The sequence below is a fragment of the Thiothrix nivea DSM 5205 genome, assembly GCF_000260135.1.
Taxonomy (GTDB): Bacteria; Pseudomonadota; Gammaproteobacteria; order Thiotrichales; family Thiotrichaceae; genus Thiothrix; species Thiothrix nivea.
In genome coordinates, this window is record NZ_JH651384.1 from 4,318,363 (window position 1) to 4,433,705 (window position 115,343).

General features: G+C 54.9%; 104 protein-coding genes and 8 pseudogenes (1 of these 112 running past the window's edge). 64 read left to right on the forward strand and 48 right to left on the reverse strand.

Translation table 11 applies throughout. From position 1 onward, the window contains the following. From THINI_RS21460 to THINI_RS21485, 6 genes are all read left to right on the forward strand, one after another. Positions 1–657 carry the 3' end of a cobyrinic acid a,c-diamide synthase CobB gene (locus tag THINI_RS21460; RefSeq protein ID WP_002710599.1) on the forward strand. 786 nt of this gene lie to the left of the window's left edge, so the window shows 657 of its 1,443 coding nt (coding positions 787–1,443); its start codon lies beyond the left edge, outside the window; the stop codon is at positions 655–657. Next, positions 654–968 carry a HesB/IscA family protein gene (locus THINI_RS21465; protein ID WP_002710600.1) on the forward strand — a complete coding sequence of 105 codons (315 nt, stop codon included), beginning with the start codon at positions 654–656 and terminating at the stop codon, positions 966–968. Before THINI_RS21460 ends, THINI_RS21465 begins: the two co-directional genes overlap by 4 nt. Before the next feature lie 4 nt (positions 969–972). Next, positions 973–2,673: a GAF domain-containing sensor histidine kinase gene (locus THINI_RS21470; RefSeq protein WP_002710601.1), complete on the forward strand. Its 1,701-nt coding sequence runs from the start codon at positions 973–975 to the stop codon at positions 2,671–2,673. Between the two features lie 14 nt (positions 2,674–2,687). Next, the gene (locus THINI_RS21475) at positions 2,688–3,359 is read left to right on the forward strand and encodes a response regulator (protein WP_002710602.1); all 672 of its coding nucleotides are present in this window, start codon (positions 2,688–2,690) and stop codon (positions 3,357–3,359) included. A gap of 26 nt (positions 3,360–3,385) precedes the next feature. Then, positions 3,386–3,859, forward strand: a complete 474-nt coding sequence (locus tag THINI_RS21480; protein ID WP_002710603.1) for a rhodanese-like domain-containing protein — start codon at positions 3,386–3,388, stop codon at positions 3,857–3,859. Between the two features lie 147 nt (positions 3,860–4,006). Then, positions 4,007–4,339 carry a hypothetical protein gene (locus THINI_RS21485; RefSeq protein WP_002710604.1) on the forward strand — a complete coding sequence of 111 codons (333 nt, stop codon included), beginning with the start codon at positions 4,007–4,009 and terminating at the stop codon, positions 4,337–4,339. Between the two features lie 2 nt (positions 4,340–4,341). Here THINI_RS21485 and THINI_RS21490 read toward each other — a convergent pair whose 3' ends face one another. Continuing rightward, a complete protein-coding gene (locus tag THINI_RS21490) occupies positions 4,342–5,901 on the reverse strand; it encodes a protein adenylyltransferase SelO (RefSeq protein WP_002710605.1) in 1,560 nt (519 codons plus the stop codon). Between the two features lie 50 nt (positions 5,902–5,951). Between THINI_RS21490 and THINI_RS25445 the strand changes: the two genes are divergently transcribed. After that, complete coding sequence (locus tag THINI_RS25445; protein ID WP_154724479.1) at positions 5,952–6,335, forward strand: hypothetical protein; 384 nt, start codon at positions 5,952–5,954, stop codon at positions 6,333–6,335. A gap of 189 nt (positions 6,336–6,524) precedes the next feature. Here the strand turns inward: THINI_RS25445 and THINI_RS21500 are convergent, their stop codons facing one another. Beyond that, complete coding sequence (locus THINI_RS21500) at positions 6,525–7,112, reverse strand: CBS domain-containing protein (RefSeq protein WP_002710606.1); 588 nt, start codon at positions 7,110–7,112, stop codon at positions 6,525–6,527. A 314-nt stretch (positions 7,113–7,426) separates the two neighbouring features. Between THINI_RS21500 and THINI_RS21505 the strand changes: the two genes are divergently transcribed. From THINI_RS21505 to THINI_RS21550, 10 genes are all read left to right on the forward strand, one after another. Next, the gene (locus THINI_RS21505; protein WP_040839684.1) at positions 7,427–7,633 is read left to right on the forward strand and encodes a hypothetical protein; all 207 of its coding nucleotides are present in this window, start codon (positions 7,427–7,429) and stop codon (positions 7,631–7,633) included. 269 nt (positions 7,634–7,902) lie between these two features. Continuing rightward, positions 7,903–9,408, forward strand: coding sequence for a YHS domain-containing protein (locus THINI_RS21510; protein WP_002710607.1), 1,506 nt, complete (start codon positions 7,903–7,905; stop codon positions 9,406–9,408). A gap of 32 nt (positions 9,409–9,440) precedes the next feature. Beyond that, a complete protein-coding gene (locus THINI_RS21515) occupies positions 9,441–9,707 on the forward strand; it encodes a toluene-4-monooxygenase system B family protein (RefSeq protein ID WP_002710608.1) in 267 nt (88 codons plus the stop codon). Between the two features lie 21 nt (positions 9,708–9,728). Further along, positions 9,729–10,064: a monooxygenase system ferredoxin subunit gene (locus tag THINI_RS21520; protein ID WP_002710609.1), complete on the forward strand. Its 336-nt coding sequence runs from the start codon at positions 9,729–9,731 to the stop codon at positions 10,062–10,064. 27 nt (positions 10,065–10,091) lie between these two features. Continuing rightward, a complete protein-coding gene (locus THINI_RS21525) occupies positions 10,092–10,406 on the forward strand; it encodes an MmoB/DmpM family protein (protein WP_002710610.1) in 315 nt (104 codons plus the stop codon). A 15-nt stretch (positions 10,407–10,421) separates the two neighbouring features. Further along, complete coding sequence (locus THINI_RS21530) at positions 10,422–11,408, forward strand: aromatic/alkene monooxygenase hydroxylase subunit beta (protein ID WP_002710611.1); 987 nt, start codon at positions 10,422–10,424, stop codon at positions 11,406–11,408. A gap of 16 nt (positions 11,409–11,424) precedes the next feature. After that, positions 11,425–12,435, forward strand: a complete 1,011-nt coding sequence (locus THINI_RS21535) for an FAD-binding oxidoreductase (protein WP_002710612.1) — start codon at positions 11,425–11,427, stop codon at positions 12,433–12,435. A 27-nt stretch (positions 12,436–12,462) separates the two neighbouring features. Further along, on the forward strand, positions 12,463–15,354 hold the full coding sequence (locus THINI_RS21540) for an ATP-binding protein (RefSeq protein WP_002710613.1): 2,892 nt from the start codon (positions 12,463–12,465) through the stop codon (positions 15,352–15,354). Positions 15,355–15,369: 15 nt separating this feature from the next. Beyond that, positions 15,370–16,008, forward strand: a complete 639-nt coding sequence (locus THINI_RS21545; protein WP_002710614.1) for a response regulator transcription factor — start codon at positions 15,370–15,372, stop codon at positions 16,006–16,008. Between the two features lie 75 nt (positions 16,009–16,083). Further along, positions 16,084–16,872, forward strand: coding sequence for an aldolase/citrate lyase family protein (locus tag THINI_RS21550; protein ID WP_245536669.1), 789 nt, complete (start codon positions 16,084–16,086; stop codon positions 16,870–16,872). Here the strand turns inward: THINI_RS21550 and THINI_RS21555 are convergent. The 3 genes from THINI_RS21555 to THINI_RS21565 form a co-directional block, all read right to left on the reverse strand. After that, positions 16,866–18,431 carry an ATP-binding protein gene (locus tag THINI_RS21555; RefSeq protein ID WP_002710616.1) on the reverse strand — a complete coding sequence of 522 codons (1,566 nt, stop codon included), beginning with the start codon at positions 18,429–18,431 and terminating at the stop codon, positions 16,866–16,868. The two genes, THINI_RS21550 and THINI_RS21555, sit on opposite strands and share 7 nt — an antisense overlap. A gap of 27 nt (positions 18,432–18,458) precedes the next feature. Further along, complete coding sequence (locus THINI_RS21560; RefSeq protein WP_002710617.1) at positions 18,459–19,724, reverse strand: ATP-binding protein; 1,266 nt, start codon at positions 19,722–19,724, stop codon at positions 18,459–18,461. Between the two features lie 118 nt (positions 19,725–19,842). Beyond that, positions 19,843–22,497, reverse strand: a complete 2,655-nt coding sequence (locus THINI_RS21565; protein WP_211207003.1) for a hypothetical protein — start codon at positions 22,495–22,497, stop codon at positions 19,843–19,845. A 111-nt stretch (positions 22,498–22,608) separates the two neighbouring features. On the opposite strand from THINI_RS21565, the gene THINI_RS26835 reads away from it, so the two are divergent. The 3 genes and pseudogenes from THINI_RS26835 to THINI_RS26845 all read left to right on the forward strand — a co-directional run bounded on the left by THINI_RS26835 (position 22,609) and on the right by THINI_RS26845 (position 23,836). Continuing rightward, a complete protein-coding gene (locus tag THINI_RS26835; protein WP_245536670.1) occupies positions 22,609–22,929 on the forward strand; it encodes a hypothetical protein in 321 nt (106 codons plus the stop codon). Beyond that, a pseudogene (locus THINI_RS26840) lies at positions 22,826–23,325 on the forward strand (ISAzo13-like element transposase-related protein). The gene THINI_RS26835 and the pseudogene THINI_RS26840 overlap by 104 nt, the downstream one beginning before the upstream one ends. Further along, on the forward strand, positions 23,276–23,836 hold the full coding sequence (locus THINI_RS26845; protein WP_245536672.1) for an ISAzo13-like element transposase-related protein: 561 nt from the start codon (positions 23,276–23,278) through the stop codon (positions 23,834–23,836). Before THINI_RS26840 ends, THINI_RS26845 begins: the two are co-directional and overlap by 50 nt. A gap of 15 nt (positions 23,837–23,851) precedes the next feature. Here the strand turns inward: THINI_RS26845 and THINI_RS21580 are convergent, their stop codons facing one another. Next, a complete protein-coding gene (locus THINI_RS21580; RefSeq protein WP_211207004.1) occupies positions 23,852–25,024 on the reverse strand; it encodes a hypothetical protein in 1,173 nt (390 codons plus the stop codon). A gap of 475 nt (positions 25,025–25,499) precedes the next feature. On the opposite strand from THINI_RS21580, the pseudogene THINI_RS23860 reads away from it, so the two are divergent. Continuing rightward, positions 25,500–26,509 (forward strand): annotated as a pseudogene (locus THINI_RS23860) (ISAzo13 family transposase). 41 nt (positions 26,510–26,550) lie between these two features. Here THINI_RS23860 and THINI_RS21595 read toward each other — a convergent pair. The 3 genes from THINI_RS21595 to THINI_RS21605 are packed head-to-tail and all read right to left on the reverse strand — an operon-like array spanning position 26,551 to position 27,874. Further along, positions 26,551–26,754, reverse strand: coding sequence for a hypothetical protein (locus THINI_RS21595; protein WP_002710619.1), 204 nt, complete (start codon positions 26,752–26,754; stop codon positions 26,551–26,553). Then, positions 26,751–27,182, reverse strand: coding sequence for a type II toxin-antitoxin system VapC family toxin (locus THINI_RS21600; protein WP_002710620.1), 432 nt, complete (start codon positions 27,180–27,182; stop codon positions 26,751–26,753). Before THINI_RS21600 ends, THINI_RS21595 begins: the two co-directional genes overlap by 4 nt. Beyond that, a complete protein-coding gene (locus THINI_RS21605; RefSeq protein WP_002710621.1) occupies positions 27,179–27,874 on the reverse strand; it encodes a GntR family transcriptional regulator in 696 nt (231 codons plus the stop codon). Before THINI_RS21605 ends, THINI_RS21600 begins: the two co-directional genes overlap by 4 nt. A gap of 183 nt (positions 27,875–28,057) precedes the next feature. Between THINI_RS21605 and THINI_RS21610 the strand changes: the two genes are divergently transcribed. From THINI_RS21610 to leuB, 7 genes are read left to right on the forward strand one after another with little or no spacing between them, the layout of a single operon-like run. Then, positions 28,058–29,518: a 2-hydroxymuconic semialdehyde dehydrogenase gene (locus tag THINI_RS21610; RefSeq protein ID WP_002710622.1), complete on the forward strand. Its 1,461-nt coding sequence runs from the start codon at positions 28,058–28,060 to the stop codon at positions 29,516–29,518. Between the two features lie 9 nt (positions 29,519–29,527). Next, positions 29,528–30,322 (forward strand): 2-oxopent-4-enoate hydratase, encoded by a 795-nt coding sequence (dmpE, locus tag THINI_RS21615; protein ID WP_002710623.1) that lies wholly within the window; start codon positions 29,528–29,530, stop codon positions 30,320–30,322. 19 nt (positions 30,323–30,341) lie between these two features. Next, positions 30,342–31,226 carry an acetaldehyde dehydrogenase (acetylating) gene (locus THINI_RS21620; RefSeq protein WP_002710624.1) on the forward strand — a complete coding sequence of 295 codons (885 nt, stop codon included), beginning with the start codon at positions 30,342–30,344 and terminating at the stop codon, positions 31,224–31,226. Between the two features lie 14 nt (positions 31,227–31,240). Beyond that, the gene (gene dmpG, locus THINI_RS21625) at positions 31,241–32,272 is read left to right on the forward strand and encodes a 4-hydroxy-2-oxovalerate aldolase (RefSeq protein ID WP_002710625.1); all 1,032 of its coding nucleotides are present in this window, start codon (positions 31,241–31,243) and stop codon (positions 32,270–32,272) included. Positions 32,273–32,274: 2 nt separating this feature from the next. Then, complete coding sequence (gene dmpH, locus THINI_RS21630) at positions 32,275–33,066, forward strand: 2-oxo-3-hexenedioate decarboxylase (RefSeq protein ID WP_002710626.1); 792 nt, start codon at positions 32,275–32,277, stop codon at positions 33,064–33,066. A gap of 11 nt (positions 33,067–33,077) precedes the next feature. After that, positions 33,078–33,287 (forward strand): tautomerase family protein, encoded by a 210-nt coding sequence (locus THINI_RS21635; RefSeq protein WP_002710627.1) that lies wholly within the window; start codon positions 33,078–33,080, stop codon positions 33,285–33,287. A gap of 3 nt (positions 33,288–33,290) precedes the next feature. Next, positions 33,291–34,367: a 3-isopropylmalate dehydrogenase gene (gene leuB / locus THINI_RS21640; protein WP_002710628.1), complete on the forward strand. Its 1,077-nt coding sequence runs from the start codon at positions 33,291–33,293 to the stop codon at positions 34,365–34,367. A gap of 111 nt (positions 34,368–34,478) precedes the next feature. Here the strand turns inward: leuB and modC are convergent, their stop codons facing one another. The 3 genes from modC to modA are packed head-to-tail and all read right to left on the reverse strand — an operon-like array spanning position 34,479 to position 37,021. Continuing rightward, complete coding sequence (gene modC / locus THINI_RS21645; protein ID WP_002710629.1) at positions 34,479–35,549, reverse strand: molybdenum ABC transporter ATP-binding protein; 1,071 nt, start codon at positions 35,547–35,549, stop codon at positions 34,479–34,481. 1 nt (position 35,550) lies between these two features. Next, positions 35,551–36,228, reverse strand: coding sequence for a molybdate ABC transporter permease subunit (modB, locus tag THINI_RS21650; RefSeq protein ID WP_002710630.1), 678 nt, complete (start codon positions 36,226–36,228; stop codon positions 35,551–35,553). Then, positions 36,218–37,021: a molybdate ABC transporter substrate-binding protein gene (gene modA, locus THINI_RS21655; protein ID WP_002710631.1), complete on the reverse strand. Its 804-nt coding sequence runs from the start codon at positions 37,019–37,021 to the stop codon at positions 36,218–36,220. The genes modB and modA overlap by 11 nt, the downstream gene beginning before the upstream one ends. A gap of 237 nt (positions 37,022–37,258) precedes the next feature. On the opposite strand from modA, the gene panC reads away from it, so the two are divergent. After that, positions 37,259–38,104 carry a pantoate--beta-alanine ligase gene (gene panC / locus THINI_RS21660; RefSeq protein WP_002710632.1) on the forward strand — a complete coding sequence of 282 codons (846 nt, stop codon included), beginning with the start codon at positions 37,259–37,261 and terminating at the stop codon, positions 38,102–38,104. Positions 38,105–38,179: 75 nt separating this feature from the next. Next, positions 38,180–38,560 (forward strand): aspartate 1-decarboxylase, encoded by a 381-nt coding sequence (gene panD / locus THINI_RS21665; protein WP_002710633.1) that lies wholly within the window; start codon positions 38,180–38,182, stop codon positions 38,558–38,560. A 384-nt stretch (positions 38,561–38,944) separates the two neighbouring features. On the opposite strand, the gene THINI_RS21670 is transcribed toward panD, so the two are convergent. Further along, positions 38,945–39,355, reverse strand: coding sequence for a hypothetical protein (locus tag THINI_RS21670; protein ID WP_002710634.1), 411 nt, complete (start codon positions 39,353–39,355; stop codon positions 38,945–38,947). A gap of 4 nt (positions 39,356–39,359) precedes the next feature. Further along, complete coding sequence (locus THINI_RS21675) at positions 39,360–39,803, reverse strand: tetratricopeptide repeat protein (protein ID WP_002710635.1); 444 nt, start codon at positions 39,801–39,803, stop codon at positions 39,360–39,362. Positions 39,804–39,955: 152 nt separating this feature from the next. On the opposite strand from THINI_RS21675, the gene THINI_RS21680 reads away from it, so the two are divergent. The 4 genes from THINI_RS21680 (at position 39,956) to THINI_RS21695 (ending at position 43,467) form a co-directional block, all read left to right on the forward strand. Continuing rightward, positions 39,956–41,077, forward strand: a complete 1,122-nt coding sequence (locus THINI_RS21680) for an anthranilate phosphoribosyltransferase (protein ID WP_002710636.1) — start codon at positions 39,956–39,958, stop codon at positions 41,075–41,077. A 45-nt stretch (positions 41,078–41,122) separates the two neighbouring features. Further along, positions 41,123–41,320, forward strand: a complete 198-nt coding sequence (locus tag THINI_RS21685) for an Alvin_2107 family globule sulfur oxidation protein (protein WP_002710637.1) — start codon at positions 41,123–41,125, stop codon at positions 41,318–41,320. A 165-nt stretch (positions 41,321–41,485) separates the two neighbouring features. After that, positions 41,486–42,610, forward strand: coding sequence for a GNAT family N-acetyltransferase (locus tag THINI_RS21690; RefSeq protein ID WP_002710638.1), 1,125 nt, complete (start codon positions 41,486–41,488; stop codon positions 42,608–42,610). Further along, positions 42,607–43,467, forward strand: a complete 861-nt coding sequence (locus tag THINI_RS21695) for a JmjC domain-containing protein (protein WP_002710639.1) — start codon at positions 42,607–42,609, stop codon at positions 43,465–43,467. Before THINI_RS21690 ends, THINI_RS21695 begins: the two co-directional genes overlap by 4 nt. Here the strand turns inward: THINI_RS21695 and hflC are convergent. The 3 genes from hflC to glgC form a co-directional block, all read right to left on the reverse strand. Continuing rightward, complete coding sequence (gene hflC / locus THINI_RS21700; protein WP_002710640.1) at positions 43,421–44,410, reverse strand: protease modulator HflC; 990 nt, start codon at positions 44,408–44,410, stop codon at positions 43,421–43,423. The two genes, THINI_RS21695 and hflC, sit on opposite strands and share 47 nt — an antisense overlap. Beyond that, entirely contained in the window at positions 44,407–45,405 is a 999-nt protein-coding gene (hflK, locus tag THINI_RS21705) for an FtsH protease activity modulator HflK (RefSeq protein ID WP_002710641.1), read from the reverse strand. Before hflK ends, hflC begins: the two co-directional genes overlap by 4 nt. Positions 45,406–45,507: 102 nt before the next feature. Continuing rightward, positions 45,508–46,776 carry a glucose-1-phosphate adenylyltransferase gene (glgC, locus tag THINI_RS21710; protein WP_002710642.1) on the reverse strand — a complete coding sequence of 423 codons (1,269 nt, stop codon included), beginning with the start codon at positions 46,774–46,776 and terminating at the stop codon, positions 45,508–45,510. Between the two features lie 202 nt (positions 46,777–46,978). Between glgC and gnd the strand changes: the two genes are divergently transcribed. The 6 genes from gnd to THINI_RS21740 all read left to right on the forward strand — a co-directional run bounded on the left by gnd (position 46,979) and on the right by THINI_RS21740 (position 53,691). Next, the gene (gnd, locus tag THINI_RS21715; protein WP_002710643.1) at positions 46,979–48,418 is read left to right on the forward strand and encodes a decarboxylating NADP(+)-dependent phosphogluconate dehydrogenase; all 1,440 of its coding nucleotides are present in this window, start codon (positions 46,979–46,981) and stop codon (positions 48,416–48,418) included. Continuing rightward, a complete protein-coding gene (gene zwf / locus THINI_RS21720; protein ID WP_002710644.1) occupies positions 48,415–49,908 on the forward strand; it encodes a glucose-6-phosphate dehydrogenase in 1,494 nt (497 codons plus the stop codon). The genes gnd and zwf overlap by 4 nt, the downstream gene beginning before the upstream one ends. Then, positions 49,908–50,621, forward strand: a complete 714-nt coding sequence (gene pgl, locus THINI_RS21725) for a 6-phosphogluconolactonase (RefSeq protein ID WP_002710645.1) — start codon at positions 49,908–49,910, stop codon at positions 50,619–50,621. Before zwf ends, pgl begins: the two co-directional genes overlap by 1 nt. 12 nt (positions 50,622–50,633) lie before the next feature. Then, positions 50,634–51,641 (forward strand): porphobilinogen synthase, encoded by a 1,008-nt coding sequence (hemB, locus tag THINI_RS21730; protein WP_002710646.1) that lies wholly within the window; start codon positions 50,634–50,636, stop codon positions 51,639–51,641. Between the two features lie 329 nt (positions 51,642–51,970). Beyond that, complete coding sequence (locus tag THINI_RS23865; protein ID WP_002710647.1) at positions 51,971–52,819, forward strand: YcjF family protein; 849 nt, start codon at positions 51,971–51,973, stop codon at positions 52,817–52,819. A 68-nt stretch (positions 52,820–52,887) separates the two neighbouring features. Beyond that, on the forward strand, positions 52,888–53,691 hold the full coding sequence (locus THINI_RS21740) for an alpha/beta hydrolase family protein (protein WP_002710648.1): 804 nt from the start codon (positions 52,888–52,890) through the stop codon (positions 53,689–53,691). Here THINI_RS21740 and THINI_RS21745 read toward each other — a convergent pair. Continuing rightward, the gene (locus THINI_RS21745) at positions 53,624–54,259 is read right to left on the reverse strand and encodes an SRPBCC family protein (RefSeq protein WP_002710649.1); all 636 of its coding nucleotides are present in this window, start codon (positions 54,257–54,259) and stop codon (positions 53,624–53,626) included. The two genes, THINI_RS21740 and THINI_RS21745, sit on opposite strands and share 68 nt — an antisense overlap. 9 nt (positions 54,260–54,268) lie before the next feature. Continuing rightward, on the reverse strand, positions 54,269–55,030 hold the full coding sequence (locus tag THINI_RS21750) for a hypothetical protein (protein ID WP_002710650.1): 762 nt from the start codon (positions 55,028–55,030) through the stop codon (positions 54,269–54,271). A 154-nt stretch (positions 55,031–55,184) separates the two neighbouring features. Here THINI_RS21750 and THINI_RS23870 point away from each other — a divergent pair, with 154 nt between their 5' ends. The 4 genes from THINI_RS23870 (at position 55,185) to THINI_RS21775 (ending at position 59,131) form a co-directional block, all read left to right on the forward strand. Further along, entirely contained in the window at positions 55,185–57,536 is a 2,352-nt protein-coding gene (locus THINI_RS23870; protein WP_002710651.1) for a hybrid sensor histidine kinase/response regulator, read from the forward strand. Positions 57,537–57,742: 206 nt separating this feature from the next. Further along, on the forward strand, positions 57,743–58,450 hold the full coding sequence (locus THINI_RS21765; protein WP_002710652.1) for a response regulator transcription factor: 708 nt from the start codon (positions 57,743–57,745) through the stop codon (positions 58,448–58,450). A gap of 22 nt (positions 58,451–58,472) precedes the next feature. Then, a complete protein-coding gene (locus THINI_RS21770; protein ID WP_002710653.1) occupies positions 58,473–58,808 on the forward strand; it encodes a hypothetical protein in 336 nt (111 codons plus the stop codon). 68 nt (positions 58,809–58,876) lie between these two features. Then, positions 58,877–59,131 carry a YtxH domain-containing protein gene (locus tag THINI_RS21775; RefSeq protein ID WP_002710654.1) on the forward strand — a complete coding sequence of 85 codons (255 nt, stop codon included), beginning with the start codon at positions 58,877–58,879 and terminating at the stop codon, positions 59,129–59,131. A 44-nt stretch (positions 59,132–59,175) separates the two neighbouring features. On the opposite strand, the gene THINI_RS21780 is transcribed toward THINI_RS21775, so the two are convergent. Continuing rightward, positions 59,176–61,500 carry a TAXI family TRAP transporter solute-binding subunit gene (locus THINI_RS21780; protein WP_002710655.1) on the reverse strand — a complete coding sequence of 775 codons (2,325 nt, stop codon included), beginning with the start codon at positions 61,498–61,500 and terminating at the stop codon, positions 59,176–59,178. 159 nt (positions 61,501–61,659) lie between these two features. Here THINI_RS21780 and THINI_RS21785 point away from each other — a divergent pair, with 159 nt between their 5' ends. Further along, positions 61,660–62,412 (forward strand): P-type ATPase actuator domain-containing protein, encoded by a 753-nt coding sequence (locus tag THINI_RS21785; RefSeq protein ID WP_002710656.1) that lies wholly within the window; start codon positions 61,660–61,662, stop codon positions 62,410–62,412. Position 62,413: 1 nt separating this feature from the next. Here the strand turns inward: THINI_RS21785 and THINI_RS21790 are convergent, their stop codons facing one another. Next, entirely contained in the window at positions 62,414–62,887 is a 474-nt protein-coding gene (locus tag THINI_RS21790) for a YcjF family protein (protein ID WP_002710657.1), read from the reverse strand. 152 nt (positions 62,888–63,039) lie between these two features. Here THINI_RS21790 and THINI_RS21795 point away from each other — a divergent pair, with 152 nt between their 5' ends. Both THINI_RS21795 and THINI_RS21800 read left to right on the forward strand, forming a co-directional pair. Next, complete coding sequence (locus THINI_RS21795) at positions 63,040–63,765, forward strand: response regulator transcription factor (protein WP_002710658.1); 726 nt, start codon at positions 63,040–63,042, stop codon at positions 63,763–63,765. An 18-nt stretch (positions 63,766–63,783) separates the two neighbouring features. After that, complete coding sequence (locus THINI_RS21800; RefSeq protein ID WP_002710659.1) at positions 63,784–63,987, forward strand: hypothetical protein; 204 nt, start codon at positions 63,784–63,786, stop codon at positions 63,985–63,987. 7 nt (positions 63,988–63,994) lie between these two features. Here THINI_RS21800 and THINI_RS21805 read toward each other — a convergent pair whose 3' ends face one another. The 6 genes and pseudogenes from THINI_RS21805 to THINI_RS24630 all read right to left on the reverse strand — a co-directional run bounded on the left by THINI_RS21805 (position 63,995) and on the right by THINI_RS24630 (position 70,254). Beyond that, positions 63,995–64,720 carry a 4'-phosphopantetheinyl transferase family protein gene (locus THINI_RS21805; protein WP_002710660.1) on the reverse strand — a complete coding sequence of 242 codons (726 nt, stop codon included), beginning with the start codon at positions 64,718–64,720 and terminating at the stop codon, positions 63,995–63,997. Positions 64,721–64,752: 32 nt separating this feature from the next. Beyond that, positions 64,753–65,689, reverse strand: a pseudogene (locus tag THINI_RS27425) (IS1595 family transposase). A 47-nt stretch (positions 65,690–65,736) separates the two neighbouring features. Beyond that, complete coding sequence (locus THINI_RS21820; protein ID WP_002710661.1) at positions 65,737–65,943, reverse strand: hypothetical protein; 207 nt, start codon at positions 65,941–65,943, stop codon at positions 65,737–65,739. A gap of 60 nt (positions 65,944–66,003) precedes the next feature. Beyond that, entirely contained in the window at positions 66,004–67,167 is a 1,164-nt protein-coding gene (locus tag THINI_RS21825; RefSeq protein WP_002710662.1) for a histidine decarboxylase, read from the reverse strand. Between the two features lie 24 nt (positions 67,168–67,191). Next, positions 67,192–68,226: a hypothetical protein gene (locus THINI_RS21830; RefSeq protein WP_002710663.1), complete on the reverse strand. Its 1,035-nt coding sequence runs from the start codon at positions 68,224–68,226 to the stop codon at positions 67,192–67,194. Between the two features lie 3 nt (positions 68,227–68,229). After that, on the reverse strand, positions 68,230–70,254 hold the full coding sequence (locus THINI_RS24630; protein ID WP_342610118.1) for an L-histidine N(alpha)-methyltransferase: 2,025 nt from the start codon (positions 70,252–70,254) through the stop codon (positions 68,230–68,232). Positions 70,255–70,373: 119 nt separating this feature from the next. Here THINI_RS24630 and THINI_RS21845 point away from each other — a divergent pair, with 119 nt between their 5' ends. The 3 genes from THINI_RS21845 to THINI_RS21855 are packed head-to-tail and all read left to right on the forward strand — an operon-like array spanning position 70,374 to position 75,255. Then, complete coding sequence (locus THINI_RS21845) at positions 70,374–71,444, forward strand: TauD/TfdA family dioxygenase (protein WP_002710665.1); 1,071 nt, start codon at positions 70,374–70,376, stop codon at positions 71,442–71,444. Between the two features lie 23 nt (positions 71,445–71,467). Then, a complete protein-coding gene (locus THINI_RS21850) occupies positions 71,468–73,162 on the forward strand; it encodes a sulfatase-like hydrolase/transferase (protein WP_002710666.1) in 1,695 nt (564 codons plus the stop codon). After that, positions 73,159–75,255, forward strand: a complete 2,097-nt coding sequence (locus THINI_RS21855; protein ID WP_002710667.1) for a heavy metal translocating P-type ATPase — start codon at positions 73,159–73,161, stop codon at positions 75,253–75,255. Before THINI_RS21850 ends, THINI_RS21855 begins: the two co-directional genes overlap by 4 nt. Here THINI_RS21855 and THINI_RS21860 read toward each other — a convergent pair. Genes THINI_RS21860 through THINI_RS21870 form a run of 3 tightly spaced genes read right to left on the reverse strand, consistent with a single transcriptional unit; the run spans position 75,252 to position 79,045 of the window. Further along, complete coding sequence (locus THINI_RS21860) at positions 75,252–76,490, reverse strand: cation:proton antiporter (RefSeq protein WP_002710668.1); 1,239 nt, start codon at positions 76,488–76,490, stop codon at positions 75,252–75,254. The two genes, THINI_RS21855 and THINI_RS21860, sit on opposite strands and share 4 nt — an antisense overlap. A 47-nt stretch (positions 76,491–76,537) precedes the next feature. Beyond that, entirely contained in the window at positions 76,538–77,281 is a 744-nt protein-coding gene (locus tag THINI_RS21865) for a hypothetical protein (RefSeq protein ID WP_002710669.1), read from the reverse strand. 39 nt (positions 77,282–77,320) lie between these two features. Next, on the reverse strand, positions 77,321–79,045 hold the full coding sequence (locus THINI_RS21870; protein WP_002710670.1) for a flavin-containing monooxygenase: 1,725 nt from the start codon (positions 79,043–79,045) through the stop codon (positions 77,321–77,323). A 219-nt stretch (positions 79,046–79,264) separates the two neighbouring features. Here THINI_RS21870 and THINI_RS21875 point away from each other — a divergent pair. After that, positions 79,265–79,658: pseudogene (locus tag THINI_RS21875) on the forward strand (transposase); the annotation flags it as partial. Positions 79,659–79,771: 113 nt separating this feature from the next. On the opposite strand, the pseudogene THINI_RS24635 reads toward THINI_RS21875, so the two are convergent. The 8 genes and pseudogenes from THINI_RS24635 to THINI_RS21915 form a co-directional block, all read right to left on the reverse strand. Beyond that, positions 79,772–80,362, reverse strand: a pseudogene (locus THINI_RS24635) (4'-phosphopantetheinyl transferase family protein); the annotation flags it as partial. Positions 80,363–80,585: 223 nt separating this feature from the next. After that, entirely contained in the window at positions 80,586–82,541 is a 1,956-nt protein-coding gene (locus tag THINI_RS21885; RefSeq protein WP_002710674.1) for a heavy metal translocating P-type ATPase, read from the reverse strand. A gap of 84 nt (positions 82,542–82,625) precedes the next feature. Beyond that, the gene (locus THINI_RS21890; RefSeq protein WP_002710675.1) at positions 82,626–84,176 is read right to left on the reverse strand and encodes an ATP-binding protein; all 1,551 of its coding nucleotides are present in this window, start codon (positions 84,174–84,176) and stop codon (positions 82,626–82,628) included. Between the two features lie 73 nt (positions 84,177–84,249). Beyond that, positions 84,250–85,221 carry an arginase gene (locus THINI_RS21895; protein WP_002710676.1) on the reverse strand — a complete coding sequence of 324 codons (972 nt, stop codon included), beginning with the start codon at positions 85,219–85,221 and terminating at the stop codon, positions 84,250–84,252. Further along, positions 85,199–85,645 carry a type II 3-dehydroquinate dehydratase gene (locus THINI_RS21900; protein WP_002710677.1) on the reverse strand — a complete coding sequence of 149 codons (447 nt, stop codon included), beginning with the start codon at positions 85,643–85,645 and terminating at the stop codon, positions 85,199–85,201. Before THINI_RS21900 ends, THINI_RS21895 begins: the two co-directional genes overlap by 23 nt. After that, on the reverse strand, positions 85,642–86,556 hold the full coding sequence (locus THINI_RS21905) for a 2-hydroxyacid dehydrogenase (protein WP_002710678.1): 915 nt from the start codon (positions 86,554–86,556) through the stop codon (positions 85,642–85,644). The genes THINI_RS21900 and THINI_RS21905 overlap by 4 nt, the downstream gene beginning before the upstream one ends. Then, positions 86,553–87,179 carry a class I SAM-dependent DNA methyltransferase gene (locus tag THINI_RS21910; RefSeq protein WP_002710679.1) on the reverse strand — a complete coding sequence of 209 codons (627 nt, stop codon included), beginning with the start codon at positions 87,177–87,179 and terminating at the stop codon, positions 86,553–86,555. The genes THINI_RS21905 and THINI_RS21910 overlap by 4 nt, the downstream gene beginning before the upstream one ends. 45 nt (positions 87,180–87,224) lie before the next feature. Continuing rightward, positions 87,225–88,334, reverse strand: coding sequence for a mandelate racemase/muconate lactonizing enzyme family protein (locus tag THINI_RS21915; RefSeq protein ID WP_002710680.1), 1,110 nt, complete (start codon positions 88,332–88,334; stop codon positions 87,225–87,227). Positions 88,335–88,533: 199 nt separating this feature from the next. On the opposite strand from THINI_RS21915, the gene THINI_RS21920 reads away from it, so the two are divergent. The 6 genes from THINI_RS21920 to THINI_RS21945 all read left to right on the forward strand — a co-directional run bounded on the left by THINI_RS21920 (position 88,534) and on the right by THINI_RS21945 (position 96,207). After that, positions 88,534–89,532: a beta/alpha barrel domain-containing protein gene (locus tag THINI_RS21920; RefSeq protein ID WP_002710681.1), complete on the forward strand. Its 999-nt coding sequence runs from the start codon at positions 88,534–88,536 to the stop codon at positions 89,530–89,532. 77 nt (positions 89,533–89,609) lie between these two features. Next, a complete protein-coding gene (locus THINI_RS21925; RefSeq protein ID WP_002710682.1) occupies positions 89,610–90,845 on the forward strand; it encodes a pyridoxal phosphate-dependent aminotransferase in 1,236 nt (411 codons plus the stop codon). Continuing rightward, positions 90,842–91,843: a TauD/TfdA family dioxygenase gene (locus THINI_RS21930; RefSeq protein WP_002710683.1), complete on the forward strand. Its 1,002-nt coding sequence runs from the start codon at positions 90,842–90,844 to the stop codon at positions 91,841–91,843. Before THINI_RS21925 ends, THINI_RS21930 begins: the two co-directional genes overlap by 4 nt. Positions 91,844–91,865: 22 nt before the next feature. After that, the gene (locus THINI_RS21935; RefSeq protein WP_002710684.1) at positions 91,866–92,975 is read left to right on the forward strand and encodes a mandelate racemase/muconate lactonizing enzyme family protein; all 1,110 of its coding nucleotides are present in this window, start codon (positions 91,866–91,868) and stop codon (positions 92,973–92,975) included. 20 nt (positions 92,976–92,995) lie between these two features. Next, complete coding sequence (locus THINI_RS21940) at positions 92,996–95,068, forward strand: heavy metal translocating P-type ATPase (protein ID WP_002710685.1); 2,073 nt, start codon at positions 92,996–92,998, stop codon at positions 95,066–95,068. Between the two features lie 26 nt (positions 95,069–95,094). Next, the gene (locus THINI_RS21945) at positions 95,095–96,207 is read left to right on the forward strand and encodes a mandelate racemase/muconate lactonizing enzyme family protein (RefSeq protein ID WP_002710686.1); all 1,113 of its coding nucleotides are present in this window, start codon (positions 95,095–95,097) and stop codon (positions 96,205–96,207) included. Between the two features lie 21 nt (positions 96,208–96,228). Here THINI_RS21945 and THINI_RS21950 read toward each other — a convergent pair whose 3' ends face one another. Further along, positions 96,229–96,615, reverse strand: coding sequence for a hypothetical protein (locus THINI_RS21950; RefSeq protein ID WP_002710687.1), 387 nt, complete (start codon positions 96,613–96,615; stop codon positions 96,229–96,231). Between the two features lie 198 nt (positions 96,616–96,813). Here THINI_RS21950 and THINI_RS21955 point away from each other — a divergent pair, with 198 nt between their 5' ends. The 3 genes and pseudogenes from THINI_RS21955 (at position 96,814) to THINI_RS21965 (ending at position 99,619) form a co-directional block, all read left to right on the forward strand. Beyond that, a complete protein-coding gene (locus tag THINI_RS21955) occupies positions 96,814–97,131 on the forward strand; it encodes a hypothetical protein (RefSeq protein ID WP_040839704.1) in 318 nt (105 codons plus the stop codon). Positions 97,132–97,441: 310 nt separating this feature from the next. Further along, positions 97,442–98,451: pseudogene (locus THINI_RS21960) on the forward strand (ISAzo13 family transposase). 658 nt (positions 98,452–99,109) lie between these two features. Beyond that, positions 99,110–99,619, forward strand: coding sequence for a hypothetical protein (locus tag THINI_RS21965; RefSeq protein WP_154724481.1), 510 nt, complete (start codon positions 99,110–99,112; stop codon positions 99,617–99,619). Here the strand turns inward: THINI_RS21965 and THINI_RS23875 are convergent. After that, positions 99,602–100,744 (reverse strand): coiled-coil domain-containing protein, encoded by a 1,143-nt coding sequence (locus THINI_RS23875; protein ID WP_002710689.1) that lies wholly within the window; start codon positions 100,742–100,744, stop codon positions 99,602–99,604. The genes THINI_RS21965 and THINI_RS23875 overlap by 18 nt on opposite strands. After that, on the reverse strand, positions 100,745–101,779 hold the full coding sequence (locus THINI_RS21975; protein ID WP_002710690.1) for an OmpA family protein: 1,035 nt from the start codon (positions 101,777–101,779) through the stop codon (positions 100,745–100,747). Positions 101,780–101,941: 162 nt separating this feature from the next. On the opposite strand from THINI_RS21975, the gene THINI_RS21980 reads away from it, so the two are divergent. Beyond that, positions 101,942–102,550 carry a YcjF family protein gene (locus tag THINI_RS21980; protein ID WP_169314650.1) on the forward strand — a complete coding sequence of 203 codons (609 nt, stop codon included), beginning with the start codon at positions 101,942–101,944 and terminating at the stop codon, positions 102,548–102,550. 88 nt (positions 102,551–102,638) lie between these two features. Here the strand turns inward: THINI_RS21980 and THINI_RS21985 are convergent, their stop codons facing one another. Then, a complete protein-coding gene (locus THINI_RS21985; protein WP_002710692.1) occupies positions 102,639–103,646 on the reverse strand; it encodes a rod shape-determining protein in 1,008 nt (335 codons plus the stop codon). Then, positions 103,639–103,998 (reverse strand): hypothetical protein, encoded by a 360-nt coding sequence (locus THINI_RS21990; protein ID WP_002710693.1) that lies wholly within the window; start codon positions 103,996–103,998, stop codon positions 103,639–103,641. Before THINI_RS21990 ends, THINI_RS21985 begins: the two co-directional genes overlap by 8 nt. A 275-nt stretch (positions 103,999–104,273) precedes the next feature. On the opposite strand from THINI_RS21990, the gene THINI_RS21995 reads away from it, so the two are divergent. After that, the gene (locus THINI_RS21995) at positions 104,274–105,443 is read left to right on the forward strand and encodes an HAD family hydrolase (protein WP_040839707.1); all 1,170 of its coding nucleotides are present in this window, start codon (positions 104,274–104,276) and stop codon (positions 105,441–105,443) included. A 6-nt stretch (positions 105,444–105,449) separates the two neighbouring features. Here the strand turns inward: THINI_RS21995 and THINI_RS22000 are convergent, their stop codons facing one another. The 4 genes and pseudogenes from THINI_RS22000 to THINI_RS27435 all read right to left on the reverse strand — a co-directional run bounded on the left by THINI_RS22000 (position 105,450) and on the right by THINI_RS27435 (position 109,798). Next, positions 105,450–107,891, reverse strand: a complete 2,442-nt coding sequence (locus THINI_RS22000; RefSeq protein WP_245536673.1) for a response regulator — start codon at positions 107,889–107,891, stop codon at positions 105,450–105,452. A 9-nt stretch (positions 107,892–107,900) separates the two neighbouring features. Beyond that, positions 107,901–108,353, reverse strand: a pseudogene (locus tag THINI_RS27430) (7TMR-DISMED2 domain-containing protein); the annotation flags it as partial. Beyond that, complete coding sequence (locus THINI_RS22005; RefSeq protein ID WP_002710696.1) at positions 108,353–108,625, reverse strand: hypothetical protein; 273 nt, start codon at positions 108,623–108,625, stop codon at positions 108,353–108,355. The pseudogene THINI_RS27430 and the gene THINI_RS22005, both read right to left, overlap by 1 nt. Before the next feature lie 236 nt (positions 108,626–108,861). After that, positions 108,862–109,798: pseudogene (locus THINI_RS27435) on the reverse strand (IS1595 family transposase). A 123-nt stretch (positions 109,799–109,921) separates the two neighbouring features. Here THINI_RS27435 and tnpC point away from each other — a divergent pair. Together tnpC and THINI_RS22025 are read left to right on the forward strand one after the other, a co-directional pair. Further along, positions 109,922–111,499, forward strand: a complete 1,578-nt coding sequence (tnpC, locus tag THINI_RS22020; RefSeq protein ID WP_002710697.1) for an IS66 family transposase — start codon at positions 109,922–109,924, stop codon at positions 111,497–111,499. 121 nt (positions 111,500–111,620) lie between these two features. Beyond that, positions 111,621–113,945 (forward strand): hybrid sensor histidine kinase/response regulator, encoded by a 2,325-nt coding sequence (locus THINI_RS22025; RefSeq protein ID WP_002710698.1) that lies wholly within the window; start codon positions 111,621–111,623, stop codon positions 113,943–113,945. A gap of 94 nt (positions 113,946–114,039) precedes the next feature. On the opposite strand, the gene hisD is transcribed toward THINI_RS22025, so the two are convergent. Then, on the reverse strand, positions 114,040–115,341 hold the full coding sequence (gene hisD, locus THINI_RS22030; protein WP_002710699.1) for a histidinol dehydrogenase: 1,302 nt from the start codon (positions 115,339–115,341) through the stop codon (positions 114,040–114,042). Positions 115,342–115,343 lie beyond the last annotated feature (2 nt).

A 115,343-nucleotide genomic window follows, 5' to 3' on the forward strand; every position in this document is an offset into this window, starting at 1 on the left:
GGGTTTCTTAAAATCGCCATCTGCCAAGACCCCGCCTTCGGCTTCTACTACCCCGGCGACCTCGAAGCCCTGCAACAGGCAGGCGCGCAACTGTTGCCGGTCAATACCCTGAAAGATGCAGCCCTGCCCGCCAACATCGACGGCCTGTTCATCGGCGGCGGTTTCCCCGAAACCCACATGCAGCCACTGGCGGCCAACACCTCCATGCGTGCATCCATCCGCGCCGCCATTGACAACGGCCTGCCCGCCTATGCCGAATGCGGTGGCCTGATGTATTTGTCCCGCAGTCTGGTCTGGAACGGCCAGCAGGCGGACATGGTTGGTGTCATCCCCGGTGATGCGGTCATGCACCCAAAGCCACAGGGCCGGGGCTACGTGAAATTGCAGGAAACCGCCGACATGCCCTGGCCGGGTGGCGATCGGGAAAAAATCATCAACGCCCACGAGTTCCACTATTCGGGACTCGAAAATTTGACCGCCACCGGCAAGTTCGCCTACCGTATGCAGCGGGGAAGCGGGATCGACGGCCAGCACGATGGCTGGGTTTACCGGAATTTGTTAGCTTCTTACACGCATATGCGCGACACTTCCCAGTATCGGTGGGCGCAGCGTTTCGTTGAATTTATCCGCCAGCAGAAAAGGAAAACGGCTTCATGATTACAGTCACACCACAGGCAGCCACCCAGATCCGCACTTCAGCCGTGCAGGCCAATGCACTTGGCTTGCCGTTACGGATCGCCGTCCAGCAAAAGGTGGATGGTTCTTTCCATTACATGATGGGTTTCGATGACAAAAAACATGAGGGCGACCATACCGAAAACTATGGTGATTTCATGGTGGTGCTGGATGCCGCATCCCAGCCACTGGCTGTTGGCATGACGCTGGACTTTGTGGAGCTGGACGAGGGCAAGCTGGAATTTATCTTCCTCAACCCCAACGACCCCAACTACAAGCCACCACAGGCGTAAGCGCATGAATGAAAGCGTAGTCAAACTTCCCATTTCGAGCGTTGCCAAATCCAAGGCAAAAGCAGGGGAAGAGACTGCCTCCACACCCCGTAGCAGCTACTGGGAAAACCAGGAAGGCCGCCCGGTCATAGACCTGCCGTGGCAGGCGCAGATTAGCCTGATGCTGTTGCTGTTCACCTTTACCGTGATTGGCGCGGTATATTTCTGGGCAACCAGCAATAATGTCAAGGATGAATGGGTCGCGACCTTGATGACGGGCTTGTGGGTTGCGGCGGGAGTGGGAGGTTTCCTGCTGTTGTACTGGGTATGGCGGGAGTTTTCCAAATTTGGCACCGAGCTGTCCCGTTGGGCGATCCGCTTGCGTAAGGGCGACTTTAGCGCGCGTATGCCGATTGCCAGCAAGAGTTGCCCGTCACGCAAAATCCGCGAACAGATCAACGCCATCACCGAAGACTACCATGCGCTCTCGCGGATGCAGCAGAAGCGCATGGATCGGCAAGAAAAATACCTGTCGCAGAAAAAGCGCCATCTCAGCATCCTGTATGAGGTGGCAAGCTGCATCAACCGCGCCGACAGCCTCGAAGACCTGCTCAACCGCTTCCTGCATACCCTCAAGGATGTGGTCAATGCCGAAGCCGCCACCGTGCGCCTGCTGGATCGGGATGGCAAGATGCGGCTGGTATCCAGCGTTGGCCTGACCACCGAAGCCGTCGAACTGGAAGAAACCCTGCCAACACCCAATTGCTTATGTGGGCATGCCGCCCGCGACCGGCAGATCAAGATGCGCACCGATGTTGCCCAGTGTAACCGCATCCTTGGCAAACAGTTGTGCGCCGGGGCGCAGGACGTGGAAATGTTGGCGATCCCGCTGCAATACCGCGACAAGGTTCTCGGCGTCTACAACCTGTTCATCCGCCAGGGCCGTTACGACAAGCTGGAGGACGACGAGTTGCTGGTGAGTATCGGCCAGCATCTGGGGATGGCGATTGAAAAGGCCAGCAGCGAAGAAGACATGCGGATGCTTTCCATCATGGAAGAACGCACCCGCATGGCGCATGAGCTGCACGATTCCCTCGCCCAGACCCTCGCCAGCCTGCGCTTCAAGGTACGCCTGCTGGATGATTCCTTCAACCGTGGCGATGAAGCCGAAATGTGGCAGGAACTGGAGGTGCTGGAAAACACCATCGACGTTGCCTATGCCGAACTGCGCAGTCTGATCACCGATTTCCGCGCGCCGATTGATGGCAAGGGCGTCATTCGTGCGGTGGAGCGCCTGACCGAGCGCTTCAGGCAGGAAACCGGGCTGGATGTATTCTTCTACCACAACTGGGCCTTGAAGGATTTGCCACGCGAGGTAGAGGTGGAGGTCATCCGCATCGTGCAGGAAGCCCTCGCCAATATCCGCAAGCACAGCCAGGCTTCCACCGTGCGCCTGTTGATGCATAGCAGCGAAGAAGGCCGTTGCAGCATTCTGGTGGAAGACGATGGTATCGGTCTGCCCGACCCGTTGCCGGAGCCTAACCCTACGACTGGCGAGCATATCGGCCTACAGATCATGCAGGAACGTGCCGAGAAAATCGGTGGGGAGATACAGTTTGAAAGTGAGCCGGGGGAAGGTACACTGATACAACTGAATTGTGAAGCACCACCTGCCAAGAAGCTGTCCGACCTGATTGGCGCGCAGCCGACCCACGTAATCCACTGACAAGCGATCACCACATGAACGAAAAAGTATTACTGATAGATGACCACACCCTGTTCCGCGCTGGTCTGGAGGACTTGCTGACCCGGCGTGGCATCCGTGTCGTGGCGGCTGTCGGCAGCGGTGACGAGGGCTTGCAGGCGGCTGCCAGTTTATTGCCGGACATCGTATTGCTGGACATGCGGATGCCACAGATGGATGGCCTTAACGTGTTGCGTCAGTTACGCAAGAACAACCCGGCCCTGCGCGTGGTGATGTTGACCACCAGCAGCAACGAAAACGACCTGGTCGAAGCTTTGCGCAGTGGTGCGCGTGGCTACCTGCTGAAAGACATTGAACCGGATGAACTGGTGGTCGCCTTGCGCGAAATCGTTGCAGGCAAAACCGTGGTCGCGCCGGAACTGGCTCCGGTGCTGGCCCGAGTGGTGCAGGGTGGCGACAGCCGCGCTGCCGAAGACAAAAGCAACAACCCGTTTTCCGAGCTTACCCCGCGTGAGTACGAAATCCTGACCCTGCTGGCGGAAGGCCAGAGCAACAAGGTGATTGCCCGCAACCTCGGCATTTCCGACGGCACGGTCAAACTGCATGTGAAAGCCATCCTGCGCAAACTCAACGTCAGTTCCCGTATCACGGCGGCGGTGATGGCGGTGGAACATGGTATCCGTGCCGAGTCAGCCAATTCCCAATAAATACTATACTAGAGTATGTGAGCACCATGACCCAGAAAACCTTTGCGGCGCTGGTCGCTGACGCATTGCCCCATGTCCGGGAGCTGATGCCTTGGGATGTCGAGGAAATGCTGGTGGAAAAGCCTGACCTCATGATCGTCGACATCCGCGAGATCGAAGAATACAACGTCGGCCATATCCGCAATTCCCTGCATGTGCCGCGTGGCATTCTGGAAACTGCCTGTGATTGGGGCTATGCCGAAACCATCCCCGAACTGGTGCAGGCGCGTGACAAGCCGATTGTACTGGTATGCCGCTCTGGTAACCGCACTGCACTGGCTGCCCTGACCCTGGCGCTGATGGGTTACGCCGAAGTCTATTCCATGAAAACCGGGGTGCGTGGCTGGAATGATTACGAGCTGCCCCTGTTCGATGCTGATGAGGTGCAGGTGGATATTGACGAAGCGGAGGTAGAACTCAACCCACCGGTACATCCCGACCAGATGGAACCCAAAGGCTGAACTGAAAGCTGGCATACATATTTTGTATGCTTTTCACCACATATCAATAAAATCAACTGCCTTTTTGTATCTTTTTTAATACAATACTGTTAGTTTGTAACAAACCGGCCTGTCAGGCTACTAATTACGACGATCAGGAGCAGTAAAATGAAACAGAAGTACCAAGGAGTGGGTGGGATCACATGGGTATTGGCGATGGGGTTGTCTTTAGCGGGCTGTTCCGGTATTTCCCAACAGGTATCCGATATGGTTACCTCGATCAATCCGTTTCAGCAGCAGACTGAAGCGGCAGTTCCGGCGACACCTGCGCCTGCTGCACAAGGCGCGCCAGTAACGCCAGCAAACAGCCTCCGGGTGCAGGCCAAACCACCTGCCCCCACTGCCAAAACCAATGAAATGGAAGTCAATCTGGGCAACAACAAGCAGTGTACAACCTTCTGCGCCCTGCCCATGCGCAAGCCGCCTGCCGCCGCCCAGTAAGTTTACGAGCTGCACGACAGCATCGAGCATCCTGCCTTGTGGCGCGCCCATTCCGGGCGTTTTTCCGCAAACTTTGCATATTGCGCCTGCTCATCATAAGGGCGGCGCAATACCTCCAGCAATTCCAGAATCATACCGTTATCCCCCGCTGCTGCCTTGTCGATGGCTTGCTGGGCAAGGTAGTTACGCAATACAAAACGTGGGTTGGCGGTATTCATGCGGCGCTGGCGTTCATCCGTGGGCAGGTTGTCGGCTTGCAGGCGTTGGCGGTATTGCTGCAACCAGTTTTCCCAATCCTGCCGGTGTTCCCGCAATAAATCCTCGCGGTAGAAAGCAGGCAGAAGCGGCTCCAGTCTGGGTTCCCGCATATCCAGGCTGGCCAGGTTGCGGAAAAACAGCGTCATGTCCACTTCGGATTTGTGCATGAGTTCAAACGCGCTGTTGATCCACGGCGCATCCTCATCCGACAGTGCGCGGATGCCGAATTTGGCCGCGAGCATTTCCCCAAAGGTTTCGCTGTAGGTGTCGGCATACAGCTGTGAACCGGCTTGCAGCACGCTGGCATCGCCAATCACCGGCTTGAGGGCGTCGCGCAATCGGGCAAGGTTCCAGTGGCCAATGTAGGGCTGCTGCCCGTAGGCATAACGGCGGCCTTGCGCGTCGGTGGTGTTGGGTGTCCACATCGGGTCGTAGTCTTCCAGCCAGCCGTAGGGGCCGTAGTCGATGGTCAGGCCGAGGATCGACATGTTGTCGGTGTTCATCACGCCGTGGACGAAACCGACCCGCATCCAGTGCGCCATCATCACGGCGGTACGGCGGCAGATTTCCAGAAACCACTGGCTGCGTTTTTCCTGCGTGTCGCCTTGCAGTTCGGGGTAATCGCGGGCTATGGTGAAATCCACCAGTTGTTCCAGCAGGCCGAGGTCGCCGCGGCTGTTGGGCAGCTCGAAATTGCCGAAGCGGATGAAAGAGGGGGCGACGCGGCAAACGATGGCTCCCGGCTCTACCTGTGGGTTGCCGTCGTAGAACATGTCGCGCACCACACCGTCGCCGGTCATCACCAGGCTGAGGGCGCGGGTGGTGGGGATGCCGAGGTGGTGCATGGCTTCGCTACAGAGGAATTCGCGCACCGAGGAGCGCAGCACGGCGCGTCCGTCGGCGCGGCGCGAATAGGGGGTGGGGCCGGCGCCTTTCAGTTGCAGTTCCCAGCGTTGGCCTTGCGCGTTGACGGTTTCACCTAGGCTGATGGCGCGCCCGTCGCCGAGTTGCCCTGCCCAGCCGCCGAATTGGTGGCCGCCGTAGTTGGCGGCATAGGGTTGCATTCCGGGCAGCAATTTATTGCCGCCGAAGACTTGCTCGAAATCCGGATCGGTGATGTCGGCGTCCTGCCAGCCCAGCAGTTGCGCGACTTCCGGCGAATGCGCCAGTAGGCGTGGGGCGGAAACCGGGGTGGGTTTCACCTCCGACCAGAAGGCGTCATAGACCTGGCGGGGGATGTTGACCCCGTCGGTGTCGCCGGGCAGTTCGTGCACGAAACGGTTGTCGAAGTTCAGGGGGTGCATGGGTGATCCTGTGTTTGCGATGCCCCTAAGCAGACCAGAGGGGAAGGGGCGTGTCGAGAAGCCGCAATGGGCGGGGTGGATTGAAATTTGCCTTGCCTGCCGAACAAGGTTCCCAAGCCATCCTCGACCTGTTGACGCCCTACCTTGCCGACATTTCGCATGAAAGCCTGATCCGCCAGTGGGGCAAGCTGGGCGAATGGGTGGATGAAGAAGCCGAAGCGGCCAAAACCTACCGTTGCGCGAAAAGGCTGAACTGGAAGAGCAGCAACGCCGTATGGCCGAGCAAGATGTGTAGTTTGGGGCCAAGATGCAGTTCCGGCTCATCCAGAATGATCCAGCCGCCGGGGCCATTGTCGCCAAAATCGAAGGGCGGGACGTATTTCGCTCCTAATGCAGAGGAGGCACGGGCATGGGTACGCAGCGCTGCTTTGTGATCATCACGCATCGGCAGTTCTTGCAAGGCGACTGGCCATAAGGTACGGGCACGTCCAGCGTATTCCGCAAGCTGGTTTCGATCAGCGGCCAAGCAGTACCAACCTTGGTTGCCCAGTGCTGGTTGAGATGAAACAGGCATTTGCAAATACTGCCCTGAGCCTGCTCAAGGCAGTTTCGTACAGACCCGGCTAACCAAGCTTTTGATTAAGCTGGGCAAAACTGGTAGCACGCAAGGTCGGGGCAATTTCGATACCCAACTGACGCCCTATCTGGGTGATGGAAATGATGCCGCGCACCATAGGTTGATTGCCGACGGTTTCCAATACCAGCATATGGTGGCGTTTGCTGTCCTGGACAGCCTGGAGTAACTGCCCCACGGTTATCCGTTTAATCTGCTCCAACGGCACTGCTTCCAGTTTCGCCAGTGGCGTCATCAGTTGGGAAGCGCTCAATTCCCCATGAGAGCCGCCATGGGTGGCGATATACCGCATCGGTTTTTCACCAATAATATCATTCGAGGTCACCAGACCCAGCAGCTTTCCATGACTATCGACCACAAACAACAGCCGCACACCACATGCGATCATTTTGTCGTTGATTTCGCGAATCGATGCGCCAGGTGGTATAAAAAAAGGTTTAACAATATTCAGATCCGTCATCACGCTCATGGCAGGCGCGTTCTTGGTAATAGCTTTTTCAGCAGTTTTGTCTGGACAAATTAAAATTACATTTGCTGGAACGGGTTCTGGAATCAGTTTGCCATATTCAATCGTCATACATTTAACCTCCTACGAGTTTTTGCTATTCAATCATCAGGCTCTGGCTTCTTGGTTTATCATTTTAGCAATAAGTAACCAGTACTAAATTTTCATGCATAAATTATCAATATAATCAATAATATATAAAGCGATAGTGCACGAAAGCTTTGGCTCATTCCCTTATCTTTTTAGGACAAGTTTATGGCTTATCCTGAAGATTAAACCATAAACCCGCGAACATGTAGCCTGAGGCTAGTGTAGCGGCATTTGAAACGTTTTAGCTATATAAAAAAGCACATTTGCCCAGCAATTACCGGTCATGGCTTAATATCATGATTTTCAAAGAAATTCAGTTGTTTGCAATTGTGCAAAATGAATGCAATCTTCTTTTAAAATCAATGGATTATATGATTCTTGACCGGGAATTGCTGACATTTGCCTGCTTTCGCATAGCAATGAAAAACGGATTGACCGCTGTGCTCCAAAACAACCTTACCTACTCCGGCCAAGCGCAAGGACTGACAGCCCCGCAGCAATAAAAGTAAGGCCAGCCCCGATATTGGCCGCAACAATCGCCTTGGGTCGGCGAGACAGCCAGTTGGCTAGTTGCGCCGAAAAGCCACCAAGCAATCTGTGTTGCCAACGCCGTAGTTGATGGGTGCTATGGGCAGTATACCGTTGGCAAGCCGATTGTCATCCTGAATTCCCTGTAACCGAATTGCTGCGCTGCGTCTAAACCATTGTCTAATACCTGCTTCCCCCTGATCCTGATAGCATTTTTCCACACTGTTAGGAGGAGGAGAAAACGATGGCAGTACTCAATCGGATGGACTGGTATGACCTGGCCCGTTCCACCAACTGGACCCCCACTTATGTTACTGAAGACGAACTGTTCCCACCCCCGCTTTCCGGCGACTTTGGCCTGCCGCTGAGTGCTTGGGAAAGCTATGACGAGCCGTACAAGCAAACCTACCCGGAATACGTGAAAGTTCAGCGGGAAAAGGATGCAGGCGCGTATTCCGTCAAGGCGGCGCTGGAACGCAGCCGTATTTTCGAGAATGCTGATCCGGGCTGGAAATCGGTCATGAAGGCGCATTACGGCGCGGTGGCGCGGGCTGAATACGCCGCTTCCAGCGCGGAAGCCCGCATGATGCGTTTTTCCAAGGCACCGGGGATGCGCAATATGGCAACCCTGGGCTGCATGGATGAAATCCGCCACGGGCAGATGCAACTGTATTTCCCGCATGAACACATCGCCAAAGACCGGCAGATGGACTGGGCATTCAAGGCTTACGATACCAATGAATGGGCGATGATTGCCGCGCGTCACTTCTTCGATGACATCATGATGACCCGCGATGCCATCAGCGTTTCCATCATGCTGACCTTCAGCTTTGAAACCGGCTTTACCAACATGCAGTTTCTGGGGCTGGCGGCGGATGCGGCGGAAGCAGGCGACCATACCTTTGCCAACCTGATTTCCAGCATCCAGACGGATGAATCCCGCCACGCCCAGATTGGCGGCCCGGCGCTGAAAATCCTGATCGAAAACGGCAAGAAGGCAGAAGCCCAGCAACGGGTGGACATCGCGGTCTGGACGGCATGGAAACTGTTTTCCGTGCTCACCGGCCCGATCATGGATTACTACACCCCGCTGGAGCACCGCAAACAGTCCTTCAAGGAATTCATGGAGGAATGGATTGTGGCGCAGTTCGAGCGGGCGCTTACCGACATGGGGCTGGATTTGCCCTGGTACTGGGACATTTTCCTCAACGATCTGAGCCAGACCCACCACGGGATGCACATGGGTTCCTACTTCTGGCGGCCTACCATCTGGTGGAACCCGGCGGCGGGCGTGACCCCGGAAGAGCGTGACTGGCTGGAAGAAAAATATCCGGGCTGGAACGACACTTGGGGGCAATGCTGGGATGTGATCATCGACAACGTGGTCGATGGCAACATGGCCAAAGCCTACCCTGAAACCCTGCCTTATGTGTGCAACATGTGCCAGTTGCCGATCCTCGGTACGCCGGGCAAGGGCTGGAACGTGAAGGACTATCCGCTGGAATACAACGGTCGTTTGTACCACTTCGGTTCTGAAGTCGACCGCTGGATATTCCAGCAGGAACCTGAGCGTTATGCCGGGCATCTGAGCCTTGTTGACCGCTTCCTGGCGGGCATGATCCAGCCAATGAATCTGGAAGGCGCACTGGCCTACATGAACATTGCCCCCGGCGAATGCGGCGACGATGCCCATAACTATGCCTGGGCGGAAGTGTACCGGGCGTTGCGCGCTGCCAAAAAAGCAGGCTGATTCAGGGTCGTTACCTAACGGAGATTTTACCTATGGCTTTGTTTCCATTGACTTCCAATTTCGAAGGGGATTTCGTGTTGCAACTGGTGCCGGTGGATACCGATAACACCATGGATGAAGTGGCGGCTGCCGCTGCGGTTCATTCCGTGGGGCGGCGGGTGCGGGATCGCCCCGACCACATCCTGCGGGTACGGCGGCAGGGGAGTGACGAGTTCCTGCCACGCAGCATGACCGTTGCCGAGGCCGGTTTCATGCCAACTGAAACGGTGGAAATCATCTGGCAGGCGCAGGCAGCCTGAGCACAATCACGGGAGTTTGGCATGAGTTTTACCAAGGTATGCACACTGGATGATGTGTGGGAGGGCGAAATGTCGGCCTACACCGTCAATGGCCACGAGATTGTGCTGGTGTGCGCCGATGGCGGCGCAATCCGGGCGTTTCAGGGCGTGTGCCCGCATCAGGACATCGCCCTGGCGGAAGGCAAATTTGACGGCAAGAAACTGATTTGCCGCGCCCATTTGTGGCAGTTCGATGCGGATAGCGGCAAGGGTATCAACCCGGAAGACTGCGCGTTGGCCAGTTACCCCGTGCGGGTGGAAGGCGAAGACATCTTCGTCAGCACCGAAGGGGTTGAACCGCTGTTTGCGCACACCTGATCCACCGATTCGACAAGGAGACACCTAATGAGTACCAGCAATTCAGGACAGGCTTACCATAACAACAGGGTGGGGCCGGTCATGCGGGCGGGCGATCTGGCGCAGGCTGTGATCGAAGCCGCCAGAATCGACAATCCGGGCAAGGAAGTGTTCATCGATGACAAGCGGGCTTACATCCGCATCCATACCGAGCAGGAGATGATCCTGCGGCAGGCCACCATTGAGGAGGAGCTGGGGCGGCCTTTCCGCATGAACGATCTGGAAGTGGATCTGAGTTCATTTGCCGGGCAGATCGAAAGCCGGGACGACTCGGTGCGCTTTTATTTCACCAAGAAACTGTGAGCGGAGGAAGCATTCATGTCGGATGTTCAAGTATTGAAACCCCAGAAAACCTGGAGCCATCTGGCGGTACGCCGCCGCAAGCCGAGCGAGTACGAAATCGTCAGCACCAACCTGCACTACAACAACCGCACTGCTGAAGCGCCTTATGAACTCGCGCCGGAAATCTTCATGAACAGCTGGTACAAGCAGAACACGTTTGGCACACAGTTGAAACACGCGGACTGGAATGCGTTCCGTGACCCGGATGAGGTGGTGTACCGCACCTATAACCTGATGCAGGATGGGCAGGAAACCTATGTATTCAGCCTGTTCGACCAGTTCAGCGAGCGTGAGCACGACAAAATGCTGGATTCGCGCTGGGCGGGTTCACTGGCGCGGCTGTATTCCCCGGCGCGTTACCTGTTCCATACCCTGCAAATGGCCTCCGCCTACGTCGGGCAAATGTCGCCAGCAAGTACCCTGACCAACTGCAATTACTTTCAGATGGCGGATAGCCTGCGCTGGTTGAGCCATACCGCTTACCGCACCAGGGAGCTGTCCATGACCTTCCCTGACAAAGGGTTTGGGCAGGATGAGCAGCGTTACTGGGAACAAGACCCCGCTTGGCAGGGCTTCCGCGAGCTGATGGAAAAGGTTCTCACCACTTGGGACTGGGGTGAAGCCATCGTGACCCTGAGTCTGGTGGTCAAACCTGCGGTTGAGGAAACCGTGTTGCGCCGGATGGGTGAAGCCGCCCGCCACAACGGTGACACTTTGCTGGGCTTGCTGACCGATGCGCAGCTGATCGATGCCGCCCGCCATCGCCGCTGGACGACGGCTTTCGTCAACATGGCGCTGCAAACCGAAGGCAACCGGGAGCAAATCCAGCACTGGATTGCCAAGTGGGAGCCGCTGGCGGATCGGGCAATAGAAGCCTACTGCGCCGCGCTGCCGGATGTACCCGACGCCGCCGAAGCTGCCAAACAAGCCACCCGTGACGTGCGCCGTGGGCTGGGATTCTGACTGCCGGAGGGATGCCATGAGTGAGCCGCTCATTGTCAATGAGAAGGACGGCAGCCAGTTTGGGCAGATGCCGCAGGATACCATCCTGCGGGCTGCCTTACGCGCTGGTATCGGGATGTCCTACGAGTGCAATTCCGGTGGTTGCGGCGGCTGCAAGTTCGAGCTGGTTGAGGGCGACATTGAAACCCTGTGGGCAGATGCACCCGGCTTGAGTGAGCGCGACCGGCGGCGTGGTCGCCATCTGGCCTGCCAGTGCCGCGCCGTGGGTGACATCCGTATCAAGGTATCGACGGCCAGCGAGTATGTGCCGCCACTGCCACCGCAACGGCAAGGTGCGGTCTTCACTGGCGCAACCGACATTACCCACGACATCCGCGAATTCCGTTTCACCACGGAAGGGAATGCGGCATTCCTGCCGGGGCAGTACGCGATGCTGGACTTGCCCGGCGTGGGGGCTTCCCGCGCCTATTCGATGGCGAATACGCCTAATGAACACGGGGAATGGCATTTCCAGATTCGCCGGGTGGCACAGGGCAAGGGGACGGCAGCGCTGTTTGAGCAACTACGTCCGGGTGATGAAGTTGGGCTGGATGGGCCTTACGGGGTGGCGTTCCTGCGTACCGATGCGCCCCGCGATCTGGTGTGTGTGGCGGGTGGTTCGGGGCTGGCTCCGATGATTTCCATTGCCCGAGGCGCGGCGGAAGCGGGTTTGTTGCAGGAACGTCGCCTGCATTTCTTCTACGGGGCGCGTACCCCACAGGATGTGTGCGGGCAGGCAATGCTGGCAGTACTGGAAGGGTTTGGCGACCGCATCCGTTACTATCCGGTGGTGTCCGAACCGGGTGAAGATTGGGCAGGCGCAAGCGGTTTCGTGCATACCCATCTGCCTGCGGTATTGCCTGCCAGCCTGCCGGAGTTTGAGTTCTATTTTGCTGGCCCACCACCCATGACGCAGGCATTGCAGGAAATGCTGATGGTGGATTACCGTGTACCTTTCGAGCAGATTCATTTCGACCGGTTCTTTTGAGGATGACAACCAAGCAGAGGCAAGCGGATGCCTGATGATGACAGGGGCACAGTAATACCGCCGGTATCGGTGCGCGGCGTGGTTATCCATGCCGATGATGCGCAGGATGTACGGCGGCAGAAAATGGCGCGGATCATTCTGGATTCCATGTACCAGTTTCTGGGGCTGCTGGATGTGGACGGCACGGTGCTGGAAATCAATCAGGCGGCGCTGGATGGCGCTGGCCTGAGCCTGCAAGCCGTGGTCGGCAAACCGTTCTGGGAAGCACGCTGGTGGGAAGTATCCGGCGAAGTCCGCCAGCGGGTGCGCGAGATGATCGGTGAAGCCCGCACCGGGCGTTTTGTGCGTTGCGACTTTGAGGTATTCGGCGATCTGCACGGTAGCCGGACGATTGTCATCGATTTTTCCCTGAAACCGATTCTGGACGATGACGGGCGGGTGGCCTTCCTGCTACCGGAAGGGCGCAACATCAGTGAAAAAATTGCCAGTAATGCCGAACTGTCACGCAAGAACGGCGAGTTGCAGGCCGCCCTGGAACGTCTGAAGGAACTGGACAGCTACAAGACCCGCTTCTTCGCCAATGTCAGCCATGAATTGCGTACCCCGCTGGCACTGATCCTCGGCCCGGTGGATCAGCTCATTAAGGACAGTGAAAATCTGGGGGAACGCGAACGTTTCCGGCTGGCGGCCATCCAGCGCAATGCCCGTGCCTTGCTTCAGCAGGTCAATAATCTGCTCGATCTGGCGCGGATTGATGCGGAGCGGATGCCGATGGCCTATGTACATGCCGATGTCGTGGCGCTGGTGCGGGATGTGGCTGCCGGATTTGAAGCGGCGGCGGAAGACCGGGGCATTACGTTGCGGGTACTCGGTGACACTGAGCTTTACGCCGATGTAGATCGGGGTAAATTCGTGCGGGTGATCAGTAACCTGTTTTCCAATGCCTTCAAGTTTACCCCGACAGGCGGGCGTATGGTCGCCCGGATCGAAGGGCTTGCCCGTGAACGCCTGCTGGTCAGCGTGCAGGATAACGGGCCGGGTGTGCCCGATGCGCTGAAACAACCGATTTTCGACCGTTTTACCCAGGGCGGTGACAGCTTGGGAGCCGCAGGCAGCGGGCTGGGGCTGAATATCGTCAAGGAGTTTGTCGAATTGCACCGGGGCACGGTGGTGGTGGTGGATGCGCCCGGTGGCGGGGCGGTGTTCCAGATCGAATTGCCGCTACGCGCCCCGGATGGGGCTTTTGTGCGTATGGGGAATGGCCGGGAAACGGTGGAGATGCCACCGGTCGATGTCGCCTTGCCGGAGTTGCCTACCCCAGCCAATAGCCACAGCCAGCTGCACAAGCCACGGGTACTGGTCGCGGAAGACAACCCCGACCTGCGCCTGTTCCTGCATGATGTGTTGGCGGATGAATACAACGTGACCCTGTGTGAGGATGGTGCATCCGCATTTCAGGCAGCACTGGCCGCGCCGCCGGACTTGATCATTACCGACCTGATGATGCCACAGTGGGATGGTGAACGCTTTGTGCGTGCCTTGCGCGAGGAGCCACGCTTCCCGAACGTGCCGGTGCTGGTGTTGTCGGCGCGTGCCGACGATGCCCTGCGCGAACACTTGCTGGAAGAACTGGCGAAAGACTACCTGACTAAACCGTTTTCAGCGCAGGAATTGCGGGCGCGGGCGCGCAATCTGGTGACGGTAAAGCAAACGGTTGACATCCTGCAAAAGGAACTCAATTCGCAGGCATCCAATATCCTCGACCTTACCGCCGGGTTGGTGGAAAGCCGCCAGCATTTGCAACGCAGCCTTGCCGCTCTGCAAGTCTCTGACCGGCGCTGGATCGGCCTGTATGAGAACACGACGGTAGGCATCGCCCTGGCTGACCGGGACGGCAGGATTGTGCTGGCAAACCCGGCACTGCAACGGATGCTGGGTTATGGGCGTGAGGAAATCGTCGGTGTTTCCCTGATTGAGATTACCGAAGCTTCCCAGCGGGAGATGACCAAGCGCAATGTGCATGGGCTGTTTGAGGGCAGGTTGCCAAATTACAAGGTGCAAAAGCGTTATGTGAAAAAGGACGGCAGTTACCTGTGGGCGAATGTATGCGCTTCGGGGATTCCGGCCTTTGCCCAGGATGGCCCGATGCTGGCGGTGATTCTGGAAGACGTTACTCAGCGTATGGCGGCGGAACGTTCGCTGGCTACCACCCGTAACGAACTGGCGCGGGTGGCGCGTTTCACCGCGATGGGTGAACTGGTGGCTTCTATCTCGCATGAAATCAACCAGCCGTTATCGGCAGTGATTACCAACAGCGATGCGGCCTTGCGCTGGCTGTCGCACGCTTCGCCCAACACCGAGGAAGTTGCCGCCGCCCTTAAACGGGTCAACCGCGATGCGAATCTGGCGGGAGCAGTCATTTCCCGCATCCGTACCTTTTTACGGGCGGGGGAAATCAGGCGTGAAGCGGTAGATGTCGGGCGAATGCTGGATGAACTGTTGCAAATGCTTCAGGTCATGTTGGCGGAAGTGGGCGTGAATGTCCGCGTCGATCTGCCTGTCGACCCGCCCTGTGCCATGGCCGATCAGGTGCAGTTGCAACAGGTGCTGATGAACCTGATTGTCAATGCAGTGGATGCCATGCGTGACCTGCATGAACAGGAACGCACCCTGATCATCACGGTAGCTACCGAAGCCACGGGCGGGTTGATCTTTACGGTGCAGGACAACGGCTCCGGCATCGCCGCCGGTACAGAAAACCGCCTGTTTGAAACCTTCTTTTCCACCAAACAGGATGGCCTGGGTATGGGGCTGGCGATCAGTCGCAGTATCGTGGAAAACCACGGAGGGCGTTTGTGGCTGGACACCCGCCAGCAGCCGGGGGCGTGTTTCCTGTTTACCCTGCCGGATAGTTCGTGAGGGAGGATACATAACATGACAAGTCAGGAACGGGTGTATGTGGTGGATGATGACCTCTCGGTCAGGGAGGCGCTCAGCAGCCTGATCCGTTCCACCGGCTTACAGGTGGAAACCTACCCTTCGGCAGCAGAATTTCTGGCATCGCCCCGTCAGGCCGGAGTCGCCTGTCTGGTACTGGATGTGCGGATGCCGGGCTTGAGCGGGCTGGAGTTACAGACCCAGCTGAAGCAACTCGACGTTTCTATTCCCATCATTTTCATCACCGGACATGGTGACATCCCGATGGCGGTGTGGGCGATGAAAAAGGGGGCGGTTGAATTCCTCTCCAAGCCTTTCAGCGATGACGACCTGCTCTCTGCTATCCGGGTTGCGCTGGATCAGGCGCATGCGTCCCATCAGGAGGAAAACGAGATCGGTGAAATCCGCCGCCGTTATGCCTTGCTGACCGGGCGGGAGAGGGAGGTTATTACCTACATGGTCAAAGGTGCACTGAACAAACAGGCAGCGGCGGAATTGGGAGTGTCCGAAATGACGGTGAAAGTGCACCGCCATAACATCATGCACAAGATGGGCGTGGCGACTTTGCCCGATCTGGTGCGGATGATGGAACGCCTGAATGCGGCCAGTAGTACCCGGCAGCAAGATAAATCTTGACAGGATATTGCCAGTATAGTCACCTCTGTTACTCTGCCAGTAACATCAACAGGGGTCTGAACAACGCTTATGGACATGCCAAAAAATCATTTCAAACAAGCCATGAAAGCCAACCAGCTACAAATTGGGTTATGGCTGGGGCTGGGCGAAACGTTTTCATCCGAAATCTGTGCGGGCGCGGGGTTCGACTGGCTGCTGATTGATGCCGAACACGGCCCCAATGACTTGCGCAGCATCCTCGCCCAATTGCAGGCGATAGCCCCGTATGCATCGCAGCCAGTTGTGCGCCCGCCGCTTGGTGATCATGTGCTGATCAAGCAGTTGTTGGAAACCGGCATCCAGACCCTGTTGATTCCGATGGTGGAAACGGCTGAACAGGCGCGGATGCTGGTGCAGGCGATGCGTTACCCGCCGTATGGGATTCGCGGTGTCGGCAGCGCACTGGCAAGGGCTTCCCGCTGGGGGCGGGTTGGCAACTACATGCAGGAGGCCGATGAGCAAATGTGCCTGCTGGTACAAGTGGAAACCCGCACCGGCATGGAAAATCTGGATGAAATTCTGGAAATCGAGTGCATCGACGGCATCTTTTTCGGCGCGGCTGATCTGGCCGCTTCGTATGGTTTCAAGGGCGAATCCAACCACCCCGAAATCGTCGAGCGCATTCTCGACGGTTTGGCAAAGGTGAAAAGCAAAGGGCTGGGTGGCGGGGTCTTGTGCAATGACAAGGCACTCAACCAGCGGTATATGGATGCCGGGGCTAATTTTGTCGCGGTGGGCGTGGATGCGCTGCTACTGGCCAAGGCGACCAGTGATTTGCTGGGGCAGTATAAAAGCGGGGTTCAGGTGGGGGCGGGGAGCTATTGAAGCGTTTCCTCCCACTCAAACCGTACCAGATTCCGCGCCTGCCCGTTAAACTCCATGCCAATCAGGAAAATCCGCTGCTGCCCGTCACGATAGGGCGCGGCGTAATCTTTGTCCTTGATTTGCTTCAGGGCGCTGCCATCCCCTTCGGCTTCGTCGACCATCTTGAACTCAAAGATGTAAACCTGCTTCTGCCCATCCGGCAGGGTAAAGCGTAGGGTAATATCCACCCGTCCCTTGTTGGTGCTTTCTTCCGCCCGCGTATCCAAACTCAGTGAGCAGAGGAAGGCATACACCACCGAGGCGTAATAGCCTTCATAAGCCGCAATCGGATTGTTGGTGTGGTTTTGGTGGGCGATGCCGTCAAACAGGGTGCGGAAACGTCGTTCCAGTGCGGTGAAGTCGTTGGTGAGGAACGCCTGATAGACCGAGCCGCGTTCGTGGCGGCTGTCGGTGAGGTAGTTTTCCAGCAGATACCCCATCAAGCTGTAACGAACTTCAAGGTTGGGGTAGGACAGGATGTATTCCGGCGTGCTGCCCGGAAATGCTGCCAGTTTCTGTTTAATGGTCAAATAACCGGTCTGGAACAGCAGGGTTTCCAGATGGATAGTGTCCACATCGAAATTACCCAGCATCTTGTATTCCATTCGCACCGCTTCCAGATCGGGCAGATGGAACGGGCGCTTGCGCAGGACTTCCACCAGAAAGCGTGGCGTGCCGGTTTCAAACCAATAGGGTAAATACTCCTTGCCTTTGCTGATGAACAGCAGGATGTCGAACGGGTTGTAAACGCTTTCCCCCAACCAGTTGTAACCGTTGTACCAACGTTGCACCAGTTCCCTGTCCGCTCCTTGCAGGTGTTCGGCAAACTCGCGATCCAGCTCGTTTTGGGTATAGCCGCACAACGCGCTGTAACGTGCATCGAGGGTAATGTCTTCCAGATTGTTCAGGCCGCTGAACAACGATACCTTGGAAAACTTGCTGACGCCGGTAAGCAGGGTAAAGCGGATATTGGCGTCGTTATCCTTGATGACGGAATACAGGTTGCGCAAGCCGTCACGCATTTCGGCGGCAATGGCAGGTTTGCTGATGTTGTCGAGAATCGGCTTGTCGTATTCATCCACTAGTACCACGGCGGACTGCCCGTATTTGATTTTGGCGGCGCGGATGATGTCGCTGAAACAACTGCTGACATCCTCCTGATCCGGGCATTCGAGGCCAAGTTGCTCCTGATTGACCCGCAGGATGTGACGGAAGCGCCGCTCCAGTTCCGCGCGGCTCTGTAAATGGCCTGCGCCGAAGCTGATGCGGATGACGGGATATTGCACTGACCAGTCCCAGTTCGGGTGGATATGCAAACCTCGGAACAGCGCTTCATTGCTAGCAAACAATTGGTGCAGGGTATCCACCAGCAACGACTTGCCGAAACGGCGCGGGCGTGACAGGAAGTAGTATTTGCCTGCATCGGTCAGCATTTGCACGTAGGCAGTCTTGTCTACATACACGTAGCCATCATTGATGATGTCTGCCAGGGTGCTGATGCCGATGGGTAACTTTTTCATGTCATTCAGTTTAGCATAAGGTGAATTTCAATAAATGGGCGCAAGCAGCAGGCTGACCGGCACGGCAAAAAACTGCCGTTCAGCCACCCGGAACGGCAGCAACCGCTCCCCACTGTAAAACACCAGACCGGATTCCAGCCGGTCACCCACAAATTCCGCCAATTGCACCAGCCCTTTGAAATCAGCTTCGCCAACGGTTGCTGACGCCTTGACTTCGATCCCGATCAACTTGCCGCCGCTACGTTCCAGCACAATATCCACTTCGTTCCTGCTGGTGTCGCGGAAGTGGTAAAGCCCGACTTCTTCATCTGCCCAGCCCATGTGCTTGAAACATTCCATGACGATAAAGCTTTCCAGCAGGTTGCCAAACTGGGCGGAGATCGACAGTTGCCGTGCGTTAGTGATGCCGAGCAAATGGCAGGCCAGCCCGGTATCGACCATGTGCAGTTTGGGCATACCCACGGTTTGGCGTTTGGCGCTGTTTTTCACGAAAGGGTAGACACGTTTGACGATAAACATCCATTCCAGCGCCTCGACGTAGGATTTGACGACCCGGTCGTTTTGCGCCAGATCGTTGGCGATGCTGGCGTATTTCAGCAGATTGCCACTCAAACCCGCCAAATATGGAATCAGGGCTTGCAGCTTGGCGTGATATTCCCCGCGCGCTGCGTACAGCGTTGCAAAATCCTTGAATAAACGCCCCTGCATGTAGGACTTGAACCAGATGGATTTGCCGCGCGTGCTTTTGCTTTGTACCTCCGGGTAGCCGCCATCCAGCAGGATTTGCGCCAGTTGTTCGCGCCCCAGTGGGGGGAATGCCTGTGGTTGGGCAAAGTCGGCTGCCAGCAGGTAGTTGATCAGATTGAAACGGCTGTCACGGATTTCGGTGATGGAAAGCGGCCACAATTCCACCCGCGCCATGTGCCCCGGCAAGGCTTCCTGCGTGCGGGCAGAACTGAAAATATCCGCCGAACCGGTCAGCAGGAACTTGCCTTTCTGTTCCGGCGGCAGGTTGTCGGAGGCGCGTTTGATGGCCGGGGTCAGTTCCGGCGCATACTGGAACTCATCCAGCACCACATTCTGCCCGGCAAAGGACTGGATGAAGCCGTGCGGGTCATTCCGCGCCGCTGCCAATACGCCCTCATCATCCAGCGACAGGTATTGCATTCCTCGCCCGGCGGCAATAGCTTTGGCAAGCGTAGTCTTCCCTGCTTGGCGGGGGCCGGTCAGGTAAAGAATCCTGAATTCTTCCAGTAATTCCAACAGGAACGAGGTGCTGTTACGTGGATACATGCGGGTTTCTCGCTATCTTAATGGGAGAAATACTAGACCTTAATGCGAGTTTTGGAAATTCTTGATGCGAGATATGGCTTTGTTTTCCGACTAATCCCAGCATCACCCGTTTGTCAATCTACCTTCCAATATCAACCAATTGCAAGGTTAAATAATCTATTAGTTCCATCATCTCAGTAGCAACACCGCTGCCGATTACTTGTTGTGCTTCTGCGGCGAAATCAATATCTCCAGTTCGGAGATACTCGATCAAGTCGGACACATCTGTTTGCAAATTTGAGGCAAAAGCTTCGAGTTGTCGGGTCAGCTCCTCGTTTTTCATGGAGAAGGTAGACTCCAAACTCCGGCGAGCGATGACCTCCTGTTCTGGGCGGTTCTCAGCGCCTAAGCCTTTACGATCCATTGAACCAAGTTCATTAGCCAAGCTCAGCACCTCTCCAAACAGGCGGGCAATAGCAGACTGAGCATACGGTAATCCGATTTCTTCAGCCCAAGTGACCGCACCTTTGATGTCAGGAAAGAGAGTTTGATAGCCAGATTTTGCGAGTGCCGGAAATGCGATACCATCGATGAAAGGCATGATCGTAAGGTTTACTGATGAATCTACCAACGATCGTATCAGCTCTGTTTGCTCTATGAGAGTGATCATCGCCACCTCAATGTCAGTCACTGGCAGTAGTGCAAGAACATCTGCTGGTGGCCACGGCAGGATACTTTTGGTGTTCATGCGAAGATGAAAATCCATCTCAACCCCGGCTGCCTTCGCCAACCGTTCAATTCCCGCCTTGCGCTGAGCTAATCGTTTCTCTCCCGCAGCTTTGGCGGATAGGGTTACAGCTCTTAATGCGTTATTCCGCTGCGCCTGCTTTCCACGACTGGCCCACGTTTTCACCGGTGGTTCTTGTCTTTCATTAGATTCACCAGCCAGTAAACGCAGGGTTTCCAATAGTGCCTTGAGCCGCATGAGTGTTGGCGGGGAGCCAGAACCAATAAGTTGCCAAGGTTCCTCGGCAATTGCCGTGTCAATATCGACGATAAGACTACTCAACCAAGCTATATATGCACCCGCTTGCTCGGGCAGCTTTGCGAACCTCTTGATCAAATTAACGCTCGCGCTATGTAGCAGGTTCTGAAATTTGGTAATAGATGTATTTACATCACCGCTCCCGACACCTGAAGCTTTTAAGGGGGAAACGGCTGGCGGAGTAAGCGCTTCGGTTTCAGCATTGAGCGAATTCAACTTCTCAAAGAGACCACCAAGCGCATCTTTTCCCCGAAGATGTGCGTCGAAAATCTTTTCTAGTGTAGGTACAAGAGCTTCGAGAATCGCCACGCCTCTCGCAAGATAGTCGCTATAACTCGGAGCAGCAACACGACGGGAAATTAAATCGAGCCACTGCCTGTTCCATTGAGGAATGGACGGTGGCGGAAGGTTTTCTCGTGGTATCCGTTTTGTCGCAAGCGGATACTCGGCAAGCCCCGCCACTTCGCCATTCGCAATAATTGCATTTGACATCGCGATGTCAGCCGATGGGCACAAGGCTAAAAGCAATTCACATAAACTCACAACTGCGTCATGCGGATTTTCTTGTACGGAGCCTGCTACATACCAAAGATCACAACGGACGATCACGCCATCATCGGCACTTTCAATAGATACAGGACTGACCCAAGCTGTCTCCACCTGAACCATTGCAAAGAGCTTTTCTTGCCCGACCTTGGTTGCCCACTGAATCGCGGTTTCACGATCCAGTGCAGATAGAGCGCTCATTACCGCTCCCACAAAATGCAGGTCGGCATTCAGCAATTTTGTTGGAACCTGCCTGAGAGCACTTCTTATCAGTTCTGTCAAAGGTGTCCCGACCAAGGCTGCAAGAATCTCATTCAGGCTCGCCAGATTCGCCTTCTTAATCAGATTCGCCAATGTGGAGGAAGACATACCATCAATCAGCAGTCGACGAGGATCATCTTCCGAGGAACCTTTGATCTGTTGGAGCCGACTAGAAGCAGCCAGAGCTTCTGGGATGATGTCGAGACTACGCAGATCGATACCGGCAATCCCAAACATCGCAGCGGCTCCGATTTGTGTTCGAGGTAGAGCACGGACTTCGGGGGAATCCAGCCATTCGTCCACACCAGCAGAAATGCGCCCGATGCCTAAACCCCGAAGTGCGGATGCAAGAGCCAGAGCATCTGGTTCCCGCTCCAACCTGGGAATCAAACAATTGAGCACTGCCGAGACCGATAAACGTCGCGCTGATAAAGTGTTAGTCACCAAGGGTTCGAGATCAGTGGCGGGCACGCTTGCAACCGTCCGTTTGAAACTTGTTTCCAAGGTTGGTAATAGCGTCTGATGGGTCAAATGCAACAATTCTTCAGACCGAAGTTGATGCAAGCCAGTAAGAGCACCTGGAGAGGGAGAGCGAATCAAATGTTCCTGGATGAGTCGCTGTAGCGCTCGCGACAACTCGGCCTCACTGACTGCGAGTGTACTCATCAATTGTGATACATCAATTTCAGCATTTGCTACGCCAGCCCAAGCACCGGAACGCAGAATATCGAGTTCAAGCGAACGAGCCGGATCCGAAATCCTGGCCGCAACCTGATCAGCCAATAGATCACGCATCCTCCGACCGTGTGTCAAAATATGGACGTATTCAAGAAGGAAGCCATCGCTCAGGTTCCACGGCTCACGCCAACCCGCCCAGTCAGTCTTGCCTGCTTCGCGCAGCTCATGCCAAAGCCGCTCCGCGAGTTCGTTGTCAGGCTCCACACGTATTTCGGCTGCACGGGCACGTTCAGCAATCAGTATTAGGGGATTTCCCTGAAAGATTCCCCCGCAATGGCTACACTTGTCTTATCGACAAGCGGAGTCCCTATCCCCATGCCCCCCGAACCCCAAACAGCTAACCCGATCCTGAGTGAATCCCAGATAGCCGACCTGAAACTGGCGGCCTCGAAAATGTCTGGCAGCACCCGCCGTGCGTTCCAGGCGGACATGAGCCGGAAATATTGTGCAGGCAACGCCCGCCAGACTGAAAGGTGTTTTGGCTGGGGTCGGGAGGGGGTGCAGTTGGGTTTGGGAGGAACAGCGCAGCGGCATGGTTTGCGTGGGTGCGCAGGCGGCGTATTGTGGCCAGAAGCGCTGGGAGGAAACCCAGCCGGAAGCGGCAGCCGCCTTGCTGGCGCTGGCGGAAGCACATAGCCAGCAAGACCCGACATTCCGCAGCAGCATCGCCTACACCCGCCTGACGGCGGCGGAAGCCATCCGGCAGTTACAGGCCATGGGTTTCAGCGGTGGACAAGTGCCCGCCCCCAGCACCATGGCGCGGATACTCAACCGGAATGGCTACCGCCTGCGCAAGGTGGAGAAAGCCAAGCCGCAAAAAAAATTCCAGAAACCGACGCCATCTTCGCCAATATCCAGGCCAACGATGGGCAGTTTGCCGATGGGGCGGTCAAACGCCTGAGCATGGACTGCAAGGCGACCGTCAACATCGGTGACTACTCACGGGGCGGGAAAACACGGGGTGACAATAAAGCCGCTGACCATGAGATGGGCTGCAAAGAGAAATACATCCCCTTTTGGCGTACTGGATGAGGACAGTGGGCAGGTTTACCTGACCTTCGGCAGTTCCAGCAAAACCAGTGACTTCATCGTGGATTCCCTGTGCCGGGTATGGGAACAGATGCCTTCTGCTGACAAGGACGCCTGCCAGTGCATCCAGATCAAAGCGGACAATGGCCCGGAAAGCAGCGGGATCAGGACGCAATTCCTCAAGCGCATGGTGGAATTCGCCAACCATACCGGTAAGACAGTCCACCTGCTGTACTACCCGCCTTACCACAGCAAGTACAACCCGATTGAACGCTGCTGGGGGATTCTGGAACAACACTGGAACGGCACCCAGCTCAAGGATGCCGAAACCCTGCTGGAATGGGCAAAAACCATGACCTGGAAAGGCATCAACCCCATGGTCGAATTCAGTCGCAAGGTTTATGAGAAGGGTGTGACCCTCAGCAAAAAAGCTATGGAGGCTGTTGAGGCGAGGCTGGAAAGAAATGCTGCTTTACCAAAATGGGACATTCTGATTCGCCCTGTTTTTGGGTAATGTCTTTGAGGTAAATCACCTTACATCTTCCTCACGAATAGAACCGAGCAGGACAACACCAGGAACTGACATCGCTTCTTTGAGCAACGCTCCCCAACTCTCCGGGTCGTTTCGCCCCACATCGTCCATGACGAAACCAAGTGGACTATCTTCCGAGGCGCGGAATGTTCGAATCAATTGACGTACAGAAGGAATATCTGCAATGCTTAGACGACGGATACGAAACCACCGTACCGTATGGCGTAATATGCTGGCTGCTTCCCACATCAAAGCTGACTTGCCAGCTCCTGATGGGCCGACGATCAATGCTGCGCGGCGCTTTTCAATACCTTCTACCAAGGCCGACCTGCTTCGGGGACGCTCAGATACCAGTCCCGCTGCAACATGGCCGGGTTCTACATCGACCCCGAGATAGAAATTCGGATCATGCAAAGGTGTAAGAAAATCTACCGGTTCGCAAACACCCTCCCGAAGAGCGCGTTCGGTCGCATCGGTATCGACAGCAGCCAATACATCTCGTATTGACCTTTCAGTATCCGAGATTGAAAGGCCACGATAGTTCTCCGGCACCAACCTGCCATTGTCATCCGCCAGAATCCCCACACGGATAAGCAGTTCAGCGAAACACATTTGGGCTGCAAGCGGAGAACAGTTCAGCCGATCCACAATCAGGCTGATGGCTTGTTCTTGTGGTGAAGGTGCTATGGTGATCGCTGTTCTCGGGATAAAATCAGCAGCCCCCTTGAACTTGGAGAGTCTTGCGCTGATTGGACCTATGATTGAACAGGTTGTGGGTTGTTCTTCCAGACGAGGAAAACCTGTAACGTTCCGCTCAATAACAAGCACCAATTTTGTTGGCTGAGGTGAGGAAACAAGTGACCGGTTCCATAAGTTCTCTATAAATCCGGCTGTTTCGCTCTCCGTATAGTTCCCGAGATGTTCACGCCGACTTTTGACCTGAACAAAGCTTGTTGTTTCGCCCCGTAGCTCTACATCATCACCACCCTCAGGAATCAAGATAGCGGGTGCTCTCCGCTCTGCCCATATTTCGACGGCTAGCCAAACGGATACCGCATCCTGATAACGGAAACCACGCCCAGCATTGGAACCAGCCCTTGATGCAGTTGTGTTCGTAGAAGAATGTTGCTTTGGGTTATGACCTTTCTTGGCTTTTGTTTTCTTGCCCATGCTTATGACCATTGTTTCTGCACCAGCTCAGGCACTCCCTATCGAAGATAAAATGGTGCTCGACGCGTGATTCTGCTGATTGTACAGGACATTGTAAAATGGGGGAGATCACTTGGAAGTGCAAGCTAAACTCAATGCCCAGCGGAAACAAATAATTGCCAAGAAAAAAGGTGGGTAAAATGAGGCTAAGGGGATTTCCCTGAAAGATTCCCCCGCAATGGCTACACTTGTCTTATCGACAAGCGGAGTCCCTATCCCCATGCCCCCCGAATCCCAAACAGACAAGCTGATCCTGAGCGAATCCCAGATAGCCGACCTGAAACTGGCGGCCTCGAAAATGTCTGGCAGCACCCGCCGTGCGTTCCAGGCGGACATGAGCCGGAAATATTGTGCAGGCAACGCCCGCCAGACTGAAAGGTGTTTTGGCTGGGGTCGGGAGGGGGTGCAGTTGGGTTTGGAGGAACAGCGCAGCGGCATGGTTTGCGTGGGTGCGCAGGCGGCGTATTGTGGCCAGAAGCGCTGGGAGGAAACCCAGCCGGAAGCGGCAGCCGCCTTGCTGGCGCTGGCGGAAGCACATAGCCAGCAAGACCCGACATTCCGCAGCAGCATCGCCTACACCCGCCTGACGGCGGCGGAAGCCATCCGGCAGTTACAGGCCATGGGTTTCAGCGGTGGACAAGTGCCCGCCCCCAGCACCATGGCGCGGATACTCAACCGGAATGGCTACCGCCTGCGCAAGGTGGAGAAAGCCAAGCCGCAAAAAAAATTCCAGAAACCGACGCCATCTTCGCCAATATCCAGGCCAACGATGGGCAGTTTGCCGATGGGGCGGTCAAACGCCTGAGCATGGACTGCAAGGCGACCGTCAACATCGGTGACTACTCACGGGGCGGGAAAACACGGGGTGACAATAAAGCCGCTGACCATGAGATGGGCTGCAAAGAGAAATACATCCCTTTTGGCGTACTGGATGAGGACAGTGGGCAGGTTTACCTGACCTTCGGCAGTTCCAGCAAAACCAGTGACTTCATCGTGGATTCCCTGTGCCGGGTATGGGAACAGATGCCTTCTGCTGACAAGGACGCCTGCCAGTGCATCCAGATCAAAGCGGACAATGGCCCGGAAAGCAGCGGGATCAGGACGCAATTCCTCAAGCGCATGGTGGAATTCGCCAACCATACCGGTAAGACAGTCCACCTGCTGTACTACCCGCCTTACCACAGCAAGTACAACCCGATTGAACGCTGCTGGGGGATTCTGGAACAACACTGGAACGGCACCCAGCTCAAGGATGCCGAAACCCTGCTGGAATGGGCAAAAACCATGACCTGGAAAGGCATCAACCCCATGGTCGAATTCAGCCACAAGGTTTATGAGAAGGGCGTGACCCTCAGCAAAAAAGCTATGGAGGCTGTTGAGGCGAGGCTGGAAAGAAATGCTGCTTTACCAAAATGGGACATTCTGATTCGCCCTGTTTTTGGGTAATGTCTTTGAGGTAAATCACCTAACCTCTATTTTGCGAAATTTTAACGCGCTTTCCGATATTGCATGGCATGACGGCTTAACGTCTCAATATCCATATCATCCCAAAGCTTGCTTTGCCATTGGGTATAGTCAAAAGGCTCACGCAAAATCAGGCTGATAAACCGCTCTGCCTGTACTTCGCCTAATGCGGAGATCAGTGCTTCAATTCCCCGTAGACGAATTTCTGTATCAGTAATAGCTGTCATGACGGCTCCTTGACGAAATCTAACGGGTTGAGACAAGTAATACCATTGACAGTTTGCAACTTTTTCAAAAGCTTGTCATCCGTGCTCAGAAAGTAGTCCGCGCCTGCGGAGATCGCGCAGGCGACATGCAAGGCGTCTTTAACCCGAATTCCTTTGGCGAGCATCATTTTGGCTGTTTCCAGCAATTGGGGGCTTTCTTCTACATCAAGATTGGCCAGATCGCGCCACTGCAAAATAGCATGACGGCGATCCGTGAAGGGATTTTGGGCATTTTCAAATTCCAGCATGTAAGACCATACCAGTTGCAGATGGCCTTCCCGAATTTGCTGCTGAATATACAGCTTTGCTTCCGCTTCCAGTTTAATGCGGATTTGCCCCTGGTCATCAAAGGGACGGTTAAACATGCAATTGTCGAGGTAGACTTTCACGCGGACTGTTTCCCCATCTCCTCCACCAACACCTGCCGCGTAATCTCCGCCGTCACGCGGATATGCTCCTCTGTCTCGCGGCAAGCCGTATCCGCATCGCGCGCCAGCGCCGCGTCGTAGATGCGCTTGTGCTCGGCGTGCACGTCGCGTTGCCCCAGATTGGCGACCAGCGAGATATTGCGGTAACGCTTATGCTGGTCGTACAGGGTATTGTAAAAATGTAGCAGCCACTTGGACGTGCAAGCTGAAATCAGCGCCCAGTGAAAGTCGTGGTTGCGCTGTTCCCAAGCGTCGATGTGTTCAAACAGGTCGAGTTCTTCCACCTTGCTGAGCTGGTAATAGGTGGAAACCACCCGCGATTCCCAGTCATCGCCGCCATGCAGGATGCTGTTGCGCAAGGCTTTCAGCTCCAGCGTGATACGCAGCTCGGTGACATCTTCGAGGTCTTCGGGGGAAATCGGTGACACCCGGAAACCACGCTGCCCTTCCATCAGCACGAAACCGTCGGCGCTCAGGCGGCTCAGTGCCTCACGGATCGGTGTTGCGCCCACATCATACATGCCGCGCAACTGCTCGATCTTGAGCTTGCTATCCGGAGCCAGCTTGCCCTGAATGATGTCTTCGCGCAGTTGCGTGTAGACGTAATCCGTCATGGTTTTGGGGGCTTCGGCGGGTTGCAGGGGGTTACTCATGGTCGATTTATCAGTATTTAAAGTCAGTAATGATGCAGTATATCAATTTCCTGTATTTTTGCCCTAACTCCATACGATTTTGCCTTTGTCGTCACTTTCTAAAAATATCGATAATATCTTTAATTATCGACAAAGTTACAGTATGCTTGATCCATTCACTGGTACAGGAGAGGTATTCCGGCAATGCAGGAGATCAAGCATTTCATCAACGGCGAATTTGTCGGCTCTGTGTCCGGCAAAACCTTCGCCAACATCAATCCGGCCACCAACCAGCAAATCGGTGTGGTGCACGAAGGTGGGCAACCCGAAGTCGATCAGGCAGTTGCCGCAGCACGGGCAGCATTGAAAGGCCCGTGGGGGAAAATGCCGCTGGCTGAGCGCATGGCACTGCTGCACAAGGTGGCGGATGGCATCAACGCCCGCTTCGACGAATTCCTCGAAGCTGAATGTATGGATACCGGCAAACCCAAATCGCTGGCATCACACATCGACATTCCACGCGGTGCGGCCAACTTCAAGGTTTTCGCTGATGCTTACAAGAGTGTGCCGACCGAAAGCTTCATGCTGGATACGCCGGATGGCAAAGGCGCACTGAACTATTCCGTCCGCAAACCCAAAGGCGTGATTGCCGTGGTCAGCCCGTGGAACCTGCCACTGCTGCTGATGACCTGGAAAGTCGGCCCGGCATTGGCGTGTGGTAATACCGTTATCGTCAAGCCTTCCGAAGAAACCCCGCGCACCGCCACTTTGTTGGGTGAAGTGATGAATGACGCAGGTATTCCACCGGGCGTATTCAACGTCGTACACGGTTTCGGCCCGGATTCCGCAGGCGCATTCCTGACCAGTCACCCTGGCATCGACGGCATTACTTTCACCGGCGAAACCCGTACCGGCGCGGCCATTATCAAGGCCAGCGCGGATCACATCCGCCACGTTTCCTTCGAACTGGGTGGCAAGAACCCGGCAGTGGTGTTTGCTGACTGCGACATGGATAAAGCCATCGAAGGCACCATGCGTTCCGTCTTCGCCAACTGCGGTCAGGTTTGCCTTGGCACTGAACGTGTGTATGTGGAACGCCCGATCTTTGATGAATTCCTTGCCCGCCTGAAAGACGCTGCCGAAGGTATGCAACTGGGTGCATGGGATGATGAGTGCACCAGCATGGGGCCGCTGATCAGCAAGGAACACAAGGAAAAAGTCCTGTCCTATTACACCAAGGCGGTAGAAGAGGGTGCGAACGTCATTACCGGCGGTGGCACCCCTGACATGCCGGGTGCATTGGCCGATGGTAACTGGGTGCAGCCAACCATCTGGACTGGCCTGCCGGAAACTGCCGCGATCGTTAAAGAAGAGATTTTTGGCCCTTGCTGCCACGTACAGCCTTTCGATTCCGAAGACGAAGTAATCGAAATGGCCAACGACACCCAATACGGTCTGGCTGCTGCGGTGTGGACGGAAAACACCTCCCGCGCCCATCGCGTCGCCGCGCAACTGGATGCCGGTATTGTCTGGGTGAACTCCTGGTTCCTGCGTGACCTGCGCACCCCGTTCGGCGGTATGAAAAACTCCGGTATCGGTCGTGAAGGCGGCGTGCACTCACTGGAGTTCTATACCGAATTGAAAAACATCTGCGTCAAGCTGTAAGGGGAAAACATGTTACCAGCAGAACAAATCCAGGCATTTGCAGACGAGCTTTATCATGCCCTGCGCCATCAGAAAATGCTTGAGCCGCTGACTTCGCGCTCCCCGGAAATGACCATTGAGGACGCTTACGCCATTTCTTCCGGCTTGCTGCAAAAGCGTATCGAACTGGACGGTGAGAAAGTCATCGGCAAAAAGATCGGTGTGACCAGCAAGGCTGTGCAGAACATGCTTGGCGTACACCAACCCGACTTCGGCTACCTGACAGACGCAATGGTGGTGGATGAAAGCGAGGAGCTTTCCCTGACCACCAAAATGATCCAGCCGCGTGCCGAGGGCGAGATTGCTTTCGTCTTGAAACACGACCTGACCGGCCCCGGTGTGACTGCTTCTGATGTATTACGCGCGACTGATTTTGTGGTGCCGTGTTTCGAGATCGTCGATTCCCGCGTCAAGGACTGGAAAATCAAGATTCAGGATACCGTCGCTGACAACGCTTCCTGCGGTTACTTCCTGTTGGGTTCGCAAGCGGCTGACCCACGCAAGCTCGACCTTTCTACCGTTGGTATGGTGGTGGAACTCAACGGGCAGGTGGTTTCCACTGGCGCGGGTGCTGCGGCGCTGGGTTCCTCCCCGGTCAGTTGCGTGGTGTGGCTGGCGAATACGTTGGGCAAGTTTGGCGTGCCTCTGAAGGCAGGCGAAGTGATCCTGTCCGGTTCGCTGGTGCCGTTACAGCCGGTGAAAGCGGGCGATTACATGAGTGTAAGTATTGGTGGGATTGGGCGCACTGCGGTGCGTTTCAGCTGAGACTGGAGAGAGAGAAACCATGGAAAAAATCAAATGTGCATTGATCGGTCCCGGCAATATCGGCACCGACCTGTTATACAAGCTGCTGCGCAGTGAAGTGCTGGAACCGGTATGGATGGTCGGTATCGACCCCGAATCCGAAGGTCTGGCGCGCGCCCAAAAGATGGGTCTGAAAACCACCCATGAAGGTGTGGATGGCCTGATTCCCCACGTTGAAGCCGACAACATCAAGATTGCCTTCGACGCAACTTCGGCTTACGCCCACGCGGAAACCTCCCGCAAGCTGACCGAAAAAGGCGTAAAGGTCATCGACCTGACCCCGGCAGCCATCGGCCCGTTCTGCGTACCCCCGGTCAATCTTCAGGATCACCTGAACAAGGGCGAAGAAAACGTCAACATGGTGACATGCGGCGGTCAGGCCACCATCCCGATGGTTTACGCCGTCAGCCGTGTACAACCGGTGCGTTACGGTGAAATCGTGGCAACGGTTGCTTCCAAATCCGCTGGCCCCGGCACCCGCAAGAATATCGATGAATTCACCGAAACCACTTCCCATGCGGTAGAAAAAGTCGGTGGTGCGAAAAAAGGCAAGGCCATCATCATCCTCAACCCGGCGGAACCCCCTTTGATCATGCGCGACACCATCCATTGCATTACTGAAGAAGAGCCGCAGCGTGACGCGATTATTGAATCCGTCAAGGCGATGGAAGCTGAAGTGCAGAAGTACGTGCCCGGTTACCGTGTGAAGGAAGGCCCGGTATTCGACGGCCATCGTGTCAGCGTGTTTGCTGAAGTGCGCGGGCGGGGCGATTACCTGCCGGAATATGCAGGCAATCTCGACATCATGACTGCTGCCGCTGCCCGTACCGCCGAAATGTTCGCCGAACAAATGCTGAAAGCCTAAGAGGAGTGTTGGAAATGAATCTGAAAGGTAAAAAAATCCGCCTGCACGACATGTCGTTGCGCGACGGGATGCACTCCATCCGCCACCAGTTCACGCTGGAAAACATGCAGGATCTGTCACAGGCACTCGACAAGGCAAAAATTTCCCTGATCGAAGTCACCCACGGTGACGGTCTGGCAGGTTCTTCCGTCAACTACGGTTTCGGCCTGCACACCGACAAGGAATACCTGGAAGCGGTGATTCCACACCTGCAAAACGCCCAGGTTTCCATCCTGATGCTGCCCGGTATCGGCACCATCGAAGACCTGAAAATGGTCGAGGATCTCGGTGTTAAAACCGTGCGTGTTGCCACCCACTGCACGGAAGCGGACGTTTCTGAACAGCACATCAAATATGCGGCCAAACAGGGCTTTGATACCGTCGGCTTCCTGATGATGAGCCACATGGTCAGCCCGGAAAAGATTCTGGAACAGGCCAAACTGATGCACAGTTACGGCGCGAACTGCCTGTACATGACCGACTCCGCCGGGCACATGCTGCCGGAAGACGTGAAGGAAAAAATCGGTATCCTGCGTGGTTACTTCCCGCAAGAGATCGAAATCGGTTTCCACGGGCATCACAACCTCGCAATGGGTGTGGCCAACTCGCTGGCGGCAGTAGAAGCAGGTGCTAACCGGATTGACGGTTCCGTGGCAGGTTTCGGTGCCGGTGCAGGCAATACCCCGCTGGAAGTGTTCGCGGCGGTGTGTGAAATGTACGGTGTGGACACCGGTGTTGACCTTTCCGCGCTGATGAATGCTGCCGAGGATGTGGCCGTGCCGATCATGGGTAATGACAACCTGCCACGCATCAACCGTAACGCACTGACGCTGGGTTATGCCGGGGTGTATTCCTCCTTCCTGCTGCATGCCAAACGTGCGGAAGAAAAGCACGGTGTGCCTGCGCGTGAAATCCTGCTGGAACTGGGTCGGCGCGGTGCCATCGGTGGCCAGGAAGACATGATCGAAGACGTGGCACTGGAAATGCTGCGCACACGCGGAGGTTGAGCATGAGCACCCTGAGCAGAGCCAAAATTGCTGAACTGGCGGAACATCTGGAAAACGCCGAACTGCAAGCTTTCGATGTGACCAAAATCACCGACGACTACCCAGACATGGACTGGGAAGATGCTTACGACATCCAATGGGAAATCCGTCGTCGTAAAGAAGCGCGTGGTTCCAAGGTGATCGGCCTGAAAATGGGGCTGACCTCCTACGCCAAGATGAAACAAATGGGCGTGGAAGTACCGGTGTATGCCTTCCTTGCCGACTATTTCAGTGTGCCGGATGGCGGCGCAGTCAAGATTGATGAGCTAATCCACCCCAAAGTGGAAGCCGAAATTGCGATTATCACCAACAAGCCGTTGCGTGGCCCCGGTTGTACCGTGGCGCATGTATTGGCGGCTACTGAGTCGGTGTTACCTGCGGTGGAAGTGATTGACTCGCGTTACCGTGATTTCAAATTCGACCTCAAAAGCGTGGTGGCGGATAACGCCTCTTCCGCCCGTTTCGTCACTGGCGGCAATGTTAAACGTGCCGATGAAGTCGACATGAAAACGCTGGGCGTGGTCATGGAAATCAACGGTGAAGTTGTTGCCACAGGCGCGGGCGCTGCGGTGCTGAGTCACCCGGCAGCCAGTGTCGCCATGCTTGCCAACATGCTGGCGGAACGTGGCGAAGAAATCCCGGCGGGTACGTTCATCATGACTGGCGGCATTACCGCAGCCATTGCCGTGAAAGCAGGCGATAGTGTCTGTGTCCGCTATCAGGACTTGGGTAGCGTCAGTATGAGCATTGTGTAAGGAGGTTTCCCATGCCATTGATTCAGGCGACCATTATTGCTGGTCGTAGTCAGGAACAAAAGGAGGCTTTCTTCGAGAAAGTGACCGCCGTTGCCGTGGAAACCCTGTGTGTGAAGCCGGAGCAGGTACGGGTGGTAATCAACGAAGTGCCTGCTGAACACTGGGCGATTGGTGGCGTCAGCAAGGCCGCCATCAATGCACGTAACGCCACCAAGGAATAATCCATGACCCATAAAATCCTTATCCTGCCCGGTGATGGTATCGGCCCTGAAATCATCGCCGAGGCGGTCAAGGTGCTGGATGTCTTCCGTGCCGAAGGCAGCCTGCAAGCGGAATACGAGTATGCCCATCTGGGTGGCGCGGGTTACGATGCCGCCGGCCATCCTTATCCGGAAGAAACCCGCAAGCTGGCCAGCGAGAGTGATGCCATTCTGTTGGGGGCTGTCGGTGGGCCGCAGTACGATACTCTGCCGCGCGAATTTCGTCCGGAAAAAGGTTTGCTGACGATTCGTACCGATCTGGGTTTGTTCGCCAACCTGCGCCCGGCCATCTTGTATGATGAACTGGCGGATGCTTCCACCCTGAAAAACGAGGTGGTTGCCGGGCTGGATCTGATGATCGTGCGTGAGCTGAACCACGGTATTTACTTCGGCCAGCCGCGCGGCATCCGTGTCCTGGAAAACGGTGAACGGCAAGGCTACAACACGGCGACTTACTCGGAATCACAGATTGAGCGGATTGCGCGGGTAGCGTTTGCAACCGCCATGAAGCGTAACAAACGCCTGTGTTCCGTGGACAAGTACAACGTGCTGGAAGTCTCTGAGCTGTGGCGTGAGGTTGTTTGCAGGGTAGGGCAGGCGTTTCCGGAAGTCGAGCTTTCACACATGTACATTGATAATGCCGCGATGCAACTCATTCGTGCTCCCAAGCAGTTTGATGTGATCGTCACCAGTAACATGTTTGGCGACATCCTGTCGGATGAGGCGGCGATGCTGACCGGTTCCATCGGGATGCTGCCGTCAGCCTCGCTGAATGCCAGTGCAGTGGGTATGTATGAGCCTAGCCATGGCTCGGCTCCCGATATTGCAGGGCAGGGTATTGCCAATCCGCTGGCAACCATTCTGTCGGCAGCGATGATGTTACGTTATAGCCTGCAATTGCCGGAATTGGCAGCGCGTATTGAAGCTGCTGTCGAGGCAGTGTTGCGGCAGAAACTACGTACTGCCGACATTTACGTATCAGGCTGTGAGAAAGTCAGTACAGCACAAATGGGCAGTGCAGTAATGGCAGCGTTAAAGTGATTTCCGTAAGGGCAAATCATTATCCGCCCTTACACCATCTTTTGCCAACACGGTATTCATTGTTGAAACCCTATGCGATATTTCACTCGACAGATCAATAAGATGGCGACCCTACAGGATGGCAGTCGCCTTGATCTGCGCAAATACCCGCACCCCTTTTTCCAGCCCCAATACGCTGGCCGATTTGCGGGTAATGTGCGCCAGCAACGGCGCACCACCCAGGTTCAGCCTCACCATGGTGCGGCCTTCACGGTCATGTGCCATGCCGGTCACCATGGCAGGCAGCACGTTGAGGATGCTGGTTTGTGCCGGTTGTTGCAGGGTCAGGCTGACATCGCGGGCATACACCCTCAGGCGGATGGCCGTACCCACCGAGGCTGCCTGCTGGTAAGGCAAACTCAAGGTTCCGCCCGCAAATTGCGCCAGGGTAAGATGGAATTCCGGTTCATGCCCGCATACCTGCGCTTGCAGGATGCTGGATGCCTGCTTGCCCTGCGCCATGGGTGAATCCAGCCGGGTGAGGGTTTCGGCAATTGGCCCGGAGGCTTTCACCTGACCGGCTTCCATTACCACCAGATGGTCGGCAAGCTGGGTGACTTCCTGCGGGGAATGCGTGACGTACAGGATGGGGATGCCAACCTCGTTCTGCAAGCGGGCGAGGAAGGGGAGGATTTCCTGTTTGCGTTGCAGGTCGAGCGCTGCCAGTGGTTCATCCATCAGCAGCACTTGCGGGCAAACCGCCAGGGCGCGGGCGATGGCGACCCGCTGGCGTTCGCCGCCGGACAGGCGTTCCGGCATCCGTTCCAGCAAATGGCCGATGCCCAGCAGTTCCACCGCCTGTTCCAGCCCGTTGGGGTTACGCACGAAACCGGCGCGTTTGCGGCCATACTCCAGGTTTTTGCGCACGCTCAAGTGCGGGAACAGGCTGGCTTCCTGAAACACGTAGCCCAGCGGGCGTTTGTGGGTGGGCAGGAAAAAATCCTGCTTGCTGTCTTGCCATAGTTTGCCCTTGACCCGCAGGAAACCCTGTGGGGCGCGCTCCAACCCGGCAATGCAGCGCAGCAGCGTGGTTTTGCCGGAACCGGAATGGCCGAACAGCGCGGTCACGCCCTTACCCGGTAGCTGCAAATCAGCTTCCAGCGTAAAGCCGCTGAAAGGCAGGCGGATATTGGCCTCAATCATGTCAGCGCTTCCTCCACGGGTTCGGCGTTAGCGTATACAACACCAACAGTACCACAAACGAAAACGCCAGCATCCCGGCGGAGAGCCAGTGCGCCTGCGCGTATTCGCCCGCTTCCACATGGTTGAGGATTTGCATGGAAATGACCCGAGTCCTGTCCGGGATATTGCCACCCACCATCAGCACTACGCCGAATTCACCGATAGTGTGCGCAAACCCCAGAATGGCTGCGGTCAGAAAACCGGGGCGCGCTAATGGCACAACCACGCTGAAAAATGTATCCAGAAAACTCGCCCGCAAGGTGGCGGCAACCTCCAGCGGGCGTGTGCCAATGGCCTCGAAGGCGTTCTGCAAAGGCTGCACGACGAAGGGCAGGGAATAGATCACCGATGCTACCACCAGCCCGCCGAAGGTGAAGGGCAGCGTCCCCAGGCCGATTGCCTTGGTGAACTGGCCGACCGGGCCGTTTGGCCCCATCAGCACCAACAGGTAGAAACCCAGTACTGCCGGTGGCAGCACCAGTGGTAGGGCGACTACCGCGCCAATAATGCCTTTCCAGCGCCAGCGGCTGTGCGTCAGCCACCAGGCGATGGGCGTGCCGACCAGCAGCAGGATCAGCGTGGTCAGCCCGGCCAGTTTCAGTGTCAGCAAGACTGCGCCGAGGTCAGCGCTACTTGGCATCGGCTTGTCCGGTGGCTTCGGCCTCGGGCGCGGCGGTTTCCGGCAGGGCATAGCCGAAGGATTCGATCACGGCTTTGGCGGCATCAGATTTGAGGTAATCCATCAGTGCTTGGGCGGCGGCATTGTTTTCGCCGGTCTTGAGCAGGATGGCATCCTGATTCATCGGCGTGTACAGGTCGTCGGTAACCAGCCAGCCGGAGCCTGTACCGATTTTGCCATCCTTGATGACTTGCGAGAGGGCGACGAAGCCCAGTTCGGCGTTGCCGCTGCTGATGAATTCCTTGGTCTGGGCGATGCTGTCACCCTGCACGATTTTCGGTTGTAGCGTTTCCAACATACCCAGCTTGGTCATGGTTTCCATTGCTGCCTTGCCATAGGGGGCAGTGTCGGGGTTAGCGATGGCGATGTGCGCGAAACTGCCGGTTTTCAGCACTTCGCCCTTGTCATCCACCATGCCTTCTTTGGCTGACCATAGCACCAGCTTGCCGATGGAATAGGTGAAGCGGGAACCGGGTACGTCCAGTTTTTCTTCCTCCGCCTTGAGGGGTTTGTTCTGGTCGGCGGACAAAAATACCTCGAAAGGTGCGCCATGCTTGATTTGCTCCAACAGTTTGCCGCTGGAACCGAAGGAGGCGATGATCTTGTTACCAGTCGCTTTCTCGAAATCGGCGGCAATGCTTTCCATCGGCTTGGTGAAATTGGCGGCGACGGCGACATGCACATCGTTAGCCCACACGCTGGTTGTGTTGGCAACCAGTGCCACGATCAGGCTGATGCCGGTCAATACTTTCATGCGTATATCCTTGTATGTCAGGTTAGTGTGCTGTTGGTTCTGAACGTACTACGGGCAAATAGTATGCCAAAAGTAAATAGATTGAGATTCATGCTGTTATGGGTTATATGGAAAGTTGCGTTTCAGACAATCGCGACGCAGGACGCCAAGATTATCGTAGCTGTTACGCATGGCATAGATTGTGCCGGGGTAATATAATCGCCACAGCATTTTTGCAACTACTGCTGATATCCAGACATGATCATCATCGAACAGATTGAAGCCCTGCGCACGCAACTCAAGGCATGGCGCAGGACAGGGGAAAGCATCGCCTTTGTCCCCACCATGGGCAACCTGCACGCAGGGCATCTGGCGCTGGTAAAACGGGCGCAGGCGCTGGGCAGTAAAGTGGTGGTTTCCATTTTTGTCAACCCAACCCAGTTTGACCGTAAGGAAGATCTGGCTGCCTACCCCCGCACGCTGGAACAGGATTGCGCGTTGCTACAGGCGGAGGGGGCGGATGTGGTCTTCACGCCCACGCCTGCGCTCATGTACCCGCTGGGTGGCTTGGCGACCAAGGTCGAAGTGCCGGGTATCAGCCAACTACTGGAAGGCGCATCCCGTCCCGGTCATTTTACCGGTGTCTCCACGGTTGTCTGTAAACTGTTCAACTTGGTGCAGCCGGATGTGGCAGTATTTGGCGAAAAGGATTTCCAGCAACTGATGCTGATCCGGCAAATGGTACGCGACCTCGATATGGACATCCGTATCGAGGGTTTACCGACCGTGCGTGAGCCTGATGGTTTGGCGATGAGTTCCCGCAATGGCTACCTGACGGCGGAGGAACGCCACCTTGCGCCGGAATTCAACCGGATTCTGCGGGAAGTAGTTGACGCGCTGCACAAAGGCAGGCAGGATTACCCCTCCCTACAGGCAGAAGCCATGAAGTCGCTGGAATCAAAGGGGTTTCGTCCCGACTATGTGGAAATTCGCCGGGTGATTGATTTGCAGCCACCGGGGAAAAATGACAGGGTATTGGTCGTGTTGGGTTCCGCCTGGTTAGGTAAAGCCCGCCTGATCGACAATATTCCGCTTCAGGATTGAAAAATTTAACAGAAACATCATAATAGTATTGCCCTGCAAAATACTTCAGCGCGATATTGTTACGGAGGAACCGCCATGGAGCTGACGCTTCTTAAATCCAAACTGCACCGTGTTACTGTCACTCACGCTGAGTTGGACTATGAAGGCTCTTGTGCGATTGATGATAATCTGATGCGTGTTGGCAATATCCGCGAGTATGAACAATTACATATCTATAACGTTACTAATGGTGAACGTTTCTCGACTTATGCCATCCGTGCCGAGGCAGGTAGCGGCATTATTTCCATTAATGGTGCTGCCGCCCACAAGGCTGATGCAGGTGATCTGCTTATCATCTGCACGTATGCCAGGTTCAGTGAAGTGGAAGCCAGTCTGCATAAACCCCAACTGGTTTATTTTGATTCCAGAAACCGCATTACCCATACTTCCAAGCAAATTGCTGTGCAGGCGGCCTGATAGTATGGCTGGCTGTCTTTAGCGCCTTGAAATAGGTGGAATATGGCAGCTGGCTTGCTTTATTATTGTAATTAGTAGATATTATGAAAAAGAGGGAAGCCGGGCTTTCTTGTTATTATTGTCGCCCGGCAAAAGTTTATTGTTATGATTCTCATCTGTTTAGGGTCTGCTCACCCTGAGAGCCTCAACCCCTTGAAAACTCTCGCAGATGGTTAACTTCATTGAGTCAGCCAGCCGTTTGGACGGTTAGGCTGACGGCTTCTCATAACAGTTCCTTCTCTTAACAGGCTTGTTGTTATTGGTGGTAAGTGCCTTCATCCTTGGCGTGTATCTTACAGGTTTGCCCTGAATCAATACTTAACTAATAAATTTTATTAATAGATATTATTTTGTTGATTTTTCGGGCTTATGGAATTTAATCCCCTGTTCAGTTTTGGCTCGCTCATAGTCGCGGTCAAAAATTAATTCAATGCCTGTTTCACCGTTGGCATCATTGATCGCCTTGACCATTTTCAATTCCGGAATCCGGTCAGCCAACCAGGTGCAAAGCGCCATCGACAGGGAATAGTTTTCAGCAAACAATGCATTGATGAGGGAGTTGGCAACGAACCGGCAGCGGGCTATTGGGTCGGGATGCGGAAAAAATTCCTCATCAACCTGAATGCCCTGATCCATGCGGGCATCCATGTCTTCCAGATAACGGCGCTGATGACCGGGAATAGGCTTGGCCCGGTCAAACTCCAGAATGGGCGCATCATTGACGACAATGTGCAGCTTGTTTCCACCTTGACGCATAGCCTTATCCCAACTCGTCAAAGCCAGCCAGTTTGTACAGGCGTTTGGCTTCTGCCTCGTCTTGCGGAACCCCGTTACCTTGCTGGTACATCATCGCCAGCGTGGTCAGGGAACCTTGCAGGCCCTGCTCACCAGCAGCACGGAACCATTTGGCGGCTTCCTCACCATTTTTTTCCACGCATTCGCCTTCCAGATACATAAAGCCGAGGCCGTGTTGCGCAAGACCGTAACCTTGTTCAGCAGATGCCTGCATCAGGCTGAAAGCTTTGGTGTCGTTGCGGACAACACCGAGGCCGTTTTGGCACATGATGGCGCACAGGTGTTGCGCAACCTTGTCGCCTTGCTCGGCAAACGGGGAAAGCAGCTGCATGGCGCGGGAAAAATGCTTGGCTTCAAACGCGGCCATGCCGCTGGCGAAATCCATAGACTCAACATCGGATTGTGACACGGGAATCTCCTTGTACGTAAAATCGGCCTCAATCTTAGCGCATTCTGGCTCGGCTGCCGAAATAGCCCGCCCGGATGTCAGTGTTACCCCTATAGGGATATTCAGTATCAGGGGTGCCCTTTTTAAACTTCCGCGACATGGAAAATGCCACGATGACCGATATTAATACCGACCTCAATTTGAAACTGCACATGCGCCAATGCATCCAGAAAGTGGCGACGGGTCCTGAATACAGCAAGGATCTGAGTTACGAGGATGCCTATCACGCCATGCGCCACATTTTAAGTGGCGAGGCTGACCCAGTGCAGGTAGCGGTTTACTTCATTGCCCTGCGCATGAAACGCGAGACGGATGAGGAAAACCGTGGCACGCTGCAAGCCCTGATTGATGCTTCCGTCATCAATACAGCGAATGTTGACGAAGTGTTGGACGTTTCCGACCCGTATGATGGTTATGCACGCGGCGTACCGGCATCAACGTTCGTACCGGCAGTGCTGGCGAGTATGGGCGTGCATGCGGTATTGCACGGTCTGGAACAGGTGGGGCCAAAATACGGTGCTACCCACCACAAGGTTTTGAAGGCGGCAGGGCTGAATGTCAACCTCACCCCTACTGAAGCAGTTGCGCAACTGGAGCGCATTGGCTGGACATATCTGGATCAAAGCCAGTTTGCGCCGCGTCTGCATGACCTGATCCCCATCCGCCAGCGGATGATCAAGCGGCAGGTGCTGACCACGGTGGAAACCCTGTTGGGGCCGATCCGTGGCAAGCGCAAAACCCATTGCATGGGTGGCTATGTACACAAGGCATACCCGGCGATTTATGCATCGCTGGCACGCCAGTCCGGTTTTGACAGCGCCATGTTCGTGCGCGGCGTGGAAGGTGGTATCATCCCTTCCCTGCAACAGGCGGGCAAGTTGTTCTACTACTATGAACAAGGTGAAGAACAGCAACGCGACCTGACACCTGCGGACTTGGGCATCCAGGCAGAAGTACGCGCAGTGCCATTGCCGGAAGGCTTGCCTGCCGCGCCCGTGATTGGCGATGAAATCGCCACGACGGTAGACAGCGGTGCACTGGCCACCAAAGCAGCTGAGTTGGGCATGGCGGCGCTGGATGGCGAAAAAGGTTTGATGTACGACAGTTTGGTATACTCTGCCTCGATTTGTTTGGCGCATCTGGGGCGCTTCGGTTCCATTAGGGAAGCCGCCGATGCGGTTCGCGCTACGCTGGATAGCGGCAAGGCGCTGGAAACACTACGTGCTGCGGCGTAAGAGCACCACGTTTATTTTTATTCTTTGATAGAGAGGACATGGCAAATGAATATGGAATACTACAACGCAGTAGTCGCAATGGAAAAAGCGGGCGTTGACCCTGAGTTTTTGCAAGGTTGGCAAGGTGGTTACCTGCTGAACCCAATGCGCGAAGAACAGCGTCTGACCGAAGCCTATGAAGCAGGTTATGCTGCTGGCCAGGAAAAAGACATGGACGCTTACAAAGAGTGGGTGAAAGGTTAATTCCTCTCCACTTGTAATAAGTTGATAAAAAGCGGGCTGCGGCCCGCTTTTTTGTTGTCGCCGATTTAGGTACGTTTGTCGGGCGGCTACTTATCGCTAGCGGCATGTTACAGGGACAATACCCACATATGTTTATCTAATCAGAACTATAAACGGGTATGTACCTTGATTACGCAACTTGTAACCCCTATACGTGAATTGCGTGATATTGTCCCAGCCTGGGATGCACTCGCGCGGCAGACGCTTGAACCCAATGTTTTCTACGAAAGCTGGGCGCTGATGCCAGCACTGGAGGAACTGGTTCCGCAAGACGGGCAGGTGGCAGTACTGCTGGTGTGGGCGGATGCTTCCCACTCGCTGCTGACTGGCCTGTTCCCGCTGGCGCAAGAACGCAGCTATCACAAATTTCCCGCCTGCCACTGGATGAACTGGCTGCATTTGCACTGCCCACTGGGGACGCCGCTGCTACATCGGGATTATGCCAGCGAAACCTTGGCGGCTCTGTTTGGCTGGTTGCGCGGGTATTCCGGTGCCATGGCGTTTTCGTTCAACAAGATTCCAGCGGATGGGGTGTTTGCCAAACATTTGCGCGGTTTCACCCGTAGCCAAGGCGGTTTGCTGAATGAACACGATACCTGGGAACGTGCCTTGCTGAGCGGGGGCAGTTCCGGGGAGGAGTATTTGGCAAACCACCAGCGCAAAAAGAAGCTGAAAGAGTACAGTCGTCTGCGGCGACGGCTGGAGGATTTAGGTGATCTTGAGCTTGAAGCACTGCTGCCGGGGCAGGGCAGTAACCTGACCCAATGGATGGCGGATTTCCTGCACATGGAGCAGGCTGGGTGGAAGGGGCGTTCACAGACCGCGATGGCCTGTAGCCACGGCGAACGGACATTTGCTGAAAACCTGATCCGCAACGCTGCTGAGCGTGGCCAGTTGATGATGCTGAAATTGCTGCTGGATGGTGAACCCATTGCCATCAAACTCAACCTGGCGAGTGCCACCGAGGGCAGTTATGCCCTGAAAATCGCCTACGACGAACGCTTTGCCGCCTATTCCCCCGGCGTGTTACTGGAATTGGAAAACATCTACAGCACGCTGGATGATGCCCACCTCGGGTGGATGGATTCCTGCGCTATCCCCAACCACCCGATGATCAACCATTTGTGGGTTGGGCGGCGCAGGATGACGAACTTTCATGTCAGCACCCACCGCATACTAAGCAAACCACTACTTCACACCATGCATCTGGTGAAGACCGCCTATCACTACTATAAAGGAACACAGGCATGAACTATCTGGATATTCGGGAGGATCAGTTTGACGAAAACTTCCCTGATTATGGTTTCACCCTCCGCCATAATCTGGCCAGGCTGCCCGCCTTTGAGTTACCGCATCTGCTGGAGTTGAGCCGCCAGTTGCCGGCTGATTGCGTCGAATACAATACGGGAACCCTGGAGCCGGGTCAGGATCCGACCCGCACGCCGCGCAATGGACTGAGTGTGGATGAAACCATCCAGCAAATTGAACATTGCCGCTCATGGCTGGTGCTGAAACATGTTGAGCGCGACCCAGTTTACAAGGCGCTGTTGGATGCTTGTCTGGATGAGGTTTACCCGTATGCGTCGCGGAAACTGGGCGGGTTCCACCACCGGTCGGCGTTTATTTTTGTGACATCCCCTGGCATGGTGACACCTTTCCACTTCGATCCGGAACATAACTTCCTGCTGCAAATCCGGGGGGAAAAGACTATGCACCAGTTTGACCGGAATAATCGCATTATCCTGCCCGAGCCAGCGATTGAGGACAAATACGTTGACACCAACAGCCACCGTAACCAGCTATTCCGCGACGAATTCCAGCCATGGGCCGATACCTTCGTGCTGAAGGTGGGGGATGGCCTGTTTGTGCCGGTCAATTCGCCTCACTGGGTACAGAACGGCAAGGAGGTCTCGGTTTCTTTCAGTATTACCTTCCATTCCGAAGAATCAGACCGGATTGCCCGCCTCTACAAGCTGAACGGCATGTTGCGCCGCCGGTTTGGGTTTGATCCCGCCCCGGTTGGCAGCAAGCCGCACCTCGATGCCCTCAAGACTGGCGGGATCAAGGCTGCGCGGCAGGTGAAACGTCTGCTTGTTTCAGGAACCTAAACAGATCGCTGTCGGTTGATAGCACCAGGGTTGAGTCATCCGTAACGATGGATTGGTAAGCATCCATCGTGCGGGTGAATTCGTAAAACTTCGCGGATGCCGGGCTTTGGTTATAGGCACTGGCGTAAATTTCTGCTGCCTTGGCATCGCCTTCACCACGGATTTCTTCCACTTTGCGGTAGGCTTCGGACTGAATTTTGTTCAGGTCGCGGGTCATGTTGCCACGGATGCGGGCAGCTTCACCATTGCCTTCGGAACGGAAACGCTCGGCGATCTGGCGGCGCTCACTGATCATGCGTTCAAAGATTTTCGGTTGTACGCTGGCGTTGTAGTTGATGCGCTTGAAGCGGATGTCGAGCAGCTCGATACCGAACACCTGCACTTTGTCGGCGGCGGCCTTGAAGATTTCCTGCTCGACCTGTTCACGCCCTTTACGGATCGGGACGAGGACGCCGACCGCATTGCCGCCGGGTTGGTTGCCGGTAGCATCCGCGCCTTCGCCCAGGGTCGGGTCTTGCAGCGGAATGCGGTCTTTGGTGGTGCGGATGATTTCGATCAGCTCGTGCTTGGCGACGGCGTTGCGGGTTTCGCTGCCGAGGATGTCATCCAGCCGAGACAGGGCACTGCGCTCATCACGCAGGCGCAGGAAGTATTGTAGCGGTTCGGTGATGCGCCAGCGGGCGAACAGGTCGACCGAGATGTAGAGTTTGTCCTTGGTCGGCATGTCGGAGGGGTTGCCATCCCACTCCAGGATGCGTTTATCGATGCGGTTCACCTCCTGGATGAAGGGCAGTTTCATTTTCAGCCCGGCTTCGGTGACAGGCTCACCCACCGGTTTGCCGAACTGGGTAATGATGACCTGCTGGGCTTCGCCCACGGTATAGAAGGCATTGAACAGCAGGAAAGCCAGCAGCGCGGCCGGGATTAACAGTAAACGGTTCATGGTTGCGCCTCCTGTTGGTTTTTCTGTTTGTTGGCGGCTTTTTTCGGGTCAAGGTTCAGCAGTGGCAAAATGCCTTGCATGTTTTCGTCCACCACCACCTTGTTTTTGACGGCGGGCATGACCTGTTGCAGGGTTTCCAGATACAAACGGCGTTGGGTGACTTGCGGGGCTTTCTGGTACTGGGCGAATACGGCGTTGAAGCGCGCCACGTCACCCTCGGCTTCGTTGATGCGCTTGAGGCGGTAGCCCTCAGCTTCACGGATGCGCTGGTCTTTTTCACCTTCTGCCAGCGGGATGACGCGGTTGTAGTCGCGGCGGGCTTCGTTGATCAGACGTTCCTTTTCCTGTTGCGCCTGATTGACTTCGTTGAACGAGTCCTGCACCGGGGCGGGGGGGTTAATATTTTTCAGCTGCACCTGGTCGATGCTGACGCCCATGGTGTAGCGGGTGGCGAGTTGCTGCATCCTCGCCAGCGCTTCAGCTTCGATTTCCTGCCGCCCGATGGTGATGACTTCATCCACGGTGCGGTCACCGACCACTTCACGCATGACAGATTCGGATACATCGCGCAAGGTTGCGCCTGGTTCCCGCACGGCAAACAGGTATTTGACCGGTTCGGCGATGCGGTATTGCACGACCCATTCCACCAGCGCGGCATTCAGGTCACCCGTGACCATGGGGGATTCTTCTGCTGGTGTGTTGGAATACTGGTCAGGATTGGTCGCGCCTTCAGTGTAAAAGCCGAATTCCTGCTTGAGCTGGCGCTTGACGGGCAGGATGGTGGCGACATCCACGCCGAACGGAATCTTGAAATGCAGCCCCGGCTGTACTTCCGATTGGTATTTGCCGAAGCGTTGCAGCACTGCGACGGAATCGCTGGGCACGGTATACCAGGATGACCATGCCGTCATACCCAGCAATAGCAGGATGACAGGGGTTGCGCTGAAAGCGCGGGCGCGTGGAACCCTCAGTGACGGCAGCGACGGTGGTTTCATGGGCTTTCCTCCGGTAGGCGTCATTATTATTGGAACCACTCTACGCGGGATTGCCCCCTATTGCCATTTTTCCCCGACCGCCAGTCTACTGGAATGCCCCGTTTATCCTACGCTGGCGGAGCCTTTCTGGCCGAGCATCTCTGGTGTCACCAAGGTGATGCCTTTAGAGGTAACGCGGAAACGTTGCGCATCCGCTTCCCGGTCTTCACCGATCACCGTGCCTTCCGGCAACTGGCAGCCCCGGTCGATCACGGCGCGGGTAATGCGGCAATGCCGCCCGACTTGCACCTCCGGCAACAATACCGACTCCCTGACTTCGCTGTAGGAATGCACCTTGACGTTGGAAAACAGCAACGAATTGATCACGGCAGCCCCGGAAATCACGCAGCCTGCCGATACCACCGAATCCAGCGCCTTGCCTTCGCGCCCCGGATCCTGGAACACAAATTTGGCTGACGGCAACTGGCGGTGGTAGGTGAGGATCGGCCAGGTTTCATCGTACAGGTTCAGTTCCGGGTCAACGGATACCAGTTCCATATTGGCTTCCCAGAAGGCGTCGATGGTGCCGACATCGCGCCAGTAGGGTTGTTTGCCGGTTGTTGGGTCACGAAACGGGTAGGCATACACTTTGTGGTTGGCAATGATGGAGGGGATGATGTCTTTGCCAAAGTCACGGCTGGATTCGGGGTTGGCGGCATCCTTGTGCAATTGATCGAACAGGAAATCGGTATTGAAAATGTAGTTGCCCATTGATGCCAGCGCAGTGTCGCTTGACCCTGGCATCGGTTGCGGGTTGGCGGGTTTCTCATCAAAAGCGGTTACCCGGTGGCTATCATTGACGGTCATGACGCCGAAACCCTTGGCGTCTTCTAGTGGTACGCCGACGCAGGCTACGGTCATATCTGCGCCTTTTTCGGCATGGTAGGCGAGCATTTCGCCATAATCCATTTTGTAAATGTGGTCGCCTGCCAACACCATGACGTACTTGGGGCGCAAGGTTTCCACAATGTCGAGGTTCTGGTAGATGGCGTCGGCGGTGCCTGCGTACCAGTTGCCGGTGGTACGTTGCGAGGCGGGCAGCACTTCCACGAATTCGCCGAGTTCGGAACGGAAATTCGACCAGCCATGCACCAGATGGCGGATCAGGGAATGCGCCTTGTACTGGGTCAGCACGCCAATGCGGCGGATGCCGGAATTAACGCAATTGGAGAGCGGAAAGTCGATGATGCGGAATTTGCCGCCAAAGTAGACAGCCGGTTTGGCGCGGCGGTCAGTCAGTTCGTACAGGCGTGAGCCACGCCCACCGGCCAGTACCAGCGCTAGCGTATCGCGGGTCAGCAGGCTGACAAAACGGGGGTTGTTGGTCGTCATGATGTTATCCCTCTTTTTTATAGGGCTTACTGTACGCCGGTTTACTGGCTAATGCGAGTCAGCAAGTCAATGAAAGCGTGAATATTCATTGACAGGATGGGGATGTTGTAACCTGGTTACACGGTAAACTGCCTGCGTTCCACAACATCTGCTATCCTTGGCTGTACCAAACGCCCCAAACCAACATCAAAACGAGGTAGGCATGGACACCACACAAATCGGCGTAATCGGCCTTGGCGTCATGGGTTCCAATCTGGCGCTGAACCTGAGCGACAAAGGCTTCTCACTGAGCGTTTATAACCGCACGTATTCCCTTACCGACCAATTCATGCGTGAACACGCGCAAGGCCGCGAAATCCGTTCCGCAGAAACGCTGGAGGAATTCGTCAACCAGCTGGGCAGCCCGCGCACCGTGCTGCTGATGATCACCGCAGGCCGCGCGGTGGACGCCGTAATCGGCCAGTTGCTGCCGCTGCTCAGCCCCGGCGACATCATCATCGACGGCGGCAATTCCAACTACAAGGATACCAACCGCCGCTGGCAGGAGCTGACCGAAAAGGGCATCCGCTTCGTCGGCATGGGCATTTCCGGCGGGGAAGAGGGCGCGCGCCACGGCCCCTCCATGATGCCCGGCGGCAATGTGGACGCATGGCCTGACATCCGCACCATGTTCCAGAAAGCTGCCGCGCAGGTGGATGGCGAAGCCTGCTGCCAATGGCTGGGCGAAGGCGGTTCCGGCCACTACGTCAAGATGGTGCACAACGGTATCGAATACGGCGACATGCAACTGATCGCGGAAGCCTGCCACCTGATGCAACACGCGCTGGGAATGGATTTCGACGCGATGGCGGATACTTTCGCCGCATGGAACAAGGGCAAGCTGGAATCCTACCTGGTCGAAATCACCAGCGAAATCCTGCGCCACAAGGATGTGGATGGCAGTCCATTGGTGACAAAAATCCTCGACCGTGCCGGGCAGAAAGGCACTGGCCTGTGGACGGCGCAGGATGCGCTGGAACACACAGTCCCCCTTACCCTGATTACTGAAGCCGTTCATGCGCGGATGCTTTCCGCCCGCAAGGATGAGCGTGTGAATGCCGCTAAACTGTTGGGTGGATCGGCTGAACCCGTACCGGCTGAGCAGCATCAGGCATACCTCGACGCTATCCACGACGCACTGTATGCATCCAAACTGGTGTCCTACGCGCAAGGCTTCATGCTGATGCAGACTGCGGCGCAGGAGTACGGCTGGAATCTGGCTTATGGTGATATTGCCCTGCTGTGGCGGGCGGGCTGTATCATCCGCAGCCGTTTCCTCGGTGACATCAAGGCCAGCTTTGAGCGTGAGCCAGTGCCGCAAAACCTGCTGCAAGACCCGTTCTTTGTCGGGGAGATGAAACAGGCCGAAGCAGGTTGGCGCAAGACCGTGGCGCTGGCGGTGATGCAGGGTGTGCCTGCGCCTGCGTTGTTTTCCGCGCTGTCATTCTACGACGGCTACCGGTGCGCGGAGGGTTCCGCCAACATTCTGCAAGCGCAACGCGACTACTTCGGGGCACATACCTACCAGCGTACCGACCGCGACCCGACACTCGCATTCCACACCCACTGGAGCGGTGACGGTTCCGAGGAGCAAACGTCATGAGCTGCGGTGGCATTTCCCACGCCTACGTGATTTTTGGCGCGACCGGTAATCTTGCCGCCACTAAACTGCTGCCAGCGTTGTACCAACTCCATTGCATGGGGCAGATGGCGGAGGATGTGGAAATCCTCGGTTGCGGGCGCACCCCCTACACCCGCGACAGTTGGCAGGAAGAAGTCCGCAAGCAGTTTGTCGAAGCGGGCATGGCCGAAAGCCCCTGTCTGGCGAGCTTCATCCAGCGGCTGGATTACCTCTCCGGTAGCCTCAAGGACGCAGGTTTCTATCAGGCGTTGGGCAAGTGGATCAGCAATGATGGCGAATGCGCCAACAACGTCATTTTCTACCTGTCAGTCAGCCCGGATTTGTATGTGGAAGTCACCGAAGGTCTGGCCGCCGCCAATTTGTTGGATGAAACCCACGGCTGGCGGCGCATGGTAATCGAAAAGCCGTTCGGCCATAACCTCGAATCCGCCCGTGCCTTGCAGCACAGCTTGAGTGACCACCTCAAGGAAGAGCAGATTTACCGCATTGACCACTACGTCGGCAAGGAGGCTGTGCAAAACCTGCTGGTGCTGCGTTTCGCCAACCTGATCCTGGAGCCGTTGTGGAACCGTCACCACATCGACCACATCCAGATTACCCATGCCGAAACCCTCGGCGTGGAAGGGCGCGCCAACTACTACGACAAAAGTGGCGGGGCGGTGCGCGACATGATCCAGAGCCATCTGCTGCAAGTGATGGCGCTGCTGGCGATGGAGCCGCCGGTGTCCCTGCAATCCGAATCGCTGCGTGATGAAAAAGTCAAGGTGCTGCAATCCATCCGCCCGGTTGATCTGGAGCAGCTGGCTACCCACGCTATCCGTGGCCAGTACGCCGCCGGGGAAATCAGCGGGCAGGCCGTTCCCGGCTACTTGCAGGAAGAGGGTGTTGCACCGGGTAGCCATACCGAATCTTACGCCGCCATGAAGCTGTACATCGACAACTGGCGCTGGAAGGGTGTGCCATTTTACCTGCGCACCGGCAAACGCCTGAAGGAACGCCGCTCGATGGTGGCGGTCAGGTTCCGGCGTCCGCCCATGCAATTGTTCCATGGTAGCGGTATTTCCCAGCCGCATCCCAATTGGCTGCTGATCGGTATCCAGCCGGAAGACGCGGTGCGCATGGAAGTTTCCGCCAAAGTGCCGGGGCTGGAAATGCGCACCCGCCAGATTGTGATGGATGCCTCGGTCGGCCACCCCGGCGAACGCAAGGCCGAAGCCTACGAGGAACTGCTGCTGGACGTGATCAAGGGCGACCGCTCACTGTTCCTGCGCTACGACGAGGTGAAGGCCGCGTGGAATGTGGTTGACCCGGTGATGCAGCGCTGGGGGGAAGATGAGCAACTGCCACTGCAATACCCCGCTGGTGGCTGGGGGCCGAAAGCGGCGGAGAAGATTTTCGAGGGTTCTGACCGGGCATGGCGGCATTCGCTGTCCTGTAATGGTGATGAATAATGATGTTACCTGTAGATACTGAGGTGCTGGCATCTCCCGAAGCAGTAGCGCAGCGGGCATGTGATTTGATCATGGCAGCGGCACAGGCGGCCATCCGCGAACGCGGTGTGTTCCGGTTGGTGATGGCAGGTGGCGGCACGCCCAAGCAGGCGTATGCACTGCTGGCACAAACGCCACAGGATTGGGACAAGTGGGAATTATACTGGGGGGATGAGCGCTGCTTGCCGGTCGATGATCCTGAACGCAATTCACAACTTACCTTGCCCACCCCGCACCGTTACCCGATTCCGGCGGAACTGGGAGCGGAAGCGGCGGCGCAGGCGTATGTGCAAACCATTGTCGATAAGTTACCGTTTGATCTGGTGATGTTGGGAATGGGGGAGGATGGGCATACGGCGAGTTTGTTTCCGGGGGATGAGGGTTTAGGGGTGTATGGTATACGTCCATCTTTATCCCCCCTAACCATTGCTGTCCACAATGCCCCCAAACCCCCACCCGATCGCGTCAGCCTGACAGAGATTGCCCTGCAAAATTGCCATCAGCAGTTGGTGCTGGTGACAGGCGCAGGCAAGACGGAGGCCATGTCTGCCTGGCAAGCTGGCGCAGACTTGCCAATTGCCCGCGTGGTACGTGCCGACGCCTGCCTGCTGCTGGACGCAGCGGTTGGCATTCAGGATTTAAACGGGCAAAATACAGCATCTTTTGACCACTGACAGGCTTTTGCGATGTCCCATTTCCCCGGAATGTACCCCTACACCCGTATGCGCCGTATGCGCCGTGATGATTTCTCCCGCCGTTTGATGCGTGAAAATGTGCTGACTGCCAACGATCTGATCTGGCCCGTTTTCGTACTGGAGGGCGCAAATACGCGCGAAGCCATCCCCTCCATGCCGGGTGTGGAGCGCGTCAGCATTGACCTGTTGGTACAAGAGGCGGAAGCAGCGGCAAAACTGGGTATTCCGGCCATGGCACTGTTCCCCGTTACCCCGCAGGAAGCCAAATCCGACAAGGCGGAAGAAGCCTGGAACCCGGATGGTCTTGCCCAGCGTGCGGTGCGGGCGTTGAAGGCTGCTGTGCCGGAAGTGGGCGTGATTACCGATGTGGCGCTCGACCCGTTCACCTCTCACGGGCAGGATGGGCTGATGGATGAAAATGGTTACATCCTCAACGATGAAACTGTTCATGCGCTGGTCAAACAGGCGCTGTCGCACGCCGAAGCGGGCGCTGATGTGGTTGCCCCTTCCGACATGATGGACGGGCGTATCGGCGAAATCCGTGATGTGCTGGAACAACATGGGCATGTGGGCACGCGCATCCTCGCGTATTCTGCCAAATATGCCTCCAGTTTTTATGGCCCGTTCCGCGATGCAGTTGGCTCTGCCGCTAATCTCAAGGGTGGTAACAAATATAGCTACCAGATGGATCCGGCCAATTCCGACGAAGCCTTGAGGGAAGTCGCGCTCGATTTGCAGGAAGGTGCGGATATGGTGATGGTCAAGCCAGGGATGCCCTACCTCGACATCGTGCGCCGCATCAAGGATGAATTCAAGGCTCCGACCTACGTCTACCACGTCAGCGGCGAATACGCGATGTTGAAAGCGGCGGGTATGAATGGCTGGATCAATGAAAAAGCCTGCGTACTGGAAGCCCTGCTGGGCATGAAACGTGCGGGCGCGGATGGCATTTTAACCTATTACGCCAAGCAAGTGGCGGATTGGTTGCGGAACCCTTGATGCCACATATTGTGGATTAAACATGGCATTAGGCAGCAAAGTATTTAGGACTGACGTAAAATATCATTTCTGATACAAATTGGGCTGTTTCGTTGATGCGTAAGTTCTATATTAGACCAGAGTTTGATGATGGGGGCTTGGGTTTCGGCTATCCATATCGGCATCATGCTGGAGAATATTGAATTCAGCAGGAGCTGGGCAAATTTAGGGTTAGCCTGCGTCGTTTGTCCAGCAATAGAAATGTTAAGAAATGTTGCGATTGCTTCCGTAATTTTTTTGTGACGTGCGATAATTGCTCTTGTATTTTAGATTCTGTCAGAGGTTTTTCCATGTCGGATGAAAAAAACAAGTCCCCCACAGTGTCCGCTGAAGACTCCGCTGTACGGCGAAAAAAACCTACGCTTTCACAGCAGGTTAAGGAGCAAGCTGAAAAGATTGAGGCATTGGTGGTCAGGTTGCAGCAGAAAGAGCTGGAGTTGATCAGTTTAAACCAACAGTCGCGCTTGATCGACGAATTGAGCCTGAAGCTGCAGAAAACTGAGCAGGTTATAAAAGCAAAAACTGCACAGACTCAGGCGCAAGACCAAACGATTGAGGCGCTTCGGAGGCAGCTAATGGAAAATGGACAGCAAGTTACCGGTGCGCACGAGCAGGCAGCACTGATTGACGAACTTACCACCCGGTTGCAGGAGGTGGAAATCAAGCTGGCTGCAACTTCGCTGCAAAACAAGCATATGGTTGCCCAAGGCGTGGTGAAAACCCACATTATTGCAGGGATGGCATTGGGTTTGTTACCGGCTCCGTTGTTTGATATCGCGGCCTTGACTGGAACCCAGGTGAATTTGCTGCGTAGTCTTAGTAGACACTACGGTGTGGATTTTGATGAAAAAGTCGGTAAAGCTGTCCTGGCTTCGTTAATCGGCGGCTCTGTACCGGTGGTAACGGTGGTGAGTCTGAGCAGTTTTGCCAAGCTTATCCCCGGAATTGGTACACTCGGCGGCGGGATCAGCATGACGGTATTGTCGGGCGCCATGACTTATGCTACGGGTCAGGTTTTTATCCGGCATTTTGAAGCTGGCGGAACTTTCCGGAATTTTGACGCCAAGCACTGGCGGACGTTTTTCAGGGAACAATTGGAAGAAGGCAAAATCCAAATCAAAAGTAAGCTGGAGAGATAGATCAGGTAGCGATTTGGCATCAGGCTAGCGAAGCGCTGCTTCTGCATAAAGTTTAGGGTATTCATGACATGGCAATGGCTGACAATTTGTTCCAACCGGAACCCTTTTTTATTGAATTTGAGCAGGTCTATCTGCATGGAGACATGTTACGCCCGCCTGACAAGGTTGATTATCCGCCCGCCGTTCTTTTTTTACATGGGGCTGACCGTTCTGAAGACCGTACTGTATTCAATGTGCTGCGCCAGTTATTGTTGAGTCAGTATGGCCTGTCTTCCTGTGCCTTTGATTTCATTGGGCATGGCAGCACCGGAGGTAAATGGGGCTGCTCAACCTTGCAGGAATGCACTGCTCAGGCGCTGGACATGGTGGATGCCTGCTTCGATTGCCAGCCTTTCAGTATCGTGGGTGTGGGTATGGGCGCTTATACGGCGCTCAAGGTGGTTCCGGAAGACTCGGTGTCCAATCTGGTTTTGATCACACCGGCCTTGTATTCTCCCGAGGTTTATGAGACTACATTATGCGAGGTGTTTAACCAGGACGCGCCGGATGCACCCAAACATTGGAAGCAGACGGATGTGTGGGAGGTGATGCAAGGTTTCCAGGGTAAAGTCTCCATTGTGACCGCCAGTCAGGATCAAATGATTCCACCTGAAATAGCGACCCGGCTGTACAGCCAGGCTGGCGTTGCCCGGGAACGCCGCATAGTGGAAGTCCCGGGTAGTTCCCACGCGCTGATAGCGTTTGCCAACCGGCATCCCGCTATCTTGTCCAGCCTTGCCGGTGTCATTGCCGATACCTGTTCCCTCAGTGAAGCTCAGGAACCCAGGCTTTTTGGGGGCGGGTTTCTTGTGCAAGAGGGCCAAGGTTCCTAAGGGTTTGAAAAACCGACTCCACCATGTAGGCATCCAGTAGTGACGAAGCAGGCAATTGCGGATTACCGTGGATCTGGTAACTGAGTGAGGTTTTGTTGGCTTCTGTCTGCTGTAGCTTCCACGACCCATACAGATGGTTAATGCGCACACGTCCGGCTCGGGTTTCTGCGTAATTTTCCTTGCCGGTCAGTTGAACCCTGAAAGTTTTGGACTGGCGGTCGAAACTGGCGCTGGAATGAATATACATATCCCGGTCGGCAAACCAGAGTGGTGAATCAATTACGGTATAGTCCAGCCGTTGCGCCGGGTCATATTGCTGCACCAAAGTGCTTTGCTTGCAGGCGTATACCCACTGTGGGCAGGCAGCTGGGTCGCGCATAACGGCTAGCAATGCATCCAGTGATGCAGGTATTTCCACTTCCCCCCGTGTAAGCGCATAACCGGAATCAGTGGATTGCTGATATATCCGGATTCCACTTTCTTCCCGCTTCAACAGCCAGGCTGTTTCATTGGTGTGGCCAAATAGCGGCAGGAATAGCAGCAAGATAATGAACAGGTTGCGTAGCATGACGAGCGCCTAAAATCGTTTGTTGACCTGAAGCTGGAATTGCTTTTGCCCGTTCAGGCCGACATTGGCGTTCAGGTACAGGTCTTCCGCCAGTCGGGTAGCCCAGCCCGCCATAATTTGTACATCGTCGTTATTTTCCGTTTTGACCGTAACAGGCACCTCACCCACGATAGGGGCGGCGACGTTACCCGAGTAAGCAGCATCAATTGCCTGATAGACGAGGCTGGTGCTCAAGATACCGTAATCTGTCTGCCAACCCACTGCGGGTATCAAAGCATTGATGGTGATGTCTTCACTATTGCCGTCCAGATTAATTTGGCTGTGGGTGAAGTGTAGTGATGGCAGCAAGCGGCCGTATTGCCCGGCCAGAATGGCTCCTGCGGTATAAGCGGTGCCCTTATTATCAACCACCAGATCGGAAATGCCGACGCCCAGCCCGGAAAAATCCACCCGGCTGGAACCTGTGATCTTGCCGACCGCGCCATACACATTCAGGTAGGGGCGCAACTGATAATCCAGCTTCAGGTTAATCAGTTCGGCATCGTCAGTGCTTTTGAGTTGCCCCTTGACGGAACTCACCAGTTCATCCGTAATGCCGGGTACATTGGTTTCTATGCCGGTCACTTTCATATCCAGCTCATGCTGGTACCATTCCACGCTGACGCCGCCAGGCTTTAGGTCTGAAAAGGTTTCAGTTTCGGCTGAAACGGTTGAAATAAACGGCAATAAAGGCAGGATGGTTAATCCTTGAACCAGAGACGACTCCCTCATGTGTTTTTCCTTCTACACTTGTTTGATATCAATTTTAGCAGGATTTTAGTGGTTTTTATGCAATGGTGGAAACTACCCAAAAGTGACATGAAAAAATAATGTTCAGTCGTTATTTGTCACTTTTTATGCTCATTTTCCGAAGGTGATCAAGCCCATGTCATATATTTCACAGCCCGGAGGTGTGGTTTTTTTGCTGGTTATGCTGTTGTTGCCAATGATCAGTTTCGCCGAATCGCCAGGCAACGCCCTGATTCTGACTGATGAAACGGCAAGTGCCCAGGAGCCGCTGCATTTGCTGCATCATGCCGAAGTCATGCAAGACCCCGGCAGGCAATTAACGCTTGGCGATGTGCTTGAGGCGGGAGACGCCTTCCAGCCGGTGAACGCGGTAAACGGTAAACTGGATCTGCGCCTGACGCATTCGGCCTATTGGTTTCGGGTGGATATCGATAACCGCTCCGATCAGAAAGACTGGTATTTTACGATGTCGGGTTCTTTATCCCGCAAAGTGGACGTTTATGTGGGAACCGGGCGCGCCGGGTCGTTCGTGTTACAGCATTTATTACCCCATTCACGCACGATCCAGTATGGCTTATCGCTACCGGCGGATGGCTCTTACCGGTTGTATTTCCGGGTGGAAGACCGGCATACGCCATTGGTCATTGAGCCGCGTTTGCGTTCGTCCGGGCAAATGTTGCTTGAAGTTATGCTCATGTACCCGCTGTACAGTTTCGTCATTGGCGGGTTGCTGACATTGACGGTTTATAACCTGTTGTATTTCCTGCATTTGCGTGACCGGAGCTTTCTGGCTCTGTCGGTTTTTATTCTGGGGTTTGTGCTGGAAATGGGGAACCATTCCGGCGTCTGGTATTACTTTGGTTTTTTCCGGCAATACCTGGGCGGGGCAGGTTCCGCTTTCGGTCTGATGGCGTTGGCGGCGAGTATCAGCCTGGCCAGCAACTGGCTTGAGTTGAGTGAATACCTGCCGGGTTTTCACCGTTTTTTTCGGGTGGTTTTCCGGGTCAGCCTGTTGTTGATTCCATTGCAATGGCTGGTGGGGTACGGCGCAGTTTTTGCTGGAGGTGTGGCTTTACTGTTGGTGGGGCCGTTTATGGCGGTAGTAGTTATACGTTACCGCCAGGGATTCCGTTTTTCCTTCATGTTGCGGGCCGGGATTTTGCTGGTGTTGTTCGGTTTCATTCCAACCCTGCTGCGTGGCGTCGGGTTGATTGGCGATGTGCCGATGCTGACGGACGGGATGTATTTCATCCTGCTGCTGGCCTTGGTGATGCTGTCGCTCACTCAGGCGGAACAGGTGCGGATGAAAGGCGAACAAGCTGAACGCATTGCCGCGACCAACAAAGCCAAAGATGAATTCCTGACAACCATGAGCCATGAGTTGCGCACGCCCATGACCGCCGTGGTGAATGCCGGGAGCCTGTTGCAACAGACTCCGTTATCTGCATCCCAGAAGGAGTATGTGTCGCGTCTGAATACGTCGTCACGGCATATGTTGTCGCTGATCAACGAGATTCTGGATTTGGCGCGGCTGGATAGCCAGTTGCTGGAAATGGAAGATATTCCTTTCCGGCTGGAAAAAGTTGTGCAGCAGGTGAAGCAGTTGCTGGGGGAACAGGCCAGGGATAAAAAGCTGCTTTTAGTGCTGGATAACCGATTTCATCCGTTGAAAAAACAATTGCAGGGTGACCCGACCCGTTTGCAGCAAGTGCTGCTGAACCTGTTGGGCAACGCCATCAAATTTACTCCGCAGGGCGAGGTTAGCCTGACGGTCACGCCCCAGGAGGTAACGGCGGACAATGCCGGCTTGTTATTCGAAGTACGTGATACCGGCATCGGTATGTCGACGGAGCAACAGCTGAAACTGTTCAAGCCTTTTTCACAACTGGATAGCAGCACAGCGCGCAAGTACGGCGGTTCCGGGCTGGGGCTGGTGATCAGTCAGAAACTGGTGCGGCGAATGGGTGGGGAGCTGGAAGTCAGCAGCCAGGAAGGGCAGGGCAGCCGCTTTTTCTTCAGGCTAACATTCCCGTTGCAGGCGCTTACCCCAGAGTCTGATAAAGAAATGGTATTGCAGGATCACCCGGTTTCACTGGAAGGCTTCCGTGTCTTGCTGGTGGATGACGAGGAAATGAACCGCTTTTTTGGCGGTAAGCTGATTGCTTCTTTGGGTGTGGAGGTCGAGGTGGCTGGCAGTGGTGAGGCCACCTTGCAGTTGCTGGAGCGGCAACCGTTCGATCTGGTGTTCATGGATGTCAGCATGCCAGGCATGGATGGCTACGAAACCACCCGCCGTATTCGCGCCGATCCCCGTTTCGCTGATTTGCTGGTCATTGCGCTGACGGCTCATGCCGTTGTTGGCGAGCGTGAACGTTGTCTGGCGGCGGGGATGGATGATTACCTGACCAAGCCGTTTGAAGTCGAGGCACTGGAACGGGCTATTTACCGGTGGGGCAAGGAGTCGAAAGCAGTCGATAAGTTTGATTAATTAATCAAATCGTTTGAGGTCTGATGCTCGTCAATGGTAACCTTACGGCAAAATGAATGGTCAGGTTTTTCGTAGTCCTTCGTTATCAGAGGGATAAGAATCTTTGTGCTCATGCCTGCTGGTAGTGTGCCTATACTATGAAATACGAAGCGTAAAATGGTTGTAAAATTTTGAACAATATTAATGAAGAAGAGAATGTTCAAGGCATGGATGTGGCAGCAAATGTTTCCAGAAAGCGTCTTTTGATTGTCGAAGACAATGAAGTTTTGTGCAACTTCCTGCAGAAAAGTCTGCAACACGAAGGATATGAGGTTGAGACACTGTTCAGTGGGGAGCGTATTCCCAGACTTATGGAGCGCAACTGCATCCATATGGTGGTGCTGGATATCCTGTTGCCCGGCAAGGATGGCATTTATTGGCTCAAATGGTTGCAACAGTACTACCCGGGCGTTCCGGTGCTTATTATGTCGGTCAAGGATCAGCCTGATGAGCGGGTGCAGGGGTTGGAAGCCGGAGCCAAAGATTATCTGATCAAACCTTTTCATGAACGTGAGTTGCTGTTGCGGGTTGGGCGTTTGCTGAAAACAAAAACTGCGGACGTAAAACAGGTGCTGCAAATCGGTGATACGGTGATTGACACGTCCGAAAGGCATGTGAGCAAGCATGGCCGGAAACAGGCTGTTCTGACAGGGCTGGAATGCAAGCTTCTGCAACTGTTTTACATCAATGCCGGTATTCCGCTTAGCCGTGACGAGCTCATGCGGCAGACGTTGGGTATCAATTATGCGCCGCCCAACCGCACTATCGACACGCATATCAACCGGCTCAGGAAAAAAATCGAGGATATTCCCTCCAGACCCTCTTATATCCGTACCGTGCGTGGTAAAGGCTACTGCCTGTATCTGTCTGACTGAAAACTTTAGACTGGATAAGAAAATGTCTCAGATTACAGCTTCGCTGGACACGCTGGTTGCTCGTTTCGGTGTCGAAGAAACCATCCAGCTACTCGAATATTCGCAGCCTTTTGTGCGTCAGTGGGAACAGCAATTGCGCGATGCCCTGTTATCCGGCGATTGGGAAAGTGCCGCGCATTGTGCCCACAAGGCCATCAGTTCCGTGCGTTTGTATGGTTCCCCCCGGTTGGAAGCCCTGTTATATCAGGTCAGGGATGGCGACAATATCACAGTAATCCAGCATGATCTGTTCGAGGAGTTTACTACCGTAAATAATATGATTGCTGCCTGGGTAGCGGAACATAAGGATGCCGCTTAACAATTCTTAACAATTCATTCTTTTGTTAAGTTGTATGATAATAGTGTTTTTTACAAAGGAGTAACGAGATGTTCCCATTAAATTTTGTTGTAGGCGCTGCGGTTGGCGCAGCCACCACTTATGTTTATAAAGACGAGCCTGCCAAGCAGTGGCTGAGTGAAACCGGCAACAAACTGAAAGAAGGCGCAAACTCTTTCATGGCTTCTTTCAAGAAGAAGTCTGAGGATACAACTGAGGTAGCCGGTAAGGTTGTCGAGTCCACTGCTGAAGAAGTTATCGAAAAGGCTGAAGACGTTAAAGAAGCAGTTGCCGCCAAGGCATAACGGCCTCATTGCTGCCGGGGCAGTCAGGTTGGCTGCTCCAGCAGTTATTCTTCGTTGCTTCTCAAACCTTCCCTGAAAGCAACCCGAAAATTCTCTCGTTGTTGCTTGCTGTCGAGATCTTCCAGCGTTCCCCCTTTTTCAAAATGCTTGATGAACACTTTGCCGGTGGCGTAGATGACTGCGCCGGAAAGTGCGGCGACACTTGCCCCGCCACCTAGCGTACCGATGCCCGGAATGGCTTTGCTCAGGCTGCTTAGTCCCATGACCGTGGTGGCGGGTATGGAGCCGCCCAACATCGAAAGCAGGATCGATTTGCCCCGTTTGCGGTTGAAATCGACACCGTAGTGTTCACTGAGCTTGTGTAGCAGGTTAAGTTGCGTACTGGTCAGGGCGGCGACATCCAGTATCGGGACAGGAACGGCGCTGAGCGTCATGCCGGTGGCAACATGTTTGTATACCAGCTTGTTGGCCTGTTTGTGTCGCGTGGCGATTGCCGCCAGCCTTTCTGCTTCCTGGGCGCGTAATGCAGCTTCCTGTTCGGCTTTGACGCGTTGCTCCTCTGCTTCTTTTTCAACAGCGGATTGTGTTGACAAGGGTAAGTTCCAGTTTTTTGGTAGCTGAATTTTCGCCGCCATGTTCTTGAAGAGATGGCCAATCTTTTTGTCTGAAGCATTGTTGGTGTGACCGCTGCTGTTTTCCGTTTTGTTTGGGGATGTTTTCAAAGCGGACAGGCTGAGATTGTGCGGCAGATGCAACCTGGACGCCATGTCCCTGATGGTTTTGGTGGCCGCCCAGGTTTTGCCGCCTGTTTCCGGGGAGTCTGCTGTTTCCCCGGTTGTGTCAGGTCTGGCTTCTGTATTATCGGGAGCAGGTTCGTCATTGCTTGCCGTTTCTTCGGCCTGAGGGGTATCGGCATCACTTGTTGCTACCGTTTCCTCGGTTTGATTTTCCGTTACGGTACCGGCATCGCTTGCTGCCGCTGTTGTTTTTTCTTGTGGTTCGTTTTCTGCTACGGAGTCGATGGTTTGTTCTGTGGCCGGTGTGTCGGTCGCGGGTTCAGGGTCTTGCAGGTTCGTTTTCCTTTCCTGCAAGCGGTTAAGGATATGATCAGTATGTAGGCGCAGCGAGTAGAATTCCGACATGTGCGAAAGTGGCACTGAAACTTCCTGCGCCAGTTCGTTGTGTAGTTTGTGCATGTTGCCGATCGCTTGCTGTGTTTGCGGCAAGTCGTAATTTTCAAGCTCACGATCCACCTGATTGATATCCTTGTACCAGCGGTAGGTGCGTGAGCGGATGCGCCACTTGTAAAGAGGCATCACGCCTTTGGCCAGCGGCAGCAGCAGCGTCAGCAGGGGGATCAGCATGATCTTAAGCTGATCGAGGCGTGCAGCGACGGAAAATGGCAGGTATTTCTCCAGAAAAGAGGGGCCGTTTTTCAGGTACTGCTCGGCATCAGGGTGGATGGGGATTTCCAAGTGGTCGCGGGACGGGAATTGCCAGGCTTTTTCCAGCAGCCCTGCCTTGTGATGGATGCGCAAGGCTTCGCGGGTAAGTAGGCGCACATTATCCGAATGCACCTCGGGGCCGACTACCAGTGCTGCGGTGGTGGCCAGCAGGGTTTTTTCCTTATCGGGCACATTGGCTTGCAGGTTGAGTGCGCCTTCCCCCAGGTTCAAGGCGTCCAGGAAGCGGTAGTGACGGGTGTAGGCGTCAGCATGGCGCTGGAAATTCATGATCTTGATGGCGGGGTTTTCCGTCAGTCTGGTAATCCCCTCGGACTTGGGGGAGGAAACGAAAAAGGCTGCGTCGATTTCGCCCGCTTCCAGTTTGCTGATGGCGTCTTCACTGCTGATGCCGGATAGTTCGGTATTGTCACGTTTAATGCCATTGTCACATAGCAGGCGCATGGCCAGGGCGCGGGTGCCGCTGCCTTCCGGGCCGACCGCCAGCCGCTTGCCTTGCAGTTCCTGAAGGTTGCAGGCGGTTTTGCCGTTGGCGTCCTTGTGCATGAATACCCACAAGGGTTCGTAAAACAGGCTGGCGACGGAATGCAGCCCTTCTTCTGCCGGGATCTTGTGGCCGCCGACACCACCTTGGATGAAAGCGGCATCCACTTTGCCGTCACGCAGCAATTGCAGGGCCTCGACCGATCCGGCCGTGGTCTGGATTTCCAGGTTGACACCTTCTTTTTTCAGCGCTTGCTGATATTCCTGCGCGTACTGGTAATAGGCATCGCCTTCGCTGCCGGTGGCGATGCGCAGGTTATCGGAAGCCGCTGGAGGGACAAACTGCCAGGCAATGTAAAAACCGGCGACAAGAATGAGGGTCAGGGGTAACCAGATTTTGCAGAATTCGCATTTTAGTTTCATTTTGGCACTTCGGGGCTGTGAACCGGGCTGCCCCGTAATGTAGCACTTCCTGTACACAGGAAATGTTAAGAAATGTTGCAACAGCTTCCCTGGTGGCCACAGCGGTGAAATAATGGTTGGCTAATTTGTTTAGTTGCAGGATTGCAAGAGGTATTCGGTATGGTTCAGATTGGTGTGATACTGGTGGTTGGCGGAGCCGTCGGTGCGCTCTGGCGGCACTATTACAAGAACCATGTTATGGAGCCACTGCCCGGTTTGCCCGCACCTGAGGTGGAGAAACCTTCCCGTCTGCCTTCAAGGCAGACCGTCGAGGTATTTGATGACGTAGGTGAGCTGAGCCATTACCAGAAAGTTGCCTGGTATGCCTTGGCGCTGTCAGCCGCCGGTTCCTGGTTTTACCCTCCTGCAAGAATACTGAGCCTGCCACTGCTGGGGTATAACACCTACCATTTTGTCCGCACCGTGCGCAATTCCGACAAAATGGATCAGAAGTCGCCGACTACCCTGTTCGAAGGTATCGGCGTGGCCGGTTCCCTGTTGACCGGCAGTACGGTGACGGCTTCGCTGCTGTTCGTGTTCTCCTTTGGCACCCGCAAACTGTTGTTACATGCAGGCAATATCACCAATAATATCGGTTTTTCCAAGCCCTTCAACCCGCGTTATGCCCGGGTCTGGGTGCTGCGTGACGGGGCGGAAATCGAGTCTTCGGTGGCGGATTTGCAGGAAGGCGATGTGCTGGTGTTGCATGCAGGCGATACAGTGGCGTTGGAAGGCAAAGTGCTGGCAGGTAACGGCAGCGTGCGCCAGTTCAGTCTGCGCAAGCAAATGAAGGTTGTGCCCAAGCAGGAGGGTGATCGGGTATATCCGTTTACCCAACTGGAGTCGGGCAGCCTGCACGTCAGGCCGGTCTGAATCAGTTACGCTGCGCTTTTTCTTTCTTGGCAATCTCCTTGCCTTTTTCCAGTTCGGTTTCAAACTGTTGCCGTGCCTGTTGCGGGTCGAAGTCTTCCAGCGTGCCGCCGTTTTCGAAATGCTGTTGGAAAACTTTGCCGACCGCATAGGTAGCGGCGCTGCCTAGCACTGCCATACTGGCCCCACCCAATACGCTGCCTACACCCGGAATCAGTTTGAGCATGCTGCCGACCATGGGGCGAGCCGCGCTGGCGGTCAGGCCACTGGTCATGGTTGTCAGGGCGATTTTGGCTATGTTTTTCTTGAACGGCACTTTATAAAGACGTGAAAGGCGAAACAGCATATAGCGTTGTACCCCGATGAGGCTAAGGGTATCTACCAGCGGAACAGGAATGAATCCGGTCAGACTGGAACCGAACGCATAGTCCCGGATCAGGCGGTCAGCTTGCTGTGAACGTTTTTCCGGGTCATTCATGAGGTTATTGTGTATTCAGGTTGGCTAAAAAATGTATTTGTTGAATAGTGCAAGAGTTTTAATAAAAACCGAACAACTTACAAGCTATCATACTAAGTCTGGTTGAGTTTGCCGCGAATTTTTATTCGCCATCTAAAAGCAGGAAGCTATCAATGATGTATAGATTAAACGCAATGGGTAGCGTAATTCAAAAAAAACTGTTGGTTATTGAGAGTAATAAGGGTTTGCTCAATGATTTGCAGAGGTGCTTGGGGCAGAATGGCTTCCATGTCGATAGTTATGTTCAAGGCGAGGTTTTGCCGGCTTTGCTCGAGAGGCAGCAAAGCCGGTTTGATCTGGTCGTGCTTGACGCCGGGTTACCCGGTGAAAACGGCTTTTACTGGCTCAAATGGCTTCGGCAATATCACATTCATTTGCCGGTAATTATCACTTCAGAATGCTTTTGTGAGAAAAAGCGTTTGTCAGCTTTGGAGCATGGTGCCTGGGATTACGTGCTTAAACCGTTCCGTGAACGGGAGTTGTCTATCAGGATCGAGAATATTCTCGGCAAGCAGGTACATGATGTGAATAGCAGTCATCATCTTCGCATTGGTGACGTGAGTGTGGATGTGGAAAAACACTATGCCATGCGTGGCGGGCGGAAAATTTCGTTGACACAACTGGAACTCAAAATCATCAAGCTGCTTTATCTGAATGTGGGCAAGCCCTTGTCGCGTAGTGAAATCATGGCGCAAATACACGGTATCCGGTTTAATCCCATGGATCGCAGTATTGATATCCATATCAACAAGCTGCGTAAGAAGATTGAGGTAAATCCGTCGAAGCCCGTTTACATCTGTACCGTGCGTGGAAAAGGCTACAGCCTGCAACTGCCTTAAAATGAAAAGGAACCTACAATGAAATCAATTAACTTGCCATCCCCAGGCATGAACAATACGGCCGGTATCGTCGCTATCGGCGCAGCCAGTGGCGCACTTGCCGGTTTTGTCGGCTTGGCTGCTTACGGGGTGTTGGCGGGCAAAGGGGCTGTCGCCGCATGGGCGGTAAAAACAGCGGCGGGCACTGCCAGCGGTTCCATGAAAGCAGGATTTTTTATATAGATAAAATCTAATAAATCTTTATTGGATTGTCACTTCCTGAATTGTAAAGAAATGTTAAGCTGCTGATAAAACGGGCATTTATTTTTTCTATCCCGACAGATAGGTGGTGTTGGCCAATGATATGAGTATCGAATTGCCATTTCTCCTGTGGGTTTGACTCTGGCGTTTCGGTATGTAGCCGCCATTCCAGCTTTGTATCCTGGGTAAAAGTGAACTCTTGCAGGGGAATGGACAAGCCCATGCCTCTGGCCTTGATATAAGCCTCTTTCAGTGTCCAGTAGGTGAAAAAACGTTGCTCTTTCCGGGTGGGGTCTCTGATTGACAGCACGTCATGGGCTTCCAGCGGCGAAAGCGCGTAACGGCATAATGCATCCAGGCCGGTTAACGGTTTGTGTTTTTCCACATCCACGCCGATAGTACCCGCATAACTGACCGCGCAGGCAATCATTCCTTGAGTGTGCGAAAGGTTGAATTGCAGGTGTTCGTAGCCGGGGGTGGCAATAAACGGTTTGCCATAGGCATTGGTTCTGAACTGCCAGTCGGCGGGGGCAATGGGGGCGTGTTTGCTGAGCGTCCGGCGCATGAACAGGTGTGCGGCAATATACAACTCCCGATCCTGAGGGAACTTGAAAGCGTCGGCGCGGGAGCGTTCTGCGTTATCCAGTATTGCCGTTCCCGGGGTTTTTACCTGTTCAGGGCGGGTAATGTAGAGGTGGGTGGGTTCAAATGGCATTATTTCTGAGGCTCAATATGCGTTTCAGGGTCTTATCCCAACAGCAGCGAAAGCAAGGACTGTAAGGCAGCTTGCCCCCGTTTCCTGATGTTGTGAAGAGACTCGAAGAATGCAAGGTAACACGGTAGCTTTTCTTGTGAGATCCCCCGATGAGGTCGTAACCATGAGCGTAACAGTGACCAAAAACCTTCCATCGTATTGACGTGGACTTCATGGAAACCGTCACCATCTTCGTCACGGGCATATTCGCCTGCGCCATGGTTGACGGTTTTGTGGGCATAGCCCCATTCTTCCAATCGGCTGTAAATGTTGTACTCATCGGTGTAGACCAGCGTGCCTGCTGCCACCGTTTCCACAATCAACGGCTTGATCGTCGTCTGTTTCACATTCGCCAGCATACGGATCACGACCTCCCCGGAACGCTGGATCATGCCGAAAATGGGTGGTTTGTCCTTTTCCAGTGTCCCACGCCCCGGCGCACCTTTCAGGGCGCGGCGGCGACCTTCACGCCCAGCATCCGCGACGGCTTCGGGGTTTCCCTTGTGTCCAGCCTTGACATAAACCTCATCAAATTCAACATTCCCAAACAGGTTTACTGGCGTTTTTTTTCTCGACACCACGCCGTAACTGTTCCGTCATCGCCTGAACATCATCCTTGTTCAACCCCAATTCGCGGGCGATTTGTTGGTTGGACAGGTTCAACGACATCAGGTACAGGCACAACACCCACACCTTCAGCGGCTGGTGGTGGCCTTCAAACACCGTTCCCGTCAGGTCATCAAAACGCTTTTGGCAATCCTTACACTGGTAACGCTGGCGTTCCTGCTGGGTGTCATCCTTGCCTCGACGGATAGTGTCCTGTGAACCGCAGTGCGGACAAATCACCCCATTAGGCCAACGCACGGAACGGACTTGCTCGAAACAGGCGGCATCACTGGTCAGGCTGGAAATACTGATGAGCGAGGTCATAAAGCCTCTCCTTGGCTATCGGAAATGACTAACTTTACCGCTATCCATCACGTTTGCAATGCCGGGGAAAACAAGACCCTGAAACGCATATTGAGCCATTTCTGAATACTTATGACAGAAGTGGGTTGAGCCGGGTTTTCGATGTATCGCGCCACCCAAGTGATGAGGCTGGTCAAAAGGATGATGCCCAGTAAAATCACTCCCGCAATATGCAAAAAGCCTGTTTTCTGTTGTGGGGGGGTCTTGTCGTCCATGTCAGTTGTGCGAATTTTAACAAAATTCAGAGCTTAGTCCGAAACCGGGGCATCGAGAAGTCAACTTAACAATTCTTGACATTGCCCCCTTGGCAAAAAACTACCCTTTTCGGTTTCTTCCTGGAAAAGTTCCCGCAAAAACTCCTTCAGCTTCTCTTTTGTGACATGCTGCATGCAAATGATATGCGACCACTCCCCTTGTGACAACAATCGCCAGCGGTTTACCAGCTCTGGGTTCGGTTTGCGCAATACAACAATGTTTGAACGCCCGTTGCGAAAGCATGGGTATCCGTGAGCCTCTAATTGCTCTTGACACCATTCTGCTAGCGACAGGCAGTCCCGCGCCTCTTGTGCCAGACCTTCCTCCCCTAGTGAACGGATTCGATGCCACAAAAACAGCGGAGTGTGGCCGCTTCGTGAACCCGATACTGTTGTGTCAGGACTCTGGATGTATTCGGCCTCTTGTGTCAGTTGCGCGCTCAGGGTTCTGCGCGCAAGTACAAAACCGCAGGGCACGGGGCTGCCGATGAATTTGTACCCCGAAATCGCCAGACTCGCGATGGGTCGGTTGAAATTGATCTCTAGGGCGTCGTCGATGAAGGGTAGGTAGCCTCCAAACAAAGCCGCATCGACATGGATATGAAAGTCGTTAATCCGGTGTTTGTCAAGAATCGACTCGATTCGCGCCAGATCGTCGATGGCTCCTTTCATGGTTGTGCCACAGTTTAGGTTCACGATCACCGGGTATCGGGTTCGAGCCTGAACAGCGTGATCCAGCGCCTCGTAATCGATCTCGCCTCGCGGGGAAGAGGGAATCTCAACAGCTTCCAAACCGAGGATACGTGCATTCTTCGGTATCGAGTAGTGACTATCAACCGAGTAGTACAAAACGGCGTCCGGAAACCGTTCGCGGGCGAGCCACAAGCCGTAGAGATTGCCTTCAGTGCTGCCTGAGGTGAAATACCCCCACAAGTCCGCTTCATCTAGGGCGTAATGCTTGCCGAAAAACCGCAGGACTTCCCGCTCAAATTCATGTGAAACCAGCCCGTTTGCGCGCTCGACAAAGGGGTCGCCGACGTTGTTAAGGAAAACGTTGCCCAGCAGGCTGATAATCTGGCTATGATCCGCCGCGAGATTGACGGGGGTGCCAATTGAGGTCTCAGCCCGTTCCAGGATCGTGTGCCGGAGCCGTTCCAGCTCGGTTGTGATGTTATCTGAAATCATTGCAGTCCACGGGTAAGTAAGCACTCAGGCGTTCTGGGTTTGCAGCCGCCCGAATGCCGGTGTTGGCCCAGCATTCATGCCAAGGAGTACCAGTGGCAAGGTTTCAAAGCAGAACTCCGGTTCCATGCAGGGTGGGAGCATGTTTTCCAGCAGCAGCCGGATACGCGATTCGTTGTTGCTGGCGACGATATGATAGAAATTAGTGCTGTTGCCGAAGACAACGGCATGTTCGAAGAACTGCGCCAATGCCTGTTGCAGCGCCTTCATCGTGAGTTGGCCTGCTACCATGTGGTCAACGACACCACGGCGTTTTTCTTCGATATCCTGCTTTGAAAAATAGCGTGCCTTGAAATCCCAGTCTTTTTTGTCCTCGCGCCGCTGGAATTCTGCGAAGTCTTCCTGATTGAGTTTCTCTGACAGTATCATCATGCCATCTTCCTTCAGCATCCTGAGGACAAAGGCAAATTGTTTTGCCCTTTCATTGCTGAACATCTGGAAACACTCATGTTCAAAGATGAAATCGAAGCCATCATGATACTCGGCGAGCCGGGTTTCCGAGCGGATTTTCCCGGGCGTGTTGTCCAGAAACGAGCCGAGCAGAAAGTGTGCGTGGGCAGGCGCGCCAAGGTGGTAGAAGGCTTTTTCGTTGGAAGGTTCTATAGCGCCTGTCAGCGTGCTGAAGCGGCTGCCGGGGAAGTCGGCCAGTGTCCGCGCAAAGGTGCCTTCGGCATTGGAGATGTTGTACATCTTCAACCGTTCTCCCGGCTGGGCAACGGCTTTGCCAAACTCGATCAGTGCAGCCCCCAGGCGACATTCGTTTTCCAGCATAAATGGGATGCTGGGAAGAAAGTGGCGGCTGAAGGAACAAATTCGCCGTTCGTATTCGTCACAGAATTGTTCGGTGAGTTTGTCGCCGAAAAACAGGCTGCGGTCGGCTTTCACGTCACGATCCGGCATACCGCTTTCTCCCCGCGTCACACCCTGGAAGAACCCTGACAGGACGGTGAGTCGGGGGCCGTGCTTGTTACGTTGGATGAAGTCATCGAAATCGTCACTCATCGTTCATGACTCCCTGGGTGAGAACAGATTCACGCTAAAGTTTGATGCATCATCAACCCATTGGTGGGCAAGGCGAAAGCCGCCAGTCTCGGCCAGGTGTTCGATATCCGTGCGGTCGTACTTGAAGCTGGTGTGGGTATGGATGCGGCCACCGGCAGCCAGATCCAGCTCAACATCAATCGCTTCCACGCGTACCCGCTGGGCGCGGCCACACTCCAGGTAAGCGACGATGCAGCCCCGTTCCTCGTCATGGAAGCAGCGGCGCTGGAAGCTTTCCACGTCGAAGTTGCCGCCGAGTTCGCGGTTCACGCGCACCAGCAGATTGCGCGCAAAGGCGTTGTAGAGTTCCGTTTTCTCTCCGGTGCAGCCGTAGGCGACAAGCAGCTCATCAGGAGACTTCTTGAGGTCGATGCCGATAAGGAGGTAGTCGTCGGGTGAGAGTCGCCGCCGGATTTCGTTTCGTAACAACCAGCCGGCGTCTGCATAGCTCAGGTGCCCGATATCCGAACCCAGCCAGATCACCAGCTTTGGCTGTTTGATACGCTCGGAGAGAACACCCAGGCCGGTATAGTAGTCTGCGGCGACGCCCAGAATTTTCAGGTTGGGGTAATCATGCGCCAGCACTTCCACGCTCTCGCCGAGGAACTTGCGGGAAATGTCGATCGGTACATAGAGCGTATCGTCACCTTGCCTGGCGAGCAGGGCGTCGATCAGGTAGCGGGTCTTTGCTGAGCTGCCGCTGCCAAGCTCCACCAATGCGGTATTCTCATTAAGCTGGTCGATAATCTCCGGTGCATAGCGTTGCAGGATTTCATCTTCGGTGCGTGTCAGATAATACGTATCGCTGCGGGTCAGCTCCTCAAACAGGCGTGAGCCTTCAGCGTCATAGACGTATTTGTGTGATATTCGGGGTATTGCTTCGCTCAAGCTTTGTTTAACGTCTTCAGCGAACTGGCTACTTAGCTGGGATTGCAGCAGGTCGAGAATTTCCGGCGTATTCGTTTGCCGCGCAGCCGCCTGCCAGTTGGGATATAACTCAGGCCAAAGCAGCTCAAGCCCGGCTTCCTGTGTGCGTTTATCGAATACGGCAAGCAATTGCGCTGTTTGTTTCGGGGAAAAGTGGTGTTGCCAGTCACCAACCTGTCCCTTGCGTATGAAAGGGGTAGCGTCTGGGCGTGCGCTCGACCAGCGGCTTTGCTCCTTACTCATTTCAGCAAAGCTGACGTGGTGCAGAATGCGTTGCAGCACCTCAGTATCCTGAACGTATTCGGAGTAGGGGAAGCCGAGGAAGTTGGCAATCGACTTAACCGCAGCTTCCGTATCAGCCAGCATGTTTTCGTAGGTCAGGAACAGCAGGTTTGGTTGTGTCCTGCGTGAGTGCCAGTCAAGCAGGTGGTCGAAATAGTTCCCCCAGTCCACTTCGCCGTTGATAAAGCAGTCGATGTAATCCGCGAAGCTGCCGTCGGCAAAATCGTAGTGTTGTGCAAAACCCTGGGTGTGGTAGTAAAAGGAAACCGCACAATCGAACGGGTTGCGGGCAATGTAGATGTATTTGGCATCGGCATGGTATGGTGTCAGCGAAAGGGGCAGGTGGGTCTTGATGAAACGGGGAGTGGGGAGAGCTGCAATGGCTTCAGCGCCCACTTCTTCCAAATGCGGGACATCCTTGTTGATGTTTTTGCCTGCTGGAATCGCCTGCCCCTGATGGTGCAGCGTCCAGAGGATGTTCTGTGCCCAAGTAGTACCGCATTTCGGGTAAGTCACAATAAAGCAGTCTTCCGGCTGGGCTTCGTATCCCAGACCTGATTCAAAACTGTCACACGGGAAACTCTTTGGGATGCGTATGCCGCAACACAGTGTGTAATTTGGCTTTCGCTTCACATCGTTCATTGGGTGCTCCTCTCCCTGGGGCTTCAGACACTCGCTCATTAACTGCTCTTTTTCTTCCAATAATTTGGCCAGAAGTACAGCAGCAAATCTATGCTGATACGCCTGTATCATGCAAGCGAATGCAACATTTTTTAACATTAAATTTCTTCAGGTCATATTTGTTAAGAAATGTTGCTTTTGCTTGCACGGCATGGCCTTGTAGGCATAATGGCTTGGCGTGCTTTTAGGCAAGTTTTGGAAGAGAGTGAGGATCAAACATGAGTGCCATAACCCAAGTGCCCAACCATCCGGCAACAGACGCGTCAGCTTGGGAGACGGCTGATTTTGCATCGCCAGAGGACTACAGTGTGAAACTCACCGCAGGCAATCTCGATGAACTTGACTCCGCCTTGCGTGCTGTAAAAGCACACGGCCTGTCGCTGACGGAGATTACCCGTGATAATTTCCCTCTGCCGGGTATGACGGCAAGTATCCGCCGGTGGTGCGACGAGCTGGGTCAGGGGCGCGGTTTCTTTGTCCTGGATCGTTTGCCAGTGGAGCGCTATAGCGTCGAAGAGATCGAGATGATTTATTGGGGAATCGGGACTCACATGGGCAAGGCGGTTTCCCAGAGCGTGATGGGCGACATGATCGGCCGGGTTATGGATCATTCCCGCGAAGACCCACATGCACGGGCTTATCGTAACCGTCAGGCGTTGGTGCCGCACACCGATTTCGCATCGGTCGTCGGGCTTTTATGTATTCGCCCCGGGCGTGATGGTGGTGAGACCTTGCTGACAAGTGCCGCCAGTATTAATAACGTGATGCTGGAGGAGACGCCAGAGCAGCTGGAGCGCCTTTACCACGGCTACTACCGCCATCGGCGCGGCGAACAGGGGCCTGACGAGAAGGAGTACACCGAGCAGAAGACGCCAGTCTTGTGGTCTGTGGATGGCCGGATCGGGTGTCATTATACCCGTCCCTATGTGGTCAATGGGCAAATTGCCGCGGGCGAGCCTTTGGATGCCTTCGCCCTGGCGGCACTGGATACTTTCGACCGGGTCGCATCACGTGATGATCTCCAGTTGCGTTTCACCATTCAGGCCGGTCAGGCGGTGTTCATGAGCAACTATTCCGTGTTGCATGGCAGGACTGCCTTCGAGGATCACGACGAAATCGAACGCCGCCGCTTGTTACTGCGCCTGTGGTTGCTTTGCCCCGGCCTGCAACCATTACCCGATTGCAGCCTTGACAGCCATGAGGGTATTACACCGCAGCCCGGGCGTAAGCCGACCTTCGACTGGGGGGCGGTCAATGCATCGAAGCCGGGCGAGAATGCGGTTAACTGAAAAAATTTACCCGGAATATTGGCATGTCCCGCAAAACCAAAAACATCCTGTTTATTATGTTCGATCAACTCCGGTTTGATTATTTGAGTTGTTACGGCCATCCACACCTGCATACACCGCATATAGACAGGCTGGCGGAACAGGGTGTGCGCTTTACCCATGCGTATTGCCAGTCGCCCGCTTGTGGCCCATCCCGCATGAGTTTTTATACCGGGCGTTATGTCGATAGCCACGGCGCTTCCTCGAACGGGTTTCCGCTGCGGGTAGGCGAATACACGCTGGGGGATCATCTGCGCAAGCTGGGGATGGATGCCTATCTGTTGGGTAAAACCCATATGACGCCTGATTTGGAAGGCATGGCGCGACTGGGCATAAACCCGGACAGTATTATCGGCGCACGGGTTGCAGAGTGTGGTTTCGATGTTATTGCACGGGATGACGGTCTGTGGCCGGAAGGGCCGGATGGCTGCTATGACCAGCGTGTTTCACCCTATAACAACTATCTTAAAAACAAGGGCTATGACAGCGATAACCCCTGGCTGGAACATGCCAATGCAGGCGTGGAGGAGGATGGCGAAATGGCCTCCGGCTGGTTTATGAAGCACGCTGACAAGCCAGCCAATATCCGCGAGGAAGATTCGGAAACCGCGTTTCTGACCACGCGCTGTATGGAATTTATCGACCGGCAGAACCAGTCGGGCAGCAAGCCCTGGTTATGCCACCTGTCCTATATCAAGCCTCATTGGCCTTATATCGTACCCGCCCCGTATCACGCCATGTATGGGCAGGAACACCGGCTGCCGGTCAACCGTGCCGAAAGCGAACGTGAAAACCCACACCCGCTTTACCAACTGTTTATGGATAACGTGATTGGCAAGGCTTTCCGGCGCGATGAAGTGTTGGCAAAGGTGGTTCCCGCTTATATGGGGCTGATCAAGCAGTGCGATGACCAGTTGGGACGCTTGTTCCGGCACCTGGAGGAAACCGGGCGTATGGATGACACCCTGATCGTCATTACCGCCGACCATGGTGATTACATGGGGGATCACTGGCTGGGGGAGAAAGACCTGTTTCATGCGCCATCCGTAAAAGTACCACTGATTATCTATGACCCATCCCCCGCTGCCGACACCACTCGTGGGCAGGTCTGTGATGAACCGGTGGAAACCATTGATATTACCGCGACCTTTGTAGAAGCTGCCGGTGGTGTAGTGAAGGATCATCTGGATCATAGGCTGGAGGGACGTTCATTGCTGCCTTACCTGCATGGTCAGCCGATGCAATGGCGCGGGTATGCCATCAGTGAACTGGATTATTCAATCAGTTTTGCCAATGCAAAACTTAAAGTGCCGCCACGCGATGCCCGTTTGTTCATGGTTGCGGACAAACGCTGGAAGTATGTCAATGCCGCTCTGGGAGGCTTCAGGCCCCTATTATTTGATCTACAGAATGATCCGGATGAATTACAGGATTTGGGGGTAAGCGCCGAACCGGAGCATGTAGCGGCCATGGCTCTGATGGAGCAACGTTTGGTGGAATGGAGCCGCCGTTTAAGTCAACGGTCAACGCTATCCGAGCAACAGATTCGTGATATGCCCGGCAAATCACAACGCTGCGGTATTATCCTGGGCGCATTTGACGAGGGGGAAGTGGCGTCGGAGCTTACCGTAAAGTTTTTCCGGAAGGTGAAACAGCGTTTCGTTGGGACGGATTCATGATTCCGTTGTTGCCGATTGTGCTGGCGGGTGGCGGTATTCTGCTGGGAAACAAACTGTCCCGTAGATTGGCTACCCGCAAAAAGAACACGACAAAGGCCAGACACTCGTTGCCTCACAAAAACGTACTTGCCATTGACATACATTCGCTGGACGACCGTTACCAGCAATTTTTCCGTGAGAAGGTTGACCCGTTGTTTTTCAGCAAGCAACGCGATCAGCAGATGCAGGAGTTTGCCGGTGCGTATGACAAGAAAGAAGCCGAAATCAACCGCAGTCTGGGCTATGCGCTGGTGAGTTCCAAGCTGGCGTTGCTGGGCGCAGTTACATACACGCCGCTGTCTTGGATCAGTGCTGCCGGACTCGTTGTCACCATGTGGCCGATGATGAAGCGCAGCCTGATTATCATGTGGAAAGAAAAGCGCCTCAAATACCAATTGGTTGGCATTTTGTCGGTTTACAGCGGCCTAGCCGCCGGGTATTACGTTCTCAGTAACCTGATGGCGCTGGTACTTTTTGCCGCCTTCAAGTTGGCGGCGCGTACCGAAGCCAGTTCCCAGGCCAACCTCCGGCACACCTTCGCCTTGCAACCGCCTGCTGACGTATGGGTGCAACAGGAGGGTGTTGAGATCCGGATAGCCTTTACCGAATTGAAGGTTGGGGATGTTATCGTGTTGTCTGCAGGGCAAACCATCCCGGTTGATGGCCATGTCACAGAAGGCATGGCCAGCATTGACCAGCATATCCTGACAGGGGAATCCCAGCCGGTGGAAAAAGCAGTGGGCGATCAGGTGTTCGCCAATACGCTGATCCTGAGCGGCAAGGTTTACGTCCGGGTTGAGCAGGCCGGCAATGACACGGCAGCGGCACAGATTGGCAATATCCTCGGCAATATGACTTCCCACCGGCTGGAACATGAAGCCCGCAGTGAACGCCTGGCGGATAAGTTGACCCTGCCGCTATTGGCTGCCAGCAGCCTGGCGCTGGTAACGGTTGGCCCGGCGGGAGCTGTGGCCATCATGAACAGTGGTGTGGGTTCTACTCTGTATTTTTCCGGGCCGCTGAGTATGCTCAGTCACCTGAACCTTGCTTCCCATCATGGCATTTTGGTCAAGGACGGGCGTTCCCTAGAAAAACTTCACGAAGTGGATACCGTGGTCTTCGACAAGACCGGAACCCTGACGCTGGAACAGCCCGAAGTCGGTCAGATTCATTGTTGTGACGGTTGGGATGAAAGCAGCGTGCTGGCTTTCGCCGCGCTTGCCGAACACCGTCAAAGCCACCCACTTGCCAAGGCCATCCTGGTGGCGGCGGAACAGCACGGGCTCAAGGCCGCAACACCGGATTCAGCCGCCTACAGCCTTGGTTTCGGGGTACAGGTGCAGCATCAGGGCAGCACCATCCAGGTTGGCAGCCAACGTTTCATGCAGCAGTCCGGGGTGGCCATTCCCTCAGGTATGGAGGCAATCAAGGCGCTTTGCCGGGAGAGTGGCAACTCGCTGATTTTCGTGGCTGTGAATGGAGAACTGGCGGGAGCGCTGGAAATGCAGGCGCAGTTGCGCCCCGAAACGGTGGAGTTAGTCAACAGGCTGCACCAACGTGGTCTGAAGCTGTGCATCCTGTCAGGCGATCACGTACAACCTACCCGGCATCTGGCGTTGCGTTTGGGGATCGACGATTTCTTTGCCGAAGTCTTGCCGGAAGGCAAGGCGGATAAGCTCCGTCAGTTGCAGGACGCGGGCCGCACCGTTTGTTTCGTTGGTGACGGTCTCAATGATGCTATCGCCTTACAGCAGGCGGATGTATCAGTTTCGCTCCGGGGCGCGACTACTGTTGCCACTGATAGCGCCCAGATCGTGCTGATGAACCAGTCCCTGCAACAGCTTGACGAACTGTTCGGGATTGCCCACAGCTTCAGCAAAAATCTTGACCAGAGCCTGCGCATTGCCTATGTTCCCGGCGTTGTGTTGATTGGCGGGGTATTTTTACTGCACTTCGGTATGCCTGCCGCCTTGTTGCTATATGGCGGCGGGGTAGCGGCTGCAATGGGCAAAGCCCTTTCACCACTGCGTAAAATCACCAAAGAACAGGGTTAATCAGGCACGGGTTTTGCCGCCAGACGGTTGCGTGTGTGATGAGATGATCCGTCCCTCATGTGTGCCAGTTTTGGGACAACCATTGGTATTGTTAGCATGGTGCTGCCGACCGCCATCAGCAACAGTGCTGTGAAGGTATCCGTGGTGATAATGTCTTTGTCCAGCAGGATATTGGCGAAAATGATCATGATCAGAGCCTTGGTTTGCAACAGCCAGCCGATAATGGATGCCTCCCCCGGCTTCCATTGCAGGATTTTCCCCGCGATGTGAACGCCCAGCAATTTGCCTGCCACCGCTGCACAGAGCAAGGCAGCCGCAGCCATGAACACGGCTTCCCCCCCGACGCTCCACTGGGTTTTCAGGCCAGTGCTGAGGAAGAAAACCGGCATGATTACCAGCAACACATGCTGACGCAGCGAGTCCATCTGTTTCTGGTTGAACCATTCTCCATCCACGATAACACCGGCGAGGAACGCGCCCACCATGAAATGCAGCCCGGCCCAGTCTGCGCCGAAAGCACAGGCGGCCAGTGCAATTAGACCCACGTACCAGCGGTCGCTCTCCGGCAGCCGTATTATCAGTTTGCGGAACCCGTAGCTGAACAGCGCGAAGGCCAACAGGAATGCGCCTTGTTTGCCGACCCGTTCCCAATCCATCAGGATCAGCGCCAATACTGCCCAAATGGCAATGTCATCCAGGCTGCCATAGCGCAGGATGCGCTGCCCGAGAGGACGCCGCAGAATGTCCAGTTTTTCCATGAACAGGATCAGAATGGGCAGGGCGGTAACAGCGCAGGCCATGCCCACCCCGAAAACAAATTGCCAATCAGTTCCGTTGGTGCCTACCCAGCCGTCGTACCTCAACATGCCAACGGCTACCAGGCTGCACAACAGGAGGGGTGTGGCCAGGGCAAAACCGGCGGTGATGCCGCTTTCCCGACGATGTGTCCAGGCATGTTTCAGATCCAGCTCTATGCCTGCAATCCAGACAAACAGTATCACCGCCCACCAGGCGATGCCATTCAATGCCTGGGTGACGGGTTGGGTAAAAATGAAATGGTAGTACTCCGGAAAAATGCTACCCAGTACGCCAGGCCCCAGCAGGATGCCCGTAATGATCTGCACCACCACGAGCGGGGCGTAATACTCCGTCCTGCCCACACGCCAGATCAGATACGGAACCGAGAAAATAATGACGAGAGCAATCAGGAACAGCTCTGAAACAGTGATATGCATACAAGCGTCTTTTCTTTATGCGATTTTATGATGCCGGGGTTTTGCAGTCATGCAGCGGCAAGGTCGTGGTATGATCTTGTCAACAAGTTAAAGGTCTTCTTCAGTTCCGCTTTCAAATCAGCAAGCGAATCAAAAGCAAACAGGGTATTGTTCTCGGCAACGTTTTTTCCATAGCCCTCTTCCGGGTCGCCCATCCAGGGCAGTGCCAGTTCAATCACCTGCTCGCCGATAAAAGGTTCGATGGGTACATGGCCTTGCATGATATGGGCGCTTTCCTGTTCCGATGTCGCCAGTGCGCCGCCATAAATCCTGACGCCATCGTTTTCCCGAATCAGGCCAGACTCGACAGAATACCAGTATAAGCGTTCTACACAGATTCGTTTGTCTTCCGGGACGCTGAAATATGCCTTGGCGAAAATATCCTGTAGTTCCGCATGTTCGGGCATGAGCAGATAAATCACATGGCCAAAAATGTCATGGAACATGTCAGGCCTTGGTGTGAAATCCAGTTCATTCCAGTTGCGGAGATATTCTGTAACCAGAAACTCTTTTCTCAGAATATGTTCAAACCATTCGTTAGTCTCGCTGAAGTTGTTGCCGTTGGGAATGATTGTCCACTCCGTTAGTGATGTAATCTTGCGATTGAGTTGGGCAAGTGTCGGAACTTCCATGTTCAAGTCAAGTAGCTGGAGACACCGGGTATAATCCCTGCAATTATACTTTTCCGCGCGGGTGCACAATTTGTCATACATAACCCGCCATGCTTTTGCCTGTTCTGATGTTACATCCATGATAATGCTCTCCTTACACCAATGATGAGGCCGGTTGAATTATTTCGTGTTTGCCGCAAAACGGTATTTCTCAATATCTTTTTCTGTTATTTGGCATTCAGGGAAAAAGTCCACCTCGAAAACACTTTCATTGTACTTGTCGCTCCTCTTTAAAATGGCTGCCTTTATCGCATTCCTGGCGTCATTCAGGCTGAACGGTAATTGGCTTGTGAGGGGGAGGTTCATAATGGTCTGTTTGGCGACCTCCGGAGAGGCATGAGGCCCTTCCAGGCGATACTGGACAGGCAACATGGTTCCATACAGCAGGCGCAGGAAAAGGCTGGGGTTTAACAAGTATTTCCAGAGCCTGACACGCACGCCTATCAGGTCGGCGTAGGAGTCCATATAACGTTTCCAGAGAATCAGGCTGTGTATATCAGGCGAATCACTCAGGGCTTCTTTATAAAATGCCTTGTCTGCTTCTATTCTTTGTGGAACATCGGTTGGCAGGCTGCGCTTGCCGCTCAGTAACAGGGCGAAATAGCGTGCCGTCATTTCCGCACAGGCGGGGATTCCACCAGAAGTCGGTCTCGCCCAGCCAATAAAAGCACAGTTCGGCCAGTCTTCATGGAAAGTATGCATAAACATGTTTCTGACACTGTTATCTTTCAGCTCAAAACCTTCAATGAAGCTCAGGTCATGCTGGAAGCCGGTATTAAAAATAATACTGTCCACTTCAACGCTGCGCCCGTCACTGAACTTCACCGTATTACCGTTAATACTCTCCAGTGATGTAACAGCGACATTGATACTGCCGTTCAATACCTGAGGAACAAATGACACGTTTTTGGTTGAGAATCTTCTTCCCCCGGATAGCTGGTTCCAGACTTTAATCAGTTTCAGGGATTCTTCATTGTATTCGGTATCAAAATCCAGGGATTTTTTTTCCAGTGGCTGGTTGAAAGCATCTAGGGCGGGCTGTTTTTCTTTAACGAATAATTTTCCAAAGAAGCTGGCAGCCCTTAGCATCCAGTCGCCCAGTCGGTAGTAAAGGATATTTTCAGAAGGGTGATATGTAGCATGGAATGCGCGGGTAGTGGTGCAATCTGCGGTGGTGTTATGCAACACGCGCGGAACCAGAAATGGGTAAGAACGCATGAGCAGATGGCAGTCTGCGGTAACCTTGCTGACTTCCCTGACAATATCGACAGCACTTTCCCCAATGCCGACACATAATACCCGTTTGTTGGCAAAAGCGGAGGCGTCACTAAAGGCATTATTGGGGTCAGTAAAGTCTTGGGTATGAACAATATCACCTGTGAAGGTTTCGATACCCGTTACAGGCGGAATCTTTCTGCTTTCATGGATGCCTGAACACACAACCACAGCTTCATATTCTTCGGTTTTCTGTGTTTGTGTCGGGTTATGTCGGGTTACTACCTGATACTGGTTATCCAACTTGCGTAGATTGAGAACTTCCGTATCAAATACGATTCGCTCTTGCAAGCCAAACTCTTTGACGTAATTTGCCAGATATTGTTTATATTCTTCATGCGTCCAGAAGTAACGGTGGCCTTTGGGCGGGTAATCAGAAAATGCCATCAAATAATTGGATATGGTTAAAACCGTACTTTTGATGCTTCTGCCATTCGGACTGCCATAGTTGAAAACACCGCCTACGGCACTGGATTTTTCGTAACAGGTAACCTCATGTCCCTCGTCCATTAGTTGCTTGATAGCCGTTAGGCCTGATGCGCCGCCACCAATAACGCATACTTTTTTCATGAGCGTTCTCCTGAAATTTAGGGTTGCCAACTGTTTATAGAGATGGGTAGAAATTATACTATAGCGGTGTACGGGTGAGGCAGGGGTTCTTAACAAAACTTAACAAAACTGAATAAAAAATAGGCTCATTATGTGTTTCAGGGTCTTACAGCGTAAACCTTGAAATCGATGACAAACTCCCCAACTGAAAGCCATCTACCAAGCCAAGGAGAGAAGCCGATGGGCAGTTTGATCAGCCTAGCCAGCCTGACCAGTGATGAAGCCTGCTACCAGCAAGTCCGTGCGCTGCGCTGGCCTGACGGGGCGGTATGCCCGCATTGCAGTTCACGGGACACCATCCGCCGTGGTAAGGATGACCGGCAACCGGAACGGCAACGCTACCAATGCAAGGCTTGCGACAAGCGTTTTGATGACCTGACGGGGACGGTATTCGAGGGACATCACCAGCCGCTGAAGGTATGGGTGTTATGCTTGTACCTAATGTCGCTGAACCTGTCCAACCAGCAAATCGCCCATGAACTAAATTTGAACAAAGACGACGTACAGGCCATGGCCAACCAGTTACGGCAGGGTGTTGAGAAAAAAAACGCCTGTAAGCCTGTCTGGGAGTGTTTTCCTTGTTGTCTCTGCTGATGGGCTAAGACCCCGAAACACATAATGAGCCATTTTTTCTATCCCGACAGATAGGTGGTGTTGGCCAATGATATGAGTATCGAATTGCCATTTCTCCTGTGGGTTTGACTCTGGCGTTTCGGTATGTAGCCGCCATTCCAGCTTTGTATCCTGGGTAAAAGTGAACTCTTGCAGGGGAATGGACAAGCCCATGCCTCTGGCCTTGATATAAGCCTCTTTCAGTGTCCAGTAGGTGAAAAAACGTTGCTCTTTCCGGGTGGGGTCTCTGATTGACAGCACGTCATGGGCTTCCAGCGGCGAAAGCGCGTAGCGGCACAGCGCATCCAGATCGGTCAGCGGTTTGCGTTTTTCCACGTCCACGCCAATAGTGCCTGCATAACTGACCGCGCAGGCAATCATTCCCTGGGTGTGCGAAAGGTTGAATTGCAGGTGTTCGTAGCCGGGGGTGGCAATAAACGGTTTGCCATAGGCATTGGTTCTGAACCGCCAGTCGGCGGGGGCAATGGGGGCGTGTTTGCTGAGCGTCCGGCGCATGAACAGGTGTGCGGCAATATACAACTCCCGATCCTGAGGGAACTTGAAGGCGGCGGCGCGGGAGCGTTCTGCGTTATCCAGTATTGCCGTTCCCGGGGTTTTTACCTGTTCAGGGCGGGTAATGTAGAGGTGGGTGGGTTCAAATGGCATTATTTCTGAATACTTATGACAGAAGTGGGTTGAGCCGGGTTTTCGATGTATCGCGCCACCCAAGTGATGAGGCTGCCAATGAGGAGAATGCCCAGCAAAATCAGCCCTGCAATATGTAAAAAACGGATTTTCTGTTGTGAGGGGGGGGTGTCGTCCATGTCAGTTGTTCGAATTTTAACAAGGTTAATAGCCTAATCCGAAACCGGGGCTTTGAGAAGCCGACTTAACAATTCTTGACATTTTGCTGGTCGGAGAGCCTCAACCCGGTCGCATAGGCCGCGCCGTACAGCAGGCTGGACTGGAACGGCCCGAACGCCAGCAGTGGCACCGCCAGCGCGTTGGTGGCGCCGAACCCGATCCACAGATACAGGCTTTTTCCCAGGCTGTTGCGCAGGTGTTCCGCCTTGTCGAACAGCTGGCCGAACGGCTCCAGGCTGTCATCCAGCAGCACGATCTGGGCGACCTCGCTGGTAATGGCGGAAGCACTACTGAGGCATACGGAGACATTGGCCTGTTTCATCGCGATTGCGTCATTGAGGCCGTCGCCGACAAAGCAGACGCGCCGCCCCTGTTGCTGGAGTTGCCTGATCAGGGCCGCCTTGTCCTGCGGCAGCACACCGCCGTAAGCGGCATCCAGCCCCAGCGTATCCGCCAGACGCTGGGTGGGGGTCTGCTGGTCGCCGGAGACAATCGCCAGCTGTTTGAATCCGCGTTGGCGCAAGGTGTTGATCAGGGCGGGAACCTCCGGGCGCAGGCGTGGATGCAATTCCAGCGCGCCCTGTATTTCACCGTCCACGCTGAGCAGGATGAAAGTGTGCCCCTGGGCGGCCTGCAGGGCGGTTCTGAGCGGTGCAGGCAAAGGCGGGTTGTCGAGCGCCTGCCGGATGAAGCGCTCACTGCCCACCCTGATTTCATGCCTGTTGATCTGCACGGTGATGCCCAGACCCAGGTCGTAATGGCTGTGGCTGGCTTCGGGTAACTCCAACCCACGCTCATTGGCTGCGTCGAGGATGGCGAGGGCGACAGGGTGTTCCTGCCGTTGTTCCGCCGCCGCCGCGAACGCCAGCAGCGTGTCTGCATCCAGCCCGCCGCAGGTGATGATATTGACGACTTGCGGATGTGTCTGCGTCAGGGTGCCGGTCTTGTCGAACAGGATGGTGTCGATTTTCGGCAGCTCTTCCAGCACTCGCCCATCCTTGATGAATATGCCGCGTTGCAGGATGCCGCGCAGGTGGGCGGCAGTCTGCACCGACAGCATGGAACGCACGGTATTCAAAGGTGCGCTGAACAGCAGGGCCAGCGCCGGACTGACACCGATCAGCGGGGAAACGGCTGCGCTGGCAGCCAGCAAGGGCAGGGCGGCCCGGTTTGCCCAGGCTTCACCTTTCAGTTGCAGTTGGCTCTTGTAATCGCGGGTTTGTTGTAACAGCTCGTTCAATTTGTGGATGCGGGTTTCCGCGCCGCTGTGCTCCGCTGCAATCACGATACGCCCGCTCAGGACAATGGTGGCGGCCATCACAGGGTCGCCCTCGACTTTTTCCAGCGGATTGGCTTCGCCGGTCAGCGCCTGTTGGTCGATCAGAGCCGCGCCTTCGATAATACGGCCATCCACGGGAATCGCGCCGCCAGTGGTGATAATGACGCCGTCGCCGGTTTGCACCTGTTCCAGCGGGATCTGTTGTTCTGTGCCGCCTGCGGTAATCCACACGGTTTCAGGAGCCTGCTGGTAGGCGTCAGCGGCGAGGCGGGCCGAATCCGCGCGGCTTTTTTCCACTAGATGCGTGCTGGTGTGGTAAATCACGTTATGCAGGGCGGCGGCGAAGTAATTGCCCGTACCGACCAGCAACACGGTGACCAGCGAGGTATAGCTGTCGTTGTTGACCTTTTTGTCGGTCGGCAACGCCCGGAAAGCCCGTTGCAGGGGCGGAACCAGGTTGTAACTGATAATGCCCACGCCGAGCAGGTTGAGTGGCGGATACAGGAAGTAGGCGGCGGTTACTACCACTAAGGATGCGCCGCTGACTTTGGCGTGATGGAGGTTGTCCGTGTCAGGTTCGGGCGGCTGCTTTTCTGTCTTTGCCAATGTCTGATTGACAGCGATTTTGCGGGATTTGTGCGTGTCGAGTAAGCGCTTGCCGACATAAACGCCTGCCATGACGCCAAGGTTGGTGAGTAACATGGATAGCCTCTGTTTCTGCCTGTGCTACAAATTTAGCATGGTGAGTCAATGGCATTAAGGATACGCAACAATTCTTAACATTTGTTACTGGAGTGACTCGAACCGCCAGTCATCCACGGTTTTTTCCTGGCTGCTGAAGTTGATGCCGATCAACACTTTCTCACGCGGATCAGCCAGATAAGCCCCGGCGTAGTTCTTGTCTCGGATTTGTTTGAGCGCGGCGTCGGCGCTTTGACCCAGCTTGAATTCGATAATGTAGATGTGTGTCGACGTTTTCACCACACAATCAATCCGCCCGGTGCTGTCATTCACTTCGGCTTCGCTGTACTGCCCCAAGTAAAAGAACACCAGATAAATCAGGCTGTGGTAATAGGCTTCGGCTTCCTTGATGAAGATGTGCGAGGGGATTTTCTTGAAGATGCTTTTGATAATGGTGATGACCCGTTCCAAGTCATTGGCCTGGAATGCCTTGTGCAGGTGAACCACCAGCGGTGTATTCAGGGCGGCGTTGTTTTCAAAGCGCAGGTCGCTGATCAGGTATTGCAGCAGAGACTCCTTCACTTCGGCATTGGGGTAATCCAGTCTGTACAGGCCGTATTCGTCCTCGCTTTTGATGGTCAGGTAGCCGGTCTGGAACAGGATGGGGATGGCCTGCAAATGCTCGATGTCGTAGCTGATGAAGCTATGCCCGTTAACTTCCAGTTGGGACAGGTCATACAGGCCGTCGCGCCGCATCAGCCTGATCAGGAACGTCGGCGTGCCGGTTTCAAACCAGAAGTTGTGAAAGCGCCCGGTTTCCATAAACGACAGGATGGAATAGGGGTTGTACAGGCTCGGCTGGTCAACATCCCAGCGGTAGCCGTTGTAATAGTGGCGGATTTTCTCCAGCAGGGTGTCACGTTCCAGATTTTTTTGTTGGGCAAGGGGTTCAATCCGCTCCGCGAAATAGTGTTCCAGTTCCGCCTGCGTGTAGCCCAGCATGGTGGCGAAGCGCGGGTGTCGGCTAATATCCAGCAGGTTGTTGAGGTCGGAGAAAATCGATACCTTGCTGAATTTTGACACGCCGGTAATCAGCAGGAAGCGCAGGTAGGGGTCGCTGTCCTTGATCACCGAATAGAAATTTTTCAGGATCTGCTGGTTGGTTTTGGCCTGTTCGATGTCATCCAGGTAGTCAATCAGGGGTTTGTCGTATTCGTCCACTAGCAACACGACCTGCCCCTGTGTGGCGGCCAGTTTTTCCAGCAGTTCGGCAAACAGGGTTTTGAGAGTGGGGGCGGTCAGCTCAATGGCGTATTGTGCCGCAGCTTCATGCAGGGCGCGTTGCAGGGCGGCGTCCAGACCCAGCGCCTGATAATCGAGTTTGGCCATTTGCAGATGTACAACCGGGTATGACTTTTCCCAATCGTAATGCTTTTGAATCCAGAGGCCGTCAAACAGTTCTTTTGCGCCGTTGAAAATGGCCTTGAGGGTGGAAAGAGTCAGGGATTTGCCGAAACGGCGTGGGCGGGAGAGAAAATAATAACCGCCGGTGAGTGTGATCAGGTCATACAGGTATTGGGTTTTGTCGACATACAGATAATCTTCCGCACGGATTTTGTCGAAAGTTTGCAGACCGATGGGGAGTTTTTGCAGCATGGGGTTCTGACCCTGATGGAGTAACACCCTTAGAGTAGCATACTGAAGTTAATGCCAAAGCAGGGGCGGCGTCTTAACCGCTGGCATCAATAGTGTTTGCCAGAATTTCCCAGGCGGCCTCGCCCATAGCGTTGCCCTTGTCATCCAGCACCGGATTCACCTCGGCGATTTCCAGGCAGCAGACTTTGGGGTTGGCCATGAACGCCCGCATCAGGGTCAGCGCTTCCTCCATGTACAGGCCGTCCGGTTCCGGCGTGCCGGTTCCGCGCGACACCACATTGCAATCTAGGCTATCCACATCGAACGAAACGTACAGCCGGTCGCAATGCGCCAGTTGTTGCTGGATCAATTTCGCGTAATGTTCAGCGCCCTTGTCCCGGATCGCCGCCACCGTATGCAGCGGTATGCCAAGGTTTTCAATCAGAATGGAATGCTCCGGCTTGAAAAAGCGCACGCCGATCAGGACTAGGTCTTCCGGCAAAATTTTGGGAACAACGCCGCCCAGTTCCTTCAGATGATTCCAGCGGCGCTGGTCTTCCGGTGACAACGGATTGGGCGTCTCGCCCAGGAAATCCCGCGCTTGTGTATCCAAGCCCAGCGCCGCGCCCAGCGGCATCCCGTGCATGTTGCCGGAGTGGGTGGTGTAGGGGGAATGCATGTCGCTGTGTGCGTCGATCCAGATAACGCCCAGACGTTCTCGCGGGTAAGCCTGCCGGATTCCGGCCAGTGTTCCGGCGGCGGATGAGTGGTCGGCGGAAAGAACCAACGGGAAATCACCCGCCTCCAGTGCATCGGTGACGGTGTTGCAGACAGTCAGGCAGTTTTCCAGGATGTAACGCAGCCGTTTGACATGCTGACAGCCGACGTTGTGATTTTTATCCGCCAGCAGGTCATTGCGGTCGGGTAGGCGGATGGTTTCATGACGCACGAAAAAGTCGCTGCCCGTCTTGTGCGCCGCCATGCGGATGGCGTCCGGCCCCATGCTCGCGCCCAGTTGCGCCGCGCCCAGTTCTGAGCAGACTTCAATGATCCTGATAGCGTTCATGCTTGAGATGCCTCAGCATCGCTTCCAGCGCGATGAAGTAGGAGTTGATGCCGAAGCCATGCACCACGCCGACGGCGGCGGATGACAGGGCGGAGGGAATATTGCGCTCGTCGATATTGGTCAGGTGCAGTTCCACATACGGCGGGGCGACATACTTCAGGCAATCCCGCAGCGAATAAGCGTTGTAGGTGAAACCCGCCGGGTTGGAGAGAATACCGTCCACGCCCTGCTCCACGCTGGCATAGACTTTGTTGACCGCCTCGCCCTCGATATTGGTGTAGAAAATTTCCAGCTCGTAACCCCAGTCGGTGGCGTGTCGCCGCAGCAGCGCATCCAGCGCTTCCGCCGTGGTGCTGTCGTAGGTATTGCCTTCGCGCCTGCCGAGCGAGTTCAGGTTCGCGCCCTGTATCAACAACAGTTTCATGTTGCCTGCTCCTGCACGTAATCCGCCAGCGTTTGCGTGAAGATGGCGATGCGACGGTTGAAGGCGTCTTGCGTATACCAGGCGCGGCGCGGGCTGAGGATGGTGTTGGGCAGACCCAGAAAACGTTCGTCTTCGTGGTGAATGTCCATGCCCGCATACGACAGCCTGCCGCTTTCCAGTGCCTCGTCCAGGGCGGCAATATCAATCAGCTCATCCGGCGAAATATTGATGAGGATGGCTCCCGGCTTGACCTTCGCCAGTGTGTCGGCGTTGATCAAGTGACGGGAATCTGCGTTTAGCGACAGGGTGAGGAAAATGATGTCGCTTTCCGCCAGCAGGGTGTCCATATCCACTTGGGTGGCGATGTCACTGTCTTTCGGTTTGCGATTGCAAAACACCACCTTGATGCCGAAGCCCTGCAACATGCGGGCAACTTGCGAGCCGATCGCACCCATGCCGATAATGCCCGCCTGCCTGCCGAACAGTTCGATGCCCTGATACTGGAAAATCTGGAAGTCTTCGTTACGGATTTCGCGGTTGTAATCAGCAATGCGCTTGGCGGAGGCCAGCATCAGCGCCATGGCGTGCTCGGCGACCGATGCGCCGGTGAATCCGGGGGTGTTGCGGATGTCGATGCCGTGTTGTTCGCAGTAAGCCTTGTCGATGTAATCGGTGCCTGTGGTGATGGTGATGATCAGTTCCAGTTTCGGCAGTCTGGCAAGGTTTTCAGCGTTTAAATCCATCAGCGTGGTGATCAGGATTTGTGTGTCAGGGTGGGCTTCCAACGACTTCACCAGTGAGAAGCCGCCGGAATGATCCTGCGCCCAGTGCATTTCAATACCGGGAATGTGGTCGAAACAGTCTTGCGGGTAAGGTTCGCGGTCATTCAGGAACAGGCATTGTTTGCTCATGCCGTATTCTCCTGTTTGGCCGGTACGGTGAACACCCAATAGTGACCGTCAGCTTCGCTGCCCAGATACGGCTTGTTCATACGGCAGTCCACCAGTGACAGCTCACCGGCATCCACTTGGCTTTTGTAATAACCATCGAAGTCATACGTGTCGTAGTAGGTGGTCTTGGTGCTCATGATGATGGTTCCACCCGGTTTGGTGGCTTGCGCCAGATAGCTGAGGGATTTGGGTTCGACAAAATCCAGTGCGAATACGCCGCAACAAACGGTCAGGTCGTATTGGCCGTGCAGGAAAAACGGTAGCGGCTTGTTCAGGTCGATCCAGGCCATCAGGGTCTGGTAAGCGCCGGAATGATGCGCTTGGGCAATCATGCCCTGTGATAAATCGGTGCCGTCGATGTGCCGGAAACCCTTTTTTTGCAGCGCTTGCCCGACCAGCCCTGAGCCACAGGCCACGTCCAGCACCTTGAAATCCGCCAGGTCAGGGGAAACCGGGATTTTACCGGCGTCCGCCAGTTCCATGAGGTAGTCAACGATGTAGTCGGGGCCGTCGTAGTTTCTGGCGGCGACATCCTTGTTGTAGTCGGGTGCCCAGTTGTCGTAGCGTTCCTGATGGCTGATCATGATGTTGTCTCGATCCTTGCTTGTGCGTGAAAAAAGTGTGATGGGTCAAGTATAGACGGCAACCGGCTCGCCCAGTATGTCCATGATGGGTTCCAGCCCCAGACCGGGCGCGTCGGGCGGAATGCCAACACCGTTATCGAAGACGTAGCCGCCGAGTGCGGGTACGACCGTGTGCAGGCGGGTATTGTCGGAAGTCGCCAGCCGGTAGCGGGCCGGGGTGGCGGCGGCCAGATGCACGGCGGCGGTGCTGGCGATGACGCTGCCGCCGGTTTCCTCGATATTCATGCGCAACCCGGTTTGGACGCAGAAATCCCGCATCCGCCGCGCCTTGGTGACGCCGCCGACGCGCCCCAGCTTGATATTGATGGCCTGGGCGATATTCTCCCGCTGCGCCTGCAACAGATCCGTGTAGCTGTGGATGCATTCGTCCAGGATCAGCGGGTTGCGGGTCAGTTGCCGCACCGCGCGGCATTCGTCCAGGGTTTCGCAAGGCTGTTCGAAATACAGGGTGGGATCGTTTACGGCGTTGATGATTTGCACTGCCTGATCCGGCAGCCAGGCGCGGTTGGCGTCGATGGTGATTTTTTCATGGGCTTGCAGGTCGGCGCGGATGGCTTGTATACGGGCAATGTCGGTGGCCACATCACCGCCGATCTTGGGGGAAAAGATGCGGTAGCCCAGTTCGCGCAGGTTACGCAGGTCGGCCACCATTTCATCCGGTGAGCCGTTGGCGAATACGCCCAGAATGTCGACGCTGTGGCTGAAACGCCCGCCCAGCAGGGCATACAGGGGCAGTTGCGTATGTTTGCCGAGAATGTCCCAGCAGGCCATATCCAGCGCCGATTTGACATACCAGTGACCGGCCAGCAACACATCCATGCTGTGGTTGAACTGATCCGGATACAGCGGGTTTTCGCCCAGCAGATGCGGAGCCAGCTCGGCGATACCGGCGTGAATCCCCGCCGAGAACGCGGGCAGGTAGGCATTGCCAAACGGGCAGCCTTCGCCCCAGCCGGTCAGCCCGGTATCGGTTTCGATAGCGACGATAACGCTGTCCATCTTCTCCACGTACACCCGCCCGCCCGAGACGAGGTAGGGTTTTTTGAGGGGAAGTTCCAGTGCGTACACTGTGATTTTGCTGATTCTGGCCGACATTGCCCGTCCCTGTAGCAAAGTTCAAATTCATGGCAGTATACTGTCACGTAAGCAGGTGTTGAACACAACCGGAGAAATGTTAAGAAATGTTAAGCCCGATTGTGTTCGCGCCCGAACCTGAATAGTCTACTCACGTATCAGGCTGGCTGCTTTGTCGGCTGCTGGTAAATGCCGAGGTTTACGAAGCGGGATGCAAGACATGGCGGACATCAGTCTGGAAAATATACTGGACGTGACATTGCGGGATGGTGGTTATCTCAACCAGTGGCAGTTTTCCAGGAAAGAGGTCAGGTATCTGCTTGACTTTCTGGCAAGGCAAGGCATCAGGCAGGTTGAAGTCGGCTTCTTGCGTACTGCTGCTCAGACGACTTCCGTGGTCAATGGCTGTCCGGCTACATTTCTGCAAGAAATTACGCAGCAACATCCGGGGATGCAGTGGGTCGGCATGTTGAATCCGGCAGATGCGGACTGGCGGGAGGCGGTGGCGGGCAAGCTGCCATATCTGTCGCTGGTGCGCCTGACCTGCACAGCAGAGGTGATTGGGCAAGCCTTGGAGATTGCGGCTTATCTGCACGAACAATCTCCCACCATCAAGGTCAGCATCAACCTGATCTGCATTTCCTCTTACCGTTACGCTGAGATCGTTGATTTGTTGAAGCGCATCGCCCCGTCACCCCATGTCGACCGCCTGTATTTCGCTGATTCGCGTGGCGCTTTGTTACCGCACGAAATTGAGCCGTTGTATGCGCTGGCGAAACAGCATTGTCAACTGCCGTTGGGGTTTCATGCCCACGATACACTCGGCAATGCGGTTGAGAATTCCAACCGGGCATTTGTCTGTGGTTGCGATTTGATTGATGTTTCGCTGAACAGCTTTGGTCTGGCAGGGGGCAACACCTCACTGGCTGCGTACCTGAAGGCAAATGCGCTGGCTGATACGCCCATCGAAACGGCGACCCTGGATTTTTGCGAACAGCACCTCTCGCTGCGGGAAGCGGACATGGGGGATCGCGGCCTGTTCGCCTTGCTCGCCCGGCAAAACGTTGACCCCATCTGGAGCGACGATCTGCTGGAAACGTATCCGCATGAGCTTGCCGGGTTGATAGACCGGTTGCCGCGACAGCCTTATAAAACGCTGGACGAGGTGCTGACTGCCATTCGTGCGCTGGAAAAAGAGCCTTGCCATGAGAAATGTTAAGAAGTGTGACGTTTGCTTGTATCCGGCGAAATTAGCGCCTAACCTTTCCGCAATGTGACAGGAAAGAGGCTCAGCTAATGTTCAACAACTACCGCTCGTATCCGTCGTTAGCCATGGATGAGGTCATGGATGTCTTTGAACAGGTTGACCATCAACGTCAGGAACCGATCAATTTCGGCAAGGGCGTTTCCTGCTTCAACCCGTTCGATTACGTCGATGTCTGTCTGAATGGTGAAAACCTGGGGCGGCACGTGGGTTACGGCGATATCAACGGGCTGGAGAGTTTGCGTCACGCCATTTGTCGCTACTACGGGGAAAAATTCAATTACGATCTGGCGCCGCAACGGGTTTGCATTACCGATGGCGCATCCGGAGCGCTGAACATTGCCCTGGCGATGTTGCTTGAAACGGATGGGGAAATCATCCTGCCGAAATCCCATTATCCGGCTTACAAGGTGCTGGCGCAGATATTCGAGGCTCGCTGCATTCTGGTTCCGGTCAGGGATGATTACTGCATTGATGTGGAACAGTTGCCGCGTTTCATTACTCACAAGACGCGAGCCATCCTGCTTAATTCCCCCAGCAATCCACATGGCGCGGTGCTGAGTGCGGATGAATTGGAAGCCATTTCCCGACTGGGTGTACCCGTTATCTTCGATGAGGTGTATCAATCCCTGCCGTTAGGTAATGAGCCTATCCCCAGCGCCATTCACTGTTCCGACCGACATATGCTGGTGAACAGCCTGTCCAAGTCACTGGCTATCGCCGGGTTCCGCGTCGGTTACCTGATCGTGCCGGAATCCCAGGTGCAACTGATGACCAACGTAAAGGCCATCCTGAATATGTGCACCAGCCTGCCCAGCCAGATGTTGGCGGAAAAGTTGTTTCGGCACTGGGATGAACTGGTCGGCAGGCATCGGCAAATGCTGCGCGGCAACTGGCGTACCTTTGAGCAGACGGCGAAATATTTTGGCTTGCGTCTGCGTTCACACCCCAAAGCCGGTTTCTTCGCCTTGGTGGATGTGGCGGAAGCGAATCGGGACGCCATGCAGGTTTCACATGAGCTGGCGCGTTACCATGCGCTGGGTTCGACGCCGGGAATTGATTTTCAGCATTACGATAACGCCTTCCTGCGTTTGAACTTCGCCTGTCATCCGCACCAGATCAAGCTGGGGTTGGCGCGTCTGGCCAATTACCTGCAATGTGATGAGCGCAAGCCGCTGCCCAAACCGACCCCTTTGCCTGTTGGCCGGACAAGACACAAGCACAGAATCCTTTTACCGGAAAAACAGTTTTTAGGAGCCGCCGTATGACGAATACCGCTACTCAGCGCCCCATTTACCCGTTTGGTGATCAGCCTTTCGCCCTGGGAATGGAGGATTATCAGGTAGATTGTGCCATCCATACCGATGATCTGGAACAGGCCATTCGCGGGCAGTGGCGCGAACAGGGGCTGGTCGTGCTGAAAAATACCGGCATGCAACATTTGAGTGAATTACAGCGTTGGGCCGAGGTTCTGTTTCAGGATTTCGCCGCCTATGAAGGTGGTTCCGCACCGCGCGACAAGTTTGGGAAGCATGTTTTCGCCCTGGGGGATGCGCCGCCGACGATTGATTTGTGTTTCCACAATGAAGGCTGTTACCTGCCGGTTTACCCGCGTTGCTTCGTGATTGGCTCGACGCGATGCCCGCAGGAAGGGGGCTTTACCCTGCTGGCGGATAATGAAAAAGCCACGCAAGCCTTGCTGGCGACGGATATCGGTCAGAAGCTCAAGGATAAAGGCATGCGTTACGTGCGCATGATGTATGACCGGGAGCTGGCCTGCGAGCTGGGTTACAAGCCTTGGCAGGATACGTTTTTCACCAACGATCCGCGTGAGGCCGAACAGTCCGTGCAGGCCAAGGGCTGGGATTACGAGTGGCTGCCGAATGGGCACTTGCGCACCAGTTACAGCGTGGACGCTTACGAATACCACCCGGAACTGGACAAATCGCTGTTTTTTGCCGGTTTGGCCAGCCATGCCGCCTTTTTCGACCAGTGGCATCCGTTCAATGCCATGCCGGATGAGGAACGTCCGCTGAACATGACGCTGGGTGACGGCACACCGTTCACCAATCAGGAAATCGCCGACATTTACGCGGCCTACAACCACGCTTCCCTGGCGCTGGACTGGAAGCAGGCGGATTTGGCATTGCTGGATAACCTGCGCTGGGCGCACGCCCGCCCGGCGTTCACCTTGCAGGCAGGTGAAGAGCGTGTTCTGGGTGTGGCCATGGGCATGATGACAGAGCGTGTGGGCAACCGTTTTTAAGTTTTAAGCAGGAGGCGTCGTTATGCGCATCAAGCAAGTTTCTCTCTATCACAAGATCATGCCAATGATTTGCGGCAAATTCTCCTGTTCACTGGAGCCGGGCACCGAAACCGCTGACGTGGTGATTACCCGCGTGGAAACCGAATGCGGCTTGGTGGGTTACGGCGAGGCTGGTTCGGTCGGCGGCTACCCCAATTACGCAGCGGGTACGGTCAGCAGCAGTGCTGAGCTGATCGAACGCCACTTGATGGATAAAGACCCGCGCAATGTCAATGACATCCAGTACGTGATGTCACTGATTGACGGGCATGGCGCGATCAAGGCCGGTTTTGATATGGCGTGCTGGGATATTCTCGGCAAGTCCAGTGGTAAGCCTCTGTATGAGCTGCTGGGCGGCAAACTGCGTGACCGCGTGCCGATTTACCGATCCATTCCGACCATCGAGCCGGAAGAGATGGCGCAGTCGGTGGATGACTGGCGCAGCGAAGGCTACCGCATGTTCCAGTTGCGGGTTGGGCATGGCGACATCCAGGCCGATTTGCAGCGCATTGCCGGTGTCATCGCCAAACGCAAGCCGGGTGAACTGTTCACGGTGGACGTGGCTGGTCACTGGCGGCGCGATGAAGCCTTGTACATCCTGAATACGGTCAAGGATCTGGATTTCACCATTGAACAACCCTGCTGGACGATGGAAGATTGCATGTCGATCCGCGACCGCACTGCGTTTCCGCTGAAGCTCGACAATAGCCTCAACGGGGTGCAGGATGTGTTGCGCGCCTACAAAAACAACGCCTGTGACAGCGTGGTGATCCAGGTCAACAAGTACGCCGGTGTCACCCAGGCGAAATTTGCCCGCGATATTGCCGCTGCCGGAGGCATGGGTATTACCTATGCCACACAGTGGGGCACGGAAATTACCGGTGCTGTGCTGGTGCATCTGGCCTTGACGACCCCGCTTAACCGTTTTATCAGCACCCTGGATATTCACAACTACTCGTCACTGACAGTCGCGACCAATGACCCGATCGTGGTCGATAACGGCTTTATGTGGATGGGCAGCGATGCGCCGGGGCTGGGCGTGGTGGTCGATGACGAGCGGCTGGGTGAGCCGGATCGGGTGATCAGCCAATGATGAAGTTGGCAGGTTGAGCTATGCCGATTCCTTTGTTGGTTGCGGGTCTGGCGCTGGGCGGTAGTACGGGTGTGCTGTTGGGCAAACTGCGTAACGCACGCCGCCGCAAGCAATCACAGCGACAGCAACTGCTGACGCAGCGTGAAGCGGCATTGCCAGTCAAGTCCCCGCCAGAAAAGCAAAAAGTGGCCATGTCAGCGGCTGAGGCGGAGGCGGCGCAGCAGCAGCGTATTTCGCTAGGTGCATTAGGCTTTCTGGGGCTGGGAGCTTTGACGATACCTACAGTTGGCTTGGTGGGTTTGCCGCTGCTGGCTTACAACTATGCCTACATGATGCGTAAAATCTGGAAGTCTTATCAGGAAAAGCGCAAGTGGAGCATTGCTGCACTGGACGCGATCTCGATCAGTTTTGCCATTTTCATGGGTTTCTTTATTACCGCAGGTCTGTTGTTTGCGGCGTTTTTTACCGCCAATCGCCTGATTGCGCGTACCGAGCGTGAGGCACAAACCGATTTCAGTCGTATTTTTGGTGAACTGGGTGAAACCGTCTGGCTGTTAAAAGACGGCGCGGAAATCGAAGTGCCGCTGGAAAGCTTGCAAGCTAAAGACGTGATTGTGGTACACGCGGGTGAAATGATCCCGGTGGATGGTCATGTCATTGCCGGTGAGGGTACGGTCGACCAGCATTTGTTAACCGGCGAATCACAGCCTGCTGAAAAGAAAGCCGGTGATGGCGTATTTACTTCCACCTTGCTAATTGCCGGTAGTTTGCAGGTGGTAGTGGAAAGGCAGGGTGTGGACACCCTTACCGGGCAAATTGCCAAAACCCTGGAACACGCCGCTACCTTCAAGCACCAGGTGCAATCACGCGGCGAAAAGCTGGTCGAGCAGGGGGCATCGCGCACCATGCTGGCGTCTGCGCTGGCGTTGCCCTTTCTGGGGTTGGGGCAGGCGGTCGCGCTGAGCTACAGCGGTTTCGGCTATCAGATGCGCATGTCAGCGCCGTTGATGGTACTGAACTACCTGCGGATTGCCTCCCGTAACGGTATTTTGGTGAAAGACGGGCGCGCGCTGGATACCCTGCAAAAGGTCGATACCATCGTGTTCGACAAGACCGGCACACTGACGGAAGAAGTGCCGCAAGTGGGGCAGGTGATTGCCTGCAGCGGTTTCAGTGAGCAACAGTTATTGCAATACGCGGCCAGCGCCGAGCAGCGTCAGAAACACCCGATTGCTCAGGCCATTTGCCATCACGCCGGGCGGCAAGGTGTGGCAATGCTGAGTGTACTGAATACCGATTATGCGGTTGGGCACGGTTTACAGGTTACCTTGCAGGATAAACAACAGGATTCAACACCGCATACTATCCTGATTGGTAGCCGTCGCTTTGTGGATGCCGCAGGCATTGCCGTGCCGGATACCATTGAAAGTTTGCAGGCTGCCGCCGGTGATAAAGGCTACTCGGTGGTGTATGTTGCCACCCGTGAAGGTGAGTTAATGGGCGTGATCGAATTACGACCTGCCTTGCGCCCGCAAGCTAAAGAAGCGATTGAGACACTGCATAAACTGGGTGTGACGTTGTACATCATCTCCGGCGACCAGGAAAAACCTACCCGCCATCTGGCGCAAACGCTGGGCATCGATCACTACTTTGCCGAAACCCTGCCGGAAGGCAAGGCGCAACATATTGAAAGTTTGCAGGCGCAAGGGCGCAAAGTGTGCTTTATCGGTGATGGCATTAACGATTCCGTTGCGCTGCAAAAAGCGGATGTATCGGTGTCGTTGCACGGCGCGGCGACGATTGCGCAGGACACCGCTGATATTTTGCTGATGACGCCGGACTTATTGCACCTGCCTTACTTGCTAAACATGTCGACCGAATTGCATCAACGCATGAATAACAGTGAGCTACTGAATAATGCGTTCGGTATTGCCTGTGTCTCCGGTGTGTTGCTACTGGGAATGGGAACCAGTGGCGCGATTCTGCTGTATTCCGGCGGCTTGCTGACCAATTTGTCCAACTCGATGCTGCCCTTGCTAACCCACCCCGAAAAACAGGCCATTCCCAAGGCTAGATCATTACCCCCTGATTGAGTTCGCTGGAACCTGAGGATATTGCCATGCGTATTACCAAAGTCTCCCTGTTTCACAAGCATTTGCCGATGTTGTGTTCTTCTTTTACCTGTTCGCTGGAACCGGGCGTGACCAGTGCCGATGTGGTCATTGTCAAGGTGGAAACCGACGAGGGTTTGGTGGGGTATGGTGAAGCGGGAGCGGTCGGTGGCTACCCCAACTATGCCGCTGGCATTATGTCGAGTAGTGCGGAACTGATTAAACGTCACCTGATTCACCAGGATCCGCGCGACATCAACGCCATTCAGCACCTGATGTCGTTGATCGACGGGCATGGTTCCATCAAGTCGGCGTTCGACATTGCCTGCTGGGACATTCTGGGCAAGTGGATGGAGCAGCCGCTGGCAAGGTTGCTGGGTGGCAGGCTGCGCGATTCCGTGCCGGTTTACCGGGGCCTGCCGCTGAAAAAACCGGTGGAAATGGGCAAGGAAGCGGATGCATGGCGCACCGAAGGTTACCGCATGTTCCTGATGAAAGTCGGCAGCGGCAATCTGGCGGAAGACGTGGAATGCATCGAGGCCGTGATGGCGAACCGGCAGCCGGGCGAACATTACACCGTGGATGCATCGGGCCGCTGGCGTCCGGAAGAAGCCCTGTATGTGCTAAAAGCCGTGCAACACTTGGATTTCGTACTGGAACAACCCTGCTGGCATTACGACGAATGCCTGTCGGTGCGCCAACGTACCGGGCGCGCTGTCAAGCTGGACAACGTGATTACCGATGTGAACATGGTGTTGCGGGCGCAGGCTGACCGTTCCTGTGAACTGATGACGCTGAAAATCGACAAGCTGGGCGGCGTCAGTCAGGGGCGGATGGCGCGTGACATTACTTCAGCGGCCGGTATCGCGGTCACCATGGAAGCGCAGTGGGGCACGGAAATCATGGGCGCGGCGGTCACCCAACTGGCGACCACGACGCCCGCCAACCGTTTGCTGGCGGCTTCCGATGTGCATACCTACTCGTCGCTGACGACTGCGAAAGGAATGCCGATCTTTGTGGAGGACGGCATGATGGGCATGGTGAATAATGATTTGCCGGGTTTGGGTATCGAGGTTGACCCGGATTCGCTGGGCGAGGCAGGCATCATCATCAATGCCTGAGCAGTCATCGAGTGTCTGGCATCAGGTCTGCCGTGTAGGCGTTGTGCCTGTCTGGGTGACTGTGAAGCTGATGTTATTTTCCTGTTTATAAGCCAGCCACTCGGTGGCGGTCAGCATCGCTCCCCAGCGTTCCCTGGGGCAGACTTTACTGGCGACCATGGCAGCTTTCGGCATGGTACAACCGCAGTGCGGACAAACTCCGGCTTCACAGCATTCCCGGCACAAGGTGGTGCGGTAAACCAGTTGCTCGGTATACGCCATGATTTCGCTGTAGGGAATGTGGATGCCTTCTTTTTCGATGGTGGCTCCATCCAGGTAGGATGCCCATTTGTTCGGGTCGCTGACATCTTGTATGCCGCGCGCCAGGATATTGCGTTTCAAGCTGGTGAAAAATTCTGTGAGTGCCATGGTTGGTTCCTTGCTGAGTTGGCTTGCAGCATAGGGTGGGGGGCGGTGGTTTTCAATCATCCCTGTGTTACAGGCAAGATTTCTGATGCTAGACTCAGCCTAACCAGCAACCCGAGCATGCCCGCATGAAAAAGCACTTCAACACCGCCGGCCCCGTCTTCCCCGGCAAGCATTACTGCATCGAGCCGATGAAGCGCATTGACTGGGAGGAAGTCCGCCAACCTGATCGATGCCGAGAAGTACTTCGTGCTGCACTCCCCGCGCCAGACCGGCAAGACCAGCACCTTGCTGGCGATGATGGATGTGCTCAACCGGGAAGGCGAGTATCTGGCGCTGTACGTCAATATCAAAGCGGCGCAGGCGGCGCGTGAGGATGTGTCCTGGGGTATAAAGCATTATCTCTGCGGCGTGCGGGACGTGCGCGCTTACCGCATCCAGACGCCGCACAAGGAAACCATTACTGGCGACAGTGCGTTCTTTGCCGCATTATGGGAAGACACGTGTGGTCAACCGTGATGCCAGCGTCAGTTGGGAAGATAAGGGGATTTCCCTGAAAGATTCCCCCGCAATGGCTACACTTGTCTTATCGACAAGCGGAGTCCCTATCCCCATGCCCCCCGAACCCCAAACAGCTAACCCGATCCTGAGTGAATCCCAGATAGCCGACCTGAAACTGGCGGCCTCGAAAATGTCTGGCAGCACCCGCCGTGCGTTCCAGGCGGACATGAGCCGGAAATATTGTGCAGGCAACGCCCGCCAGACTGAAAGGTGTTTTGGCTGGGGTCGGGAGGGGGTGCAGTTGGGTTTGGAGGAACAGCGCAGCGGCATGGTTTGCGTGGGTGCGCAGGCGGCGTATTGTGGCCAGAAGCGCTGGGAGGAAACCCAGCCGGAAGCGGCAGCCGCCTTGCTGGCGCTGGCGGAAGCACATAGCCAGCAAGACCCGACATTCCGCAGCAGCATCGCCTACACCCGCCTGACGGCGGCGGAAGCCATCCGGCAGTTACAGGCCATGGGTTTCAGCGGTGGACAAGTGCCCGCCCCCAGCACCATGGCGCGGATACTCAACCGGAATGGCTACCGCCTGCGCAAGGTGGAGAAAGCCAAGCCGCAAAAAAAATTCCAGAAACCGACGCCATCTTCGCCAATATCCAGGCCAACGATGGGCAGTTTGCCGATGGGGCGGTCAAACGCCTGAGCATGGACTGCAAGGCGACCGTCAACATCGGTGACTACTCACGGGGCGGGAAAACACGGGGTGACAATAAAGCCGCTGACCATGAGATGGGCTGCAAAGAGAAATACATCCCTTTTGGCGTACTGGATGAGGACAGTGGGCAGGTTTACCTGACCTTCGGCAGTTCCAGCAAAACCAGTGACTTCATCGTGGATTCCCTGTGCCGGGTATGGGAACAGATGCCTTCTGCTGACAAGGACGCCTGCCAGTGCATCCAGATCAAAGCGGACAATGGCCCGGAAAGCAGCGGGATCAGGACGCAATTCCTCAAGCGCATGGTGGAATTCGCCAACCATACCGGTAAGACAGTCCACCTGCTGTACTACCCGCCTTACCACAGCAAGTACAACCCGATTGAACGCTGCTGGGGGATTCTGGAACAACACTGGAACGGCACCCAGCTCAAGGATGCCGAAACCCTGCTGGAATGGGCAAAAACCATGACCTGGAAAGGCATCAACCCCATGGTCGAATTCAGCCACAAGGTTTATGAGAAGGGTGTGACCCTCAGCAAAAAAGCTATGGAGGCTGTTGAGGCGAGGCTGGAAAGAAATGCTGCTTTACCAAAATGGGACATTCTGATTCGCCCTGTTTTTGGGTAATGTCTTTGAGGTAAATCACCTAAGATCTGGCTGTAGCCACGCCGGGTGGCAGGTGGATGTGTGGGGTGTCTGAAGATGGTTTCAAGTTTTGATGCACAAATGCACAAATTGCGATCCCGGAAAATCGAATCATCCGCAAGCGGGTTGTCGCCAGAACCATTGCCGTGCATCTGTGCGCCATTCCGTCTGGCCTGCGTTTGCCGGGCATTGTCAATGGGATTGATGATAAGGGTTATTTGCGTAAACGGGGAATCCCCCGGCAAGTTCGGATAAGCGACGCAATCGGGAAAACCCGTACTCTGACCTGTCGATGGTGTTTGTTCCCATACCTTTGGTGAGTTGTCGTATCCTGCATCATCGCCGCCAGTGTCTTCATATCCACTCTCCTTGTAGGGCAATCCGGGCTGTCAGCGTGAAAACAGGTCGGCAAGAAGAGTGCTGAAAGATTACTTTATGATAGAAATTTATTAAACTGGACTTATGGTAACTTGGTGAGAAAACAATGATGAGGTTCGCTAAAAATCTTTTTACAGCAGTCGTTTTGCTGGTTGCCGGAGGATTTTCATTACAAGTGCAGGCCAAAAACAATAATGATCATGAGAGTAAATTTATTACCACTAGTCAATCATTAGGGCTTATTAAAAACGTATTCCTGCTGGTGGATGACAAGGTATCCGGCGGTTGCTGGGGCAATGCGCAACAGGTCAGGGAGCAGGTCAAACAGTCTTTGGAGCAAAGCGGGCTACGTGTCTATGACGAGCCGTTGCTGATCACTTCGCCGCTTTCCAGCAACCTGCTCATTACCGCGCAGGGTTCAAGGGGCAGGCAGGGGATCTGTTTTGGCGACATCCGGGTAGAAAGCTACCGTAGCGTGCTAAGCAACTTTGAGGGGGTCAAGGTTCAGCATCAGGCTTACAATTTTTCCCGCAGCACCATAGCGAACAGCCGTAAAAACCTGGATGCCGCGTTCCTTGAAGCGGCAGAAGAACACACGGCCGCTTTCGCGGCGGAGATTGCGGAAGGCCGGGAAGACCCCGCAGTAAAAGCCGTGCTGGCAAAGTCGGAGGGCAAAGAAGTCAACCCCCTGCCCATGAGCGCCCTTGCCAATATTTTCCGGCAATCGGCAAGGGCGGCAGCCGACGATAAAGGCTCACCCGCCGCCAGGTAAGGTATCCAGCATACCGGCAATACGGCGGTTGGTTGAGTTGACGGATTGCAGATAGCCGTTGACTTTGGCATTCAGGGTTTCAATACTCTTATGCTGTGCTTCATTCTCTGTTTGTAGTTCGGCAACCTGTTTTCTCAGTTGGGTAATCAGGGCATCCTGGTTGCCTGCTTCATTCTCAAGCGCCTGCTGTTTTTGCCGATAGCTGGTTAGCGCGGCCTGCTGTTCTGCAATCAGGGCCTCGGCATTCTTTTTGTCTTCCTGCAATTGCAAAATGGTTGCCTGTTGTTTTCCGGTTTCCACTTCCAGGGTTTGCAGCTGCTGCGCCTTGTCCGCCAGGGCGGTTTGTTGTTCTTCCAGTAGTACGCTGTTTTCCTGTTGTTCTTTTTCCAGTTGCAAAATGGTTGCCTGTTGCTCTCTGGTTTCTGCTTCCAGGGTTTGTAGCTGCTGCGCCTGGTCTGTCAGGGTGGTTTTCTGTTTTTCCAGTAGCGCGCTGTTTTCCTGTTGTTCTTTTTCCAGTTGCAGGATTAGCGATTGCTGTTGCTTTGTTTCTGCTTCCAGAGCCTGCTGTTTTTGCTCAAGTGTAGCCAGAGCCGCTTGTTGTTGTGCGACAAGTTTAGCAGCTTCCCGTTTCTCCTGGCGTAATTGCCCGATGGTGACTTCCAGCGCCTCGCGTTGTTCCGCGTTCAAGGCCGCTGCCTGCGCCATGTCGTTTTGTGTTTGCTTGAGGGTTTCCTGGAGTGTGATGACCTGCCTGGACTGACCTTCATGCACTTTGCCAAGCTCTTCGAATTGCGTGCGGCAGGCGCTTAGCTCCTGGAGGGAAGCAAGACTTTCCTGGTGTTCCTGCCGGGATTTGGCAAGCAGGTTTTCCGTGGTTTTGTGCTGGTATTGCAGTTCTTTGATGGTTCGTTGCTCGGCCTGCAGGCGTTGTAACAGTTGGTCGCTGTCGGCATCCTTTTTTACCAGCAGGGCTTCCAGCCGTTCGTTGGCGGCCTGTAGGGTTTTTTTGGCGGCGCGTTCTTCGTTTTCCCGGGATTTGCACAGGGTGCGGCCCATAAACCAGCCAATCAGGCAGACAAGTGCGGCAACCAGCGCCATTTCGTAAATTAGTGGTAAACCCAACATTCAGATACCCTCCACGATGAATTCGATGCGCCGGTTTTTGGCGCGGCCTTCTTCCGTATCATTGTCGGCCAGTGGTGCTGCGGCCCCCTTGCCTTCGGTTTTCAGGCGTTCCAGCGGCACGCCACCCTGGTTGAAGAGCCAGCCCTTGACGGCTTTGGCACGTTGCTCACTGAGCTTGAGATTATTTTCTTCACTACCGACATTATCGGTATGGCCACTGATCAGGACGGTGGAATCCGCGCAGAAAATGGCAGTGTCGGCCAGTTCCTGAAGCAGGGCGTCACTCTTGCGGTCGATGGTGGAACCACCGGAAGCGAACACGATTTTCTTCTGCGACAGCAACCGGTTGAATTCCTGCTGGCAGACCACGGCGGCACTGTCCAGCGCCACCATGTTGACGGACAGGTTGTACCCTTGTGCTTCAATAGGTTCTAGCGCCTTTCTCAGGGCTTCGACCTGTTTGGTGGTCGCAGCCTTGCCTGCGAAGCGGATGGTTTTGTCAGTCATGCGGATGGAGGCTGATTCAAGTGGCCTGGCTTCTTTGAGCAGGGTACTGCCGATCAGCGTCTCCCAGCCGTCCGGGGCACCTGCACCGGTTTGCAGGTAGGTCAGGTCAGCTTTATCGCCAAACGTGGCTTGTATTTGTTCCGCCAGTGAGGATTTGGCCTCATCGTCGCTGACGTAACCATCGAGTGACAGGGATTTTCCGTCCCACTGGATGTGCAGGGTATAAGGCTCGATAATCTGCGTGCTGATATTGTCTTCCACCCGCTGCACGTACCATTGGGATCGGGCCGTATCAATAGCCTGCCAGTGCGCATCAGCGTCCGGGGCTGTACCGTTGACGGCGATATCCCTGCTGTTGGCTTGCCCGGCTTGCACGCTTGCCCACGGCATACCCTGTTCGTGCAGGTATTGTTGGGTGTGTTCGGCAATGCGTTCTGGCAGGGCCCGTGCGTAACGGGGCAGGGTGAAGGCCATCAACAATAACACTGCCATCAGACCGGCCAATTGTATAACCCAGGCTTTCTGCATGGTGTGCTGAACTCCAAGTTGGCTGTTTTTGTGAAAGTTTGTAATCATAACAACCTGCCTGCCGGGTTTTCAGTATAGTTTTGTTAAGTTTTGTTACGTGCATTCTGCCCTGGAGGCTTTTTTGCTATGCTTTGGCAATCAAAATTTTATCAGGCGGGTATTATGAATGCCGAAACGATGACAGTCGATGCGGAGACGACGCTGGCTTCCCAGCAGTCGACCTTGCTGGATGAGTTAACCACGCGCTTGGTTCACGTTCAGACTGAGCTGGGAATGAAAGACTTGGCGCTTCGCGAACAGGAAGCGGATCGCATTGTCAAAAACCATGTGCTGGCCGGTTCGGCGATGGGGCTGGTGCCGCTGCCGCTGTTTGATCTGGTGGCTCTGAGCGGAACCCAGCACAATATGCTGGAGCAGCTTTGTCAGCATTATGGTGTAGATATCGACCATCATAAAATCCGCTCGGCCTTGATCGCGGTACTGGGCGGATCCTCGCCGACGCTGGCGTTGGCCGGGGCTGGCAGTGCGTTCAAATTCGTGCCGGGTGTCGGCACTTTGGGTGGTAACGCCGGGCTGACCTTGTTGGGTGGGGCGATTACCTATGCCGTGGGGAAAAGCTTCATCAAACACTTCAGCGCGGGTGGTACACTGGATGATGTCAGGGCAAAGAAGCTGGGGAGCTTTTTCCGCAAGGAATTAAAGCGGGGGAAACGGTTGATTAGGGAAAAGCTGCCTTTACCGCAAGTGCTTTCACGCTCTGCAAAGGCTTGAAACTTCTGACTATTCCATCGTGGAAGCTAGCCGGGATAGTTTTCACAGATGGATATACAGTAGCAAATACCGGATAGGGCAGTTGTTATCAAATTCGTTCCCAATACTCCGCAGGCATTTCCATGCTCATCTTTAACGCACCAGTGCTGCCGCAGTATTCGGCATCCTGCACGCATTCCACCCGCCCGCCGCCATAGGCTTGCAAGCTTTTCTCTATGGCAAGGTCAATACCCTTGAGGCGTGAACCACCACCAGCCAGCAGGATGTTCTGACGCAGGCGTTCCTGAAAATCCGGGTCGAAACTACCAACCAGTTGTTGCACTGCCTTGCTGATCGGGTTAGCCAGACTCAGGCAGCATTCACGCAGCAGCTGGGTAATGTCATATTCCTGCGGGATGCCTTGGGTATTGAGCGTAACCTTGACCGGGTCGGCTGTTTCGGAAACATAGCCGTACTTTTCCTTGATGGTGCGGATAATACGCGCGGAAAGCTGCACGTCCGGGTATTTGGCGTGGATGGCCTTGGTGATTTCGGCATCCAGAAAGTTACCGGCGGTTTTCAGGGTGAGCTGGTCTTCCGGTTCCGGCAGGGTGCCGTGGATACGGCACAAATCGGTGGTGCCCGCGCCGATGTCCACGATCAGGCATTCATCGAAACGGTCGTTGGCGTAAGCCACCGCGAACGGTTCGCTGACAATCAACACCTTGTCGATAAAGCCTTCGCAGAGGTCGATCAGGGCTTTCTTGTTGACGATGCTGGCTTGCGCGGGGACGCCGATGGCGGCATACACCTGATCGTCTTCCTGTTTTTCCGGCAAGCCGACCTCAATCAGGTGGCGCAGGATCAGGGCGGTTGCCTGCAACGCCTGTTCGTCGTCACGAATCACGCCTTCCGCCAGCGGCCACACCAGATTCACCGCCAGCCGGTTATCCAGCGCATCGCCACCCAGCAGGTAATCTTTTTGCAAGCGTTTCTTCGCAATCACGTCTTTGGGGTAACCGACGCAGGTTTCCACACTGAGACGCTTGCCGGTGGAGGTGGTGATGGAGGAGCGGCTGGTGCCGAGGTCGATACCGGCGTAGTAAATGTCAGGCATTGGCGGCTTTCCTTATGGCGATGTTTTCATTAATGATTTGTTCGAACAGTGCGTACTTGCCGGAAACAGTTTGGGTTACAGCAGAGCCTGTTTTTGCCGGTTGTTGCTTCTGCTCGGCAACCTGTTGCGCTTCCTTCAGGGATTCATACTGATTTTGCAGGTCTGCCAGTTTCTGCTCCAGTTCGGTCTGTTTGGCTGAGGTATCTTTACGTTTCTGGCGATGGTTGTACCACGACCCGGCAGCTACCACTTTTAACACCAGCAATGTGCCTGCAACCACGATGGTAACCGGTAGTAAATGTGCTGTTGCGGCATGGACTACTGGCGCAACAATTCCCTGGGTTTGTAACATGGTTTGCTTCCCCTGCCTGTTCAGTTTATTTCCATCGTAATGGATATTCCGGAGATTAGACAGGTTGCCGTATTTTTGAAAGCTGACTTAACAATTCTTAACAATTTTGTAGATTGTGTTGCGTACTGGTGCGCGTAGTATTTGAACGCAATAGTGGATTCCGGATAAAGCTGATGGTGCTTGAATTAATGACTTTGGGGAGTATTGCCGCCGCTAGTGGTCAATGGGCGCGTAAAAGGGCGCTAAAAGAGCGGGCTGTCCGAAGGGAGCCATCCGTGCCTGATGCAGTGGGCTCTCCTGAACTGCGCCGTAATGGCCAACGTCTGGCGGCGGCTTCGGCTGCATTGGGTTTATCGGCAGCCAGCGTCCTGTTACGCACGCCGGTACTGGGTTACGTCAGTGTTCCTGTTTCGTTGTTTGCCTTTCTGCCAGTGTTGGCGAATGCCGGACGCAGTCTGGGAAAGGAACGTGCCATCAACGACCAGGTACTGGCAGCGACGCGGGCGGCGATTTGTGTGGCGATGGGGTATTACTGCATTCTTGCTTTAGATGCGACCCTGCAATCTGCCGGTCAGCGTTTGTTCCTGCGTCAGGAAGACGGTTTCCGGAAAAACCTGAAGCAGGCTGCGCAGCAACATGGTTTGGTGCTACCCGTTGATATGCCGTTGCAGCCGGATCGTCGGCAAATCCATGCGGAGCAAACCGCTGAACGTGCCGCGCCCTGGATGCTGGGCTTTTTCGTGTTGACGATTCCCATGATGGGGGTTAACCGGGCGGCAGCGTTTCTGACTACCACCTTCGGCGGGCATTTGCGCAATCTGGGGCCATATACCTCCCGGCGGGTTATCCATGCTGCCATGCAGGAGGGCATTGTGCTGATGCAGCCGGATGCGCTAGAAAGCGCCGCACAGGTGGATACGCTGGTGATTGACAGCCGCTTGCTGGAAGGTTTGCCGCAAGAGGAGGTTCATGGCCTTATCGATGGTTTACAGCGGCAATACCGGGTGCAGGTACTGGATGCGGCAGCTCAGCATATTTCGTTTGGTGAACTGCAAGCTTCAGGCAATAAGGTTGCTTACCTGCATGGCCCGGAAGACGAGCTGGGAAGGCAGGCTGCTTTCCTGTGCATTGCCTGCGGTAACAGGGCGGCTCAGGTCACATCGGCACCGATTCTTTTGTTGGGTGATGGCATCCGTCAACTGCCGGTATTGTTGGCGCTGGCCAATACCTTTACGCAACGCCAACGATTCAACTTCATCGCGCCCATTGGGGTGGATTTGATGGATATTGCTACTACCGTGTTCCTGGATTTCGGGTTGATTTATTCGGTGCTGTTTACGTATACGGGGTTGGGTCTGGGGGTTGTGAACAATCATCTGGAGAAATGCAAAGGTAACCCGATAAGTGAGCAGGAACTACTGCCAGTTCCTGCCCCCATCCGGTGAAGGGCTTCACTTTCTTGTAGGGTTCTTCCGTCGTACCCATTTCAATAGCATATCTTGCAACTGTTCCAGGTCGAATGGCTTGGCCAGATAGTCATTCATCCCGACAGCCAGGCATTTGGCGCGTTCCTGTGGGAGGGCGTGGGCAGTCAGCGCAATGATGATGGGCGACTCGCACCATTGTTGCCGGATGATCCGGGTGGTTTCATAACCATCGCCTTCCGGCATCTGCAAATCCATCAACACCACGTCGAAAGGCGTTACCTGCAAGGCTTCCAGCACTTCCTTGCCATTGGCGGCAACAGTGACTTGTAAACCCAATGCCCGTAGGTATTTGCTTTCGAAAACCTGGCTTATTTCATCATCTTCCGCCAGCAGCACGTGCTGGCCAGTCAGTTCGGGGTGGAGCCTGATCGGTTCCGGTAGTCGGGGTGAAACGGGGTTAACCGGAGTGGCGTCCGCCTTGTTGGTTTGCCGGGGCGTTTCGAAGGCCCACTCAAGCTCCAGACAGCGTGCCACGACCTCACATAGCCGATCCATTTCAATCGGCTTGATCAGGAAGTCATAAAATCCTAAAGACTGTGTATCCTCCGGCTCTGGCAGCGGGGTGGCGGATGTGGCAATGGCCGGTAGCTGCGGCAAACCCAATGCCTCACGAATCTGCCAGGTGGCTGCATAGCCACAAATGCCGGGCATACGCAGATCGGCGATCACCAGGTCAGGTGGCTGGAGATGGGCGCACACCAACGCGGTCGTGGCGTCTTCGGCAATATCAACCACAAACCCCAGGGACTGGAGTAAGTCCCGTAACACCAGGCGATTTGCTTCGTTGTCGTCAATGACCAAGACCCGTCGAATGGGGCCGGTATAACCACTCACTACCGCTTGCGAGGCTGGGTAGCTGGTATCGCCCACAGGTGTCGAAACTGGCTGCAACGGCATGCGGAAGGAAAATGTGCTTCCGTAACCGGGCGAACTCTCAAGGGTCAGCACGCCACCTAACAACGTGCTAAGTTCACGGCAAATCGCGAGTCCCAATCCTTTGCCTTGCTGGTCGGGATGGTATTGCTCGAAGGGTGTGAACAAGCGCTCGTGTTCCTCCGCCGGAATGCCGCAGCCAGTATCAGTGACTGCAAAGTGTAACACCGACCCCGTCGCATCAGGCGACGAATGATCGATTGCTGCAGACAACCGCACTTGCCCGACAGCGGTATATTTGACCGCGTTGTCGAGCAGGTTCTGCAAGACTTGACGGAGGCGCTGGCCGTCGGTGCGGATGGTCTGTGGCAGATCCGGGGCGACGTGTTCCTCAAACATCAGGCCCTTGGCCGCCGCCTGCTGCCGGGTGGTCTCGGCCAGGTCACTCAGCATGGGTGCTAGCGCCACATCGCCGATCAGCAATCGCAAACGGCCATGTTCGATTTCGGCGACTTCTAGCAGTTCGTCGATCAGGTGCAGCAAATGCAGGCCGCTGCGCCCGATGACGCCGCAATGCGTGCGTTCCTCGGAACCCAGGGACGATGCCCGCTGCAGCAGGTTGGCATAGCCCAGCATCGCGTTTAGCGGGGTGCGTAACTCGTGGCTCATGTTGGCCAGAAAGCGGGTCTTGGCTCGGTTGGCGGTCTCGGCGCGGTCGCGTTCAGTGGCGAGTTCCCGGGTGCGTGCATCGACCAGTTCGGTCAGGTGTTCTTCATTGCGTGCCAAAATGGTACGCGCCCGTTCGGCCTGCTGGCGCAAATCATTGATCCGGTTGGCCTCAGCCAGCGAGAGCAGCAACAACATCAACAGCAGCGCCCCATAGATCAATATCCTCGCCGAGGACTGAGGCGGGCTGATCGCATAGTTATAGTTGGTGAGTGCAAGCAGGATGATGGCAACCAGCAGCGGCGCCCAAGCTAGCAGGTAGAAGGCTGCCGTGCGGGGCTGCCAACGCAGCGCCAGCGCACCGGCCAGGAGCGAGATCACACCGGCCAATAAGATCGTCACATGCGACAGCATAGACCCAATATACGGATTCCAGTGGTCAATGATGCCAAAATTGACTACCACGCTGACTGCCAGACTAAGGTGGACTCTAGCTAACCAGGGTGTATACACACGCAGGCGTAAAAAACCTACTGGAAACATGATGACGCCGACCATCGCTAGTGCTCCGCCTATCATGTTGCCACGCCAGGGATCTGGCCATATCTCCCAAAGCAGGGTCGTCAGCAGCCCCTCGCGATCTGCCATCCACAGCAGAACACCCGGGATCATGCAACAAAGCCAGAAATACGCTGCTTCGCGCAACTGTAAGAACAGTACTAGGTTGTATGCGAACATGAACAGCATGGCACCGAAAAACAGGGCTAGCCCGCCATACGAAATACGATCGTCGGCAGCCAGACGGGCGCGATCTGTCAAGCGAAAATCCAGCAGCAGACCTTTGTCGCTGGCGAAACGGACATACACCGTGCTTGTCTCATGCGCGGCCAGCGGTAGATCGAACAGAAACCAGCGATGGGAGCGATCCCGCTCCGCCGGTAGTGCCCAGCGGCCGTCTCGGCGTTGCGCAGTGGTTTTTCCTGAAGCATTGAGGCTCCAAAAAGCGACGTGGCTCATACGCGGTTCGGCGAGCACCAGTAGCAGCGATGCCGGTTCAGCAGTGGCATTATGCACCGCAAAGCGTGCCCAGAACGCATCGGAGCTGATGCCAAGGTTGGGCACGCCCGGCGGTGTCCGCACGAAACCTTGCGCATTGGCTGGTGACCGCACCTGAGCCAGGCTCATGATGCCGCCCGGATCCCGTAGTAGTTCTATCTCCGTGACCTGGATGGGTAACTGAGCCGTATCGGCCAGTTCGAGTACCGGTGGTTCCGCCGCCATGGCCGAAGCACCAAACAGCAACAGCAAGACAAACAATATGCCCTGCATTATGTTGGAGGTTCGATGACTATGCTGATCACACTGCCCGCGACCAATCCGGCGCTGGCCTGGCCAGACCAGCCTTCCGGAGCTTTCTCACCTGTGCCATTGGTAAACAGTTTGTCGGCGGATACGCCGCCTTGTGCGTCAGCAGACAGAAAGCCACCGCCGGTGACGCCTTCAGCAGCTTGTAACTGAGTCGAAGCTGATGCCATGAATGCCAGGAGAATCAGTGAAAGGCGGATGTTTGGTAACGCAATGTTATGGGCGTAGGCGCACATTATTTTTCTCCCTGCCATGAACCTAAAAAGCTATAGAGACTAGATAAGTCAGCGGTTGCGTGGAAGTCAACTTAACAATTCTTAACATTTCCTCGTGCAGTCACTACCTCCAAAACCTGCCGACAAGCTTGACAAGGTAGGGCGGGCTGTCAGTTTGGCTCTGGGTCTGAACAATTTGCTGGTAGCGTGAACTGTTTTATCCATATCGAATGTGGCTCAATATGCGTTTCAGGGTCTTATCCCAACAGCAGCGAAAGCAAGGACTGTAAGGCAGCTTGCCCCCGTTTCCTGATGTTGTGAAGAGACTCGAAGAATGCAAGGTAACACGGTAGCTTTTCTTGTGAGATCCCCCGATGAGGTCGTAACCATGAGCGTAACAGTGACCAAAAACCTTCCATCGTATTGACGTGGACTTCATGGAAACCGTCACCATCTTCGTCACGGGCATATTCGCCTGCGCCATGGTTGACGGTTTTGTGGGCATAGCCCCATTCTTCCAATCGGCTGTAAATGTTGTACTCATCGGTGTAGACCAGCGTGCCTGCTGCCACCGTTTCCACAATCAACGGCTTGATCGTCGTCTGTTTCACATTCGCCAGCATACGGATCACGACCTCCCCGGAACGCTGGATCATGCCGAAAATGGGTGGTTTGTCCTTTTCCAGTGTCCCACGCCCCGGCGCACCTTTCAGGGCGCGGCGGCGACCTTCACGCCCAGCATCCGCGACGGCTTCGGGGTTTCCCTTGTGTCCAGCCTTGACATAAACCTCATCAAATTCAACATTCCCAAACAGGTTTACTGGCGTTTTTTTTCTCGACACCACGCCGTAACTGTTCCGTCATCGCCTGAACATCATCCTTGTTCAACCCCAATTCGCGGGCGATTTGTTGGTTGGACAGGTTCAACGACATCAGGTACAGGCACAACACCCACACCTTCAGCGGCTGGTGGTGGCCTTCAAACACCGTTCCCGTCAGGTCATCAAAACGCTTTTGGCAATCCTTACACTGGTAACGCTGGCGTTCCTGCTGGGTGTCATCCTTGCCTCGACGGATAGTGTCCTGTGAACCGCAGTGCGGACAAATCACCCCATTAGGCCAACGCACGGAACGGACTTGCTCGAAACAGGCGGCATCACTGGTCAGGCTGGAAATACTGATGAGCGAGGTCATAAAGCCTCTCCTTGGCTATCGGAAATGACTAACTTTACCGCTATCCATCACGTTTGCAATGCCGGGGAAAACAAGACCCTGAAACGCATATTGAGCCTCTTCTAAATCTGCGACACTGCGGCGATGCCCCAGCAACTGAAAGACCACAGCCTCAAACAGCTTAACAGCCAGTACCTTGCCAAGCTCACGCCGGAGGAACTGCTGCACCTGTCGACGAAGTTGCTGCACGACCTGAAGGAAGCGCGGGAACAGCTCAACCAGAATCCCAGCAACTCATCCCGTCCGCCCAGCAGTCGTTTCCCATGGGAAGGCCCACCGTCAGCCACTGCACAACCTGAACCCCAAGCACCGACGGCCAGGATAGACGAGGGGCTGTCCCCGGCAATCATGGCAAGCACAAAGCCAGCGGCAAAGGCCAAACGCAAGGCTGGCAAACAGCCGGGAGCGCCGGGTTACGGGCGGGTTTGGCATCCACCGGTGGATGCCGATGAACACCATTGCCCCAGCCACTGCGAAGCCTGCGGCAGGCCACTGGAGGCTGCCACTTGCCGGGTTTACAGCGCCTACGACAGTGTGGACATCCGTTTTGGCAGCGCCGAACAGCCCGGCCTGACGGTCATCACCACCCGCCATCACCTGTACGAAAACACCTGCACTTGCGGCCACGGTAGCCGCCATGTCCCGCACCGGGCAGTCCCCGACCCGTGTTTGTACCCTGGGGTTGAAGTGGGCGAATGGCGGCTGATCGGAGCCAACCTGGCGGCGCTGATTGTCCACCTGCGGCTACGTTCGCGCTTGTCGCTGCGGCTGACGCAGGAACTGTTGCGGGAGGTGTTGGGCATCCCCCTGAGCACCGGGGTGTTGCAGCAATGCTTCGAGGAAGCCGCCGCCAGCGCGATCCCCCTGGAAGACGCCCTGGTGGAAGACCTGCTGGCGGAAGCCACTGCCAATGGCGGGGTACTGTATGTGGATGAAACCTCCTGGAAGGAGCGCGGCGAAGCCCTGTGGTTGTGGACGTTTGTCACCACTCTCAGCGTCTGCTTTTACGTGGGGCAACGCACCATCGAGATGCTGGACAACGTGATTGGCGGACACTTTGGCGGCTGGCTGATGAGCGATGGCTATACCGCCTACCGCCATCACCCCAAACGGCTGCGCTGCTGGGCGCACCTGATCCGTAAGGCCCGCGGGCTGGCGGAATCGCTGGACCAGGATGGCCGGGCATTCGGCCACTTCACGCTGGCTTGGTTGGGTACGTTACAGGCCGACATTGACGCTTGGCGGGAAGCAGACGGCACGCCGGGAACCGCAACCGGGGTGATCCGCCAACGCCACCAGGCAAAACTGGCAGAATTCAGGGCACGGTGCCTAACCCAGGCCGAATCCGCCCATGACAAGACGGCGGCGTTGGCGAAGGAATTCATCAACGATTGGGAAGCCATCTTCCGCATCCTTGACCATCCATGGCTTCCTTTGACCAATAATGAGGCGGAGCGGGCGCTGCGCCATTGGGTGATCCTGCGCAAAACCAACCATGGGACCAAAAGCGCCACGGGGAGTCGTGCCTTTGCCCTGCTGGCCAGTATCAGCGGCACTTGCCGCAAGCGTGGGCAGTCCGCGCTCGCTTATCTTGCCAGTGTGATTGCCGCTGCGCGTGCGAACCTTACCCTCCCGCCCTTGCCGCAAGCAGTGGGAGTGTGAGCAATTACAAAAATTTATGATTTGAATAATCATAACAACAAATCAAGAACCGGATTGTGAAATGCCTGACCAGCCCCTTGGAAAGTCGAGTTTTTCATTAATCTGATTAAGGAGCAGATTGATGCACCGTCATAACATACCCCAGCTGAAACAGCTGCAAGCTATTGATACAGCGCTACTGATATTCCTGCTGAGTGTTCTTATCCTGATTACCTGGGTAGCCTTGGGTAATTTGACCAAAAAAACCCATGAGAACCTGCATGATATCGAGCTGGTGCTTGAGCAGGCACACACGAGCTTCCTGACACATCTGCAATTGGAAACCCTAGCCAACCGGAATCATGACATTTTCGATAGCCTTAACGAGGTGTTGTTAAACATTGCACTCGGCTCTGAAGGCATTGCTGACAACAGACAGAAATTGCAGGCGCTGAAAACTCAACTGGAGCAGCAAAGTCAGCAACTTCCGACGTTTGGGAAGAGCGAATTGACAGAGGAATACACAAAAGCGACCGCAGGCATTCTGACCCTGATTGATCAGGCGCAAAGCCAGCCACCGGATGCCTGGCGGAATTTGATCATGGATGCACGTGACTCCATCCAGCAGATCAGGCTTATGACCGAAAAAATGGAAAGCATGTATGGTTTTACCGGCCAGGGTATCAGCGAGGCGTTTGATCATTCCCTGCAAAATACCACCAGGAACATGCAGGAAACACAACACAGTCTTGCCACCATTCAGGAACGCAGCATCATTGGCAAATTACTTATCATCGTCTTTCTGTTGATCAGTCGTTTGTACTTTTCCTCTCGCTTCAATCTTATCGTGCAAACCGCCACCGCAGCGCAACGGATTGCAGAGGAGGCAGTAAAAACCAAGGCACGCTTCCTCGCCACCATGAGTCACGAAATCCGCACACCCATGAATGGCGTTATTGGCATGACCCGCTTGCTGATGAATACGCCCATGAGTAAAAAACAAACTGAATTTACGGAAAGTATCCGCCTTAGTGGTGAACACCTTCTCACAGTCATTAATGACGTACTGGACTTTTCCAAAATTGAAGCAGGTAAGCTCGACCTCAAACGCGAGTCGTTTGAATTGCGTTCCTGTATCGAGGAAGTCCTCAACCTGCTCAGTGCCAAGGCACTGGAAAAGAAACTGGAGCTGGCTTATGTCGTTGCCCCTAACATTCCGCTATATATAGAAGGCGATATGGTGCGCCTGCGCCAGATACTGACCAATCTGATCGGTAACGCCATCAAGTTTACGGACTCAGGCAATGTGACCGTCGTGGTGAACCTGCATACGTGTCATGATGAAGACTTGGAGCTTGAGTTTGAGATCAGCGATACCGGTTGTGGCATACCGGCGGATCGTCTGGACAGTGTTTTCGAGCAATTCAGCCACATAGACGATGGCCAGACCCGGCATTACGAAGGCACTGGACTGGGCTTGAGTATTTCCCGCAATCTGGTCGAAATGATGGGTGGGCGCATCTGGGTGAAAAGCATCCTGAATAAAGGTAGCCGCTTTCATTTCACCATTCGTACACGTGCGACTGAGGGCTCGCTCAAGCTGTTCCATCACTCCAATATTCCATCCCTCAGCGGGAAACATCTGCTACTTGTTACCAATAGCCTGACTAGCGCCCAGTCCGTGCAGGACTTTTGTGCTAGATGGGGCGCAAAAGCCGATATTAAGACAAGTGCTGCTGATGCCATCAACCGTATCGCCGGAGAAAGTGTGTATGATATTGTCTTGGTAGACAGTAACCTGCCTGAGGATTCAGCTTTGGAAGTGGCAGGATATGTACGCCAGCGTTACAGCAAACAGGAACTACCCCTGATCCTGATTGCACCACCCAATGACCTGCTCCCCAGGGAAACGGTGCGGGAACTTTACAATCTGTACTTGACCAAGCCTGTTACCCGTAGCCGACTGTTTGATAGTCTCATGACGGTGCTGGGCGAACTCAATCTGGTGACCAACAGGCAGAAAACATCCACTCTCAAACTTGCCGAGCGTTTGCCACTGACCATCCTGCTGGCCGAAGACAATCCAATCAATCAGGTGGTCGCTTCCTCCATTCTGGACGAAATGGGCTACAAAATCGATCTGGCAGAAAATGGTCGGCAAGCCATCGCAGCGCTACACAAGAAAAATTACGATGTCATTTTTATGGATATGCAAATGCCGGAAATGGGCGGTCTGGAAACGACCCGGCATATCCGCGCCGAATTTCCGCCAGCGCGTCAGCCTGCCATTATCGCCATGACCGCCAATGCAATGGATGGCGACAGACAGGAATGCCTGAATGCAGGCATGAACGATTACATCAGTAAACCAGTGTTGCCGGAAGCTGTCGAAGCCGCACTGGAACAATGGTGCAAAAAGAAAGCTGATCCATTGCCAATGGCAGCAGAGTTCAGCTTATGCGGATAATCAGTTGATTGGGGAATCCCCCAACCGCCCTGGTTTTACCAACATGGATAATTCAGGCAGCCCTAAGCTATGGCGGCATATTTTCCGGTAACGGTTAACCCTTGATCCGGTATTCTGCTGAGCGCGCGTGCGCGGTCAGCCCTTCCCCATGCGCGAGGATGGAGGCAATCTTGCCCAGTTCCGAAGCCCCTGCCGCCGAACAGTCGATCAGCGAGGAACGCTTCTGGAAGTCATACACCCCCAGCGGGCTGGAGAAACGCGCAGTACGCGAAGTCGGCAGAACGTGGTTCGGCCCGGCGCAGTAGTCGCCCAACGCTTCCGCCGTATAACGTCCCATGAAAATCGCGCCCGCATGACGGATTTGCTTGGCTACTTCGCGTGGATTTTCCACGGAAAGCTCCAGATGCTCCGGTGCGATGTAATTGGCGACCTGTACCGCTTCATCCATATCCTTCGCCAGAATCAGTGCGCCACGGCCTTGCAGTGAGGTGGAAATGATTTCCTTGCGCGGCATTTCCTCTACCAGCCGGTTGATGCTGGCTTTGACCTGGGCGATGAAATCCGCATCCGGGCAGACGAGGATGGATTGAGCGTCTTCGTCGTGCTCAGCCTGTGAGAACAGATCCATCGCGATCCAGTCCGGGTTAGTCTTGCCGTCGCACACCACCAGGATTTCGGAAGGCCCGGCGATCATGTCGATGCCGACCGCGCCGTACACCATGCGCTTGGCAGTAGCGACGTAGATATTGCCCGGCCCGACGATCTTGTCCACCTGCGGAACGGTTTGCGTACCGTAGGCCAGCGCCGCGACAGCCTGCGCGCCACCGATGGCGAACACACGGTCAACGTTGGAAATAGCGGCAGCTGCAAGAACCAGCTCGTTCACTTCATTAGCTGGCGTTGGCACCACCATGATCAGTTCCGGTACACCGGCAACCTTGGCAGGTACAGCATTCATCAGCACGGATGAGGGGTAAGCCGCTTTGCCGCCGGGAACATATAGACCAACCCTATCCAGTGCTGTCACCTGTTGCCCCAGCAGCGTGCCGTCGGCTTCGGTGTAGCTCCACGACTCCATTTTCTGACGTTCGGCATACGCCTTGATACGGTCAGCCGCCTGTTGTAGGGCGCTGCGTTGTTCCGGCGTGATCTTGTTGAGGGCTTCCTGTAAGCGGGCTGCCGGGATTTCCAGTTCCGCCATGCTGCCAGCGCTCATGCGGTCGAAACGGTTAGTATATTCCACCACGGCTTCGTCGCCACGGGTGCGCACATCCTTGAGGATGCCATTGACAGTGTTGAATACTGCGTCATCGGAGACGCTTTCCCACGCCAGCAAATCTTGCATTTCCTGCCAGAAACTGGCGTCGCTGGTGTTTAATTCCTTGATGTTGAGCATAG

Coding starts and splice junctions, on each gene's coding strand:
- THINI_RS21465 (WP_002710600.1), top strand. CDS start 654: ATGATTACAGTCACACCACAGGCAGCCACCCAGATCCGCACTTCAGCC.
- THINI_RS21470 (WP_002710601.1), top strand. CDS start 973: ATGAATGAAAGCGTAGTCAAACTTCCCATTTCGAGCGTTGCCAAATCC.
- THINI_RS21475 (WP_002710602.1), top strand. CDS start 2,688: ATGAACGAAAAAGTATTACTGATAGATGACCACACCCTGTTCCGCGCT.
- THINI_RS21480 (WP_002710603.1), top strand. CDS start 3,386: ATGACCCAGAAAACCTTTGCGGCGCTGGTCGCTGACGCATTGCCCCAT.
- THINI_RS21485 (WP_002710604.1), top strand. CDS start 4,007: ATGAAACAGAAGTACCAAGGAGTGGGTGGGATCACATGGGTATTGGCG.
- THINI_RS21490 (WP_002710605.1), bottom strand. CDS start 5,901: ATGCACCCCCTGAACTTCGACAACCGTTTCGTGCACGAACTGCCCGGC.
- THINI_RS21500 (WP_002710606.1), bottom strand. CDS start 7,112: ATGACGATTGAATATGGCAAACTGATTCCAGAACCCGTTCCAGCAAAT.
- THINI_RS21505 (WP_040839684.1), top strand. CDS start 7,427: ATGATTTTCAAAGAAATTCAGTTGTTTGCAATTGTGCAAAATGAATGC.
- THINI_RS21510 (WP_002710607.1), top strand. CDS start 7,903: ATGGCAGTACTCAATCGGATGGACTGGTATGACCTGGCCCGTTCCACC.
- THINI_RS21515 (WP_002710608.1), top strand. CDS start 9,441: ATGGCTTTGTTTCCATTGACTTCCAATTTCGAAGGGGATTTCGTGTTG.
- THINI_RS21520 (WP_002710609.1), top strand. CDS start 9,729: ATGAGTTTTACCAAGGTATGCACACTGGATGATGTGTGGGAGGGCGAA.
- THINI_RS21525 (WP_002710610.1), top strand. CDS start 10,092: ATGAGTACCAGCAATTCAGGACAGGCTTACCATAACAACAGGGTGGGG.
- THINI_RS21530 (WP_002710611.1), top strand. CDS start 10,422: ATGTCGGATGTTCAAGTATTGAAACCCCAGAAAACCTGGAGCCATCTG.
- THINI_RS21535 (WP_002710612.1), top strand. CDS start 11,425: ATGAGTGAGCCGCTCATTGTCAATGAGAAGGACGGCAGCCAGTTTGGG.
- THINI_RS21540 (WP_002710613.1), top strand. CDS start 12,463: ATGCCTGATGATGACAGGGGCACAGTAATACCGCCGGTATCGGTGCGC.
- THINI_RS21545 (WP_002710614.1), top strand. CDS start 15,370: ATGACAAGTCAGGAACGGGTGTATGTGGTGGATGATGACCTCTCGGTC.
- THINI_RS21550 (WP_245536669.1), top strand. CDS start 16,084: ATGCCAAAAAATCATTTCAAACAAGCCATGAAAGCCAACCAGCTACAA.
- THINI_RS21555 (WP_002710616.1), bottom strand. CDS start 18,431: ATGAAAAAGTTACCCATCGGCATCAGCACCCTGGCAGACATCATCAAT.
- THINI_RS21560 (WP_002710617.1), bottom strand. CDS start 19,724: ATGTATCCACGTAACAGCACCTCGTTCCTGTTGGAATTACTGGAAGAA.
- THINI_RS26835 (WP_245536670.1), top strand. CDS start 22,609: ATGCCCCCCGAACCCCAAACAGCTAACCCGATCCTGAGTGAATCCCAG.
- THINI_RS26845 (WP_245536672.1), top strand. CDS start 23,276: ATGAGATGGGCTGCAAAGAGAAATACATCCCCTTTTGGCGTACTGGAT.
- THINI_RS21580 (WP_211207004.1), bottom strand. CDS start 25,024: ATGGGCAAGAAAACAAAAGCCAAGAAAGGTCATAACCCAAAGCAACAT.
- THINI_RS21595 (WP_002710619.1), bottom strand. CDS start 26,754: ATGACAGCTATTACTGATACAGAAATTCGTCTACGGGGAATTGAAGCA.
- THINI_RS21605 (WP_002710621.1), bottom strand. CDS start 27,874: ATGAGTAACCCCCTGCAACCCGCCGAAGCCCCCAAAACCATGACGGAT.
- THINI_RS21610 (WP_002710622.1), top strand. CDS start 28,058: ATGCAGGAGATCAAGCATTTCATCAACGGCGAATTTGTCGGCTCTGTG.
- dmpE (WP_002710623.1), top strand. CDS start 29,528: ATGTTACCAGCAGAACAAATCCAGGCATTTGCAGACGAGCTTTATCAT.
- THINI_RS21620 (WP_002710624.1), top strand. CDS start 30,342: ATGGAAAAAATCAAATGTGCATTGATCGGTCCCGGCAATATCGGCACC.
- dmpG (WP_002710625.1), top strand. CDS start 31,241: ATGAATCTGAAAGGTAAAAAAATCCGCCTGCACGACATGTCGTTGCGC.
- dmpH (WP_002710626.1), top strand. CDS start 32,275: ATGAGCACCCTGAGCAGAGCCAAAATTGCTGAACTGGCGGAACATCTG.
- THINI_RS21635 (WP_002710627.1), top strand. CDS start 33,078: ATGCCATTGATTCAGGCGACCATTATTGCTGGTCGTAGTCAGGAACAA.
- leuB (WP_002710628.1), top strand. CDS start 33,291: ATGACCCATAAAATCCTTATCCTGCCCGGTGATGGTATCGGCCCTGAA.
- modC (WP_002710629.1), bottom strand. CDS start 35,549: ATGATTGAGGCCAATATCCGCCTGCCTTTCAGCGGCTTTACGCTGGAA.
- modB (WP_002710630.1), bottom strand. CDS start 36,228: ATGCCAAGTAGCGCTGACCTCGGCGCAGTCTTGCTGACACTGAAACTG.
- modA (WP_002710631.1), bottom strand. CDS start 37,021: ATGAAAGTATTGACCGGCATCAGCCTGATCGTGGCACTGGTTGCCAAC.
- panC (WP_002710632.1), top strand. CDS start 37,259: ATGATCATCATCGAACAGATTGAAGCCCTGCGCACGCAACTCAAGGCA.
- panD (WP_002710633.1), top strand. CDS start 38,180: ATGGAGCTGACGCTTCTTAAATCCAAACTGCACCGTGTTACTGTCACT.
- THINI_RS21670 (WP_002710634.1), bottom strand. CDS start 39,355: ATGCGTCAAGGTGGAAACAAGCTGCACATTGTCGTCAATGATGCGCCC.
- THINI_RS21680 (WP_002710636.1), top strand. CDS start 39,956: ATGACCGATATTAATACCGACCTCAATTTGAAACTGCACATGCGCCAA.
- THINI_RS21685 (WP_002710637.1), top strand. CDS start 41,123: ATGAATATGGAATACTACAACGCAGTAGTCGCAATGGAAAAAGCGGGC.
- THINI_RS21695 (WP_002710639.1), top strand. CDS start 42,607: ATGAACTATCTGGATATTCGGGAGGATCAGTTTGACGAAAACTTCCCT.
- hflC (WP_002710640.1), bottom strand. CDS start 44,410: ATGAACCGTTTACTGTTAATCCCGGCCGCGCTGCTGGCTTTCCTGCTG.
- hflK (WP_002710641.1), bottom strand. CDS start 45,405: ATGAAACCACCGTCGCTGCCGTCACTGAGGGTTCCACGCGCCCGCGCT.
- glgC (WP_002710642.1), bottom strand. CDS start 46,776: ATGACGACCAACAACCCCCGTTTTGTCAGCCTGCTGACCCGCGATACG.
- gnd (WP_002710643.1), top strand. CDS start 46,979: ATGGACACCACACAAATCGGCGTAATCGGCCTTGGCGTCATGGGTTCC.
- zwf (WP_002710644.1), top strand. CDS start 48,415: ATGAGCTGCGGTGGCATTTCCCACGCCTACGTGATTTTTGGCGCGACC.
- pgl (WP_002710645.1), top strand. CDS start 49,908: ATGATGTTACCTGTAGATACTGAGGTGCTGGCATCTCCCGAAGCAGTA.
- hemB (WP_002710646.1), top strand. CDS start 50,634: ATGTCCCATTTCCCCGGAATGTACCCCTACACCCGTATGCGCCGTATG.
- THINI_RS23865 (WP_002710647.1), top strand. CDS start 51,971: ATGTCGGATGAAAAAAACAAGTCCCCCACAGTGTCCGCTGAAGACTCC.
- THINI_RS21740 (WP_002710648.1), top strand. CDS start 52,888: ATGGCAATGGCTGACAATTTGTTCCAACCGGAACCCTTTTTTATTGAA.
- THINI_RS21745 (WP_002710649.1), bottom strand. CDS start 54,259: ATGCTACGCAACCTGTTCATTATCTTGCTGCTATTCCTGCCGCTATTT.
- THINI_RS21750 (WP_002710650.1), bottom strand. CDS start 55,030: ATGAGGGAGTCGTCTCTGGTTCAAGGATTAACCATCCTGCCTTTATTG.
- THINI_RS23870 (WP_002710651.1), top strand. CDS start 55,185: ATGTCATATATTTCACAGCCCGGAGGTGTGGTTTTTTTGCTGGTTATG.
- THINI_RS21765 (WP_002710652.1), top strand. CDS start 57,743: ATGGATGTGGCAGCAAATGTTTCCAGAAAGCGTCTTTTGATTGTCGAA.
- THINI_RS21770 (WP_002710653.1), top strand. CDS start 58,473: ATGTCTCAGATTACAGCTTCGCTGGACACGCTGGTTGCTCGTTTCGGT.
- THINI_RS21775 (WP_002710654.1), top strand. CDS start 58,877: ATGTTCCCATTAAATTTTGTTGTAGGCGCTGCGGTTGGCGCAGCCACC.
- THINI_RS21780 (WP_002710655.1), bottom strand. CDS start 61,500: ATGAAACTAAAATGCGAATTCTGCAAAATCTGGTTACCCCTGACCCTC.
- THINI_RS21785 (WP_002710656.1), top strand. CDS start 61,660: ATGGTTCAGATTGGTGTGATACTGGTGGTTGGCGGAGCCGTCGGTGCG.
- THINI_RS21790 (WP_002710657.1), bottom strand. CDS start 62,887: ATGAATGACCCGGAAAAACGTTCACAGCAAGCTGACCGCCTGATCCGG.
- THINI_RS21795 (WP_002710658.1), top strand. CDS start 63,040: ATGATGTATAGATTAAACGCAATGGGTAGCGTAATTCAAAAAAAACTG.
- THINI_RS21800 (WP_002710659.1), top strand. CDS start 63,784: ATGAAATCAATTAACTTGCCATCCCCAGGCATGAACAATACGGCCGGT.
- THINI_RS21805 (WP_002710660.1), bottom strand. CDS start 64,720: ATGCCATTTGAACCCACCCACCTCTACATTACCCGCCCTGAACAGGTA.
- THINI_RS21820 (WP_002710661.1), bottom strand. CDS start 65,943: ATGGACGACAAGACCCCCCCACAACAGAAAACAGGCTTTTTGCATATT.
- THINI_RS21825 (WP_002710662.1), bottom strand. CDS start 67,167: ATGATTTCAGATAACATCACAACCGAGCTGGAACGGCTCCGGCACACG.
- THINI_RS21830 (WP_002710663.1), bottom strand. CDS start 68,226: ATGAGTGACGATTTCGATGACTTCATCCAACGTAACAAGCACGGCCCC.
- THINI_RS24630 (WP_342610118.1), bottom strand. CDS start 70,254: ATGTTAAAAAATGTTGCATTCGCTTGCATGATACAGGCGTATCAGCAT.
- THINI_RS21845 (WP_002710665.1), top strand. CDS start 70,374: ATGAGTGCCATAACCCAAGTGCCCAACCATCCGGCAACAGACGCGTCA.
- THINI_RS21850 (WP_002710666.1), top strand. CDS start 71,468: ATGTCCCGCAAAACCAAAAACATCCTGTTTATTATGTTCGATCAACTC.
- THINI_RS21855 (WP_002710667.1), top strand. CDS start 73,159: ATGATTCCGTTGTTGCCGATTGTGCTGGCGGGTGGCGGTATTCTGCTG.
- THINI_RS21860 (WP_002710668.1), bottom strand. CDS start 76,490: ATGCATATCACTGTTTCAGAGCTGTTCCTGATTGCTCTCGTCATTATT.
- THINI_RS21865 (WP_002710669.1), bottom strand. CDS start 77,281: ATGGATGTAACATCAGAACAGGCAAAAGCATGGCGGGTTATGTATGAC.
- THINI_RS21870 (WP_002710670.1), bottom strand. CDS start 79,045: ATGAAAAAAGTATGCGTTATTGGTGGCGGCGCATCAGGCCTAACGGCT.
- THINI_RS21885 (WP_002710674.1), bottom strand. CDS start 82,541: ATGTTACTCACCAACCTTGGCGTCATGGCAGGCGTTTATGTCGGCAAG.
- THINI_RS21890 (WP_002710675.1), bottom strand. CDS start 84,176: ATGCTGCAAAAACTCCCCATCGGTCTGCAAACTTTCGACAAAATCCGT.
- THINI_RS21895 (WP_002710676.1), bottom strand. CDS start 85,221: ATGAACGCTATCAGGATCATTGAAGTCTGCTCAGAACTGGGCGCGGCG.
- THINI_RS21900 (WP_002710677.1), bottom strand. CDS start 85,645: ATGAAACTGTTGTTGATACAGGGCGCGAACCTGAACTCGCTCGGCAGG.
- THINI_RS21905 (WP_002710678.1), bottom strand. CDS start 86,556: ATGAGCAAACAATGCCTGTTCCTGAATGACCGCGAACCTTACCCGCAA.
- THINI_RS21910 (WP_002710679.1), bottom strand. CDS start 87,179: ATGATCAGCCATCAGGAACGCTACGACAACTGGGCACCCGACTACAAC.
- THINI_RS21915 (WP_002710680.1), bottom strand. CDS start 88,334: ATGTCGGCCAGAATCAGCAAAATCACAGTGTACGCACTGGAACTTCCC.
- THINI_RS21920 (WP_002710681.1), top strand. CDS start 88,534: ATGGCGGACATCAGTCTGGAAAATATACTGGACGTGACATTGCGGGAT.
- THINI_RS21925 (WP_002710682.1), top strand. CDS start 89,610: ATGTTCAACAACTACCGCTCGTATCCGTCGTTAGCCATGGATGAGGTC.
- THINI_RS21930 (WP_002710683.1), top strand. CDS start 90,842: ATGACGAATACCGCTACTCAGCGCCCCATTTACCCGTTTGGTGATCAG.
- THINI_RS21935 (WP_002710684.1), top strand. CDS start 91,866: ATGCGCATCAAGCAAGTTTCTCTCTATCACAAGATCATGCCAATGATT.
- THINI_RS21940 (WP_002710685.1), top strand. CDS start 92,996: ATGCCGATTCCTTTGTTGGTTGCGGGTCTGGCGCTGGGCGGTAGTACG.
- THINI_RS21945 (WP_002710686.1), top strand. CDS start 95,095: ATGCGTATTACCAAAGTCTCCCTGTTTCACAAGCATTTGCCGATGTTG.
- THINI_RS21950 (WP_002710687.1), bottom strand. CDS start 96,615: ATGGCACTCACAGAATTTTTCACCAGCTTGAAACGCAATATCCTGGCG.
- THINI_RS23875 (WP_002710689.1), bottom strand. CDS start 100,744: ATGTTGGGTTTACCACTAATTTACGAAATGGCGCTGGTTGCCGCACTT.
- THINI_RS21975 (WP_002710690.1), bottom strand. CDS start 101,779: ATGCAGAAAGCCTGGGTTATACAATTGGCCGGTCTGATGGCAGTGTTA.
- THINI_RS21980 (WP_169314650.1), top strand. CDS start 101,942: ATGAATGCCGAAACGATGACAGTCGATGCGGAGACGACGCTGGCTTCC.
- THINI_RS21985 (WP_002710692.1), bottom strand. CDS start 103,646: ATGCCTGACATTTACTACGCCGGTATCGACCTCGGCACCAGCCGCTCC.
- THINI_RS21990 (WP_002710693.1), bottom strand. CDS start 103,998: ATGTTACAAACCCAGGGAATTGTTGCGCCAGTAGTCCATGCCGCAACA.
- THINI_RS22005 (WP_002710696.1), bottom strand. CDS start 108,625: ATGTGCGCCTACGCCCATAACATTGCGTTACCAAACATCCGCCTTTCA.
- tnpC (WP_002710697.1), top strand. CDS start 109,922: ATGCCCCAGCAACTGAAAGACCACAGCCTCAAACAGCTTAACAGCCAG.
- THINI_RS22025 (WP_002710698.1), top strand. CDS start 111,621: ATGCACCGTCATAACATACCCCAGCTGAAACAGCTGCAAGCTATTGAT.
- hisD (WP_002710699.1), bottom strand. CDS start 115,341: ATGCTCAACATCAAGGAATTAAACACCAGCGACGCCAGTTTCTGGCAG.